Raw genomic sequence first — 85597 nt, 5'->3', positions numbered from 1 at the left:
GCGGGTCACGACCAGGTTCATCTTGCGCAGGACGGCCAACTGCTGCGAGAGGTGGGCGGACTCCAGGCCGACCTCCGGCAGCATCTCCCCCACCGCATGCTCCCGCTCGGAGAGCAGCTCGAGGACGCGGATGCGGGCGGGGTGCGCGAGCGCTTTGAAGAATTCCGCCTTGGCCTGATACAGCGGTTTGCTCACCGGTCCACCCCCTTCGTTGCAGCAAACCGTACCCGCCCGGGCAGTTGGTGGGCTGCTGGGCCAGTCGGCTGGTGGTCGTGTGACATTTTCGCGCCACGGGACCAGACTACACGACATAGCGAGTTGCTAAAGTAAGCAACTAATTGAGGGCTGCGGCACGGCGCTCTCACGCAGAAAGGCAGAAGATCGATGACTGTGGCAACGACGGCCGGCCGGTCCCCTGCCCCGACGACCCATCCGCGGCTGCTGGCATGGGTGGCCGAGGTTGCCGCGCTGACCACCCCGGCGCAGGTGGTGTGGTGCGACGGCTCCGACGACGAGTGGAAGCACTTGACCGAACAGCTCGTCGCCGCCGGCACCCTCGTTCGGCTCAACCCCGCATTCAAGCCGAACTCGTTCTGGGCCCGCACCGACCCTTCGGACGTCGCCCGGGTCGAGGAACGCACCTTCATCTGCTCCGTCGATCCCGACGATGCCGGGCCGACCAACAACTGGCTGGCCCCGGCCGAGATGAAACAGCTCATGACCGGCCTGTACCGCGGCTGCATGGCCGGGCGGACCATGTACGTGATCCCGTTCTGCATGGGCCCCCTGGACGCCGAGGACCCAAAGTTCGGCGTGGAGATCACCGACTCGGCATACGTCGCGGCAAGCATGAAGATCATGACCCGGATGGGCGCCCCCGTCCTGGAGGTCATGGGCGACGACGCCGAGTTCGTGCCCGCGCTGCACTCGGTCGGCGCCCCACTCGCGCCCGGGCAGGCCGACGTGATGTGGCCGTGCAACGACACCAAGTACATCGCGCATTTCCCCGAGACCCGCGAGATCTGGTCGTACGGCTCCGGCTACGGCGGCAACTCGCTGCTGGGCAAGAAGTGCTACAGCCTGCGCATCGCGTCTGTGATGGCACGCGATGAGGGCTGGCTGGCCGAGCACATGCTCATCCTCAAGCTCACCTCCCCGCAGCAGAAGGTCCATTACGTCGCAGCGGCGTTCCCGTCCGCGTGCGGCAAGACCAACCTCGCCATGCTCGAGCCGACCGTCCCCGGCTGGAAGGTCGAGACCCTCGGCGACGACATCGCCTGGATGCGTTTCGGCGACGACGGCCGTCTGTACGCGGTCAATCCGGAGTACGGGTTATTCGGCGTCGCGCCCGGCACCGACGACACCACCAACCCCAACGCCATGCGGACCCTGGCGCAGGGCAACTCGCTGTTCACCAACGTCGCGCTGACCGACGACGGCGACGTGTGGTGGGAAGGCATGGGCACCCCGCCGGCACACCTGACCGACTGGCACGGCAACGACTGGACCCTCGACTCCGGCACACCGTCCAGCCATCCGAACTCGCGGTTCTGCACCCCGATCAGCCAGTGCCCGATCCTGGCACCGGAGTACCACGACCCGCGCGGCGTGCCGATCTCGGCGATCCTGTTCGGCGGCCGCCGCAAGACCACCGTCCCGCTGGTCGCCCAGTCACGGGACTGGATCCACGGCGTGTTCATGGGCGCGACCCTGTCCAGCGAGACCACCGCCGCCGCCGTCGGGCAGGTCGGCGTCGTGCGCCGCGACCCGATGGCCATGTTGCCGTTCATCGGCTTCCACGCCGGGGACTACCTCACCCACTGGGTGGATCTCGGCAAGTACGCCGACCCGGACAAGCTGCCGAAGATCTTCCAGGTCAACTGGTTCCGCCGCGGCGACGACGGCCGTTTCCTGTGGCCCGGATACGGCGAGAACTCCCGCGTACTCAAATGGGTTGTCGAACGCCTCGAAGGCACCGCCGACGCCGTCGACACCCCCATCGGCCTCGTCCCGTACCCGGCCGCGATCGACACCGACGGCCTGGACGTCGCCGACGCCGACCTGGCCGCGGCACTGCACGTCGACCCGCTCGAGTGGGCCGCGGAAGTCCCGCAGATCGCCGAGTGGTTCAACCAGTTCGGCGAGAAGCTGCCGGGCATTCTGTGGACCGAGTTCGACAGCTTGAAAGAGCGGCTGCGCTGAACCGCACCTCCCCATGATCGTGGCGTGGCCCGTTGAAACCGTCCTCCTTCCCCGAGCGGCGGGCCACGCCACCCTACGAACACCGACACCTGAGGAGAACCCGGTGACCGTCACCCGCACCGAGCTCGCCGACCACATCGAAGCCGCGTTCACCGCCGGGCCCGCCACCCGTGACCGGCTGCTGGCCTTCGCCGCCGGCAGCCATGCCCGGCCCGAGGTCATCGAGGTCATCAAAACCCTGCCGGAGCGCCCCTACCCGGCCATGCGCGACATGTGGACCGACCTCGGCCACATCCCCATCGGCGACTGACCACGCTTGGTACCAGAACAGGCCCGGACGGCCTGTTCTGGTACCAAGCGGTGAATGGAGGCGGCATGGTTTCCCCGGGCTCCCGGCCCATGCCCCGGCAGGGCGTGCGCGTCGACGTGCACACACGCGGTGAGCTCGATCCCGCTTTCATCAGCATCATCCGCGAGGCAGTCGCGGCCGTGGTCGCCGCGAGCGCCAACGCCGCCGGGCCGATCCGGCTGCGTTTCACGGCCGGCGACTGCGCGCCCGGACCGACGATCCTGCAGGTCAACCTGCGGGTACGCGGCGAGCCGGCACGGATCCAGCTCGCCGCCCGCACCCCGCAGGCCGCCGCTGTTGCGGCAATCGACCGGCTGGAGCGCCAGATTCGCCGCCTGGGGCTGCGCTTGGACCTGACCGCCTGGCCGCTGCCGTTCCGCCGGAGGCTCGCGCTGCCCGGTGAAGCCGCGATCGCCCGGCTGAAGGCGGTCCGGCTGCAGGTGGCCACCGCTGCGGAGGCGGCGATGCGGCTGTCGGCGATGGACTACGACGCGCACCTGTTCACCGACACCGACACCGGCGATGACGCCGTGATCTACTGCACCGGGTCCGAGCAGTTGCGCCTGGCCCGCCAGCACACGGCTCCGTCGCTGCAGGCCGTTCCGGCGATCCGGGTCGACTCCCGCGCAGCGTTCGTACTCGACGCGGCGCAGGCCGCCCGCCGGCTCGCGGCCACCGCGGTGCCGTTCGTCTTCTACACCGATCGCGACACCGGCCGCGGCAACCTGCTCTACCGCCGCTACGACGGCGACCTCGGATTGATCAGCCCTGCGACGGTCGATGCAGCGTCAGAGCAGACGCGAGCCCTCGATGCACGGGTCGACGCTGCCTTCCCAGCGGGTTACTGCGGGTCGCAGCCGTCACGTGACGAGGCAGTGGGCGTGCTGCTGGAGATCGCGAACAGCCGCACTGCCAGCGCCCGTAGCAGGACCGCCGCCGCGCGGTGATCGCCGCAGTGGTGCATCGCATCGGCGCGGGCCGCGATCGCCGTCATCCGGTGCCCGTCGGCGCCCCACCACCGGTGGCCTGCTGACAGGCGTTCGCTCAACGCCGCGAACTGCTCCGACAGGACTGTCTCGGTGGTGGTGGCCAGCCGCAGCGCGGGCAGCAGGTCCGTCGCGATCGCCAGGTAGGCCTGCCATGCCGCGCGCCTATGCTGCTGCACCGGCCCTCAGGCTGCCTTCAGCGCCGGGTCGGCGGTGATGACGCCGGTCCGGTGCAGCAGCGAACGGGCGGCCAGGATCGCTTCCGGGGTGTACGCGAACAGGCGGCCCTGGCTGCGAAGCCGGTCCAGCACACCGATCGCGGCCAGCGCGCGCTCGTGCTCCGAACGCACCCCTGACAGGTAGACGGCGATGCCGCGGTGTTCGAGGCGCTCGATCGCGTCGCGCAGCACACTCGCGCCGGTGCCGTCGATCGCGGAGATCCGCGACATCCTCAGGATGATCACCCGCACGTCGGCCACCTCGGTCAACTCCAGCAGGAACCGGTGAGCGGCGGCGAAGAACAGTGGACCGTCGAAGCGGTACGCGACGATGTGCTCGGCCAGCAACGCCGCCTCCTCGGCATGGTGGTCGGCCACGTCGAGGGGCACCTGCTCCAGCGTCGCCGCGCGGGCGATCTTGCGTACCGCGAGGAACGCGGCCAGGACGAGTCCGATGCCGACCGCGGCGACCAGGTCCAGGGCCAGGGTCGCGGCGGCGGTCAGCACCATCAGCACCGCGTCCGAGCGTGTCGAGCGCGCCAGCGCGAGCAGCGAGCCGACCTCGATCATGCGGATCGCGGTCGCCAGCAGCACCCCGGCGAGTGCCGCCAGGGGGATGTACGCGACCAGCGGCGCGGCGGCGAGCATGATCGCGGCGAGGACGACGGCGTGGGTCAGCGCGGCCAGGCGGGAGCCGGCGCCGGAACGGACGTTGACGGCGGTGCGCGCGATCGCGGCGGTCGCGGGCACCCCGCCGAACAGGGGCGTGACCAGGTTCGCCACGCCCTGGCCGAACAGCTCCCGGTCGGGGTCGTGGCGCTGCCCTACGGTCATGCCGTCGGCGACGGTGGCCGACAGCAGGCTCTCCAGCGCGGCGAGAGCGGCGACGGCGATCGCGGAGGTGAGCAGCATCGGCACCGCCGCCGGGTCGAGGAATTGCAGGGACGGCGCGGGCAGCGTCTTCGGCAGCTGCCCGATCCGGGCGACGTCGAGGTGAGTTACCGCCGCCGCGGCGGTTACCGCAGCGACGGCCAGCAGCGAGAACGGCACGCCTGGCTTCCAGCGGGCGCCCACCAGCATCACCGCTGCCACTCCGAGCGCCAGCATTGCCGCGGTCCACCGCGGATTCGCGGCGAACTCGGTGACCGCCTGCCAGGCGACCGCGGCTACCTTCTCCCCTTCCGGGGCGGGTACGCCGAGAGCGGCAGGCACCTGCTGGAGGAAGATCACGGCCGCGATGCCTGCGGTGAAGCCCTCGACCACCGGAGCAGGCACGTAGCGGACGTAGCGGCCGGCACGCGCCAAGGCCAGAACCACCAACAGCACGCCGGCGATCAGACCGACGGTGAGCACACCGCCCGGCCCGAAGCGGTGCACGATCGGCACCAGCACCACCGTCATCGCGCCGGTCGGGCCCGACACCTGCAGATTCGACCCGCCCAGCAGCGCCGCGAGCGCACCCGCGACGATCGCGGTCGCCAGCCCGGCTGCCGCGCCCAGACCCGACGAGACGCCGAACCCCAGCGCCAGGGGCAGCGCCACGACTGCGACGGTCAGCCCGGCGACCAGGTCACGACGCGGCTGACGGCCCATCGCCGCGTAGTCGGTGCGACCGGGCAGTAGCGCCGACACGCGCCCCCAGCCTGCGCGGCAGATCGCCGCCACGGCGGTCACGGTGCCACCGCGACGGCGTCGGTATCGCGCAACTCGTCCAGCAGCTCGGTCTGCTGTGCGATCATCGCGGTCAGGAAACGACGCGCGGCCCCCATCACCTCGGCCACGTCAGGGCCAGACATCGCGTACATCACCGCCGCGCCCTCGCGGTAGGACACGACGATCCCGGCCCGGCGCAGCACGGCCAGCTGCTGCGACAGGCTCGACGGCTCGATCGCCACGTCGGCGAGCAGGTCCCGCACCGCCATCGGCCCGTCGCCGAGCAACTCGAGCACCCTGATACGCACCGGATGGCCCAAGGTCCGGAAGAACTCCGCCTTGCTCTCGTACAGCGGCACACCCACGTCGCAGCCCCAACCACACGATGAACGGTTACGCAATTGAACACCTCTTCAATTGCTTGCTGTACAGTATGCGCAAGTTGTGTGATTCTTGTCACCACACTGGGTGCTGTCGTGGCATTCGTCAAACGGCCAGAGATTCGTTAGATCCGGCATGGAGAGGCTGTGGAGCCAGCTGCAGCGACCGCTGCTCATCAAGGTCGTCGCCGCGTATGACTGCGGCCGGCTCACCGTCGACCCGTACGCCTGCGCCGCCGACCTGGGCGAGCCTGCTGACCGGATCAAGGCCGCCCTGGCAGCTCTGCAGGTCGCCGGGTTCCTCGAAACCCAGCCTCACCATGGCGGGATGCTGATCACCCGGATCTGCCCGCTGGCTCGGCAGATCATCGGCGCCGATACCACCGCCCCGGCTCCCGACAGCGCGCCCGACGCAGTTCACGAGTGACCCGGCACGCAGCCGCCTACACGGCCGAAGAAGGAACATCGGCAGGCGCACCACACGGCATCACCCACAGCGCAAGGACGAGACATCATGCGCAGACGTGCACTGCTGGCAGCGGGACTGCCGCTGGCGCTGCCCACCCTCTGCTCGCCCAGCCCGGCCCCCTGGAACGCACCACGCACCGCTTCGCGAGCGCTGGCCCGGCTGGCCGAGGGCAACCGCAGGTTCGTCGAGGGCCGAACCCGCCACCCCCACCAGCAGCCCCGTCGGCAGCACCTGCTCGCCTCCGGCCAGCAGCCGTTCGTCATATCGCTCGGCTGCGCAGACTCGCGAGTCGCTCCGGAGATCCTCTTCGACCAGGGACTGGGCGACATGTTCGACAACCGCGTCGCCGGCAACATCGCCGACGACCTCGTCACCGGCAGTATCGAGTACGCACTGGAACACTTTCAGCCATCCCTGATCGTGGTCCTCGGCCACGAACGCTGCGGTGCGGTCGCCGCCGCCGCCGGAGCACTCACCGCCACCGCCGTGCCCGACCACATCAGCATCCTCGTGCAGCATCTTCGCCCGGCCGTGGAAGCGGCCCTCGGCAGGCCAGGCGACCTGGTTGCCAACGCAGTCCGGGCCAACATCGCGCTGCAGATCCGTTACCTGCACCGCAGCCCGGTCATCGGCAGCCGGGCACGGAACGGACAGCTGTACGTCGCAGGCGCCGTCTACGACCTGGACACAGGCGAAGTGAGGTTCGTGTGAGCGATGCGGTGTGGATCAAATCCCCGACCAGGCGCGGTGCGCGGCCCAGCGTCACCGGCGCGGCCAACCGCGTCATGACCTGGGTGGGTCGCGGAACTGTTGAAGGGTCTGCTCAGACAGCATCGTCAAGTCCGAGGTGATCGGCCAGGCTGGTTGCGCTGAAGACGTCATGGTTTGACGCTAGGCACGCTGGCGGCGAGCTTTCTGTTTGGCCCACATCAGCCTCTAAAAGATCTCTTACCCGCTTCAGCCGACAGCCGCCGTCGTGGCGGGCGTACGGGCGGGCGGCTACGCGGGAGGGGTGTGCCGGCGCAGCCGGAGCGGCGTTGAAAATGACGATGATGGTGGAGGCGCTCATCAGCAGCGCCGCCCACTGCGGCTGTAGAAGGATCCCGAGGCTCGTGTAGAGCACACCGGCGGCGACTGGGATCGCCAGCAGGTCGGAGAAGCCACCGGTGCGGCCGAGCGCGGTACATACCGCCGACGTCGGCTCGCTGATCGCGGGGTCGCGCGAGGCGGCGATCGCGGCGACCTTCTCGACGATGACCGGACGGCCCTCGGCCAGCTCCAGGTCCAGGTCCTGCCCGACGATAAGCGATCATCTCGTCGGCATTACGTGGGAACCGCGGCGGTGCAGGAGCAAGAGCAGCCGCCGGCGGCCAGTTCGGAGCGGTCGCAGTAAGGATGCCCTGCGACGTGCCAGCTGGCGAGCCGATCGGCGAGCAGCGGTACGGCCCGGCGGCACGACTGCCTCGAGCCCGCGGCCAGGGCCGATCGCAGAAGTGCCTGCGGCAAGCCTGCCTCATGCGTGTTGCCGGCGGTCCAACCGCAGCGCATGATCGAAGTGAGTGCCATGAAATCCATCGGGCTGCTGCTTCTAGCGCTGGCAACGCTCGCGCTGGTGTCCTTCTGTCCTGCACCAACGCGGGCGGCGTCTGATGAGGTGCTGGCGGTCCGCGTGGACGGCCCGATCACCCCGGTCGCCGCCGGCTACGTCACCGACGCGGTACGCCAAGCGGAAGACCGCAACGCACCGGCCCTGCTCCTGGAACTGGACACACCAGGCGGCCTGGACACGTCGATGCGCGACATCGTGCAGGCGCTGCTCGCGGCGAAGGTCCCGGTCGTGGTGTACGTCAGTCCGCCGGGTGCCCGTGCCGCCTCGGCCGGCACGTTGATCACGTTCGCGGCGCACATCGCGGCGATGGCGCCCGGAACCACCATCGGCGCGGCCACCCCCGTCGACGCCCAGACCGGCCAGAAGGCCAGCGACAAGGTGATCAACGACGCGGCGGCGTTCGCCGAGTCGGTGGCCGCCGAGCGCGGACGCGACACCGGTTTCGCCGTCGACACCGTGCGCCAGGGGCGGGCCGTGCCCGCGACCGAAGCCCTGCGCCTCGGCGCGGTGGATCTGATCGCAGCCGACCGGCCGGCGCTGCTGAGCTCTCTCGACGGCCGCGCGGTCACCCTCGCCGACGGCAGCACGGTGACGTTGCGAACTGCCGACGCCACGGTCACCGACTACGCACCCGGATGGGCACGCCAGCTGCTCGGGGTGCTCGCCGACCCGACCCTGGCGTTCCTGTTCCTGTCGCTGGGCACCCTCGCCGTCATGTACGAGCTCGCAGCGCCAGGGCACGGGTTCAGCGGCGCGATCGGCGTGATCCTGCTGATCCTCGGGTTCTTCGCGCTCAGCGTCCTGCCGGTGTCGGTGGCCGGACTGGCGCTGCTGGCTCTGGCGGCAGGCCTGTTCGCCGCCGAGCTTTTCGCCCCCGGGATCGGCGTGTTCGCCGCCGGCGGCGCGATCGCGCTCGTGCTGGCCGGAGTGTTCCTGTTCGAGGGCACCCTGCGGGTCAATCCGGCCGTGCTCGTGCCGACCGCCCTGATCGTGGGCGCCGGCTCGATGATCGCGGGACGGCTGGCGTGGCGGGCCCGGCGCGGCCCGCCCGTGTCCGGCGCCGGCACGCTCATCGGCGCCACCGCGCCGGTGACCGCCGCGATGGACGGCGGTGCCGACGTCCACCTGCAAGGCGCCTGGTGGGCGGCCGAGTCCGCCGACGGCGCACCGCTGCGGCCCGGCCAGCAGGTGCGGGTGGTCGGCATGGACGGGCTGCGGCTCCTCGTCGAACCGGTCGACCACCGTGCCGGCCCAGACCCGGGCGAAGGAGAGGTTCCCCATGAATGAGTCGCTCATCGCCTTGATCATCGCGGTGGCGGTGGCGGTGCTGCTGTTCTTCGCCTCGGTACGCGTGTTCCCCGAGTACGAGCGCGGGGTGATCTTCCGGCTGGGCCGGGTGATCGGCGCCAAGGGCCCAGGCCTGTTCTTCATCATCCCCGTCGTGGACCGGGTGGTACGGGTATCGTTGCGCACCGTCACCATGGAGATCCCGCCGCAGGACATCATCACCCGCGACAACGTGACCGTACGGGTCAACGCGGTGACCTACTTCAACGTCATCGACCCGGTCTCGTCCGTGGTGGTGATCGAGAACTACACCAACGCCACGTTCCAGATCGCCCAGACCACGCTGCGCAGCATCCTGGGCCAGGTCGACCTGGACGAGCTGCTGACCAAGCGCGACGAGATCAACCAGCGCCTGCAGCGCATCGTCGACGAGGTCACCAGTCCGTGGGGCGTCAAGGTGACCCTTGTGGAGATCAAGGACGTCGAGCTGCCCGACACCATGCGACGCGCCATGGCCGCCCAAGCCGAAGCCGAACGTGAGCGCCGCGCAAAGGTCATCCACGCCCAGGGCGAGTACCAGTCGGCAACCGACCTGGCCCGCGCCGCGCAGCTGATGGAGGACCACCCCGCCGCGCTGCAGCTGCGGGTGCTCGGCACGATGGTCGAGGTCAGCGCCGAACGCAACTCGACGCTGATCTTCCCCGTGCCGGTCGAGCTGCTGCGCATGGTCGACGTGGTGCGCCGCAACGCCGACGGACCGGCCACCGCGACCAGCCGGGCTCCCGGTGCCATCGCCGACGAGGACGCCTGAGCCTTCAACGGCTCGACCTGAACAACGCCTGGTACATCGCCGCCGGCGGCCTGGTCCGCGTCCTACTCACTGAGTCGCCGGCGATGAGGGCTGCCACGGCAGTCGGCTCGTGATCGGCGCGTGGGCGGGTCAGGCAGGTTGGAACAGCTCGACCGGGTTGCCGGCCGGGTCGTCGAGCACGATCTGCTGACCGCCGGGGGCTTGTCGAGTGCCATGTTGATGGCGAAGATCGACACGGTGAGGGCGGCGGCGACATACACCAGCAGCATGGAAAAGCGCCGCAGCCCGACCTGGAACTCGGTCTCGGTCACAGGTCCGACGGCGAGCATCGCCGGGTGCCGGAACTTGCTCAGCCCAGTCGGACCTGGGGTGATCACCCGGCCAGGCTCGACCGTGACCAGCTCGGCCGGATCGAGCTCGCCGCGCGCGGCACGCTCCAGCGTCGCGACCGCGATCGGCACCTTCACCAGCGACGTCACCGGCCACACCACGTCCGCGTCGATGCCCGGCTCCTGCCGGGAATCCAGGTCGACCAGAAGACCCTCGCAAACCCGCATCCCGCAGGCTTCACGGCTTCACGGCTTCAGCCACGATCGCGGCGTCGTTCACGACCGTCCCCTCCCCCGCCCAGGCAACGACCGATCTAAGCTCCCAGCAGCTGTCCGCACCGCCGCAGCGTCCTCGCGGCTACCTGCCCAAGTCGTAGCTGCGCCGCAGATCCAACTCCCCGATCGGCGCCAGTGCGACCCCAGCTCCTCGGCCTGCGCGCGGGAGCACGCCAGCAGATCTCGGAGCTCAACACCTCTGACGCCGCGGCCACCAGCGATGCCGCAGTAACCACCTGCGCCGGCTGCTACCCGACCGCCGCACCCAAGCGGGTCAACTCGTCGCGCACATGGCCACGCGGGACCGTGATGTGGCGGGCTTCACGGCGGATCGATCATCTGCGCGGCAGGGCGTCGCGGGCTCGGAGCAACATGTCCCGGTGGCGGGTGCCCGACACGAACCAGGATCTGCGGCTGTCCCGGGCCCAGGATGAGGCGTGAGGTTCGCGCCCGTAGGTCCGGGAACTCGATCACGTCGCTGATCGGCGCTGTGCCGAGCCCGGCCGCGGTCGCGGTCAGCAGCACCGCCGAGAGCGCCTCGCCAGCTCGCAGCCGGTCGGTGGACGTGTCTGCGTCGGTGAACAGCATCGCGTAAACGGCGCCGACGTCATGTTCGGGCCCGGCCGAAAGACCGCTGCTGAAGTACGTGAAGTCTCGCACCGGAACCCGGCGTTCCGACGCCGTCACCGCGGTGGCCGCCGGTATGCCGTCGCCTGACTCAGCTGGCCGGTTCGTCCAACGCAACAACTCCTCCTGGTACGCCGGGTCGGTCAACTGCCGCGCGGCCGCCTCGCCTGCCACCTCGCGCAGTGATGCGACCTGGTCTCGGACAAGGGGCTGCAGATGGGCGCCTTGCTGTTCAGCGGCTGCCACCAGTGTGCTGACCGCCGCGCTGCTGACGGATTCGGCGGTGTACGCCCTGCGGTCGGTTCGGCGGCGGCGCATGGCCCGGTAGAGGTTCACCTGCCTGTCGTGCGGCAAGCTTTCCTGCACGGTGATGACCGCCAGCGGGCCTCCCGATTCGCCTGAATGCTGGCGCTGCACGACCGGGACCAGGCCTGTCGCCGCCAGCGCAACGCATGCGTGGTGCAGGGCACATCCGCAGCTGATCAGCAGTTGGCGGCGGTCGGGATCGGTGGCAAGCCGGCGGTGCTCGTCGGCGAACAGCCGCAGGTCGTCTGCGCCGGTTCGCCATATCCACGGCTGGGTGTTGAACACCGACGGCGCGGCCAGGGCGTCGCGTGCCGCCTCGACCAGGGCCTCGTGTAGTTGCAACCCGGTGACGTCCATGCCTTAACGGTAGGCCGCGACGGCAGGTCCCCGAGGCTCGTTCGTTTGGCCGCACCACTACTGCCTAGCTACTGGCGGGTATCACGTCTGCGGTTGTCATTCATCTACTGGAGACAGCGACAGCGGCACTGATGCATTGATGCCGATACGCTCAGGACCACTCACAGTACGTGACCACATCCGTCTGGCTCTGTACGGACGGATATTGGTGAGCGGATCGGAGGACGCTCATGGCTGACTCAGCCGGCCTTGTCGAGGCTGCTCGTCGACAGGTCGCTGTCGCCCACGCGGTCAGGGTCGGGCACCGTGGTCGGCGGATCTTGTTCATGTGGGCGACAGCTACCGTGCAGCGTGGCATTGGCATGTACCCGCGCGAGTGAGCATCACAGCAACGTTCTCGCGCTGCTCCATGGCACGGTGGAGCTGTCGACGCTGACCGCCACCGGCGGCTGATTCGGGCCTGCCTGATCGGACGCTTTCGCGCTCCAGCTGCTGGCTCGTTGCGCCGCACACGACGGGCCAGCTTCGAGCGTATTGCCTGCTATGGATGCTGCGACGGGTGGATCACGGCCACGGGCCCGTGCCCGTGGGCGACGAGGGCGTGGCTGACGGAGCCGAGCAGCATTCCGGCGAACCCGCCCCTTCCCCTGCAGCCGACGACGATCAGTGCCGCATCGCGCGAACTGTCGATCATCACTTTTTCAACGTTGAGTACGCGGCTGGGTCGGTACTCCACCTCGAGATGCGGGTGTTCGGCAACGGCAGGGCCGAGCGCATCGGTGAGCAGTCGGTCGGCGGTCTGTTTTGCGTGTTCCTCGGCTGCGGTCAGCGGGTCCGTGGTTTCCGATCCCGGCCATGGCTCGGGCCAGTAGACGTGGATGGCGATGAGGGGCACGTGGCGGGCGGCTGCCTCCGCGGCGGCGAAGGACACGGCGGCGGCTGCGGCGGGTGAGCCGTCTACGCCGACGGCCACGGGTCCCAGTGGTGGTGGAGCTGTCGATGGCTGTTCGGGTCCGGGTGGAATCCGGCGGTCGGGCACAGGTGGGCGTACGACGATGATCGGGCCGTGGCCGTGGGCGGCGACCTGGGCGGCGACGGATCCGAGGAGCAGTTCTCGGAAGCCGCCGATGCCGCGGCTGCCGACGACGGTCACTGCGGCGGTGCGTGATAGGTCGATCAGTACGCCGGCGGGGTTGCCCGGTACTTGGTGTGACTGGATGTCGACGAGTTCGGGGTGCTGTTTGTGGACGGCTTCTACGGCGTCGGCGAGGCTGTGCTCGACGTCGGCATGGGTCTGCTCCTCAGCCAGCGGCGTGGGCTGGGACAGGGCGATGGTCCCGTAGCCGTACAGCGGTGCGAGGTATCCGTAGATCAGGTGCAGTGGTGCGTGTCGGCGGATGGCGAGTTCGGCGGCGTAGGAGGCTGCGGCGAGGCTGGACGGTGAGCCGTCGACGCCGACGATGACCGGCTGGGTGGTGGCCATGGTGGTCTCCTTCAGCATCGCGGGTTGATGGCGTCTTCGGCTGGTCGTCGTGTGGTGGGCGGTGGTGGTTCGCCGGGCGGCGGGTAGCCGACGCGTACGGCGACCTGCGGGTGGCCCAGACCCGGTAGCAGGGTGCGTAGCTGATCTCGGGTCGTGGGCAGTTCGGTGATGTCGCTGATGGGTGCGGTGGACAGGCCCGCGGTGACCGCTGCGAGCAGGAGTGCCGACAGTGCTTCGCCGGCTTGCAGCCATGCGTCGGGGTTGTCGGCGTCGGTGTAGATGAGCAGGTAGCGTGCGCCGCGGTCGCTTTCCCTGCCGGGGCGCGTGGTGTCGCCGCCGAAGGGTGCGTAGTCGCGTACCGGCACCCGCCGTGGCACGGCCCTAACCGCCGTTTCGGTGGGCACGCCTTCGCCGCTCCACGGTGGGCGGTGGGTCCAGTCGGCGAGTTCGGCGCGGTAGGCCGGGTCGGACAGTTGCAGGGCGCCTGCCTTGATCGCGGTGAATGCGAGTACGGCGATGTGATTGTCGTCGATGAGGTGCACGTGTGCGCCCTGGGTCTCGGCGGCGATGATCAGGTCGTGGCAGGTGGCGTCGGCGACCGGTTGGCTGGTGAACGGACGCCGGTCGGTGTGCCGGCGGGCGATCGCAGAACCGGCGTGCAGTTCGGCCAGGGTCGGTTCGTGGGTGCCGATGATGGTCAGTTCGGCGAGCAGGTCAGGGTCGGCGGGGTCGGGTATGCGGTGTACGCCGACGGCGTGACCGGCAGCGGCCAGGGCCATGCGGGCGTGGTGCAGCGCGACGCCGCAGCTGACGGTGAGCAGTCGGCCTTCGGGGTCGGCGACCAGCAGTTGGCGGCGCCGGTCGGCGTACAGCCGCGCGTGCCCGCCGTCGATCTCCCACCGCCAGGGTTGGGTGTTGAAGATCGACGGTGCGGCCAGGGCGGTGTGCGCTGCGCCACGGAGGGCCTGCTCGTGTGGCGTTTGTGCGGTGGTCATGTCTGCACCGTCATCCCGCCGCCGTGGTGGGGGCAGGGGCCCGCGACCTGCGTCTGCGGGGACAAGGTCCCGCACCGCCCACACTTGCCGCTTGTGGCACGAAGGCGGCAGACGGACGGCGTGCGGTGCAGACCGGCACGGGTCATAGCGGCACGTCCCAGGTGAGCAGGGTGCCACCGGTGTCGGCGCGGGCGATCGTCATGGTGCCGCCGTGCAGGGCGGCGCGTTCGCTGAGGTTGAGCAGCCCGCCTCGGGCGACGGCTCCAGCGCAGCCGTCGTCGGCGACGTTGACGCTGAGCCGGCCGTCTTTGGCGCGGACTGTCACGTCGACGCGGCTGGCGTTGGCGTGGCGGACGACGTTGGACAGTGCTTCGCGTACGACGGCGAGCAGGTCGGCACGTAGTTCGTCTGATACTGCGCTGTCCACGGGTCCGTCGAAGACGAGGTGGGGGGCGAAGCCGAGTGCCAGGGCCGCAGTGTCAGCAAGGGTGTGCAGTTCGGTGCGCAGCGTGTGTACGGCAGTGGTGCGTAGTTCGAAGATGGCGGTGCGGATGTCGCGGATGGTGTCGTCGAGGGCGTCGACAGCGGTGTTGATGCGTTCGGCGGCTGCGGGTTGCACCGTCATCGAGGCGACGGTCTGCAGTTGCAGGCCGGTGGCGAACAGGCGCTGGATGACGACGTCGTGCAGGTCCCGGGCGATGCGTTCGCGGTCGGTGAGCAGGGCCAGACGTTGGCGGTCTTCGCGGGCGCGAGCCCGTTGCAGGGCGAGGCTGGCCTGGCCGGCGAACGCGGTGAGCAGGAGTTCGTCATCGGGGCGGGTGGGTCCGGTGTAGCCGACGAGCAGGATGCCCTGGGCTTCGTCGAACGGGGCGGCCATGGCGTGGACGTCGGGCACGGGCACGGGCCAGGCAGCGGCCTTGCCGAGATGTTCGAACTGCAGCGGGCGGTGCTCGGTCAGGACTGGCCGCAGGTCGGTGCCGGCCAGGCTCAGGCTGCTGCCTTGCAGTCCGGGCAGCGGCTCGGTGGCGTCGACGAGGGAGACCGTGACAGTGCCGACGGCTCCGTCGTGCAGCAGTAGGACGACGAGTTCGGCTTCGGCTACTTCGCGGGCACGGCGCGCAACGAGGGTCAGGGCCTGGTCGGTGGAGGTGTCCGCGGACAGCGCCGCGGTGATCTCGGTGGTCGCGGCAAGCCACTGCTGGCGGCGCTGCGCCAGGGCGTACAGGCGCGCATTCTCGACAGCGGCACCGGCGGCGACCGCCAGCGCGACGGTGATCTCTTCGTCGTCGCCGGTGAAGTCGGTCGCGCCACGTTTCTCGGCCAGGTAGAGGTTTCCGAATACCTGGTCACGGATGCGTACGGGGACGCCCAGGAAGCTGCGCATCGGCGGGTGGGGCTGCGGAAACCCTGTCGAGCAGGGATGGGCGATGTCATGCATTCGCACCGGCTGCGGGTCGATGAGCAGCCCGAGCACGCCGTGTCCGGTGGGCAGATCGCCGATCTCGGGACGGACGCGGGGATCTATGCCGTGGGTGATGAACTCCGACAATCTGCGATCTGCGCCCACGACACCGAGTGCGCCGTAGCGGGCGTCGGTGAGCTGGCACGCGGCCACGACGATGCGCTTGAGCGTGGACCGCAGATCCAGGTCCGCGCCGATGCCTACGACCGCGTCGAGCAGATTACGCAGCCGTTCGCGGCTGGCCATGACCTCAGAAACACGGTCCAGTAACTCCTGCAACAGCTCGTCGAGCCGCACCCGAGAAAGCGGCGGCAGGCCTAAGGACGCCCACTGCTGCTGGTCCACTCCTCAAATGCTACGGCCGCCTGAACCGGTCGGGGCGGTTCTGGCTACGCCGACACTGGAGGCCTCGGGCGCGGGCTGCTGGGCGCTGACCTCCTGCCCGACGACGATCGCTGACGCAGCTGCACTGCCCACCGCCGTTGCCAGCAGCCATGACAGGGGCCGACGACGGCCCATGTGTGCGCTCGATGTCGGGGCTGCGGACAGCCGCACACGGTTGATGGCGGCCATTGCGCCGTACGACGTCACCGCGGCCGGGCCTTAGGTCCCGCCATCACTGGGGCCAGCGCATCTGCCGCGGCATAGGCGGGCGGTGGTGCAATGAGGCCATGACAGCCAGTCTTCGATTCCTGGGTGCCGCGGGCACCGTGACCGGCAGCAAGTTCCTCGTCGAAACCGACGGAGCGCGGCTGCTGGTCGACTGCGGCCTGTACCAGGGCGAGCGGGAGCTGCGCCGACGTAACTGGGCTGACCTGCCGGTGCCCCCGGATTCCATTGACGCCGTCGTGCTCAGCCACGCCCACCTCGACCACTGCGGCTGGCTGCCGCGACTGGTCGCCGGTGGATTCCATGGGCCGGTGTACTGCTCGCCGTGGACTGCGAAGATCGCGCCGATCGTGCTGCGTGATGCCGCGCATCTGCAGGAGGAGGACGCGGCTTTCGCGGCCCGGCACGGCTACAGCCGGCACCGCACGCCGCTGCCGTTGTTCGACACCGCTGATGCGGACAAAGCCGTGGCACTGCTGCGGCCACTGCCGTTCGGGGTCACCCGCACCCTCGCGGACGACCTTGAGATCGTGCTGCACAGGGCCGGCCACATCCTCGGGTCGGCAACCGTCCACGTCAGCGTCGCGGACCGGTCGGTGGTCTTCTCCGGCGACCTCGGCCGACGCGACCACCCGCTGCTCAACCCGCCCGAGCCACCGCCGGGCGCGAACGCGATCGTGGTGGAGTCGACCTACGGCGACCAGTCTCACCAGCCGCACCAGCCGCAGCAGTTGGCAGCGGCGATCAGCCGGGCCTTTCACCGGGGCGGCACCGTCCTCATCCCCGCGTTCGCGATCGACCGCACACCGGTACTGCTGATGGCGTTGCGTGACCTAATGCGCACCGGTGCCGTGCCGCAGGTGCCGGTGTACGTCGACAGCCCCATGGCGCTGGCGGCCCTGGACGTCTACCGCGAAGCCGTCGCAGAAGGCGGCCCGGAGATCCGCCCGCAGGTTCGCACCGACCCGCACGACCCGTTCGACCCGGGCGAGCTGCAACTGGTCCACACGCCACAGGAGTCCCAGCGCCTGGACCAGCTCAGCGGGCCTTGCATCATCGTGTCCGCATCCGGCATGGCGACCGGCGGGCGGGTGGTGCACCACCTGCAGCACATGCTGCCTCAGCCACGGAACCTGATCCTGCTGCCCGGGTTCCAGGTCGCCGGCACCCGTGGGCGGGCGCTGCTCGACGGCGCCCGAGCGATCAAGATGTACGGCGGGTACGTCCCGGTGCGCGCCGAGGTGAAGTCCGCCTCCGAGTTCTCCGCTCACGCCGACGCCGACGGGATCATCAACTGGCTGCGGGCCGCCCCGTGGCGTCCCGACACCTGCTACGTCGTGCACGGTGAGCCGTCCGCCGCGGCGACACTGGCCGACCGGGTCGACGGCGAGCTGGGCTGGTGTGCCGCAGTGGCCCGCCATGACGAGCGGGTGCTGCTGTGAACGACAAAGGCTCGGTGAACTGACGTTCGCCCAGGCCACGCGATGGCGACTTCGCCGCGTTCGTGGCCGTCGATCTTGGCAGATTTCGGCCAGGTCCACGGCCCGAACAGTTGTTCGGCCGCGGCGGTGTCGGCAGCCAGCGCGCCCCGGTGGCCGGTGAGCGGCGGCGTCCAGTACAGCCGACGCCACAGCGCGGCAGTGTCGGTATCGGGGACCGGAAGCAGTGCGAACGCCCGGTCGGCGACCAGGTCGCCCAGGACCCCAGGCACCGCCGATCTTGGCGGCCCGTCGGCTAACCAGCCAGCAGACTGATCAGGTCACTGCTGGTGAACACACCCACCGGTGTGCCGTCGGCGTCGGTGACCACGACGGCGTCGGTGTGACGGTCACGCATCACACGGGCGGCGTCACGAACCCGCGCGCCTGCACCGACGGTGGCGCTGTCGTGGTCGAGCACGGCGCCGACGGTGACCGTGGCGAGGCCAGCCGGGTCGGCCGACCAGGCTGCGGCGACCGACCGTGCTGCCAGCATGCCGACACACCGGCCGGCCGGGTCGACGACCGCGAGGTGACGTACGCCGGCGTGCAGCATGGTGGCCATGGCCTGGTCGAGGCTGACGTCGATGCCGACCGAGATGACGGGGCGGCTCATCACCTGCGAGATCGACCGGCGGGCCCACTGCAGCGCAGGGTCGTCGCCGCGTATGGCCGCGGAGAAGATGGCCTTCATCGTGATGCCGTCTCGGAGGTGACCGGGACCGGTTCGGCCGCCGGGTGCGGGGCGCCGGGCACCGGGATGACCACGACCGGGCACGGGGCCTTGGCGATGCACGCTTCGCTGACCGACCCGAGGATGGTGTGGTGCACGCGGCTGTGACCGTGGCTACCCAGCACCAGCAGGTCCGCGCTCTGCGCCGCGGCGGCGAGGACGTCGGCGGCCTTGCCCTCGACGACCTCCGCGGCCACGCTCACGCCGTGGCGGGCGGGTTGGGCCTGCACCTCCCGATCGAGGGTCTGCTGCGCCAGCTCCCGGTCCGTATGCGGGTCTTTCGGCGGCGTGTTGGGATCATCGCCCCACCAGGCCAGCACAGCCTGCACCGTGGCACCGGTGGCGGCCGCCTGCTCGAGTGCCCATGCGAACGCACGCCGCCCGCCCTGCGAGCCGTCGACTCCGACGACGATCTGCCGTGTACCCATCTCGATCACGTCCCTCGGCGAGTTGTCCACCTTCACCGTGCGCCGCACCGCACGTCTGCGGCAGGGCCTAAAGACCCGCTCACCGGGGACCATCGCCGCAGGCGGTCGGCGGGTTCGGGCCCTGGCGCCGGGGCGGCGCTGACAGACTGGCGGAAAAGTTCACGGCGAAAGGCGGCGATCATGTCCGATGCGGCTCAGCAGGCCGCCTCCGCGGCGCAGGCCCTGCAGGAGGCCGCGACGGCAGCAGGTCGGGCGCCGTCGGTGCACAACACCCAGCCGTGGCGGTGGGTCAGCGTGCCGCAGGCACTGGAACTGTGGGCAGACCGCAGCAGGCAGTTGCACGTTGCCGACCCCGACGGGCGGCTGCTGACCATCAGCTGCGGCGCCGCACTGCAGCACGCCTGCCTGGCGCTGCGGGCGGCGGGCTGGGAGCCTGCCGTGCACCGCCTGCCCGACCCCGCCCACCCGAACCTGCTCGCGCAGGTCACCGTCACCGGGCACCACAACCCGGCGGCGCAGGAACGGCGCCTGATGCAGGCTACTGAACAGCGCCACACCGACCGGAGGCCCTCGGCAGAGCAGGCGCCACCGGCACAGTCCATCGAACTGATCCGTCAGGCCGCCGTCGCCGAGGGCGCCAACCTGCACCCGCTGTCCGGCGACGGTCTCGACGACCTCGCCGTCGCCGCGGCCCGCGCCAACGAGATCGGCCTGGCCGACCCCGACCAGCGGGAGGAGATGGGCTATTGGATCGGAGGCCGCCGTGCGGCCTGGACCGGTGTCCCGGACGATGTCGTGCCTGAACGGGAGCCGCACACCGACGTGCCCGGCCGCGACTTCGGCCGCCGCGGCACGTTGGCCGTGGGTGAAGGTCACTCCCGCGCCGACGTGTACATGATTTTGTTCATGCCGGGTGACGGCCCGAAGGACTGGCTGCGCGCGGGCGAGGCCCTGTCGGCGTGCTGGCTCAAGGCGACCGACCTCGGTATCGCGGTCCTGCCGCTGAGCTCCGTGGTCGAGGTGCCGGCGACTCGTGAGGTGCTGCACCGGATGCTGGCCGGCGTCGGGCAGCCGATGCTCGTGCTGCGGTTCGGGATGGCCGATCCCGACCAGCCGCCGATAGCGCAGACGCCCAGGCTTCCGGGTGAGCGGGTCGTGCGCGAGGGCCGCTTCCCGAAACCCTGAACGATCACAGGTTCGCGACCAGCCACCACGCGGCAGCGACGGCCAGCAGCAGGACGAGAACGGCCCACAGCGCCGTGTGATCGGCAGGCTGGGTGACCTTCACGGGTTCACCTGGCCAGCAGTGCGACGAGGTCGCTGCCGGTGACGATGCCGACGGGCACGCAGCGGGAGTCGACGACGGCGACGGCGTCCACGGCGGCGGTGCGCATGAGCTTGGCCGCATCTGCGACGGTCGCGTCGTCGACGACCGCGGCCGGGCTTTCCAGCAGGCTGGACACGCGCTGGCAGGTCAGGGCCTCCGGGTCGGCGGCCCACGCTGCGACGATGCAGCGGTCGCTGAGGACCCCTGCGCAGCGGCCGGCGCAGTCGACGACGACCAGGTGTCGCAGCGATGCGGCCGCCATCTCGGCCAGCGCGTCGCCGAGCAGGGTGTTGCTGTTGACGCACAGCGGCGCGGCGGTCATCACCACACGGATGGCCCGTCCGGCCAGTCCGGCCCGTCGGGTGTCACGCCGGGTTGCTGAAGTCGTGTTCATCTGTGCTCCCCCGTTCGCGCCTTCGCAGCGCCGTCGTTTGCTTCGGGCCGCGGCCGGCGTTTGGTCGTTCATCCATCGCCGCGTGGGATGATCAGCAGCGGGCAGGCAGCGTGGTGCAGCAGGTGGCGGCGTACCGAGCCCGGCAGCAGGTTCGCCGAGTTCCGCGGCCCCTTCGACCCGATGACCACCAGATCCGCGGTCTGGCTCAGGTGCGCCAGGACAGGGCCCGGACGCCCTTTGACGAGCATGTCCTGCACCGTCACGTCGGGAAAGCGTTCACGTAGCCCGGACAGCGCTTCGGCGAGAACCCGCTGCTCCTCGCCCTCGATCTCGTCCTTGTCGTAGACCAGGGGCAGCATGTCGCCCGGGGCGCGAGACACCGGGCCGGTCCAGGCGTGTACCGCGGATACGTCCACCGCCCGGGCCGCGGCCTCGGCGAACGCCGCCTCGGCGATCCGGGGCGACTGCGGCGAACCGTCGATACCCACCACCACCTGCCCGGATTCGTGCGCTGTGCCGCGGGCTACCAGCACCGGCACGGGGCAGTGTGCCGCGACACGGGCAGCCACCGACCCCAGCAGAAGATCTTCCAAAGCGTTGGTGCCGCGGTGCCCGACCACGACCAGTGCGGCCTTCGTCGCGTGCTGCAGCAGCACCTCAGCGGCAGGGCCCGTGGCCAGGACCGTCTGCGGGTGGGCTCCGTCAGGGGCCGCTTGCGCCGCATCGTGCAGGATCCGGGCGCCTTCGCCGGACGCCGCCTCACCGGCCCGCGCTGTGGCATGCAGGATGACCAACGGCAGGTCAAGCCTTGCCGCCTCGGCAGCGGCCAGCCCCACGGCCTGCAGGGCGTGCGCTGAGCCGTCGACGCCGACCAAGACCGGCTCTGACGATCCGAGCATGGACATCGCGCTCCCCTTTCCAAGCGTTATGAGTTCATTTGACCTCAAGTGCCGGGGTGGTTGGCAGGGTCCATGGGCGTCGGTGCGCAGGACCTTCGGCCTGTCTCACGACCACCGGTAGCGCAGTAAACTGCGCGCCGGCGCTGACATTGGCGGCCACTGTCCGGTGTCGGCCGACACGGCCGCGCAGGGCCGCGGCGATGGCACGGCGGCAGTAGAACCCCGCACCCGGTGCTCGCGAGCAGATACCGCACGGCGTGCGCGTACGGAGATCGGGACCAAAGTCATGTGAGTGCCTTCACTTCGACCCTGACCGCCGGAATGGGACTGGGGCGACGGTGAGGGCGTGGACATCTACGGACTTGCTCGGGCGGTAGAGGCCGATGGTGTGTGGACTGAGATCGTCCATGGCGAGGCCTCCATGCGGACGCTGTCGCGAGTGCTCGACGCCGCCAACGACGCCATCGCCACCGGCCACCCCTACCAGCCACGGCCGGCGCATTCGGCCGCCGTACGGCCGGGCACACCAGCGTCGGTACCCGGTCCGGTGACCTTCTGGCGCCACGACACAGGCGACGGCCCAGCGCGATCCCGTGACGGTGGGCTCGATGACACGGCACGCTATGTCGCCGTCGTCGTCGGCACCGACGGTGACCAGCCCGACGATCACCGGCGCGCGGCGCAGACCGTACGCGCGCTGCTGCCCGCCGTCGTACGTGCAGGCCTCGTCATGTCGGTGCACCCGCAGGTGAGCCAGGTCCCGGCCGCACGCGAACACCTGCGGCTCCTGCTGGGCCGCACCGGAACCCCGCAGTTCGTCGTGATCGCCGGCCCGATCGCAGCAGGGCGGCACGCCCTCGGCCTGCCGCCGGTGTCCCCGCTGCACCTGCGCGAAACCTCCGTCATCCCGGCCCCGGTAGCCGTGCACGCCGGCATGACAAGCGACCGCTGACCGGTGTCGCCCGTCCGACACTGGCGCTCATGTCGATTCCGGCTGCCGGTGAGCGACCACGAGCACCGGGCAGTCGGCGTGGTGCAACACCTGCTGACTCGTCGATCCCAGCAACAGCCCGGTGAACCCACCCCGCCCCCGGGCACCGACAACCACCAGCTGCACATCATGGCTGCGCTCGACGAGCACCTGCCCCGCCCGCCCAGCACACACGTCCTCACGCACCCTCACCTCCGGGTGGCGGGCACGCGACCCTGCCAGTGCCACGACGAGCCGCTGCCGCTCGGTGTCGCGCGCCGGCGTCGGGTCGTAGGGCAGCGGCGCCATGTGTGACACCTCCAGCTGCGGATCGAACCAGGTCCGCAGGGCGAGCAGGTCCGCGCCGCGCTGCTCGGCCTCGACGAACGCCATCTCGATGGCCGCTGCGGCCTCGGGAGCGTCACCGACACCGAGCAGCACCGGTCCTGCCGGATGCGCACGCCCTCGCGCTACCAGGACCGGGATATCGCTGTGCGCGCTGACCTGGACCGCGACTGAGCCCAGTAGCAGGCTGGTGAACCCACCCACGCCGCGATCACCGAGGACCAGAAGCGAGGCGTCGCGTGCGGCAGCGAGCAAGGCCGCTGCCGGCGGGCCGACGACGACCTCAGCGACGGTTTTCAAACCGGGTTCGGCCGCGGCGGCATGTGCTGCGGCGTCGGCCAAAATGCGTTGGTCATCCTGGGCGAGGACCTCGTCCTGTGCCGGAGCCTGCGTACCGGTGCTCAGATGCGGCAACGGCCTGCTCACCGCGTGCACGATGCGCAGGGCACGGCGTTGGCGGGCGGCCGTGTGCGCGGCCAGGCCCACCGCTGTGAAGGCCTGCTGAGAGCCGTCCACTCCGACGACCACGGGTGCGCGGCCTGCCTCGTCGCCCGCCACGGCGTCACCTCCTGTGCTTACCGCGATCCGGTTGCCGGCCGTGGGCCGAAGATGCGCCACAATCCGGCGGCCAGGCCCGGTAGCAGCGCACCTGCTGCGCATACGGCAAGTTGGGTGCCGGTCAGCGGCTCGGTGCCCAGCAGTGTTCGCAGCCCGGGGAGCATGACGGCGGCGAGCTGCGCGACGGCGGACACGGCCACCGCGGCGAGCAGGCCGGGGTTGGCCCAGCGGTTGCCCGGGGTGCGGGTGGCGCGGACCGCGACCGCGACGCCGAGCTGCGCCAGACCGAGGGTCATGAACACCATGCTCTGCCAGGGCCAGCCGCGGGCGGCAGCGTAGACGCCGCACAGCAGAGTGACGGCGGTCAGCAGCGCTCCCAGCACCAGTACCGAGCGTGCCAGGCCGGCACCGAGGACCTGCTCGCCGGGGGGCCTGGGCGGGCGTCGCAGCACTGCCGGTTCGGCGGGTTCGGCGCCCATGGCGACACCGGGCAGCCCGTGGGTCAGCAGGTTGATCCACAGGATCTGGCCGGGCAGCAGCGGCACGCCCAGGCCCAGGAACGGGCCTACGAGCATGACGGCGAGTTCGGCGGCGCCGCCGGACAGGCCGTAGCGCAGGAAGCGGCGGATGTTGTCGTACACCCGGCGTCCTTCGGCCACGGCAGCGGTGATCGTGGCGAGGTCGTCGTCGACCAGTACGAGGTCGGCTGCCTGACGGGCGACTTCGGTGCCGCCGCCCATGGCCACGCCGATGTCGGCGCGGCGCAACGCTGGGGCGTCGTTGACGCCGTCACCGGTCATCGCGACGACCTGCCCGGCGCCCTGCAGTGCCGCGACGATGTCAAGCTTCTGTTCGGGCTGCGTGCGGGCGAACACGTGCACCTGGCCGGCCTGTTCGGGGTGATCACCGACGCCGACGGGCTCACCGGGCTGCCAGATGCCGATCTGGGCGCCGATGTGGGCGGCGGTGGCCGGGTGGTCGCCTGTTATCAACATCAGCCGGATGCCGGCCTGGCGGAACGCCCCTGCGGTGGCCGCCGCGGCTGGGCGCAGGGGGTCCTCGACACCGACCACCCCGAGCGCCCGCAGCCCCGTCGGCGCCAATGGACTGCTCGGTTGCGTGAACCTGCCTGCGGCTACGGCCAGGACCCTGAACCCGGCGGCGGCCAGCTGCCCGGCCGCCTGCCGGGCCGCGTCGGTGGCCGGATCGTCGACGACGACGGGAGCCGACAGCACCGTCTCCGGTGCGCCTTTGCAGATTGTCAGGTAGGTGTCGCCGTCGGCGTGCACGGTGGTCATCTGGCGGGTGGCCTGGTCGAACGGGTGTTCTGCCAGGCGTGGGGCATCGTGGCGTACCTGGGCGGGATCCATGCCGCAGCGGGCGGCGAAGGTGACCAGTGCCGCTTCGAGGGGGTCGCCGACGGCGGTCCACGCGGGTTTGTCCGATGTCGGGGCCAGCACGGTGGCGTCCGAGCACAGCAACGCGGCGCGGGCCAGGTCCAGCAGCGGCGGCGGCAGCGGGGCGGCGGGGGCGAATGCGCCGGTGGGCTCGTAGCCGGTGCCGTTGACGGTGACGTCGGCACCTGCCGCGATCGCTCGGCGCACTGTCATCCGTCCCTCGGTCATGGTGCCGGTCTTGTCGGCGGCCACGACGGTTACCGAGCCCATCGTCTCCACGGCGTGCAGGTCGCGTGGAATGGCGCGGTGCCGCGCCATTCTGCGGGCGCCGAGCGCGAGTGCCAGTGTCACGACCGCGGGCAGCGATTCCGGGACCGCAGCGACCACCAGACTCACCGCGATCAGGGCCATGAGCAGCACCGGCCGGCCGGCGGCGACGCCTGCGGCGAACACCACCAGGCACAGCACCACCACGGTCGCGCCCAGGATCCGGCTCAGGTGAGCCAGGCGCCGCTGCAGCGGGGTGGGACCGCTGGTCGTGCTCGCTACCAGCGTCGCGATGCGGCCCAGGGCGCTGCGCGGCCCGGTTCGCACGACGGTGCCGACCGCGCGTCCGGTCACCAGGACCGTGCCGGCGCTGAGTTCCTCTCCGGCGGGCCGGGGCACCGGCACCGACTCGCCGGTCAGCGCCGACTCGTCGGCCTGGCAGCGGTAGGAGTCATGCAGCAGCATGTCGGCCGGCACGATGTCACCGGCTTCGACCCGGACGAGGTCACCGCGGACGAGGTCGGCGGCCGGCACCACTGTCTCGTGTCCATCGCGTATGACGCGGGCAGTGGGCGCGGTCAGTGAGTCCAGCGCTGCGATCGCCCGATCGGCGCGGACCTGCTGCGCCACCCCGATCGCGGTGTTCAGACACACGACCAGCGCGATGATGACGGTGTCGGGCCAGTCCCCGAGGACCGCGGTGACAGCCCCCGCAGCCAGCAGCAACGACACCAGCGGGTCGGCCAGTTGGGCGCCGACCCGCGCGGCCAGGCGCCGCGGTCGTGGCCGGGCGACGGTGTTGGGGCCTTCCGCGGCCGCCCGGGCGGCGACTTGCTCCGCGCTGAGGCCGGTGGGCGGTTTCTCCTCGACCTGGGTGGCGGCTGCGGTCATCCCACCAGCGTGACGCCTACAAGGCCGCACAGCTGCGCAATCTCGGTAGGAGCGGGACAAAAGTCCCGGTCAGGTGCCGCCAAGGCGACCGTCGCGGTCGTGGCGGGCGTCGCTTGAGTTCACGTTTGCCTGCAAGCAGGGCTGGCCGCGGGAGCAGGTGTCGGCCATGTCCTTCCACCAGCCCGCACGGCAGGCGCAGAATGCTGGTGTGATCCGAGTGTTCCTGGTCGACGACCACGAGGTGGTCCGGTGCGGCCTGCGTGAGCTGTTGCAGGCCGACGGTGACATCGAGGTCGTCGGCGAGTCGGGATCAGCGGTGGAGGCGACCCGGCGCATCCCTGCGCTACGCCCGGATGTGGCGGTGCTCGATGCGCGGTTGCCGGACGGCAGCGGCATCGATGTCTGCCGTGAGATCCGCTCGGTCGACCCGGCAATCCAGGGTTTGATCTTGACGTCGTACGAGGACGATGAGGCACTGTTCGCCGCGATCATGGCAGGTGCCGCCGGGTATGTGCTCAAGCAGATCAAGGGCACTGACCTCGTCGACGCGGTGCGACGCGTAGCAGCGGGCCAGTCGCTGCTGGACCCGGCCGTCACTCGCCGGGTTCTGGAAAGGGTCCGTGATCCCCGGCATGAGCCGGAGCACCTGAAGTCGCTGACCGAGCAGGAGCGAAAGGTCCTCGGGTACATCGCCGACGGGCTGACCAACCGGCAGATCGCGGCACAGATGTTCCTGGCCGAGAAGACGGTCAAGAATTACGTCTCCAGCCTGCTGTGCAAGCTGGGCCTGGAAAGTCGCACGCAGGCCGCGGTCTTGGCCGTGAAGCTGCCCGAACGGCCACGTTAGCCCGTCTCGGGTGGCGCCAACCGCAGCGGTCGACGATCACGTCCGGTTGCGGGCCCTCAAAAGGCCGGCTGCGCCTTGGCGCGCTCCGACTGGTGGTGGCCGGCTGCCTGCTGACCGCTGGGAATGACGAGCACCGGACATGGCGCGCTGCGGATGCAGGCCTCGGTGACCGATCCCAGCACCTTGTGTAAGGCGCTGCTGTGTCCGTGCTGTCCGAGCACGAGCATGTCGGCGCCGGCGGCCGCGGCGGTCAACGCCTGCGCCGTGGGGCCCCGCACCACTTCGGTGGTGATGGGGACACCTTGCTGGCGTGCATGTACTGCGTCGATCTCGTGGGCGAGCAAGGCTTGCAGGTGGCGGCGTTCGTCGGCTGCCACTGTCGCGGCCAGGTCGCCTTCCCAGTGCCATGCCGCGACGGCGAGGACAGATCCGCCGCCGGCGGCCGCTTCGGCGACTGCCCAGCGCAGGGCGTGGCGGCTGCCGTCGGATCCGTCGACGCCGACGACGTACTTGGCGGGCTGCCTGTATGGCTCGGTAGGTGCCGCGCGGTTCTGCTCATCGTCGATGTCGTAGGTGAGCCGGTCTACCACCGTGGTGACGCCTGGGACCGCTTCGGTCAGCCGCACTGCTATCTGGGCTTTGCTGGACTGGTGGATGGCACCGGTGAGCGTGACCGCGCCGTCGTCGACGTCGACGTGCACGGCGTCAGGCGGAACGTGTAGTGCCCGTTCGAGGATCGACTGCGTGATCTCGGTCCTGATGTCGGCGTCGGAGCGCCGGAACAGGCGCAGCAGGTCGCGCCTGGCGACGATGCCGACCATTCGGCCTTGCCGGTCCACGACGGGGAGCTGCTTGATGTGCTTGTCGGCCATCAGGCGCGCGGCGTCGGCCACGCCGGCATCTGGTGCGACGGTGATGGCGGGAGCAGTCATTAGTTGTCGGGCGACGGCGCCCTGGGCCTTGGCCCGGGATGTGCGTCGGGAGGGCCGTTCCAGGATGTGCGTGGCGTCTTCCGGCTCCTGCAGGTATTCGACACGTCGTAGCAGGTCGCCCTCGGAGACCACCCCGGCCAGGCGGCGCAGGTCGTCCACGACCGGCACGGCGCTGATCTTGTTGCGGGCCAGCAGGTAGGCGATGTCGCTGTAGGTCATGTCCAGCGGAACGGTCAAGACATCGGTGACCATGACCTCACGCACTGTCGGCTTGTTCATCGGCGTTGCCCTTTCTCGGCGTACCCACTGGGCCTCGCTGGGCCTTGGGCGAGAGCACGGTGTGTCGTGTCAACCTTGACCCCGTTCCACCGCTTGCGGACAGGGCCACACCGCCTGCCTCGGCGGGAAGTTTGACCTGGTGGGCAGGCTGGCCGCCGGGATGGCCCGCGCATGGGGGCATGTGATCGCGCAGCTGCGGCGTTCGTGCTCCCATGCTCGCGAAACGGAAGACAATGGGGTGTGTCGCAGGGCGGTGAGGAAACGGTGGCAGCCGATTCACCGAGCGTCGTGCATGCGGACGGGTCAGCGACGGTGCCGGCAGTCCTCGTGGCCACCGGCGCGGCGGCGCGGCGTAGGCACGCTACGCGGATCACCCACGGCTTCGATCGGCCTCCCGTGCACCATTGGGCTTGTCACGCACCTCCGGTACCCCCGGCCACGAAAGGGCGCACGCCATGAGCGAGCGCCCGTCGGCTGGACCGCCGTCGCCGCGGCCGGGGCGCAGCGCCCTGGAGGAACTGGTCGCCCGCACCGGCGACACCGGCGCCCTGGACAGGTGGCGACCAGCCGCGACCGGCGAGCACGTGGCGGTCACCGCGGCGAACGTGCCTGCGGCTGCTGCTTACGGCACGGCCACGTATTTCACTGATCTGAGTTCGCCGACCGCGGCACGCCACGTTCGGGTCTGCGCTGGCACCGCGTGCTTCATCGCCGGCGGCGGCCGGCACCTCGCCCAGGTAGAGCAGGTTCTGGGGGTGCGTGCTGGCGAATGCAGCGCCGACGGCGCGGTGTCGCTGCAGGAGGTGCACTGCCTGGGTTTCTGCTATGGCGGCCCGGCGGCGCTGGACGGCGACGCACCGGCGGCCGGCGCCGACCTAACCGATCAGCTCAGCGGACTCGTGCCACGGCGTGCGCCCGGGATCCCGGCCTGGGCGGTCACCCACTCGGTCGTGCTGCGAGGGCTGGCGGCTGAGCCTGCGTGGCAGGTGTGGCCGCGCCTGCTCGGCCGCCCGGACGCCGTCGAGAGGGTACTGGCCGAGGTGACCGCAGCGGGGCTGCGGGGTCGTGGCGGCGCAGGTTTCCCCGCTGCCCGCAAATGGCAGGCCGTCGCCTCGGCCGGTCCGGGCCAGCGTTACGTGGTGGCGAACGGCGATGAGGGCGACCCCGGCGCCTACGCCGACCGGCTGGTCATGGAGCGCATACCCGACCGGGTCCTGGAGGGCCTTGCCCTGGCCGGCCTGGCGTGCGGGGCGTCCCGAGGATTCGTCTACGTCCGCTCGGAGTACCCGCAGGCGTACCGGAGCATGTGCGAGGCCGTCGAGCGGGCCCGGGCCGCCGGGCACCTCGGCCGGGCGGTGCACGGCTGCGGGGTCGACTTCGACGTCGAGGTGGTGGCAGGCGCCGGGTCGTACGTCGCGGGTGAGGAGACGTCGCTGCTGCGGTCGATGAGCGGCCTGCGCGGCAGCGTACGACCGCGCCCGCCGTACCCGAGCGAGTACGGCCTGTTCGGCCGCCCGACCGCGGTGAACAACGTGGAGACGCTCGCGGCGGTGCCGGCCGCGCTCGCCGACGGCGGCGCCGCCTACGCCAGGCTCGGCCGGGCGCCGGAGACCGGGACGTTGGTGGTGTGCCTCAACGAGCGTTTCACCTGGCCGGGGGCGTACGAGGTGGAGCTGGGCACGCCGTTGCGCGACATCGTGTACCGGCTCGGCGGAGGGCTGGCCGGCGGCGAGCTGCGGGCGTTGCAGGTCGGCGGGCCGCTGGGCGGCTTCCTCGGGCCCGATCAGCTCGACGTGCCGCTGCTGGCCTCGGCGCTGGACGACGCCGGTGCCGCCCTTGGCCACGGCGGTGTGATCGCCGTCGACGACTCGGTGTCGCCCGCGGCGCTGCTGGGGCATCTGTGGCGGTTCTACGCCCGGGAGAGCTGCGGGGCCTGCACGCCCTGCCGCGAAGGCACTCGGCGCGGGTGCGCCGATCCGGTCACCGGCGCGGCGGACGACGCGTTGTTGGAGCTGATGGCGCAGGCGAGCCTGTGCCCGTTCGGCCGGAGCATCCCGCGGGCGGTGCGCAGCCTGCTGCGGGTCTTCGGCGGAGCGGTGCCGTGAGGGTCACCGTCGACGGGCAGGTCGTGGACGTGCCAGCCGACGCGACGGTGCTGCGGGCGGTCCGCGCGGCCGGGGCGGTGGTGCCGACGCTGTGCCACGACGACCGGCTGAGCCCGTCGGGCAGCTGCCGGCTGTGCCTGGTGCGCCTTGCCGGGCGGGGCGTGGTCGCCGCGTGCGTGACGGCGGCCGCCGACGGTCAGGTGGTGACCACCGGCGAACCCGAGGTGACGGCGATGGCCCGGCAGGTCCTGGAGCTGACCGTGGAGCGGCTGCCGCGTACGGCGTTGGACCTGCCGACCGAGCTGGCCGCCCGCTGCGCGGAGCTCGGCGTCGGACCTGACGCGTTCGCCGCCGCCGGCCGGGGGCTGGGCGGCGACGACTCCCATCCGTACGTGCTCCTGGACCGGGATCTGTGCATCGCCTGTGGGCGGTGCGTACGCATGTGCGACGACGTGCAGGGCGCTTTCGCGCTCACCCTGGCAGGCCGCGGGTCCGACACCGTCGTCGCGCCGGGCGCGGGCAGCTGGGCGCAGTCGGCTTGCGTGTCGTGCGGCGGCTGTGTGGACACGTGCCCGACCGGCGCCATCACCCAGGCGGGCCTGGGCGCCACCCGTCCGGCTGCGGTGGCGGTGGACACGACCTGCGGATACTGCGGCGTCGGCTGCGCCCTGACCGTGCACGTCGCCGACGGCCGGATCACCGAGATCACCCCGGACCGCAGCGGATCGGTCAACCGCGGACACGCCTGCGTCAAGGGCCGCTTCGCCCACGGCTTCGCCACCTCCCCGGACCGGCTGACCACCCCGTTGATCCGTTCGGGTCAGCAGCTGCAACCGGCCACCTGGGACCAGGCGCTTGCTTTCATCGCCGACCGGCTGCACGCCGTCATCGAACGCCACGGCCCCGACGCCGTGGCCGCGATCTCCTCGGCACGTGCCACCAACGAGGAGAACTACCTGATGCAGAAGCTGATGCGCACCGTCGTCGGCACCAACAACGTCGACAACTGCTCGCGCATCTGCCACGCCCCGTCGGCCGCCGGTCTCACGGCCGCGTTCGGTCTGGCCGGCGGCACCAACCCGGCCGACGACATCGAGCTCGCCGACTGCATCCTGGTCGCGGGCGCGAACCCGACCGAGGCCCATCCGGTGGTCGGGGCACGCATCCTGCAGCAGGTGCTGTCCGGGGGGAGGCTCGTCGTCGTCGACCCGCGCCGCACGGCCCTTGCCGAGATAGCCGACGTGCACCTGGCCGGCCGTCCTGGCAGCAACGTGGCGGTGTTCAACGGCCTGGCACGGATCATGCTGGACGAGGGCTGGGTCGACGCCGACTTCCTGTCCGAGCGCGCGGACGGGCTCGACGAGCTCCGGGAGCAGCTGCGGTGGTTCACCGCCGACCGGGTCGAGCAGATCAGCGGGGTGCCTGCCGGCGCGTTGCGGGAAGCGGCGCGGCTCTACGGCACCGCGGCCATGCCGTCGATCATCTACGGGCTGGGTGTCACCGAGCACGCGCACGGCACCGACGGGGTGCGTACGCTGGCCAATCTGGCGATCCTGCGCGGCGCGGTCGGCACCGGACACGGCGGCGGGGTGAACCCGCTGCGCGGCCAGAACAACGTGCAGGGCGCCTCGGACATGGGCGCGTTGCCGGACCTGCTGCCCGGATATCAGCGCGTCGACGATCCACATGCACGGCAGCGCTGCGAGCAGGTCTGGGGTCACCCCGTGCCGCAGCGGCCGGGCCTGCGCATCCCGCAGATGTTCGACGCCGCCCTCGACGGCCGGGTGCAGGCGTTGTGGGTGTTCGGTGAGAACATCGCGCAGACCGACCCCGACAGCGGCCACGTCCGGGCCGCGCTGCAGGCGTGCGACCTCGTGATCTGCCAGGAGATCTTCCTGACCGGCACGGCCCGGCTGGCCGATGTCGTGCTGCCGGGGGCGTCGTTTCTGGAGAAGGACGGCACGTTCGTCAACTTCGACCGCCGGTTCCAGCGGGTCCGGCCCGCGCTGGACGTGCCGGGGCAGGCCCGCACGGACTTCGACATCCTGCGCTCGGTGGCGGCCGCGCTGGGCGGGGACCTCGGCTGCACCACGCCCGCGGCGGCGCTGGCCGAATGCGTCCTCGTCGCGCCCCTGTTCGCCGGGGTGTCCCACGCACGGCTGGAACGCGAAGGCCATCTGCACTGGCCGTGCCGTTCACCCGACGACCCCGGTGAGGCTCGCCTGTACCAGCGGGGTTTCGCCACCCCGAACGGTCGCGCGCAGCTGGCCGCCAGGCCGTGGCTGCCGCCGGGCGAGCAGCCGGACGCACAGTTCCCGTACGTTCTGATCACCGGGCGGCGGCTGGTGCACTACAACGCGGGCACGATGACCCGCCGCACCGCGAACCTGGCCCTGCAGCCCCGCGAGTGCGTCGACATCCACCCCGACGACGCGGCCGCGCTCGGGTTGCGCAACGGCGACGACGTCGAGATCAGCAGCCGGCGCGGCAGCATCGTGGCGGCGGCGCACGTGACCGCGCAGGTCGGTCCCGGGCAGGTGTTTCTCGCCTTCGCCTTCCCGCAGGTCGCCGCGAACCTGCTGACCTCCGCCGAGGTCGACGAGGTGACCTCCTGCCCGGAGTACAAGGTCACCGCGGTGCGGCTGTCCCCGACGTGATCCGGCGGGCGCGCACCGCCTTGTGGAGTGTGTCTGCCGCCAGGAGCACCGGTATGGCGAGCGCGGCCAGCGCCCAGCCGGCCGGTGGCGGCCACGATCCGCCCAGGGTCGCGGCGATGGCCGGCACGCCGAGGAAGGCGCACAGCAATACGAGTTCGATGGCCACGGCCGACAGCAGCAGCGGGTTGCGGCGCGGATCGAGCAGCAGCGCCGGCCGGGTTCCGCTGCGGCACGCGAAGGCGTTGGCCAGCTGCCCGAGCACGATCGCGGCGAACGCGGTGCCTGATGCGGCGGCCAGCAGCCCGGCCGACGGTGTGTCGCCCCAGCGCCACCCGCCGGCCAGCAGCACGGCGGTGAACGCGCCCAGCGACGCAATGACCTCTGCCGGGCCGAGCACACCGAAGGCGCGCACCAGCAGCCTGCGGTCGATCAGCTGCCCGGTGCGGGCCCGCCCGGTGAGCGTACGCGGATTCGGTGGCTCGGCGCCGAGCGCCAGGGCCGGCAGCAGGTCGGTGCCGATGTCCAGGGCGAGGATCTGCAGCACCCCTATGGCCAGCGGGAAGCTGCCGCCGGTCAGCGCCCAGACGGCGAACGGCGCGAGCTCGGCGACGTTGTCGGTGAGGTGGTAGGTCAGGAACCGGCGGATGTTGGCGAACGTGGACCGGCCCGTCTCGATCGCGGCGACGATGGTCGCGAAGTGGTCGTCGAGCAGGACCAGGTCGGCGGCCTCGCGGGCGACATCGCTGCCGGAGGCGCCCATGGCGATGCCGATGTCGGCCTCGCGCAGCGCCGGGGCGTCGTTGACGCCGTCGCCGGTCATCGCCACGGCGTGGCCGCGGGCGCGCAGGGCGCGGGCGATGCGCAGCTTCTGCTCCGGGGTGACGCGGGCGATGATGACACCGTCGTGATCGACCAGCGCACCGAGCGCGGCGTCGGTGGCGGGCAGCTGCGCTCCGGTGACCACTAGCGGGTCCGGGCCACACAGACCGACCTGTGCCGCCAGCGCCTTGGCCGTGGCCGGATGGTCACCGGTGATCATCGCGAGGTCGATGTGGGCCCTGCGGCAGGCCGCGATGGCGTCGCCGACGTCCGGGCGCGGCGGGTCGAGCAGCCCTACCACTCCGAGCAGGTCGAGTTCGGCGGCCGTGGCCGCGGCCGCCGGGGCGGTGTCGCGGCGGCGGGCGACGGCGAGCACGCGCAGTCCTCGGTCGGCCATCGCGTGGGCGGCTTGTAGCCCGGCCTGTGCGGCGTCCTCGTCGCGGCAGTCGGCCAGCACCTGCTCTGGGGCGCCTTTGACGTACAGGGTGGTGCCGGCCAGGCTCGCCGCGCGCAGGCGGCGCGGGTCGAAAGGCATCCAGAGCTGCTCTGGCTCGCTCTGCGCGCGGGCGTCGACGTCGACGCCGGCACGCAAGGCCAGCACGTGCAGAGCCACCTCCATCGGGTCGCCGTGGGGCTGCCATCCGCCTTCATACGGCGTCAACCGTCCGCGCGAGGCCCGGAAGGCCGCATATGCCAGCTCGCGGACCTGCGCGGCTACCGCAGGCGGGGCGTCGACGTGTCCGTGCTGTTCATAGCCCTCCCCGGTCACCCGCGCGGTGCCGTTCGGGGTCCACACCTGTATGACGGTCATCTGGTTGCAGGTGAGCGTGCCGGTCTTGTCGGTGCAGATGAACGTGACCGAACCGAGCGTCTCGACCGCCTCCAGCCGCCGGACGAGGGCGTTGCGGCGGGCCATCGCGTGCGCGCCGTAGGCCAGGGCGAGCGTCACCGTGGGCAGCAGGCCCTCGGGCACCAGCGCCACCGTGACACCGAGCGCGAACAGGAACCCCTGCAGTGGCGTGAGCCCGAGCATCAGACCGACGCCGAACAGCACGACCCCTGCCGCGACCGCGGTCACGGCCACGACCCGCACCACCCGGCTCAGCCTGACGGCGAGCGGGCTGGGCGGCCGGTGCGCCTGCCGGGTCATGGCGGCGATGTCGGCAAGGCGGGTGCGGCCGCCGGTGGCCGTGACGACCGTCTCGGCGGCGCCCTCGACGACGAAGGTGCCCGCGAAAAGATCCTCGCCCACCGTCACCTGCCGGGGCACGCTTTCACCCGTCAGCAGGGACTCGTCTGCTGCGAGTGCGGCCGCGGACACGACGCGCAGGTCGGCGCTGACCCTGTCGCCTGCCTCCAGCAGCACGACGTCACCAGGTACGAGGTCGGCGACCGGCACGGACCGGCGGTGGCCGTCGCGGCGGACGACGGCGGTGGCGGGCATGAGGTCGCGCAGCCGGTCGACGGAGCGGTCTGCCCGGTATTCCTGTACGAACGCGAACACGCCGTTCACCACGATCACGATGATGATCGCGACGCTCAGCTCCGGCATTCCGGCGAGCACGGCGAGCAGCGCGGCTGCCCACAGCAGCAGAGCGAAGAAGTGGGTCAGCTGCCGGACCAGCAGCAGTGCGACCGGTGGTCGCCGCGCTGCCGGCAGCGTGTTCGGTCCTGACATCGCACGCTTGCGGGTCACCTCGCTGGTGGTGAGACCGGTCGCCATGGTGTCAACGGAAGCGTGCGATGCGGATTGGGTAGTAGGACGCGCCTCAGCGCTGCTCATCGTGGCCCCACCCAGAGGTTCGGACGCCTAGCCTGGGTTGCGGTCGTGGTCAGTGCGGCGGGTGTGGCGCGTGGGGCGGTTCCACCCGCGCTTCAGAGCCGGGGAACACCATGCTCTCGCGGTCGGTGTCCAGCCAGCGCACGATGTACGGCGGCGTCCCGTCCCGATGTCGCAGCTCGGTGATGACGCCGACCCGCCGCGGCTCGCCGACGTGGATGGCCTCGAGCACGAGGCGGTCTCCGACGTGTGCCTTCATGCCTCCACTGTCCCTCCGGACCGGGCCGGCGCGGCAGGGAACAACCGCAGTGGATCCGGGACTTTCGGCCCGGTGCCGCTCAGGTGGTCAGCGGGAACGTGCGGTGTCGTCCGGCGGCGAGGCTGTGGACGGCGCCTGCGAAGCTGATCCGGATCGGGGGCGCTTTGCAGGGCCGCAGGCCTACGCGCAGCAGGTGGTGGTCGACGTCGATGACGACCCAGTGCCCCCGGTAGAGCACCTCGACGTGCAACGCCCGTAGTTCGGCGGGCAGCAGCGGGTGCAGGTACAGGATGTCGTCGCGGGTCTCCAGGCCGGTGTAGCAGCGCATGGCCAGGTCGATGGTGCCGGCCATGGCGCCCAGGTGCACTCCGGCACGCGTGCTGCCGCCCCGGGTGTCGGCGAGGTCGGCGCGCAGTGCCTGCGTGAAAAGCGTCCAGGACTGCTCCCGGTCGGCGCGGGCCTGCACCCAGCTGTGCGCGATACGGCTCAGGCTGGAGCCGTGCGCGACCCGGGCCAGGTAGTAGGCGACGGTGCGCTCGATCGTCGCCGCGTCGAGGGGGTAGCCCAGGCGGGCGAACACGTCGCGCAGCTCCTCCGCGGACAGCAGGTAGAGCAGCATGAGGACGTCGGCTTGTTTGGACAGCTGGTAGCGGTTGGGGGTGTCTCCCTGCGCACGCAGCACCGCGTCGATGCCGATGAGGTCGCCGAAGCGCTTGCGGTGGGTGTCCCAGTCGAACTCGGCCAGCTGCCCGTAGCCGGCGAACTGGCTGATGACGCCGTCGTGGAACGGCACCCGCATGCCGCGGCTGATCCGCTCCCACCAGCAGGTCTCGTTCTCGCCCAGGCCGAGCTGCACCCACAGGCGCCCGCAGTGGTGCCCGGCCAGTAGCGCGATGACGTCCAGGGCACGGCAGAGCACCCAGGCCGTCATCACGTTGGTGTAGGCGTTGTCGCGCAGCCCTGGTTCGGTCGCTTCCGGGTAGGCGGTGTGGTACTCGTCCGGGCCCATGACGCCGCTGATGCCGTAGCGGCCGTCGTCGGGATCGTATTCGACCAGACTGGCGAGGTGGCGCGCGACCTCGATGATCATCTCGGCGCCGTACTCGGCGAGGAAGTCGATGTCGCCGGTCACCTGGTAGTACTGCCACGTGTCGTAGGCGACGGCGATGCCGACGTGGCGCTGCAGGTGCGAGCAGTCCGGGATCCAATGCCGGGCCGCGGTGTCGTACAGCTCGGTGGGGGTTTCCCGCGTCCGTCGCTGCCGCTCTGCCAGGGGAACATCGCGCCGCTGCGCCCAGCGCGGCGGGCGGACCGGCGGGCGGCGTCCAGCCGCCGCCAGCGGTAGAGCAGCAGCGCCCGCGACAGCGCCGGAAGCCTCAGGTTGAGGACAGGGAAGACGAACATCTCGTCCCAGAACACATGCCCGTGGTAGCCCTCACCGTGCAGCCCGCACGCCGGTACTCCGGCGTCGAGCTGCGCGGTGTGCGGCGACAGCGTCTGCAGCAGGTGGAAGGTGTGCAGCCGCAGCGCCAGCACCACCTCGTCGCCGGCGTCGACGGCCAGGTCGAACCGTTCCCAGAGCGTGCCCCACGCCCGCTCGTGCGCGGCCAGCAGCTCGGCGAACCCGCCGGCGGCAGCGGCCGCCTCCCGGGCGGCCAGCGTGGGCTCGCTGACGGCCGGGTCGCGGGAGGTGGCCACGGCGACGACCTTCTCGACCGTCAGCGGCTGCCCCTGTGCCAGCTCGCAGTGCAGCACCTGGCCGGCGAATCCCTGCGGTGTCAGCGATGCCGTCCGCGGCACCGCCACGGTCCGCCCGATCGGGTCGCGTACGACGGTGCGGGCGGCCATGGCGACACGCACGTGTGACTGCGTGGTCGCGACCGTGAGCACGGCCGTGTCACCGTCGGCCGTCGCCGACTCCGGTGCGAGGTGCACCTTGGCCAGCGGCGCGTCTTCGGGCAGGTTCGCGTTGACCACCGTCCCGTCGATGCCGCACCGCACCTCCAAGCTGCCTGACCAGTCCTCGGCGGTGAAGACGGTCTCGAGCGCGGCCAGGTGGGGGTCGTCCATGTGGACCAGCCGGCGCTGGCGGACGGCGGTGTGGCGGCCCTGCTCGTCACGGAAGCGGAGCACTCTGGTCAGCACTCCGTTACGCAGGTCGAGTTCCGTGCGGTACACGGTCAGCTCAGCGGTGTCCGGGGTGTCAGACCGGCAGCCGGGTACGGCGACGCCCGGGCGGCGACCGCATTATGGCGCTGTTGACCCACCCGTGACTTTCCATCGAACCCCCGTATATAAAGGCTTTTCGGATTTAGGGTGATGGAGGTGACTCAAACCGGGGAGGTCGACATGTTTCGTGCCGTAAGCCTTGCGGTGCTCACCACAGTCGTGCTCGCCGCCGGCGCGACGGCCGGCTGCGCCGGTACCCGGACCCAGCAGAGCGCACCGGCGCACCCGGCTGCGGTGGCGCAGCCGAGCCCGACGCAGCAGTTCAACGACACCGACGTCCAGTTCCTGCAGCAGATGATCGTCCACCACCAGCAGGCGCTGATGATGTCCAGGATGGCCGCCGCCACAGCCCCCGACGCCGACGTCAAGCAGCTCGCCGTCGAGATCGAGCAGGAACAGACGCCCGAGATCGAGCAGATGAGCGCCTGGCTGCAGCAGTGGGGCAAGCCGGTGCCGTCGATGGGGCCCGGCATGGCACTGCCGTCGATGTCGCCGCCGATGGGCCGCGGCATGATGCCGTCGATGGGACCGATGCCCGACATGGGACGGATGCAGAACATGACCGGCGAGCAGTTCGACCGCATGTTCCTGCAGATGATGATCGCCCACCATGAGGGCGCGGTCGCGATGGCCAAGGCCGAGATCGCCGGTGGCGCGAACCCGGCCGTCAAGCAGCTCGCCGCAAAGATCCAAGCCAGCCAGACCGCGCAGATCGAGCAGATGCGCCAGATGCTGGGCGCCATCCCGAGCCCGACCAGCTAACCAGCTCACACGTGCCCGCCCCGGCTCCTGCACTTGTGCTCGTGCAACTCACGACTTCGGCAAGCGGTACCGAGCTGGAGGTCGGCCCCCCGGGCAACCCGCCGCCGCACCTGCACTTTCACCCCGCTAGCCCGCATTGTGATGGAAGCAGATCCGCCGGGGTGCAGCTGGGCCGTACCGAGCAAAGGAGACCGCTGTGACCAACGTGACCATGCCTATGCTCGAAACGAACCCGCTGGAGATCAACTTTGACCGGCGCCAGTTCGCGTCAGCGATCGACTCGTTGATCTCGTGTAGCGAGGCACGCACCGCAAGCGCTGACACCTGCCTGAGCGAGCCGATGATCGCCGAGCTGGCCAAATGCATCCGCACCAACCTCGACTGCGCCGACATCTGCCAGGCCACCGCCCGGGTGCTGTCGCGGCACACCGGCTACGACGCCAACATCAGCCGCACCCTGCTCGAGGCCTGCATCATGGCCTGCAAATCCTGCGCCGACGAGTGCGAGCGCCACGCCGACTTGCGCGAGCACTGCCGGATCTGCGCGCAGGCGTGCCGGGACTGCGAGGCAGCCTGTCGGCAACTGCTGGCAGCGATGCAATGAAGCACTCCGCTTCGGCTAGTGCCGGGTGCCGCGGCCCAGGGACCGGCACCACGTCTCATCCACGCGCCGTCGCGCTCATGGACTGCACCGGCAGCCCGGCCGGCAGGCACACCAGCAGCGACCTGACCAAGATCATCATCCCATGATCATGGCAGCATCGGCCATAGGCTGCGACTGCCTGGCCGCCGACGGCGCCATCGTGCACCTGCGCCCGGCCGGCGAAAAAGACCGGGCCGGACTGGCGCGGCTCTACCGCAGCGCCTCAGACGCCAGCCGCCGCATGCGCTTCGGGTACCTCAGCAACCGCCAGGTCGACGACGAGGTGACACGGCTGACACGTCCGGCCGGCGCCGATCACGCCGTGCACGTGGCCTGCCACCGCGGCCAGGTCATCGGCGTCGCATCCTGGGAGCGCACCGACCGGCCCGGCGTAGCGGAGTTCGCGGTGTTCGTCGCCGACGACTGGCAGGGCCGCGGCATCGGCACCCTGCTGATGGAGGACCTCGCCGAACACGCACGCCGCGCCGGAATCCGGGAGCTGGTGGGCGAGGTGCTGCCTGGCAACCAGCGCATGCTGAAGGTTGTCACCGATCTGGCCCGTCCGGTTGCCGGCAGCCGCGACCCCGACACCGTCATCGTGCGGATGTCCACCGATCCTGACACCGCCGCGATCGCCGCCGTCGACGAGCGCGAACGTGCCGCCGAGCGTCTGTCGCTGCGCCGGCTGCTGGCACCCGCCTCGGTGGCTGTCGTCGGCGCGGGCCGCGCCCCCGGCGGCGTAGGGCATGAGGTCCTGGCGAACATCGTGCGGGGCGGGTTCACCGGGCGCGTGTACGCCGTCAACCCGCACGCCGACCACATTGCGGGGGTGCCGTCGTTCGCGGGCGTCGGTGACATCGGTGAGCCGGTGGACCTGGTGGTGGTCGCCGTGCCTGCGGCCACGGTCGAGCAGGTGCTTGCCGATGCCGCAGCAGCGGGTGCCGGCGGGGCCGTGATCCTGTCGGCGGGCTTCGCCGAGGCCGGACCGGCCGGTGCCGCGCTGCAGCGGCATCTGGTGCGGATCGCCCGCGACCACGACATGAGGATCATCGGTCCGAACTGCCTCGGCGTGGCCAACACCGACCCCGGCGTGAGCCTGAACGCGACCTTCGCCGCAGGCGCGGCAGCCACCCCGGGCGGGTTGGCAGTCGCCGTGCAGTCCGGAGCTGTCGGCATCGCCGTGCTCGAACACGCCGCCCACACCGGCGCCGGCGTGTCGACATTCGTGTCCCTGGGCGACAAAGCAGACGTCAGCAGTAACGACCTGCTCGCCTACTGGTACGACGATCCCGACACCCAGGCCGTGGCCCTGTACCTGGAATCGCTGGGCAACCCCCGCAAGTTCGCCCGCCTGGCCCGCGCCGTCGCCCGCCGCAAACCGGTCCTGGCCGTCAAAGCCGGCCGCACACCCGCCGGTGACCGAGCGGTCGGCTCGCACACCGCCGCGGCCGCGCAACCGGACACCTACGTGGACGCCCTGTTCGCCCAGGCCGGTGTCATCCGTGTCGACACCCTCGGCGAGCTGCTCGACGCCACCCGGATGCTGATCGACCAGCCGCTGCCTGCGGGTCCGCGCCTGGCGGTCGTCGGTAACGCGGGTGGGCTGTGCGCGTTGGTCGCCGACACCGCGGCCGCCGAAGGCCTGAATCTGCCGCCGCTGCAGGTGGGAAACCCTGTGGATCTCGGTGCCTGTGCCACCCCGGGCCAGCTGAACACCATGATGTCCAGCGTTGGGGAAAGCGGGCAGGTCGACGCGGTGATCGCGGTGGTGGTGGCCACCGCCGCCAACGACGTCGGGGCTCTGCTGGCCGCCGCCGCAGCCGCCGCCGACAGCGTCGCGAAGGTGCCCACGGCGGTCGTGGCGGTCGGCGCGCCAGACCTGCCGTGCGCTGTCGGAGCCCGTCGAACCCCGGTGTATCCGCTGCCGGAGCAGGCCGTCCGCGCGATGGCACATGCGGTCCGCTACGGAAGCTGGCGCAGCCGGCCGCTCGGTACACAACCCGCCCTGGCAGGTATCGACACCACCGCCGCCCGCGATGTCGTCGCAGCGGCACTGGATCACGGCGACGGCTGGCAGCCGCCGGTCACCGTTGAGGCGCTGCTGGCCGCATACGGGATCGCGACGCTGCCGGCACGCACTGCCGGCAGCGAAACCGATGCGCTTGCCGCGGCCGCGGCGATCGGTTACCCGGTCGTGGTCAAATCCGCCGACCCGGCCGTCGTGCACAAGACCGACCTCGGCGCGGTGTGCCTGGACCTGCGCGACGAGGCCGCAGTCGCCGCCGCCTACCAGCAGGTCACCGCAGCCACCGGCGGCGGGGCCGTGCTCGTGCAGCCGATGCATGAAGGGGGTGTCGAGGTCGTCGTCGGGGTCGTGCTGGACCCGATGTTCGGGCCTCTGCTGATGGCCGGACTCGGCGGCGTCTACACCGACCTGCTCGACGACCGTGCGTGGCAGCTGACGCCGGTCAGTGACCGCGACGCTGCGGCCCTGTGGCGGCGTCTTCGCGCCGCCCCGCTGCTGACCGGCTACCGCGGCAGCGCCCCAGCCGACACCGCGGCACTGGAGGACCTGCTGATGCGTGTCGGTCGGCTTGCCGAAGACCTGCCAGAAGTCGCCGAGATCGACCTCAACCCGGTGTCGGTCGACTCGAAAGGAGTACTTGTCGTGGACGCCAAGCTGCGCCTGTCCCATGCCCTCCAGCAGCAGGAAGCCGACCAACGCCGCCTGTCCCAATAGGGCGGGTAACCGATTTCCGGCCGCGCGGTGCCGACTTGCCGGCAATTGCGGGGCTGGTCCTTTACGCCTTCGCCATCGTTCACCGCGAGAAGTCGGCGGACATCGGCAGAGGGTGATGCGGGTAGCCATATCGGCGGCGGGTGACCGTTGGGTGACGCCCAGGAATCCGTCCGCACCGCACGGCCGGTCGCGGATCGTGCCGAACCCGACACTCTGCTCGCCCAGGTTGACACGATGACGGTGGGGTTGGCGAGCTCGGCGGCGCGTAGCCCGCCTGGCGCAAGCACGAGCGACGCGACAGGCTTGGCTACGTGTGCTTGGCGACGGTGAGAAGCACAACGGCGTCCTCGGGCGCGGTCAGCGTGTGACGGCTGTCCGGCACGACCAGCAGATCTCCGCTGACGCCTTCCTATGAGGCGTCCTGGGTTGCCAAACGTACCCGTCCCCGCAACACTTGCAAGGTGGCCTCGCCCGGGTTCTCGTGCTCAGCCAGGCACTCGCCGGCGCGCAAGGCCAAGACGGCCTGTCGCAGCAGGCGAGTTTGCCCTCCATAGACCGTTTGGCTACTACGACCACTGGATGAATGGCTTGCGGCGTACATCAGCTGGGTCGCCAAAGCCGTCAACGACGATTGGTCCATGGACGGTCCTCTCAGTCGGTGGACGGGCGGCGTATCCGGCCGCTCCTCCTAGCGCGACATGGCGGGGGAGGCCGACATTCGACAGCGCCCGCGGCGTCGCGCAACCCGCTTGTCGAACCGGAATCGTGCTCCAGGAAGTCCGGGACGTGGCGTCCACAATATTCCGTGCGGCGCGGTGCCCAGTTTCACCGCGCCGCAGGCATCCGATGTCTCAACTACCGGTGACCGGGATTTGCCGACCGGTCGGTTCGCTGGCCTTCAGCGGCACCGTGACCTCGAGTATGCCCTTGTCGTAGCCGGCCTTGATGTTGTCGGTGTCGGCGTTGCCGGGAAGCCGCACCGAGCGTTGCAGCATGCCGTAGTGGAACTCGGAGCGGCCCTTGGCCCTCTGCTCGGTGCGGCGCTCGGCGTGGATCGAAAGCACGCCGGCGTCCACAGAGATCTGGATGTCCTTTTCCGGGTCCATACCAGGCAGCTCCGCCCGGATCTTGTACTCCTGGTCGGTGAGCGTGTCCTCCACCCGGATGATGTGCCCGGGCATGAACTGGTGCTCACTTTCGAGCCAGTCGGTCAGGTCGCCGAACAGTCGCGGCATCAGCGCGGTCATGGCCCTTCTCCCTCCGTGTAGATGTTCACCCTCCATTGCACGCCCGTCCGGCACCGCCCCACCAGGGCCCCGAGACACCGGTGAACAGGACTTTCGTCCGTACCGGCTAAGGTGATCAACCCTGCTGCGGCCTGCCACACTCGCGCCGTCTGAGGCACGGCTGCTGCGCTATCGGCCCGGTGGCCATTTGAGAAAAGACACCGCGCCGGCCAGCGTCGTCAGACACGGATAGTCCTCCTCGTCGATGCGGTGGCCGGTGCGGGTGGACAGCAACTCGACCAGGCGCAGGAAGTCCAGCGAGTCCAGCCCGAGGGTCTCGCGTAGGTCGGCGTCCGGGTGCAGCGCGGACAGGTCGGCGTCGGGCGCGATCTCGTGCAGCGCGGTGCGCACGATCGTCTCGATGTCGTCGGTCATCTCCACTCCTCGGGTGTCTGCAGCAGCCTGCTGATCGTGCGCAGGTAGCGGGCGCCTGCCACGCCGTCGGTCACCCGGTGGTCGGCGGCCAGGCTCGCAGTGACCAGCGGCCGGATACCCAACAGCCCGTCCACGGCCCAGGGCCGCTGCGTGACCGCGCCGAAGCCGACCAGCGCCACCTGCGGCGGGTAGATGACCCCGTGGATGGTCTCCACGCCCTGCTCGCCGAGGTTCGACACGGTGAGGGTCGCGTCGGCCAGCTCACCGGCGCGCAGCCGGCCGGCCCGGGTGCGGGTGGCGAGGTCCTTCAACGCTGCCATGAGATCGTCGAGGCCGAGCGTGTCGGCGTCGTGGATCGCCGGTGCCACGAGTCCTCCTCCCCGCAGGGAGATCGCGACCCCGAGGTGGACGTGGTCGGCGCGGTGGAATCCGGTCTCGGTGTAGGCGCCGTTGACGTCGGGAACCTCCCGAACGGCCATGGTGGCGGCCTTGAGCAGCATCGCGGCGGGCAGGACCCGCCCGGCGACGGGGGTCTGCCGGTTGCGGTCCCGCAGCCAGCGCAGCGCCGCGTCGAGGTCGATCGTCTCCGACAGGTAGTAGTGCGGGATCTCACGCTTGGACCGCGCCACCGAGACCGCGATCTGGGCGCGCACAGCAGCGGTCCGGTCAAGCGTGCCCGGGCCCGGCCCGGTCTGGGCCGCAGCTTGGACGTCGCGTGCCCGCACGGCTCCACCCGGCCCGCTGCCCGCGATGCCGGCCAGGCCCAGCCCGAGTTGCTGGGCGAGCCGGCGAGCCAGCGGCGAGGACCTGATCCTGCCTGTAGGCCGTGCTGGCGGTGCTGCAGCGGTTTCCACGTCGGCGTGGGTCACCCGACCGCCGGGGCCGGTGCCGTGCACCGCGGCGAGGTCGACGTGGCGGGCACCGGCCAGGCGCCGCACCAGCGGTGAGGTGACCGGTGACGCTGCGGCGCGCGCCGGTAGCACGGCGGCGGGCGCCGGGGGCCGCGGCTCGGGCGGCCGGTGCGGGGGCTCGGGCTCGGAGGTCGCGGTGGTGATGGTAGCCAGTACGGTGCCGACCGGCACTCTCGTGCCGGGTGTGACGAGCAGCTGGTCGACGACGCCGCTGGTGAAACACTCGACCTCGACGTCGGCTTTGGCGGTGTCGACGACGGCGACGATGTCGCCCTTGTGGACCTGCTGGCCGGGCCGGACGAGCCATTCGACCAGGGTCCCGTCCTGCATGTCCGCGCCCAGCGAGGGCATGCGGAACTCGGCTGTCATCCGATCACCGCCCTGGCCGCCGCGACCACGCCGGCGGGTTGTGGCAGCGCCACCTGTTCGAGGTGGGCGGCGTAGGGCATCGGCACCTCGGCCGAGCAGACGCGTGCCACCGGGGCGTCGAGGTCGTAGAACACCTGCTCGGTGATGCGGGCGCTGATCTCGGCGGACAGGCTGCCGCTGCGCCAACCCTCGTCGACCACCACGGCCCGGTGGGTGCGCCGGACGGATTCCAGCACCGTGGCGTCGTCAAGGGGCCGCAGCACCCGCAGATCGATGACCTCCGCCTGGACGCCCTCGGCGGACAGCTCGTCCGCGGCCGTCAGCGCAGTCCCCAGGGTGCCGCCATAGGCAACGATCGTGACGTCGGAACCGGCGCGGCGTACGGCCGCGCTGGTGATGTCGGCGGTGTCGTGCCCGGCCAGTGGACCGGTGGCGTTGTAGAGGCTGCCGTGCTCGAAGATGAGCACTGGATCGGGGCAGCGCAGCGCGGGCCAGAGCATGCCCCGGGCGTCGGCGACGGTGGCCGGGGCGAGGATGCGCAGCCCGGGGATGTGGGCGTACCAGCCTTCCAGACTGTGTGAGTGCTGCGCGGCCAGCTGCCGGCCGCCGCCGGTGGTCATGCGGATGACCAGCGGCGCGCCGATCTGCCCGCCGGACATGTACAGCAGCGTCGCGGCGTTGTTGAGGATCTGGTCGAGGGCGAGCAGGCTGAAGTTCACCGTCATGATCTCGACAATGGGCCGCATGCCGCCCATGGCGGCGCCGATGCCAGCGCCGACGAACGCCGACTCCGACAGGGGCGTGTCGCGGATGCGGTCAGGCCCGAACTCCTCCAGCAGGCCCAGGCTCACCCCGAACGCGCCGCCGTACTGGCCGACGTCCTCGCCCATGAGGAAGACGCGCTCGTCGCGGCGCATCGCGTCGCGGATGGCCTCCCGGATCGCCTCGCGGTAGGTGGTCTCGGCGTGGGCGGTCGCTGTCGCGGCGGTCACGGGGCGTCCGCGCTCTCGGCGTAGACGAAGCGGATGAGCTCGTCGACCGGCTCGATCGGGGCCTGCTCCGCGGCGGCGACCGCCGCGGACACCTCGGCCTCGACGTCGGCGTTCAGCTGCGCCAGCTCGGCATCGTCAAGTTCTCCGTCTGCGCTCATCAGCCGAGCCAGAGAGTCGATGGGGTCGCGTTGCCGCCAAAGGGCGATCTCTGCCTTGTTCCGGTAGCGGTCGGGGTCGTACATGGAGTGGGCGCGGAAGCGGTAGGTGCGCAGCTCCAGGAAGTACGGGCTGCCGGTGGCGCGCATCGCGGCAGTCGCCTGGCGTGCGGCCTTCTCGACGGCAAGGACGTCCATCCCGTCCACGGCATGCGAGCTCATGCCGTACGTCGCGGCGCGGGCCGCCAGGTCGGTGTTGGCCTGGGCGCGGTCGATGCGGGTGCCCATGGCGTAGAGGTTGTTCTCACACAGGAACAGCACCGGCAGGTGCCACAGCGCGGCGAGGTTGAGGCATTCGTGGAACTCGCCCTCGGCGACCGCGCCGTCACCGAAGAAGCAGGCGGTCACCCGGATGCGCCCGGCCATCCGATCGGCCAGCGCCAGCCCGACGGCCAGGGGCAGCCCGCCGCCGACGATGGCGCTGCCACCGTAGAAGTTCCTGGCCCTGTCGAACAGGTGCATCGAGCCACCCCGGCCGTGGCTGCACCCGGTGACCTTGCCGTACATCTCGGCCATCACGGCGTCCATGGACACCCCGCGGGCCAGCGCGTGGCCGTGCTCGCGATAGGTGGACACGACCGCGTCGGCCGGTTCGAGCGCGGCCATCACCCCGGCCGCGACGGCCTCCTCACCGATGTACAGGTGCAGAAAGCCCCGGATCTTCGTGGCGCTGTACAGCTCGACGCACCGTTCTTCGAACCGGCGGATGCGCAGCATCTGCCGCAGCAGGTCACGCCGGTGCGCGGGTCCTGCCCGCGCGCTGGCCGCCGGACGTGGTCTCCTTGACACGGTCTTCATCGCCGCTCCCCCGTCTCGAGCGTGGACAGATCCCCTTCGGGCAGGCCGAGTTCGCGTGCTTTCAGCAGCCGGCGCATCACCTTGCCGCTGCGGGTGTGCGGCAGGTCGTCGTCGAAAGCGATCTCCTTCGGCGCGACGGCACCCAGCCGCCGCCGGGCGAACGCGAGCAGGTCAAGCCGCAAGTCGTCGGTGGCTTGAACGCCGGGCCGGATCGATACGAACGCCTTGACGATCTCGCCTACGACTGGGTCGGGTTTGCCGATCACCCCGGCCTCGACGACGGCGGGGTGCTCCATGAGTACGCTCTCGACCTCGAACGGGCCGATCAGATGACCTGCCGACTTGATCACGTCGTCGGCGCGTCCGACGAACCAGAAGTAGCCGTCGGCGTCGCGGCGGGCCAGGTCACCGGTCAGGTACCAGTCGCCGGCAAAGGACCTTGCGTAGCGCTCGTCGTCGTGCAGGTAGCCGCGGAACATCGACGGCCAGCCGGCCCGCAGCACGATCTCTCCTGCCGTATCGGGCTCGGTGACGAATTCCAGGCTGGAGCCGGCTGTCACTGCGGCCCGGCCGTCCTCACCCTGTACTGCCAGGCGCGCCTCGACGCCGGGCATGGGCAGGCCCATCGAGCCGGGCCTGACCTCGACATCCGGAAAGTTGCTGATCATGATCGCGCCGGTCTCGGTCTGCCACCAGTTGTCGTGGACCGCATGGCCGAGCACGTCCGCGCCCCAGGTCACGACCTCCGGGTTGAGGGGCTCGCCGACCGAGGCGACGTACCGCAGTGCCGACAGGTCGAACTCGGCGGGCAGGCTCGGCGGGTGGCGCATCAGCATCCGCAGCGCGGTCGGTGCCGTATACCAGACGGTCACCCGATGCTCGGCAAGCCGGGAATACCAGCGGCGGGCGTCGAACTCCTCCGCGTCGACCAGCACCGTCGCACCGAGCGCCAGCGGAGCGACGATCCCGTACGACGTCCCGGTCACCCAGCCCGGGTCGGCGGTGCACCAGAACACATCGTCGCGACGCAGGTCCAGCGCCAGCTGTGCGGTCGCGCGGTGGGCCACGACCGCCTCGTGCACGTGTACGGCGCCCTTCGGCCGGCCGGTCGTGCCGCTGCTGAAGTGCAGCAGCGCGATCTCCTGCGGATCGGTCGGCGGCACCTCGAACAGGTCATCCATGTACGACAGCTCGATCTCGAGACTCATCGCACCTCTGGGTGCGTCACCGCCGACGACCAGCACATGCCGCAGCCGGGGCAGCTGATCGCGGATCGGCGCGATCCTGCGTTCATACAGCTCGGGAGTCGTCACGAGCACCGCCGCGTCCCCACGCGACAGCCGCTCCCGGATCGGTTCCGGACCGAACGCGGCGAACAGCGGCGAGTAGGCACTGGCGTGGCGCAGCGTGCCCAGCGCGGTCACGTACAGCTCCGGCACCCGTCCCAGCAGGGAGAACACACGTTCTCCCTGGCCGACGCCCATCTGGGTGAGCAGATTGGCGAACGCGCTCGTGCGGGCCAGGAGCTCACCGTAGCTGACATCGAGCACACCCTCGCGGGACACGCAACGCAGAGCAGTCTTGTCGCGCGACTCGGCTGCGTGCCGGTCGACAGCCTCGTAACCGATGTTGATCCCGCCGCCGGGCAGCCCGGCCAGCGACCGGCGCGCATCGCCCCAGCTGAAGCCCTCGCACAGCCGGGCGTAATGATCAACTGTCGCACTGCGCTCCCGCCCGTTCACAGGCACCCCCATGCTTCGACGGTCTCCCCCACACCCGGGCCACCACAAGGGGCGAAAGTCCTCCCACCAGGGCCGAATCGCACCGCCGGACGCCGACCCCCGCGACGGCCCGCCGGCCGTCAACGCACGCACTCCACTGAAGCAGACAATTCATCCCGGGATTGCCGATCTCCGGAACCAACCCGCTCGCCCTCGCACTTGGGCTTAATCGAACGGCGACTGGCCGACCGGTGGACGCCGCTGCCGGAGGCTACGGTCCACCGCCCGGGCGTAACCGCCCACTGAGCTGAGACACAGCAGCTCACCCCTGGCCGTGCACGACCACGACCGGGCAGCCGTCATGCTGGGCGCCGTGCCGGCTCACCGAAACGAGCAGCGCCCGGAGCCAGCCCCCCGCGCCCGCAGCTGCCCATCGGTAGCTGATGACCTACCGCCCGTCCCTTTCCCGCCTGGCCGGTGCCTGCGGACGGTCGGCAAGGATCTGGAGCACCACGCTCCCGTCGACGGTCTCCTGCTGTTCGAGCAGTTCGGTGAGCCTGCGCAGCTGCATGTCATGCTCGCGCAGCATCGCGGTTGCGCGGTCCTGGGCTTCCCGCAGTAGGCGAGCGACTTCCCTGTCCACGATGTTCTGGGTCTGCTCCGAGTACGGCCTGCGCAGCTGCTCGTCAGGTTCGTCGCCGAGGAAGCCCGCCGTGCCCGCGGTGTAGCCGACCGGTCCGAGTGCCGGGGACATGCCGAATTCGCGCACCATCCGGGTGGCGATCTGGGTCGCCGCGGCGAGGTCGTTGGCGGCGCCGGTCGAACTCCTGCCGAGGACCAGCAGCTCCGCGGCGCGGCCGCCGAGCTTCACGGTGAGCAGGTCGGTGAGGTAGCCCTCGTGGTAGAGGTGGCGTTCGGCCTCCGGCAGCTGCTCGGTCGCGCCCAGTGCCATCCCGGCCGGCAGGATCGTGACCTTGGCGATCGGGTCGGCGTGCGGGCACAGCGCGGCCAGCAGCGCGTGGCCGGCCTCGTGGACGGCGACGTCGTGGCGTTCCTCGGGCAGCAGCGCGTTGGAGCTCTCCCGCCGTCCCAGTAGCAGCCGGTCGCGGGCCGCATCGATGTCGGCGGCCTCGACGATCGTGCGGCCCGCGCGGACGGCCCGGATCGCCGCCTCGTTGACAAGGTTCTCCAGGTCGGCACCCGAGAAGCCCGGCGTGGCCCGGGCGACCAGCTGCAGGTCGACGTCTGGCGCCAGATGCTTGCCACGCACGTGCACCGCGAGGATCGCGGCACGCTCGGCCTGGTTGGGCAGCGGGATGACGACCTGGCGGTCGAAACGCCCGGGACGCAGCAGCGCCGGGTCCAGGCTCTCCGGCCGGTTGGTGGCGGCCAGCACGACGATGCCCGAGCGCTGGTCGAAGCCGTCCATCTCGGCCAGCAGCTGGTTGAGCGTCTGCTCACGCTCGTCGTCGCCGGCGCGGCCGTGACCGCCTCGCCTGCCTCCGATCGCGTCGATCTCGTCGATGAAGATGATGGAGGGCGCGCGCCTGCGGGCCTCCTCGAACAGGTCGCGCACGCGGGAGGCTCCCACGCCGACGAACATCTCCACGAACGCCGAACCGGTCACGGACAGGAACGGCACCTCCGCCTCCCCCGCGACGGCTCGGCCGAACAGGGTCTTGCCAGTGCCCGGTGGGCCCACCATGAGAACGCCGCGGGGTCCTTTAGCCCCTGCTGCCGCGTAGCGCTGCGGCGCGCGCAGATAGTCGACGATCTCGCCGATCTCCTGCTTGACCCCCTCGTAGCCGGCCACGTCGGCGAAGCGGGTGGTCGGCCGCTGCGCTTCGATGATCTTCGCCCGGGATCTGCCGAACCCCATGACCCCGTCGGCCAGCACGCCCTGGGCCCGGCGGCCGGTCCAGTAGAAGAACGCCAGCAGCAACAGCAGCGGCAGGAAGCTCCACAGCAGTCCCCACCACGATCCGCTGTCGCGCGTGGCCGTGATCTCGACGTTCTTGTCGCGAAGCTGTGCTGTCAACGGGGCCGGGTCCAGTGCGGTGGGGATCTGGCTGTTGAACACCGCACCGTCGGACAGCTTGCCGCGCAGGGCCCCGTCCTGGTCGACCGTCACCGACGCGACCGCTCCCGCGTCCAGCTTCGCCAGGAACTCGCTGTAGGACAGCGGCTGCGGCGACGGGCGCACCAGCATCGGGACAAGCAGCGCCAGCGTCGTCAGGACAAGGCCGGCAGGCAGCAGCCAGCGCCGCCACCAGGGCGGCGGCACGGGCGCCGGTCGCGGCGGCTCGCGCGGCGGGCCGGACTTCACCGGCGCCGACAGGTGCCTTCCGGACAAACGCGCCCTGCCGAACGTCATGCCGCAGCCACGCGGACCGCCGGCCGGGTCACAGCTTGTAACCGAGGTCGCGCAGCATCTCACGCCGGGTTTCGGCGTCGGCGTCGGTCTCCACGCCCAGCGGCGGCCGTCCGTCGACGACACCGATGACACCCCGGCCGAGCCTCGTGACTGCGACCAGGACCTCCACCGGATTGGCCGTCGCGCAGTAGACGGTGCACACTTCCGGAACGGCCTTCACCTGGTTGAGGACGTTGACCGGGTAGCCCTCGCGCAGCATCACCACGAAGCAATGCCCGGCGCCGATGCGCTGCGCGACGTCGACGGCCAGATCCACCAGTTCGCCGTCGTTGCCGGAGCGGCGCACCAGCCGAGCCCCTGACGCCTCGCAGAACCCGATGCCGAAGCGCAGGTGAACGCCGACCCCGACGAGCGCTTCGTGCAGGTCGTCGACCGTCTTGATGAAATGCGACTGCCCGATGATCACATTGATGTCGTCGGGCGTGTCAACAGCGACCACCTCCGTGGTCAGCGACCCAGCGGCCACGTCGCACCCCCACGCGGTCTGACCGTGATCCGTCGTGTCGACCATATCCCGCAGCGCCCGGCGAGGTGGATCGAAGCCGTCGTAGACCGCCGACGCCGGTGTGAGACTTGTCGGTGACGGTGCCATCGACGCCGAACTGCGGTGCGTGAGCGGTCGTGAACAGTGCAGAACACGACGGGTTCCAGGTACGCCCATTCTTCTGGGCGCGCCGGCTCGTCGTGGACACCGGCCGGGCCGCACGCCACCGCCACCCCATCCACGGCCTGTTCGAAGCCGACGTCACCGTCGCGCGCCGCCTGCTGCGGGCACGCGGGCAGCAGCGCGCACGCCTGTCGTTCACAGCGTTCCTGGTCGGCTGCATCGCGGCGGCGGTCGATGCCGAGCCCGCTATCCACGCGTACCACGACCTGCGGGGCCGCCTGGTGATCTTCGACGACGTCGATGTGGGCATCCCGATGGAACTTCGCGTGCCGGGCGGGTCGTTCGCGTTCACCCACGTCATCCGCCGGGCCGACAAACGCTCCATCGCCGACATCCATCGCGAGATACGCCTGGTGCAGGCCGACCCGCACAACAGCCCGTCGCTGCGCCTTGCCGACAAGGCCCGCGCCTACCTGATGCTGCCCCCGCCGCTGCGCACGGCGCTGCTCGGTCTGCTGCACCGGCTGCCGCACCGCCAGCGTGCCCTGGCCGGCACTGTGGGCGTCACCGCCGTGGGAATGTTCGCCGACGGCGCCGGCTGGGGCATCGGATTCCAGCTGCACACGCTCAGCGTCGTCATCGGCGGGATCGCCAAACGCCCGTCACTGCACGCAGGACGCCTGGTGGAGCGCGAGTTCCTGCAGCTGACCGTCAGCGTCGACCATGACGTCGTCGACGGCGCCCCCGTCGCCAGGACGAAACTCCCCGGCCACCGCTCGGGTACATCAGGCGTCTCGCGCTCAAGCTCGTCACGCTGCCTGGGCCCGCCGAGGTAGGTGTGCACCTCTGGCGAGGCAAGCAGTTCGATGAACGCCGCACGGTCCCGCGTCTCGGCGCACGAAGCACGAGCCGCTCGGTCCTGATCGGCGCAGGCGGCCAAGCCACGAGTCCCAGGTCTTCCACCTGTGCACGCTAACAGATGATCATGCAAGGGGTGGGGCCAGGACTCACCCGCGATCATGAAACCGAAGATCGTCCACTGAAGCCGAAACTAGCCCTCAACTGGGGCCGAAACTCGAAACTCACCCGTACAGCCAAACAGCGGCGGCCGGTGCCTGCTGTAGCCGTGCCGCGCCGCGAACTCGGCGTCCTCCTCCTGCAGGTGGGCGGCGTCACGCAGCACGATCGCAGCGACCTTCGCCGTCCACGGCGAGCAGTACACCGGACCACCGAAACCCAGCCGCACCAGCCGCGGCAACCAGCCGCAGTGGTCGAGGTGGGCATGTGTGAGCCTGACCGCGTCCGGCGGCGGATCGAGCGACGGCAGGTGCGCCCAGTTGCGCCGTCGCAACTCCCGCTCGCCCTGGTACAGGCCTCAGTCGACCAGCAGCCGCCCGCGGTCGCCGGTGACCAGGAACTTGCTACCGGTCACCGTGCCCGCGGCGCCGAGGAACCGAAGCGTCGCCATGACGCCGACGCCCGGCTCAGGTGGCCGGTGCGGAGTACAGCGTCTTGCAGTATTCGGCGACCTTCTCCCCCGGCAGGTGCATGGCCAGGTCCGCCTCGCTGATCATGCCGACGAGCTGATGGTTGTCCAGCACCGGCAGGCGGCGGATCAGGTGCTGCTCCATCAGGCGCAGCACCTCGTCCTCGTCCGCGTCGGCCGCCACCCACACTGGCGTGCCCACGGCCAGCTGCGCCGCGGTCATCTTCGCCGGATCATGACCGGACGCTATGCACTTCACGACGATGTCACGGTCGGTGATGATGCCCGTGAGCCGGTTGTCGGCACCGCAGACGGGCAATGAGCCCACGTGGTGGTCGCGCATCATCTGCGCCGCCCGATCGAGGGTCTCGTGCTCAGGGACGCAGTCCACACCCTGGTGCATGATGTTGCGTGCAGTCGTCATAGCCAGATCCTGCAACGCCCTGCACCACCGTGCGGTCAACTTGGACGAATCCGGGAGCAGACCCGCCTGATGGCGGGCGGGGGCACCGCAGTAGTGCCCGGTGACTGGATCGCCCGCCGTGTGCGTGCAGGGCAAGCAGGGCACGTTGCAGATCACCCGACGATGAGGGCCACGCCCAGCAGCACGCGCCGCTTCCGGCGAACGGCCGCAAACCGCGCTCTGCTTCATTGCCGTTGTTGACGAGCCGCTCAGGGGGAGCAGCGATGAACGGGCAGGTCAGCCGGGACGTGTTGCCGTTCCGCATGTTGACCGTCCGGGTCTGACCACCTACGACGCCAAGGACCCGGACACGGCGTTGCCGCCGATCGAGCCGCTCACGCCACCGGCCCAGGCGCCCAACGTGCCCAACGTGCTGGTCGACGACTGCGGGTTCGGGGGCAAGCGCGTTCGGCGGCCCGATCAACATCCCCCTTTTCTGATCACGCCGTTGACGGAACGCTGCACTCGGGGTGAGCTTTGTGACGCTTCGGTGCACGGTGATCTCGTAACCAGCTTGGGGTTCGGCTGGGGTCACGCGCGTTCGATGGTGTCCGTGGCGGGCAGGCGGGGTGTGCGTGGCGCGTCGCCTTGTGCGGGGTCGGGTATGGCGAGCCGCAGGGCGATCTGGACGTATCCGATGTCCGTGAGCAGACTGTTGACCAGCTGTCGGGTATGGGGTGTCTCGACCGCGGCCGATAGCGGCAGGAGCGCGATGTTCATGGTGGTGGCGGCGAGCCAGATGTCGGAAAGGGCTTGTCCTGCGCGCAGCCAGGCGCGGGGATCGTCGGCGTAGCCATACAGGATGGCGTAGGTGGCGGCGTCGTCGTTTTGGTCGTTGACGGGCAGCGTGCCGACGTGACCGAAGTCGCGGGTGGGCGCGGTTGTCGAGGTCGGCCCGGTGGGTATGTTCGCGTCAGGTATGCCCATGCCGCTCTGCCGGTCGGTGCCGGTCCACGTGTTCAGCTCATCGCGGGTCGCGGCGTCGCTTGTTTCGTCGGCCTGAGCTCGGGAGATCGCCGCGGCGAGTTCGAGGACCTGGCCACGGTCGAGTGGCTGCAGACCGCTTAGGTGGTTCGCGGCGGTCGCCTGTAGTAGCGGCATGACGGTGGCGGGCATCGGCTGACGCTTGGGCGGGCGCCTGTCGGTGTGCCGGATGCCGATCGCATCGCGTAGACGCTGTGCGTTTGGCATCGGCCGCGCATTTTCGGTGACGATGATCTTGGCCAGGTAGAGTGGATCGTCCGGCTGGGGCAGCAGTTGCACCTCCGCTGGGGTCCCCGCCGCCGCGAGCGCGACCTGAGCGTGGTGCAAGGCGGTGCCGCAGCTCAGCATCGCCAGCCGGCGGTCTGGGTCAGTGGCGCGTAGTTGGCGGCTGGCGTCGAGATACAGGTCGGCGCTGCGGGTGCGGATGTGCCATCGCCATGGTTGGGTATTGTGGATCGACGGTGCCTGCGCTGCGACCGTGGCGGCAGCGGCCAGTTGGTCGGCGGCAGCGAGATCGTTGAGAGTCGTCCGGCTCCCGCTCATGATCTACCTCGATCCGGTGGTTGATCGTCACGCGGCGTCCCACCCAGTATGGTCGTGCCGGGCGGCCCCGTCAGACGGGCTGCATACATGTGGTGCCGCCTCTGCGTAATGGCCGGCACCGAGAACTCTTCCCTTTTTCTTGATCGACTTCTGTATTCACGCTCGCGCGTTGCGTTTTTCGGAGGCCTGCTGTCGTCGACGCGCTGACCGGGGCGGAATTGAGGCCTCGCCGGTCCGCCACACGGTTACATAGGCACATGGCCGATGGCGAGCGCCCTGTGGCGCAACAGGAAATCAGCGAACCGTGGCACCGGCGGTACGCCGAGCTGCTACAGGAACTGCGGGTGACCCTGACCGGGGTGCAGATCCTGTTCGCCTTTCTGTTGATCCTACCGTTCCAGTCAGGGTTCCTGAGGATCACGGGCGTGGAGCGGGGCCTGTATGTCTTCAGCTTCGTCGCTGCCGCGCTGGCGGCCGCGCTGCTGACCGCGCCGGTGAGCTACCACCGCATCCACTTCGGGCGCGGCCAGAAGCCGGAGATCGTGCGCGCCACCCACACGCTGGCGCAGATGGGTCTGGTGTTCGAGCTGCTGGCTATAGTCGGGGCGATCTATCTGGTGCTGGCCGTGGTGGCCGGCTCTCGGTGGAGCGCGCTCGGCGGTTCGGCGTTCGCCCTGGTCTACGTGTTCCTGTGGTACGTCCTACCGATGGTCTACAAGCCGAAGGGCGGCTGACACCGGGCACGAGGTGACCCTGGACATGCGAGAGGCCGGGGCCCACTCCCAACAAGTTCTGTCGGCCGTCGCTCATCAGATGAACGTGACGTGTTGGGCAAAACGTTAAATGGCAGTGCCTTGATCCATTCGGTGGCGGGGCCAGCCAAGCTCTTCGAGTAGACGCTACGTCCACCGTGCTCAGTGCTGATCTGCCCGCACGTCTCGACCAGGTTGCCGCCGGTGGCCAGGACGTACCGCACCGGGCAGGTGATGCGCTCGATGATCAGAGCCAGCGCGGCTGAGATCTCGTTGAGCTCGATGTTGACCTCGGCGCTGCCGGTCAGGGCCATCTTCGCGCCCAGGCCCAGCAGTCGCTGTAGAGGCATAAGCCACCGCAGCCGGCGAAACAGCTTGCGGATCCGCTCCCGGTCTCCCTGCCGGTCAATCCGTACGGCATTGCGCCGTTTGTGTCTTCGTGTCGTGCAGGCCAGCCCCGTGTGCCGGTGCATTCACAGCTCTGACGCGGGTCTCAGTTGGTGATGTCAACGACCACCTTGCCTGCGGCGGTACGGTTCGCGACCAGCGTGTGGGCATCGGCCACGGTGTCCATCGTGAAGTGGCGAGGGTCGAGCACCGGCACGAGAGCTCCCGCGTCGGCCAGCGCCGCCGCCTCCCGCATGATCTCGCCGTGGTGTTCGCGGCCGCGGCCGGTGAGCATCGGCAGCAGCGTGAAGACGCCCGAGTACGTCGCCCCGCGGAACGACAGCGGCGCAAGCGAATGAGAGCCCCACCCCAGCGCACTGACGACGTGACCGGTGTAGATGCGCGCCGCCGCGAACGACGCGTCGAGCGTCGCGCCGCCAACCGTGTCGACGACGATGTCGAAGCCCTCGCCGCCGGTGTACTTGGCGACGTAATCCTCGACGGGGGTGCTCGTGTAGTCGACGGGCACCGCGCCCAGCCGCCCGATGGCCTCCAGGCTGCGCGGGGACCCTGTCGCGTACACTTCGGCGCCGCGCGCCCGGGCGATCTGCACGGCTACCGACCCCACGCCGCCCGCACCGCCGTGCACGAGGACCTTCTGCGCGGCCCGCACTCCGGCGCGGTCGACCAGGCCCTCCCACGCGGTGATGACTGCCAGCGGCAGCGCGGCCGCCTCGCGCATGGACAGCGACCTCGGCTTGAGCGCCAGCAACCGCGCGTCCACCGCTGCGTACTGGGCCAGGGAACCCTGCAGGTGACCCACGCCCCCGGTGAGGCCGTAGACCTCGTCTCCCGGGGCGAAGCCAAGCGTGTCCGGGCCGACCGCCTCGACGACCCCCGCCAGATCCAGGCCCAGCACCGCCGGCAGCCGGGTCTTGGCATGCGCCGCCTTGCCCGCCTGGATCTTGGTGTCGAGCGGGTTGACCCCGCTGGCCGCCACCCGGACCAGTACCTGACCCGGTCCGGCGACCGGCTGGTCGATCTCATTTACCTCCAGCGGACCGCCGAACTCCCGCAGTACCACCGCGCGCATTTCCATACCCCTCACCTGTGGTGTCCTTCGCCGCCGCTGGTGTCGCGGCTGGCGCGGATCGCCGCCCGGGCGGCCTCCTTGGCGTCTTCGACGACCGCGCGATCCTGTTCGAGACGGCCGCGCGTCATCGCGCCGTCGATGAGCAACCCGATGTGGCTCGCCACCCGGCCCGGGTCCACCAGGCCCCCGCGCTCGCACAGCTCGGTGAGCCACGCCTGGCGGCGCTCGGTGTGGGCCCGGGTGATCGCTCTGGCCGCGGAGTCCAGCGACGTCTCCACCGCGGCACTGACGAACGGGCACCCGAAGAAGCCGTGCCGGTCGAACGCGTCGAGCAGCGCGTCGAACAGCCCGATGAGCTGATCGGCTGGATCGTCGCCCGCCCGCTCGGCGGCGGCGCGCAGCTGCTCGATCCAAGACGCATCGGTGGCCTGCAGGTACGCGGCGACCAGGTCGTCCTTGGAGCGAAAGTGTGCGTAGAGCGTCGATTTCGACACCCCGGATGCGGCGATCACCTCGTCCACGCCGACACCGCGCAGCCCGTTGGCGTAGAACAGGCCCGCTGCGGCGGCGAGGATGCGCTCGACCGACCTGGTTCTACGTACCTGCGTCGCCATCCGCGATCCCTCCCTTAATCGAACAGACTAGTTCGTTCGGTTAAGGTCGCCAAGTGAGCCGGACCACAGGCACCCGCAGGTGGGAGACCACCTGGTCCCGGTGGCACTCAGCCCGCCGGGACCATCGCCTGTCAGACGCCCGGAATGACGTAGGGCATGTCCAGCAGAATGCGGTGGCCGACGATCTTCCACTCACCGTCGATCCTGCGCAGGTCGGTGTCGTAGTACCCGGACTCGATCGGCTGCACGGTGCCCTGGGCCCCGAAGGCATCGGCCGGCCAGCCGCCCTCCGGGCGGGCGGCGCCCCGGATCCGGAAGACGATGAACTGGGCGTTCATGTGAGCTTGGTCGCCGTCGACCTCGATGATGTGGTCCGCGGTGACGTGGTGGCTGGATCCGCCCACCGGGTGCGGAGCCATGTAGTTGTCGACCGCGTACGCCACGGCTGCCCCGCCGATGAGAGGCGGAGCGACCGGCTCGTAGCTGTCGGGGCCTGTCCTGGTGTAGGACTGCACGACCGCGTCGTCGGTGAACAGGGCGCCCTGTGTCTTGCCGTCGCGGCGGTCCGTCGCCCGGACGTAGCGGCCCAGCACTTCCTGGATCTTCCGTTCGTCGCTCATGTGGTGCTCCTCCATGTCGTCTCTTCGTGGCGGCTCCTGCCGCCGTGGGCCTTGACCAGTGGGCGGGCGGCTGACGGCCCCGACATCCACGATCGTTCACTCGTTCCTGCAGCGCCTCGTCGATCCCGGCCGGCGGCCAGGGTGGGCGCCCGGGCGGCGATCCGCCCGGCCGACAGGGTCAGCTGACCTGCTGCAGCACCGAAATGATCCGGAAGTCGACGGTGGCGTGGTCGATGGTCGCGTGAACCGGTGAGTCGGCCATCTCGGTCATGATCCCTGCGGCGCTGCGCCGGGCGTCGGTGGCGGAGTCCCAGGCGACGATGTCGGTGATCGTGCCGTCATGGTCTTCGGTGATGCGGCGCCACCGGAAACCGGACTGGCGTCGTAGGTAGTCGTTGATGTCCTCGTTGGCGTCGACGAAGTCGGCGCCGGTGAGGCCGGCCACGAGCCGGAATGTCGTCATCTCGAGCGCTTCGGTCATGGTGGTCCTCCTTGCCGCGAGTGGTCAGCCCTGCGCGGTGGAGCGCATGATGATCTCGTTGACGTCGACGGTGTCGGGCTGGGCGACGGCATGGGCGATGACGTCGGCGACCGCGGAGGCAGGCATGCCCAGTTCCTCGGCAGCCGCGCGGGCGGCAGCCTGCACCTCGGGGTCACCGCCGTGCTCGGTGAGTTCGGAGTGGGTGTAGCCCGGGCTCACCAGCGTCACCCGGACGTCGCGGCTCTCCTGGCGCAGGCCCTCAGTGAGTGCGCGAACCGCGTACTTGGTGGCGCAGTACACCGCGGCCGTCGGGTCGACACGATAAGCCGACGACGACGCGATGTTGATGATGTGCCCCGTGCCCTGGGTTCGCATGAGCGGCAGAGCAGCCGCGATGCCGTACATGGTGCCGCGCAGGTTCACATCGATCATCCGGTCCCACTCGTCGACCCGCAGCGCTTCGAGCGTGGACAGGGCCATCACGCCGGCGTTGTTGACCAGCACGTCGATGCGGCCGTTGCACTCGTGGGCGTCCTCGACGAAGGAGCGCACGCTGTCCCGGCTGGTCACGTCGAGCTCCTGGAAGTCGGCCGTGCCGCCCGCCAGGCGCAGTTCCTCGACGAGCACGGCGAGCCGGTCGACGCGCCGGGCACCGAGCACGACGTGGTGGCCGTCGGCGGCCAGCCGGCGGGCGGTCGCCTCACCGATGCCACTGCTCGCGCCGGTGATGAGAACGATCTTGGAAAGTGGGTTGTGCACTGATGCTCCTGATCTCGGTTGCCTGCGGCCAAGTGCGCCGCGTTTTCAACCATGCGGCGCTGATGGGGGCCGCGGAAGGCCACGCTTTCCTGGGTCCACGGCACCCAGGCACGGCACACCCCGCCCATAGCGGTGAAGGCACCTGTCCCGCGTGATACGCGGGTTGGACGGCAGGACGCGACTACCAGGGAGCACGGCTCCCTGGCACACCGCCGACCAGGAGCTTTACGCTGGTCGACATGCCCGCCAGCGACAACAGGCTCGGAGAGTTCCTCCGAGCCCACCGCGCCCGCGTCGACCCCAGAGAGGTCGGACTGCGCGGGGGCGGCGACCGCCGGGTAACCGGGCTGCGCCGCGAGGAGATCGCGGTGCTGTCCGGGGTGAGCGTCGACTATTACGCCCGCCTCGAACAGGGCCGCGAACGGAACCCCTCCCCGCAGGTCCTCGACGCGATCGGACGGGCGTTGCGCCTGGCCCCGGACGCGCGCGGCCACCTCTTCCGGCTCGCCGGGCTCAACCCTCGACTGAGCCCGGACAGCTCCCGGAACTCTGTCCACCCCGCGCTGCTGCGACTGCTGGACGCCTTCCCCACCTCGGCCGCATACGTGCTCAGCCCCGCCTTCGACGTCCTCGCGACCAACAGCGTCGCCGCCGCGCTGCTCTCCCCGTTCGCCGGCACCGCCAACATGGTCCGGGTACTGTTCCAGCACCCGCAGGCACACACCTTTTTCCCCGACTGGCCGACCCTGACGGAGAACGTCGTGCACGCCCTGAGGCTCAATGCGGGACTCTTCCCGCACGATCCGGACATCCGGACGTTGGTGGCGGACCTGCAGCGGGACTCGCCGGAGTTCGGCTCCCTCTGGGCGGACCAAACCGTGCGCGGCCTGACCCGCATGTTCAAGGTCCTGCACCACCCGGACGCCGGACGGATCGAGCTGACCTACCAGACATTCGACGTGCGCGACGCGCCCGGCCAGCAACTGCTGGTCGGCACGCCGGAACCGGGCAGCCGCAGCGCCGAGGCACTCGCCTACCTGGCCGCCGCACACGCACCGGCCTGGGGTGACGAAGTCATCGGGAGCAGAACCACAGACCGTAAATAGCGCGCACACGACGGCATCAAAGTAGTTCGCGCCGGTGTGGGCACGCTGATGAAGCTCGGCCTGTTGCGGGACGCGGCGCGGCGGCGGATCGGCTACTCCACCCTTGCTGACCCGTTCAACGGCCCGATCTTCGCGGACCTGCCCAAGGGCTCATACCTGTCCCTGGGCACCGTGGTGAAGCTGCGCTCCACCAACCCGGAGCTGTTCGCGTGGTGCAGGTAGGCCGCTGGGGCACCGGCGCGGGCCGATGTGATCACGTGGCTCGGCCGGCCTGCGCACCGCCTCGCAAGCGCTGCGCAGACCGGCCGGGCCACCCGGCGTTTCGGTCATGTCCACGGTGCAGTCCGGATCAGCGAATCGCCGGGCCAGAGCACCGCCGTGCCTTCCAGCGGGCATCAGCGAGTGCCGCCGACAATGGCAGCCTACATCGGATCATCGGGCGCAGCCTTGCTTGCGCCCAGGCCCACTGTGCGTGCGCGACGGCAAGAGGCCTCGATCGGCTGGGCAACATAGGAACGGCCGTGATATGAGCTGGGCGACCGATGGAGTCCTTACTCCTCCGGGTCGGCCAGGCCGCAGTAGCGGTACACTCAGTGCGAATCCACCGGAAACGGTTGCCTGATGTAGACCGCTTCCCAGACGTTGTTCGGTTCGGACACCGGCCATGCCATGTCGAGGTAGTGCGGCGCACACAGTGACAGCCACAGCGGCGGGTCATCAGGCTGGTCGACGTCCAGTTCGCTGACGACCTCGGCACACCCATGGACGAACCGGGCCATGATCTTGGCCATCTCGTATCCCCTGTCTGATCGTGCGACCGAAGCACATCGGCTCGGCACGGCCAGGGCTTCTCCGTCATCATCCAGGCATCTGGTCTGCACTGCCCGTGGAATGCGGCAGGACCGCCAACCCTGGAAACGGAACGGTGGTCTTCTTCGAACTCGGGTCGCCGGCGCGGCCAGTCGATACGCCGTCGCGCATCGCCCTTCCCCGGTCGGCGGGCTGCTACGCATCCGGGCATGGCCTTGAGATGTCAGTCGGCGAGCGCGGTGACCACGATGTTGTCTCGGTAGCGTCGGGTGTTCGGGTTGAACGGTCCTCCGCAGGTAATCAACGTCAGCCGCAGACGGCCATCGCGGGTGAAGTATTCCTGCCATGCGAGTCCGGACTTCGGCAGCTGCTCGACGGCGGCGATCCGGAAGCTGCGGACGGAGCCGTTCGCGGCGGTCAGCTCCACGACGGTGCCGACCTTCGCCCGGCGCAAACCAAACAGGGCGCCTGCGCCCTGGGTCGCGCTGTCGACATGTCCGGCCAAGACGATCGCTCCGGTGATGCTGTCCCATCCGGGACCGTGCTCATACCAGCCGACGCGCCGCACGTCGTCCGGGATGGCCACTTGTCCGGTGGCCGCGTCGACGCCGACGGGGTCGACCGGTGCTGCCAGGTCAAGTGCGGGGATGCGTACAGCTACCGGGGGGACCGATGTGTGTCGCGCCGGTGGCGCCCCGCTGTGGATTCGCACGTCGCGGGTCGGCGTGGACGCAATGACCCCGGAGGCGGGCGGTGCCGCGGTGCCGACCTGCTGCTGCGGGGCGGTTGTCGCGGCGGTCGCTATCAGGGCCGCGCCGGCGGTCAACAGTGCCGCGGACCGGACTCGTGCACGCCGACGCGCCCCAAGCCTGTCTTGGGGCGCGTCGATGGTGCCGCTCATCGTCGGGCGGCCCGGAGTTTCATCACGCCGAGGATCAGCAGCAGTGACCCGAGCGACGCGACCAGAGCCCATCCGAGCGCGGGGCGGTCGGCGGCCAGTCCCGCGTCGCCGGCGTCGACGCCCTCCGGGGCGGTGTACGAGCCGGTCAGGACCTGCGCCACCACAGCGAGGGTCTTGGCCTGTGCCGATCCGATGGCGTAGACGACGGTGACGCTGCCTTCGGCGAGATTGAGCTCGGTCGCGGGGATCGCCACGGTGGAGGTGCCAGCCAGGACGACGTCGGCGTCGATGGTGCCGGCGTCGACCTCGAGTTCGGCTTCGTTGGGGTTGGTCAGGCCGGAGATCACCGGCGTTCCGGAGGCGCGGACGTCGACTGCGGGCGCAGCCGCAGTGTGGCGCACCACGAGCCGGGCCTTGCCCGCCGGTACTGCGCTGACGTCGTTGACGAACGGTGTGATCTTCGGCTTGTCGTCGGTGTCCAGGTGCGCCACGATGCTGATGTTGGCGCCGCCGGGCACTGCGGCGTCCTGCGCGGACAGGATCGCGCTGCTGACCGGCTCGCCTGGTTTGGTGATGTCGATGTCATAGGTGCCTTCGGGCAGGGTCAGCGGTCCGGCGACCTGTCCGGGCTGGAATCCCTGCAGAGTGATCTTGCCGTCCACGTACACGTCGACCGGGGTGGCGGGGATGCCATGCACCACGTAGACCTCTGATGACGCGGCGTACGCCGGAGAACCGGCGGCGAGTGTCGTCATCGTGGTGGCAGCAGCCGCCACGGCGGTCAGCGCCAGCGCGCGGCGTACGGGAATGGTGAGCATGGACGATACCTCCAGTCAGCATCGGACGCGCTCAGGCAGTGGCAACACGGCAGCCGAGCGCTCCGGTGGACGTAAGCAACGACCACCATCGTCCACGTCTTATGTCTCCTTCGCAGTCTATTGACCACAAAGGTCATCATGTTGACCGCAGAGCGTTCGGCCAGTCGGCCACGATGCCCAGACGCCGATCGCGCCCCCGAGCCGGGCCATGTCAGCCGGCGTTCGGACTGTTTGCAGCGCCCTGAGCTGGGATCAGCCGCATCGCCGTCTGCCTGGCCCGGTACACCGGCGCGCCGTCAGCCGGCTGCCGTGGCGGTGACCACGACGTTGTCGCGATAGTGCCGGGCGGCTTCGTCGAACGGGCCGCCGCAGGTGACCAAGGTCAGCCGTAGTGCGCCGTCGCGGGCGAAGTAGCGTTCGAGCGGGATCCGGCTCTTGCGGAACTGTTCGACGCCGACGACCGTGAAGTCGTACCTGCGGCCGGTCAGGTCGGTCAGCCGGACCAGGGCGCCCTTGGTCAAGGTGCGCAGGGTGAAGAACGCTCCTTTGCCTTGTACGGCGATGACGATCGAGCCCGCGGCGGCTTCCAAGCCCGGGCCGTACCGGTACCAGCCCACCCGGTCGATGCTGGGCGGGACGGCGAAGTCGCCGGATCGGGCATCGATACCGACGGCGTCGACTTTCGCGTTCAGCGACATGTCCGGGATGCTCAACCCCACGGGCCGGATCGTCGCGCCCGCCGAGGGCAGCCCGCGCGCTGGACCGGCACCTGCGTGGCCGGCTGCGCAGGGCTGGGCGGCGGGCTGGACAGTGCGCGCCACGCCCCTGCCGACCCCGCCGGTCTCGACGCTCAGGCTCCGATCTCCGAGGTCGCCGGCATCGCCGACAACTGGTGGCGAACACCGGACGCGCTCATCGCCACCTATTGCGGCGAGAGACTGCTCTTTGGCGGCCGAACGCCCGCAGCCGCGCTGATCTACGAAAGGTCGGCCCTCGAGGTCTAGCGAGATCAACCCGATGTCTCACGGTGCCGCGTCGTCGTCCGGTTCACAGGCCAGGCCCTCGACGAACGCTCGGAAGTCGGCCGCCAGGTGCTGTTGCTGGTCGAAACTGGGGGTCCGCGCCGCCACCTATGGTGGGCGATACTGGGATCGAACCAGTGACCTGTTCCGCGTGAAAACGAAGCGGTCACCGAGCCCGTGACCTGCGGTTTCACGGGCGTCCGATCAGGACGTGTATGCAGTTGTGTGCAGTACGCCGCAGCTCAGCGCAGTTGAGCGCAGTACAGAGCGGGGCCCTGCTCCACGTTTTGCTCCACGCCGCCAGCTCCACCATCCCATCCGTTTCGAGTGACTCGTCTGCGTCCAGACTGCGCCGCAGAACTCGGACCACAAGCCCACTCCCCCGCCAGAGGCAACCACGTCCCCCGATGGATGACGCACCTTGTCACCCGACCGGGCGGATGCCTTTGGTGAACTACACGGCCGGGTGATGACTTGACGGATGCGGTCGCGCATGTCGAACCAAGTGCTCCTGGAATCGACTCCTACAGAGGAGGGCGATGGCATGGATCGAACGCGCTCGCAACCGCTAACCGCGTGCGGTTCCGGCACGCGGGCAACACCCGGATGACCGCTATCGACATGCTCGCCGCCCAACTGTTCGCCAACAGCTACGAAGACGACTCGCCCGCTCCAGCGTGATCACGATCCTGGCACTGCTGCGCACAGTGCTCCGCGATGCCGTACGCCAGCGACTCCTACTCGTCGACCCCCTGGCTACGCCGAGGTCCCCGCGATCAGGTCCGACGCGACGGTCCAGAGCCGCTCGGCGTTGCCCGGGTCGACGGCGTACGCCGCGACGCCGGCGTAGTCGGCCGGGCGTTCGGTAACCACCGGCGCCTCGGTGCAGTCCTCGAAGTAACGGCCACCCACGCCGTCTAGCAGCGGGGACGCGGCGAGCAGTACCGAGGTCGCTGCGCCTTGCTGCGGGGTCTTGTGCATCTCCTTCGGGGACTTCAGCCCACCGGTGTGCTTCTGCAGGCCGGTCGCGATCGCACCGGGGTTTAGCGCGTTGGACCAGATGCCCTGGCTGGACCAGCGGCGGGTCACCTCGACGGCGAGCAGTGCCTCGGCGCTCTTGGACTGCCCGTACGCCAGCAGCGGGTCGTAGGGGCGGAAAGCGAAGTGCAGGTCGTCGAATACGACCGGCGAGAAGAGGTTGCCGCTGGAGCTGATCGAGACCACTCGGGCGCCGCCGGCTGCGGCAAGCGCGTGGTGCAGCCCGACTGTCAGCGCGAAGTGCCCCATGAAGTTGGTGGCGAACTGCATCTCCCAGCCTTCGGCAGTGCGCTCCAGCGCGGGCAGCGCCATGATCCCGGCGTTGTTGATCAGCATGTGCAGCGGTTGATCCCAGCCGGCGACGAACCGGCGTACGGAATTCTGGTCGGCCAGGTCCAGCTCGCGGGCGGTGACCCGGTCAGCGCCGATGCCGGCCGCGATGTCCGCGGCCGCCTGCTCGCCGGCACTGACCCGGCGCACCGCGAGCACCACCTCGGCGCCGGCGCGGGCGAGGGTACGGGCGGTCTCGAAACCGATGCCGGCGGCGCCGCCGGTGACGATGGCCCGCTGGCCGGTCAGGTCGACCCCGGCGATGACCTCGTCGGCGGTCGAGGCGAACCCGAACGGGGTCTTGATCCGCTCCGTCATGACTGTTCCCATCTCTCTCGGTCATGCTTACGGAAGACACTGTCACCCAGTCCGCGGGCGGTAGCCGGGTTCCTGGTTTTCCTGGTAGTGCGAGGACCAGGCTGGGCCGGGTGGGGGCAGATACGATGGGCGGGTGGGCAAGGCCAGTTCCCTCGGGGAGTACCTGCGTGCCCGGCGCGAGCTGGTCCTTCCGGGCGAGGTCGGGCTTCCCGCGCACGGGCGTCGCCGGGTGCCCGGTCTGCGGCGGGAGGAGCTGGCCCTACTGTCCGGCATCAGCGCCGACTACTACCTGCGGCTGGAGCAGGGTCGCGACCTGCATCCGTCGGCGCAGGTGCTCGACGCGCTGGCCCGGGCGCTGCGGCTGGATGCGGAGGCTTCGGCGCACCTGCACCGGCTGGCCCGGCTGGCGCCGGCCGGGCGGCCCGTGCGGCACCCGGAACGGGTGGCGGTGGGCATCAGGCAGCTGGTCGGGTCGTGGACCGACACGCCCGCGTTCGTGCACGGCCGCCTCCTGGATGTGCTGTTCGCCAACCCGGTGGCGACCGAGCTGGCGCCGATCTACGCGGTCGGCGTGAATCTGCTCCGAGCGGTCTTCCTGGACCCGGGTATGCCAGCGCTCTATCCGGCCTCCGAGGCGGTTGCCGCAAGTGCGGTGGCCGGCCTGCGCTCTCTGGCCGGCGGCGAGCTGGACGAGCCGCAGCTCACCGAGCTGGTCGAGGAGCTGTCCGCTGGCAGTGAGCGGTTCCGGCGCCTCTGGGCTCGGCATGACGTCGCCGCCCGCGCGGGCGGCGGGATCCGGCTGTTCCACCATCCGCGGGTGGGTGAGCTGGAGCTGCGCTACGAGAAACTGACGATCGCCGGTACCAACCAGTCGCTGGTCGTGTACCACGCCGAGCCGGGCAGTCCCTCCGCGCGCTCGCTGCGGGCGCTCGCCCGGTTGGCCGCACGTGACGGGCCGGTTCCTTCGGCCGGCTAAGGCGAATCACGCTGGCGGCGGTCTTCGTCTGGACACCTCGGCATCAGGCGGCCAGGACCCGACGGAAGTTCGCTACCGCTGAAACGTACGTGCGGTGCGCAGGCTTTCGGCGATGGGCCTCCGACATGCCGGGGCCTTTGGCCATGTGCCGCGGGCCGGTTGGCACCGGCGCGAGGACACCTCGCACTACGAGGTTCCGAGTCCGCCGGTGACAGCGACACCTTGCCGTTCAAGCATGATCATCAAACCTTCTCGATATCCGAGAACAACCCGGTGAAGGTGGCCTGAGCTCCCGCGAGGGCGCCGAAGACATCGGCGGCAACGGGCGTCGCGACCGCGGCAGAGGCGTCGTCGTAGCTGTCGAAGTAGAGGTCGAGCGTCCGGTAAGCGGGGGTGGCGGTGCCGTCCTCTTTCGGCCACACCTTGGCGGACTCGAGTCGCTGCAGCTTCGGGAGCTTCTTCGCGGCCGCCTTCATGTCCGCGAAGGCGCGCTCGAAGTCCTCGGGATTTGCAGGATTGTCGATCATCAACGTGATCTTCGTGGGCACGACACCCTCCTTGCACATCCCCGATGTGACGGCTCCCAGCGCTACGGCCTGCGTAGGGCCGAGGTGCTACCCACAGCGTAAGGAGGTACGGCCTTGAACGCGGGGTGGATGCCGGAACACGGATGATCCGAAGATGCGCAGAGCGTATGACGTCGCCAGGCTTTGACAAGATGCGAACAGCCACGCCCATAGGCACGCGACGAGCGCAGGATGCTCTGGATGCGATTCACCGCGGGTGTCCAGATTCGTGAGCTGTCGTTTTCGGCGGCGGTGGCGGGAAATAGCTGTTCTGAGCCAGCGCCATGACCGACCTGATGGCGATTGCGCCGATGAGTGCGGTGAGCAGCAGTGTGATCAGCCAGCTCAGTGCCTGGTGGGCGGGTGGTCGTTCGACGGTCAGCCAGCGTATCGCGAGGGTGGCCACGGCTGCGTAGGAGAACGTGAAGGCCCAGTAGCCGGGTGTGAAGGGGGTCCGCAGGTAGACGGGGATCAGGCGGATCTGGGCCAGCACCATCAGGATCGTATAGCCGGCAAGGCCGTATGCGAGGGTGTCAGGCACCGGAGTCAGCGCGAACCAGGCCAGGCCAGCAACGGGGGCCGGTGCCACCTCGATGGCCATGGTCGGGACGAGAGGCGTCGGGAGCGGAGGTCTGAAGAACAGCCGTTGCAGCATGAGCGAGCCGATGACCAGCCAGCAGACGATGCCGATCCCGAAGCACACCCGGCCGAGGCCGGGCTGGCCGACCGTGGTCGCGGCGGTCGAGGCGAGCAGGCCGCCGGCGACGGTCGGCAGCAGGTAGCCGGGGTGGAACTTGTCTTGGTCAAGGTTGCCGGTCATCCACTGGCCGGTCAGCCAGCCCCCTAGTCCGATGACCACGACCAGCGCGATGTCGACGATTACCATCGCGGTTCGGGGGGCGTCGGGGTGTAGCCCGACGCCGAGTTGCATCGCGACGATCGGGATCACGCTGACGAAGGGGCTGAGGACCGGGTCCTGCAGGTCGGCCATCAGCCGTCCGCGGGTGGCGGTCACGCGGGCCAGGTAGCCGGCTAGCAGCACCAGCCACACCGCGGCCGCGAGTACGTAGAGTGCGGCGGACAGTGCCCGCGGTGCGTTGGCCGTGTGTGATAGTGCCAGCCAGGTGCCCGCCAGCCCGGTGAGGCCGAACGGCGTGGCGAAGAAGTTCGGCGGGGTGCGGCTCAGGATTCCCATTTGCGGCTCCCCCGGTCTGCTGTGATGGTGCTGTACTACGTGGAGGTCAGACTTGTGCGGTGTGCCGTTGGCCGCGGACGGCGATGTTGTCCAGCCGCATCGGGCCGATGGCTGCGACGCGGTGACCGGTGGCCCGCAGGGTTCCGCCGTCGACGTCGAGGCCGAACAGGGTGCGTAGGACGAGCAGCGTGGAGCCTGCTGACCAGGCTTGTGGGCGGGACGGGGTCGGGTACTCCACGGGTCGGTCGCCTTCGCGGACGAAGCCTGCGAAGACTTCTGGGAGTCGGTAGCCGAATGCGGCCGCGGCTTCGATGAGGTTCACCGCCAGTGTCGCGGCCTGGTCGTGGTGGCCGTAGCGGCGCAGGCCCTCGGCGATGATCGCGGTGTCGTGCGGCCAGACGGTGCCGTTGTGCAGGGTGCCTGGCTGGGTGAACCTGACCGTGGTCGCGCGGGTGAAGGCGCCGTTGGTGTACCGCAGGGTGATCGAGTTCTCGTCGATCGCGGTGCTCACCTGCCGGGGGGCGATCTGCTGGTCCTTGACCTCGAACACGTCGGCGAAATCGGCGCCCAACGCCAAATCGAGGATCAGTTCCTGCTCATCGTTGCTGAAGTTGTCCACGACCAGGTCCTCATGGACTCCGGCGGCCACGATGCGGTCTCGACGCACCGACAGCGTGGGGTTGAACCCGACGCGCACCGAGGCGAGGGTCGCGTGGATGCGCGCCGAGTAGTACTGAGGTGTGTCGGCGCTGAGCAGGTGAACCTTTGCGCCGTCCACGCTCAGCCGCCAGGTCGACAGATGCCTCGTGTCGGCGAAGTAGAGGCCGTCGTCGGCGCCGTCGGTGTCGCCCCGCCGGTCGGTGGTGAAGAACGTACTGCCGTCGAGGAGTACCAGCTGTTCTTGCGACATGGGTCCCTCATCCGCCTTTCGCGGGATGCGGGATGCGGACAAACCGTGCTGGCTGCTCATGTCACTGTCTGCTGTCGTGGATCACCAGTCCCCGGCTTGTGCCACGGCGGCACCGACTTCCGCAGTCGCTGTGCCCGCTGCCCGAGGATGATCGACTCGGCGGGCACGGCTGACACGCAGAGCGGGGCGGCAGGGTACGCCTGCCGCCCCCGCCAGGCGCGGGCTCGGTTATTGAGAAGCCGCATCGGTGATCATCTTGGCGACTTCTTGCGGGTGGGAGATCATGACAACGTGTGAAGCACCGTCGACGGCCACTGTCTGCTTGGCTCCGGCACGCTGCGCCATGAACGCGTGAACCTGCGCCGGGATGTTCTTGTCGAGGCTGCCGTAGATGAAGTACGTCGGGATCGACTTCCAGGCCGGCTCGCCCTGGAAGGCCTCGGTCAGCCCGGCCTGGGTGACCGGACGCTGCGTTGCCGCCATGTCCTTGGCCTGTGCCTCGGGGACGTCGGCGGCGAACTGCTTCCAGAACTTATCCTGCTGAATGTAGATGTCGTTGCCGCCGCCGGCCAGTGCCACCGGTGGGGCCAGCGTCTCCGACAGGGTGCTACCTGGGAACTTTCCCGACAGCGTCGCTCCGCTCTCGCCAGGCTCGGGTGCGAATCCGGCGACGTACACCAGGGCCTTGACGTTGTCGTTGCCGGTGGCGGCTGCGCTGATGACCAGGCCGCCGTAGGAGTGCCCCACCAGGACGACAGGCCCCTGGATGGTCTTGAGGACGTCGGCGACGTATGCGGCGTCGGTCTTCACACCGCGCAGCGGGTTCGCGACCGCGATCACCGGATAGCCCTCACCTGCGAGCTGGGTGATGACCGGGTTCCAGCTGGACGATTCTGCGAACGCTCCGTGCACCAGGACGACGGTGGGCTTGGTCTGCGGAGCTGGGGTGGGTGCGGCTGCCGTGGGCGCTGCGGCGGCCAGAGCGACGGCGAAGGCCACGGCGATAACAGCGACCCCTGTCGGCAGGCGCAGGCATCGATTTCTCGAAGAGGTTTGGTTCATGCGACTACTCCAGGTTTCGGGCAACGGGCCGCAAGGGCTGGAACCGCCCGCGTAGCCGCATCCGGCAGCACGCCGGGCCCGATCGGATCACAAGATCCCACCAACACGCTACGTCAGGGGACGGCTACTTGTAAGCGATTCGTTTGTCCGCGTCGATTCGTTTCCCTAGGTCGGGATTTCAGACGTGGGCGTGTCCTGCGAACCGGGCGCTGCGCCGAGCTGCCCGACGGGCGTACTCCCCGACCCCTGCGTCGGCCACGACCAGGTACAGCCGTCCACTGTCGAACGTGATGGTCGCGAAGTGTGACTTGAGGTCGGCTAGCTTGGATACGTCGCCTTGCACAGCCATGCCGGTCCGACCGACTCTGCGGCGGAGTCGAGTTCGGTTTGGTGCCGGCCGGACAGGTCAACGGTGGCACTCTGCGGCGAGCATCGTGGCGATGGCCAGACCGATGCCCGCTGTTGTCTGGCCCGTTGCCTACTTGGTTTTGGCTGTCGCTGCGAGGAAGTCGTCGACTGTCAGCGTCGCGTGCGAGATCAGCGGATAGCGCAGGATCATCGCGTCGTAGGCGGCGCGGCCACCGGCAGCCGCTGTGGCGTCAACGAACGTCGTGACGTGGTAGCCCCGTTCCATGGCTGTACGGGCGGTCGATTCCACACACATCGTCCCGACCATTCCCGCCACTGCCACGTACTGCACACCGTGCTGTCGCAGTTGGGTGTCGAGATCTGTCGTCGCGATCACGTCGATGTTCTTGTGCGGCGAGACGACGATCTCCCCGGCCTGCGGCGACAGATCGGGGTGGAAGTCGGCGTTCCAGGTGCCAGCCTCGAACAGGCGGTTGTCATACATCTCTTGCTGGATCCCGCAGATGTACTGCCAGCTTGTGTAGTCCTCCTCCGTAAAGGACATGGGTGCGAAGAAGACGGGCATTCCTTGTTCGCGGGCACCGGCGAGCAGGCGCTTGAGGTTTTCGAACGTCCCGATCCTGTCGAATTCCTCCTTGAACTCGCTGTAGCTTTTACCTTTCTCCGAAAACACCTCGTTGACCGTATCGATGAGCAGGAGGCCGATCCGGGACTCATATGCAGTATTCGCCATGTTCCTCTCCCCATCACCATGTCTGAAGATCTTTGGCCGTACCTCTCACATGGTGCGCCTGCTCTACCAATCTGACCGGGAGATCGCCAGATTCTTGAGGTGAACGGTTGCGGGACGCAGGGTCAGTCCTTGCGCGGACCCGTGCTTGACTGTTGTTGGGTATACCAGAGCTTGTATCCGAAGAAGTGATTCTTGTCCGGCCTGTGTATGCCGCGCCCGGCGACGCCTATTCTCGCCCTCGCACCGAGGCCCGTCAGATCGAAACTGGCAAGGTCCTGCTCCAGGTCTGCTACTTTTCCCGGATGGCCGCTTTCGCGGGTAACTGCGTGGTGGACGGCGAATCGGTGCACAGTCGCGCCGACCTGCCGGCCCGCGGAACGAAGCGGCGAACCGACTTTCCCTGCCCTGCTCCGCAGGCGATCCGTTTCCTCCCGGCCGTGAACGGCCGGGGTTCCACCGAGGCTCTGCTGAACCGAGGCTGACCAGCGGCCCGAGTCCGACAACCGGCTAAAGGAATCCCCGCTGCGGCCGTGCGGTTCGGCGAGGCAGGAACCCTCACCTGGCGTCACAGGTCAACGACGATCTCGGTTTCAGGCTGGGAGCAGCAGATCAGCAGGTTCCCCTCGCCTGGAGGCTCCACAGGGTCGGGTGAGTAGTCCACGGCGCCGGACAGCAGGCCGCTTTCGCAGGTGTGGCAGACGCCGGTTCGGCAGGACCAGCGCACCGGTACATCGCAGGCCTCGGCGAGTTCCAGAATGCTGGCATAGCCCTCACCCCACGCGACGGTCAGCCCACTGCGGGCGAACGACACCGCCGGGCCGGTTCACGGCGGCCCTGACGGCGGGTGGGTTGCTGCTTGGCGGCGCTGCCGACAACGCCCAGTGTGATGTTCATCCGCAGTCCTACGCGATAGCAGGTGACGCGCGGCTGGGTCACCTCCACGACGGCTGCGCCGACGCGGTAGCGGTCTCCGATGCATACCTCGTCGTCGGGCAGTCCATCGACGGTGAAGTTCTCTCCGAACTGGCCGAAGCGCAGGTCGTCACGGTGCAGCACCTTTGGACCAGTACCGGTACGAGTCCAGCTGGTAAACCAGCACCGCGCGTTGCTCGCCGCCGTGGCCGGCCAAGTCACCCTGCCCGTCGCCGTCGAGATTCAGCCGGCGCAGCATCACCGGGCCCGTGGCCGGTTCCTTCCACACCCCGGTGTGCACCTGCTGTCCACGCCAGGGCACATCCTTGGGCAGGCCGACGTTCACCGCCAGCAAGGTGGCCACCTGCCGAAGCTAGCAGGTCATACGGCCTTCGGATGCCGTTCTACGTTGTTGGACTGGTCTCGATGGGTCATGTTCCGCAATCTGATTCCGGCGCTGGCGGATCGTTACCACGTCATCGCGCCCGACCACCTCGGCTACGGCCAGTCCGCGCAGCCCCCGGTCACGGAGTTCGACTACACGTTCGACGCCCTGGGCACCCTCACCGCCGGGCTGCTCGATCACATCGGCGTCGACACGTTCGCGATCTACGTGCACGACTACGGTGCCCCTATCGGCTGGCGGCTGGCGATGCGCACATCACCCAGAGCGGCAACGCCTACATGGAAGGGTTCGTCGAGCCCTTCTGGAAAGACCTGTTCGCCTACGCCGCGAATCCCAGTGCCGAGACCGAGCCGGGGGCGCGCAAGGTGCTGACCCTGGACGCCACCCGCTGGCAGTACCTCAACGGCGCAGCCGACCCGAGTCTGGTCAGCCCCGACAACTGGCTGCACGACCAGACGCTGCTCGACCGTCCCGGCAACGACCTGATCCAGTTGAAGCTCTTCCACGACTATCCGACCAACATCGACGGGTATCCGCAGCTGCAGGAGTACTTCCGCACCAGCCAGGTGCCCCTGCTGGCGGTCTGGGGCGCCAACGACGAGATCTTCGGCCCCGACGGCGCTCGCGCGTTCCAGCGTGACCTGCCCGACGCCGACATCCACCTGCTGGACGCGGGCCATTTCGCACTGGAGACCCACCTCGACGCCATCGCCGGATATATCCGCGGCTTCCGCTGCACGCTGCCGGCCAAGAGCTGAGGACTCTTATGTCAGGCCGCGGCTGCGCCACCGCGGACCTGGGCCCGCAGGCGCTCCAGCTCCTCTTGCATCGGCGCAAGGATCTCCCGCAGTTCCTCAGCCGAGTATCGGGGGGTGATGTGCTGCTGGCAGTTCCAGTCGAACGCCGCGACCGTGACCATCACCGCCCGCTCGACCTTCGCCCGGTAGCCTGCAACGGTCAGGGCCTGTACCGCCGACGGGTCATCGCGCACGTCGATGACATTCGCGTGACCGAACACCTTCAACCGCAGCTGCCGGGGATAGTCCATGAAGAAGACGCTCACCCGGTCGTCGCCGGCGATGTTGCCGGCGCTGATGTACTGCCGGTTGCCGCGGAAGTCGGCCCAGCCGAAGGTGTGCTCGTCGATGACCTTGACGAACCCGGGCGGCCCGCCCCGAAACTGCACGTACGGCCAGCCGGTGTCGGAGGTGCTCGCCAGGTAGAAACCGTCGCGCAGCCCGATGAACTCAGCCTCGAAATCAGTGAGCGGATCCCGCGGCTCCCCACCGCCAGTAGGCTGCCCAGGCGCCTCGCCGCCGAGCCGCTTGACAGCCGCCCGGCTGCCGTAGCGCTCCTGTGCCTGGCGGACGTGCTGAGTGAACGCGATCGAGGCGTAGCTCTCGCTCATCCCTCACTGTGACATGCGGTGGGAACCACCAGGTCAGGAGTTCGCATTCACGGTGCCTCGGCTGCCCCATGCCGCTCTCTCCAGCTCAGTCGAACAGAGCGCTTCTCACCAGGCGGGTCAGGTGCGCCTGCAGGTGCTGGGGGCTCATCTGCGCGACCGGCCCGACACCGACGATGTACCGGCAGAAGGTGACGCCGATGAGCACCGCCGCGAGCAGGTCGACCCGCACGTCGGCGTCCTCACCGGTGACCACCTGTTTGTAGGCGCCGGCGGTACGCTCCAGCATCGCGCTGTAGAGGCCGACCGCGGCCTGTTCGTTGGATGCCGCGCTACGCAGGACCGCCACGAGCGGGTCGTTTCTGAAACTGTTCTCCATCCGGTCGATGTAGGCGGCCGCGACCCGCTCAGGCAGCGTCTGCGGGTTCCCGGCGATGACGAGGTCGACGTCACGGGTGCCCGGCACGGCCGCCAGGAACAGCTGCTCCTTGGAACCGAACTGGCGCATCACCAGGCCGTGGGTGACGCCAGCCCGCTCCGCGATGTCCCGGACGGTCGCGCGGGTGTACCCGCGCTCGGCGAACGCCGCCCGTGCAGCTTGCAGGATCAGGTCCCTGTTGCCCTCCGGGTCCCTGCGGTGCCTGCGCCGAGGTACGGCGTCGCCGTCGTGGGGAGCTTTCTGCTGTGACATACGCCCTAATGTACATGTGGTCATTAATAGAATGCGCAGCTCAGGTTCGTTGTTGACCAGGTGGTAAGCAACGAACGGAGCCCTTCATGAAGACCCGCGAGCCCCTGTCGGTCATCGAGACCACCCTCGCCCACGACGTCTACCGCAGATCCACCACGCTGCTGACCGACGCCGCCGGGAACGCGCCGCTGACGGCACTGCGCACGCTGCGCGACTTCATCGTCGCCAACCTGCACCACCATCACGAAACCGAGGACCACATCCTGTGGGCCACCCTCGCCACGGTGGACCCGGAAGCCGCACGCGCGCTGGAGGACCTCGGCTTCGAACACGAGCAGCTCGACGCCGCACTGCAGACCTTGGCCCAGGTCCCGCTGACCGAGGAGGTCGACCGCTGGGCCCTGGCCGACGCCGCGGCGGCCGTGTGTGACCTGGTCCACACGCACATGGCACACGAGGAGCCCATCCTGCTGCCGGCCTTGCGCAAGCACCTCAGCGAGCAGGCCTGGGAGGACTTCGCACGCCAGGTGATGGCGACGTCGCCGACGGAAGGCGCCGAGCTGATGATCGGCTTCCTGGACCAGGTCGCTGAACCATGGCAGGTGGATCTCGTGCTCCGGAACCTTCCCGAGCCGGCCAGGGCCGCTCTTGCGGCGATAAGGGCCAGCGCCGAGCAGACCCTGCGGCTGCTGGCCTCGCCGACCGAGCAAGCGGGCGTGTCTCAGCCGGCGCTCCGCTGAGAGTGCGGGGCCCGAACGGCGGGCCCGCCGCGGGCCGGACGAGCGCATGAAGCCACCGCCTAGGCCCTCTGGCCGCAAAATTTTCACCTTACGGGTTAAATGACCCTTATGCGGATTTAAAATGATCATGAGAGGTATATCGATGCCCAAGCCCCTAGAAGGCAAAGTCGCACTCGTGACCGGCGGGTCCCGCGGTCTAGGCGCGGCCACTGCGCGAACTCTGGCGGATGCAGGCGCCGATGTCGCCATCACCTACCTCGGCTCCGCGGACAAGGCCGCCGCGGTCGTGGCCGGCCTGCAGGCCCAGGGAGTGCGCGCGGCCGCGATCCGGGCGGATCAGGCCGACACGACCCAGGCCGCGCCGCTGATCGAAGAAGTGGTGGCCACCCTCGGCGGTCTAGACATCCTGGTCAACAACGCCGCCATCGCCGTACAGGGCTGGACCATCGACGACCCCTCCGCTGACCTGGCCGCCCTGGACCGTATGCACGCCACGAACTACACGGGCGTAGTGGCGATCATCCGCGCGGCGGCACGGGTCCTGCGCGCCGATGGCCGGATCATCAACATCGGCTCCGGTGTCGGCTCCCGCGTCGGCCTGCCGGGCCTGGCCGACTACGCGGCGACCAAGGCCGGCCTGATCGGGTACACCAAGGGCGCCGCACGTGATCTCGCCCCGCGCGGCATCACCGTCAACATCGTGCAGGCCGGACTGATGCAGACCGGCATGGAGCCGCCGAGCCCGCAGGCGCTGGAGCAGATGGTGGCGGCTCTGTCCATCAAGCGGGTGAGCGACCCTGCCGAGACCGCAGCGGTCATCGCGTTCCTGGCCAGCCCGGCGGCGTCATACGTCACCGGCGCCGTGCTCGACGTGAACGGCGGCTACACGGCCTGACGCACTCGCGCCGCCATCACACGCGTGGACAGCGCGAAACCCTGCCGTGGAGAAATCGCCTCCTCCTTTGGGCAGATCGCCGGGCACGGCTCGGGGACAACGAAGGCCGACAACCATGCCGGCCGGACAATGAAGCGGCGGACGCCGCGGACGGAGATTCGAGATGAGTAAGCAGCTTGAGGGCAAGACGGCCGTGGTGACCGGTGGAACGACCGGGATCGGCTGGGCGCCGCGAAGCGGCTCGCCGAAGAGGGGGCCCACGGCTTCCTGATCGGTCGCCGCTAGGAGCAGGTGGACGCGGCCGTGGCGGACATCGGCGCCGGCGCGACGGGGCTGGTCGGCGACGTCACCTCGTCGGACGATCTCGACAGGTTGTACGAAGCCGTCAAGGCACGAGGTCAGGGCCTGGACATCCTGTTCGTGAACGCGGGTGGCGGCGAGTTCGCCACGCTGGAGCAGGTGACCGAGAAGCACTTCGACGACACGTTCGGGCTCAACGTCAAGGCCCTGCTGTTCACGGTCCAGAAGGCGCTTCCGCTGCTCAACGAGGACGCCTCCGTGATCTTGAACGCGTCGACGGCGGCTACCCGAGGCGCCAAGGCCTTCGGCGTCTACGGTGCCTCCAAGGCCGCCGTCCGAGCCCTCGCCCGGACGTGGGCAGCCGAGCTGGCGGAGCGGAAGGTACGGGTCAACGCGATCAGCCCGGAACCTATCGAGACGCCCGGCATCACCGGCCTCGCCCCGAACGCCGCTGCCGCAGAAGAGCTCAAGGCCGAGTTCGCCAAATCCCTTCCCCTGGGCCGCATGGGCCGTCCCGAGGAGGTCGGCAACGTCGTGGTGTTCCTGGCCTCAGGAGCGAGCAGCTTCATGACAGGTGGCGACGTGTTCGTCGTACGGCGGACTCAACCAGGTCTGACAACCCGAACACCGATCAGGCGGAGCCGGGCGCGGATAGGCCCGGCTCCGCTTTCGCTGGCTCACATCCCGCTGGCCGGAGACGGTGGCAGGCCCATCATGCGTTGATCGACACGCTTCGGGTCATACCGCGCCGCTGCAGATGCCGGCGTGCGTGGATCAACGCGGTGATCCCCTCGCCGACCGCGGCGCCGAGCTGTTTGGTCGACCCGGCCCGCACGTCACCGGCGGCATAGACGCCGGGCATGCTCGTGGCGAGCGTGTCGTCGGTGGTGACGAACCCCCACTGGTCCAGGTGCAAGGACTGCCGCAGGAAGCCGGAGTTGGGGTCCATGCCGATGTAGACGAAAGCAGCGTCCGGACGCCAGTTCAGCTGTTCGCCCGTGACCGCGTCGCGGGCAGTCACCTCGTACAGCTTCCCGGCCTTGGCGGTCAACGCGGTGATCTGGGTGTTGGTGTGCACCGTGAACTCGGGGTGCTCGGAGATCTTGTTCTGCAGCAGCGTGGAACCCTTCAACGCCGGCGATTGCTCGACGATGCGGACCCGGCCGGCGAACTGCGAGAGGAACAGCGCCTCCTCCAGCCCGGAGTTGCCGCCGCCGACGACCAGCAGTTCGTCGGCACCGTGGTAGAACGGCCCGTCGCAGGTGGCGCAGTAATGGACTCCGGCGCCGATGAGCTCGTCCTCACCGGGTAGCCCGAGCCTCCGGTATGAGGAGCCGGTGGCCACGATCGCCGCGCCGGCACACAGCTGCTGGCCGCTGCTCAAGGCGACCGTCACGTCCTGCCCGTCGAGCGCCAGCTGCGCCACCTCGACGGCTGACAGCAGCTCGACGCCGTAGCGGCGGCCCTGCGCGACGAACCGGGCGGCGAGCTCCGCGCCCCCGACTCCGTCCGGGAAACCGGGGTAGTTGTCGATCTGCTGGGTGGCTCCGGCCTGACCGCCCAGGGCCCCCTTGTCGACGACGACGGCGTCGATGCCCTCGCGGGCGGCATAGATGGCCGCGGCCAGGCCTGCGGGCCCGCCGCCGATGATCGCCAGGTCGTAGACGTCGCGCTCGGCGCGAAGGTTCAAACCCAGCTTCGCCGCGATCGTATGGTTTGACGGGTTCACCATCATCGCGCCGTCGTCGAAGACGACCGTGGGGATGGTCTGGCCGCCGTTCTGCAGCCGCCGCACCTCGGCGTGAGCTTGGATGTCCTGGTCGACGTCGACCCAGTCGTAGCGGGCGCGATGCTCGGTCAGGAACTTCTTGACGCGGCGGCAGTCCGGACACCACGGAGCCCCGTACACTTTGATCTTCGCCACCGTACCCTCCGCTGAGCGGGTGCAGCGCTGCGGTCAGGACTTCAGGAAAGCCAGCAGGTCGGCGTTGATGGTGTCGGCGTGCGTGGTCGGCATGCCGTGCGGGAATCCCGGATACGTCTTCAAGGTGCCGTTGCGCAGGAGTTTGGCTGACAGCGGTGCCGAGTCGGCGTAGGGGACGATCTGGTCGTCGTCGCCGTGCATCACCAGCACCGGAACCGTGATCTTCTTCAGGTCCTCGGTGAAGTCGGTCTGGGAGAACACGACGATGCCGTCATAGTGGGACTTGGCGCCGCCCATCATGCCCTGACGCCACCAGTTCTCGATGATCGCCTCCGAAGCCTGCACACCAGGGCGGTTGAAACCGTAGAACGGACCCGACGGCAGAGCGCGGTAGAACTCCGACCGGTTCGCCGCCAGCTGCGCTTGCAGGTCGTCGAAAACGCTCTTGGGCAGTCCCCCGGGGTTGGCTTCGGTCTGCACCATCAGCGGCGGAACCGCAGACAGGATTGCAGCCTTCTGAACTCGACTCTCGCCATGTCTGGCGAGGTAGCGCACGACCTCGCCGCCACCGGTGGAATGTCCCACGTGTATAGCGTCGCGCAGATCGAGGTGGGCGGTCACCGCCGCCAGGTCGTCAGCATAGTGATCCATGTCGTGGCCATCACTGGTCTGAGTGGAACGGCCGTGTCCCCGGCGATCATGGGCGATGACACGGTAGCCGTGGTTCAGGAAGAACAACATCTGGTTGTCCCAGTCGTCTGCCGACAGGGGCCAGCCGTGACTGAACACGATCGGCTGACCAGTGCCCCAGTCCTTGTAGAAGATCTCCGTGCCGTCGTTGGTCGTGACCGTACCCACCTGATGCCCCCCGCAACTAGTCGAACATGATTCACGACTCAGCGTAGTCATCGGTGATCGGTCATGTGCCGATTAAGCGTGCGCCGTGCACCAGCCGAACAGCCTGGCCAGCATTGAGGCGGCATCAGCCAAGCCTCCCGGCAGGGGACCTCATCACTGTGCCGACTGTCCACCGCGCGGGGCGGGGGCTCGGCAGCACGATCGTCCCGATGCCCTTAGACAGGCCAACGCGTGGTTGAAGCCGTCAGAGGTACGCAGTACATGAGGCACCTGATCAGATGAACCAGCTCGCGGTACTGCGCCGTAAAGGCTGCTGGACGCGGCGCACTCACGAGCCCGACCCTGGTCGGTCACCTGCTCGACCTGACGCCCGGCGGCGCGGGACAGTTCCCGCGCCGCCGGGGTCGTTGTGCGCCGCACAAGAGGCCGGTCGAACCGGGAGCTAGATGACGGGGAGTTCACCGCCGTCGACTGTCAGGCTAACTCCGGTGACCCACTGAGCCCGGTCCGATGCGAGGTAGGCGACGGCTTCGGCGATGTCGCGCGGGTCTCCGGGGCGGCCCAGAGGGATGCCCGCCGTGGTGGCGGCAAGCGGGACGTCCATCGCGTCGGCGAAGTTCTGGCGGATCGCGTCGGCGCCCGGGGTGAGCACGTTGCCGGGGATGATCGTGGTGACGCGGATTCCGGCAGGCGCGAGCTCGGAGGCGAGCGCTTTGCTGTAGGTGTTGAGGGCGGCCTTGGCGGCGCCGTAGTGCGCCAATGGCGGCGCCGGCGTGAGTGCCGCTCCCGATGAGATGTTGACGATCACGCTGCCCGCTCCGGCCTGGCGCAGCGCCGGCAGCAGTGCGTTGTTGACCCTCACGGCGGACAGGTAGTTGAGGTTGAGTGCGTCGATCCATTCCTCATCGGGGATGGTTGAGATGCCCCCGATGTGGGCGCGTGCCGCCGCGGCGTTGTTGACCACGATGTCGACGCCGCCGAGTTCGTCGAGTGCTGCGGCGGTGAAGGCCTGCACGCCCGCGAGCGTGCTGATGTCGCCCTGGATGAAGGTCGCGGCCTTGGGCGTCTCGTCGGTGGCGTTGCGAGCGGTGGTGACGACGGTCGCGCCGCCGTCGAGCAGCCGCTGCACGATGGCGGCGCCGATCCCGCGGCTGCCTCCCGTGACGATCGCGCGCTTTCCTGCGAATTCGGTGGTGTCTGGTGGAGTGCTGGTTTTGTACATGCGGCCAACCGTAACAGGTTCTGGACCGATCGTTCAGAACTCCGTACTATGGAGGCATGGCGCGACCACGGAAGTTCAGCGAGCAAGAGGTCCTGGCCACCGCGCACCGGCTGTTCAATGAAACCGGTTACCACGGCACCTCGGTCGACGATCTCTCCCGCGCGACAGGGCTCAGCAAGGGAAGCCTCTACGGCGCATTCGGCGACAAGGAGGCCATCTTCCAGCGGGTGTTCGAGCAGTACTGCGCAACCTCCGAGCAGGGAGCCGCCGCCATGCTCGAAGGCCCGGAGGACCAGGCCCTCGACCGCCTCCGCGCATGGCTCACTGCGCCGGACGACCACACCGGTCGGCCTGGCTGCCTGCTGGCCAAGGCCACGGCCGAACTGGCGTCGGAGAACGACGCCATCGCCACCAGGTCGCTGGCGACATACGAAACGCTGCTCGACAGCTGCCGCCGGCTTGTCGAGCAGGCGCAGCGCGCCGGGCACCTGGATCCGAGTGCCGACGCTGAGGTTCTCGGCGGACTGATCCTCGCCACGCATCGCGGGCTCGAAGCGCTCGCCAAGGCAGGGGTCGACGCGAAGACCAGGAACCGCATCGCCGACGCAGCGATCGACAGCATCGCACTGCCGGTTTCCTGACATTGGAGCCGGCAATGCCGCGGACCCACTTCTGCTGCCATCGCCGCGCCGCCCGATAGCTTGATCGCCCTGCGGGGCCATCGCCCACGACAGGGGTGGTGGACGTTGCTAGAGGTCGAGACGAATGACTATGACTGGCTGACGTGGCCCGCCGTCACGCGGTGTCCCGTTTCACTAAATGTGATCATCACCGGTTCTGGCACTTCACCACAGTGTCGATCGGTTCGCTCGCCTTCCGGCACCACGGAAGAGTGTGGCGTCTCGCGTGGGAGAGCTGGACCGGACCGCGAGCCGCCGGAAACACTGGCGCGATGCCGACCGTGTACCGCAGTTCGCAAGGCCGGACCGACGTACAGCGATGCCGGCGGGTCCTGGCGCGAGCGGACTTCCCGCTCACCAGCAGAACCTTGGACACCAGCGCCGGCCGGGTGGAGCTCACCTGCGCCGGTGCCGGACGCCCGCGGGTCGTCATGGTACCTGGGACCGGTGCCAACGCCGCGGCGGCTCTGCCGTGGCTGCGAGTGTTGTCGCGCCGGTGGGCGACCACTGTCATCGACCTGCCGGGACAGCCCGGACTCAGCGATCCGCGCCGGCCTCGCCGGGCCAGACTGGCCTGGTACGGCCAGGTCGTCGACGAGGTCCTGGCGGCGATCGACGCCGACGGGGTGGTGCTGCTGGGCAATTCGCTGGGCGCGGCAGTGGCCCTGGCTGCCGGCTCGCCCCGGATCGCGGCGCGGGCGCTGGTGTCTCCGGCCGGTTTCATCCGGCTGAGTGTGGACCCGGCGCTGGCGCTGGCTTCGGCTGCGTGGCTGCTGCGTCCGACCTCTGAGCACACCCTACGCATGCTGCGGCTTTTCGTCGCCCCTGGGACGGCGCCGCCCGAGATCGACGTGGAGTGGATGGCGCTGGTGGCGGCCTGCTGCCGCACGACCCTGGCCCCGCCGCCGCTGCCCGCTGATCTACTGGCCCGCCGGGCCGCGGTGCCGTGCGTGGTCGGGGTCGGCGAGCACGACCGTTTCCTGCCGCCCCGTCGGCTGGCGCCGGTGGTCCGCCGGACCATGGGCCTCGATGTTCGGGTGCTGGCCGGGCTCGGGCACCTGACGACACCGGTTCATCTGGACGCCGTCGTGTCGTTGGTGTCCCAGGTCGCCGAACCACCCGGCCGCTGAACGTGGCAACGGAGGCATCGACAATCCCTGATCAGCGGTAACGTTGCGACGATCTTCTCGCCTATTTGCCGCCGCCGCAGCCGCCGCGTCCGGTACGCGGTTGGGGCGGCGCGCACCATCCGATGGGGTCGACAGTGGAGCGCTGGGAAGTCTGGTCGGCATCGTGTTCACCGACGACCGGAAACGGACGGACCCTGATGCGCGCAGGTGGCTCATGGCCCGCGAAGACTTGCCGTTGCGTATTCAAGATGCGCAGCACCGTCGGGGCCAGCCGCGTAGGCGGCAGGAACGGTCGTGCTCGCCGACGCCGCACCGCCGCAGCCGGGCCGAGCCGAGGCCCACCGGCGCGCCATGGCCGGGCTGGGTCGCGGCCTTGGCCGCATAGGGAGGAGTTGTCTGAGGGCAACGCGCCGACGCACTACCGACTTGGCTGCACATTTACCACACCAGGTTGGCGCATCGCCTTGAAGGGAGGTGCCGGCCGCTCGTCACCTGTGTGATGTCGCCTGCGCCACGGCGATCGGCCGCGCCGGCGGACGTACCCGCTGCCACCACAACCGCTGCACGCCCAGCGTGAGCACTCCGGCTGCGACGATCGCCGCAAGATTGATCAGGAGTTGGGCTGCGGAGCCGAAGGCTTCTGCCGGTGCGTGGTAAGCCAGCGCCACTGCTGCGTTGGCGGCAGCCGGAACGGTGGTGACGGAGATGAGCACGCCGATGAGCGCACCAGAACGAGCGGACGTGATCGACAGCATCCCGGCGACTCCTGCCAGGAACCCGACCACCCACGACAGCGCATCGGGGCGCCATATGAAGTCCGTCAACGGCCGCTCGGCCAGCAGCATGCTGCGGTCGACCAGTCCGGCGGCCGTCAGCGCCCACGTCGCCACGACGGTGACCGCCATCGCGGCCGGGAACCCGACCACGAGCGCGATCGCGGAGCGGGCGGCCATGTCCCAGCGGCGCCGGACGAGTGCCACGCACAGTGCGGCAAGAGGCCCGAACTCGGGTCCGACGACCATGGCACCGACGATCAGGATGGGCTGGTCGAGCAGCACCCCGATCGCCGCGATGACGGTCGCCACGGTCAGCAGGGCCAGGTACGTCGCCGACAGGCGGGTTTCCTGACCGGTTCGGTGTTCGATCTCGTCCCAGACCACGGCGTCGACGTCCAGGCCAGGTGCCGCCTGCGTGGCCCGCTCCGCCGATGCCGACAGTACGACGCCGGCGTCCTCGATCGTGATCGCACCGGTCTCGTCGATGCCCAGCGTGCGCAGCGCCTGCAGAACCGTGTTGGCGCCTTCGCGAGCCAGGTCGCACAGCACGACGTCGCCGGCGGGCAGCCGTGCCGCCGCGGGCAGGACGATGATGTGCGCGACGGCCGGGCTGGCCGTCAGCAGCGCAACGACCTCATCGGACCGCGCCGCCGCCACTATGACCCGTAGACGCAGCACTATCGTCTCCTCCCTGTCCCAAAACCTCGCGAACCCTACCGCTCGCCCGTGTGCGCCCTGTTCAGGGCGGGCCACAGTCTTGAGACGGCGTCTCGTCCCGGCCCGGCCTTCAGTCGGTGGTCGACCGCTCCACACTGTTCGACACAGGCACCTCTGCCATGTCCCCGACCGTCGGGTCATGAACGCGTTGCAGGTCCTGGCAGTCAGCGCGTGCCACCGATGTGGTTGTCATGGCGAGGGCTACGGACCGGTCAACCACCGACGTGGATGCCGGGCCGGCGGGCGGGGTCGTGCTCGCTTTGCCGCAGGATCTCCCGGACCACCGGCGGGGTGTCCCCTCGCCCGAGAAGCAGGTAGCGGAACAGGTGCGTCAGCGGTGAGCCTTCCGACCATTCGAAGTAGCAGTGCGGGCGGACGCCGGTGGTGTCGCGCAGCGCGAGCAGGATCGCGGCGATGGCGTTCGGCGCTGCTGGTGCGGCGGCGCGGAGCACACGGTAGCTGCCGACTTGTGCACCGCTGACGTGCAGCACGTTGGTGAACTGTGACGGGTCCACCACGTCGATCTCCAGGAACAGCACGTCCGCGCCACCGGGGACAGGGTTCATGCCGCGCTGCTCGGCCTCTTTGCCGGCGTATTCGTCGATGTCGCCCGCCTGGCGGCGGTTGGCGATCAGGTTCAGCTGCCCGTCGTGGTCGATCGAGTCGGTGACGAACCGCCGGGCGCGGGTGTCGAACTCGATGTGCTTGACCCGCAGCTCGGTGGTGCGGGCGGCGCGGGAGATCAGGGAG

Annotated in this window: 83 protein-coding genes and 1 pseudogene; 28 read left to right on the top strand and 56 right to left on the bottom strand. The window is 69.7% G+C overall.

Features of this window, described 5'->3' with window-relative positions:
• The coding region (locus AB0B66_RS33405) for a metalloregulator ArsR/SmtB family transcription factor (protein WP_360537528.1) at positions 1 to 195 on the bottom strand (195 nt) is incomplete at its 3' end.
• Positions 196 to 384: 189 nt separating this feature from the next.
• On the opposite strand from AB0B66_RS33405, the gene AB0B66_RS33400 reads away from it, so the two are divergent.
• The 3 genes from AB0B66_RS33400 to AB0B66_RS33390 all read left to right on the top strand — a co-directional run bounded on the left by AB0B66_RS33400 (position 385) and on the right by AB0B66_RS33390 (position 3498).
• Positions 385 to 2202 (top strand): phosphoenolpyruvate carboxykinase (GTP), encoded by a 1818-nt coding sequence (locus AB0B66_RS33400; RefSeq protein ID WP_360537526.1) that lies wholly within the window; start codon positions 385 to 387, stop codon positions 2200 to 2202.
• Between the two features lie 103 nt (positions 2203 to 2305).
• Entirely contained in the window at positions 2306 to 2512 is a 207-nt protein-coding gene (locus AB0B66_RS33395) for a DUF2795 domain-containing protein (protein WP_360537524.1), read from the top strand.
• A 65-nt stretch (positions 2513 to 2577) separates the two neighbouring features.
• Positions 2578 to 3498, top strand: coding sequence for a sigma 54 modulation/S30EA ribosomal C-terminal domain-containing protein (locus tag AB0B66_RS33390; protein WP_360537522.1), 921 nt, complete (start codon positions 2578 to 2580; stop codon positions 3496 to 3498).
• On the opposite strand, the gene AB0B66_RS33385 is transcribed toward AB0B66_RS33390, so the two are convergent.
• The 3 genes from AB0B66_RS33385 to AB0B66_RS33375 form a co-directional block, all read right to left on the bottom strand.
• Positions 3393 to 3716: a hypothetical protein gene (locus AB0B66_RS33385; protein ID WP_360537520.1), complete on the bottom strand. Its 324-nt coding sequence runs from the start codon at positions 3714 to 3716 to the stop codon at positions 3393 to 3395. The two genes, AB0B66_RS33390 and AB0B66_RS33385, sit on opposite strands and share 106 nt — an antisense overlap.
• Before the next feature lie 6 nt (positions 3717 to 3722).
• The gene (locus AB0B66_RS33380; protein ID WP_360537536.1) at positions 3723 to 5348 is read right to left on the bottom strand and encodes a SulP family inorganic anion transporter; all 1626 of its coding nucleotides are present in this window, start codon (positions 5346 to 5348) and stop codon (positions 3723 to 3725) included.
• Between the two features lie 77 nt (positions 5349 to 5425).
• Positions 5426 to 5773 (bottom strand): metalloregulator ArsR/SmtB family transcription factor, encoded by a 348-nt coding sequence (locus AB0B66_RS33375; RefSeq protein ID WP_360537518.1) that lies wholly within the window; start codon positions 5771 to 5773, stop codon positions 5426 to 5428.
• A gap of 151 nt (positions 5774 to 5924) precedes the next feature.
• Between AB0B66_RS33375 and AB0B66_RS33370 the strand changes: the two genes are divergently transcribed.
• The 4 genes from AB0B66_RS33370 to AB0B66_RS33355 all read left to right on the top strand — a co-directional run bounded on the left by AB0B66_RS33370 (position 5925) and on the right by AB0B66_RS33355 (position 9964).
• Positions 5925 to 6215, top strand: a complete 291-nt coding sequence (locus AB0B66_RS33370; protein ID WP_360537516.1) for a hypothetical protein — start codon at positions 5925 to 5927, stop codon at positions 6213 to 6215.
• A gap of 87 nt (positions 6216 to 6302) precedes the next feature.
• Complete coding sequence (locus tag AB0B66_RS33365) at positions 6303 to 6968, top strand: carbonic anhydrase (protein ID WP_360537514.1); 666 nt, start codon at positions 6303 to 6305, stop codon at positions 6966 to 6968.
• Between the two features lie 853 nt (positions 6969 to 7821).
• On the top strand, positions 7822 to 9153 hold the full coding sequence (locus tag AB0B66_RS33360; protein WP_360537512.1) for a nodulation protein NfeD: 1332 nt from the start codon (positions 7822 to 7824) through the stop codon (positions 9151 to 9153).
• Positions 9146 to 9964: a slipin family protein gene (locus AB0B66_RS33355; RefSeq protein WP_360537510.1), complete on the top strand. Its 819-nt coding sequence runs from the start codon at positions 9146 to 9148 to the stop codon at positions 9962 to 9964. Before AB0B66_RS33360 ends, AB0B66_RS33355 begins: the two co-directional genes overlap by 8 nt.
• Positions 9965 to 10026: 62 nt before the next feature.
• On the opposite strand, the gene AB0B66_RS33350 is transcribed toward AB0B66_RS33355, so the two are convergent.
• The 5 genes from AB0B66_RS33350 to AB0B66_RS33330 all read right to left on the bottom strand — a co-directional run bounded on the left by AB0B66_RS33350 (position 10027) and on the right by AB0B66_RS33330 (position 16045).
• Positions 10027 to 10443, bottom strand: a complete 417-nt coding sequence (locus AB0B66_RS33350; protein ID WP_360537508.1) for a serine hydrolase — start codon at positions 10441 to 10443, stop codon at positions 10027 to 10029.
• A gap of 447 nt (positions 10444 to 10890) precedes the next feature.
• Positions 10891 to 11859 carry a nitroreductase family protein gene (locus tag AB0B66_RS33345; RefSeq protein ID WP_360537506.1) on the bottom strand — a complete coding sequence of 323 codons (969 nt, stop codon included), beginning with the start codon at positions 11857 to 11859 and terminating at the stop codon, positions 10891 to 10893.
• A gap of 541 nt (positions 11860 to 12400) precedes the next feature.
• Positions 12401 to 13342 (bottom strand): universal stress protein, encoded by a 942-nt coding sequence (locus AB0B66_RS33340; RefSeq protein WP_360537504.1) that lies wholly within the window; start codon positions 13340 to 13342, stop codon positions 12401 to 12403.
• An 11-nt stretch (positions 13343 to 13353) separates the two neighbouring features.
• Positions 13354 to 14337, bottom strand: a complete 984-nt coding sequence (locus tag AB0B66_RS33335; RefSeq protein WP_360537502.1) for a nitroreductase family protein — start codon at positions 14335 to 14337, stop codon at positions 13354 to 13356.
• 142 nt (positions 14338 to 14479) lie between these two features.
• Positions 14480 to 16045: a GAF domain-containing protein gene (locus AB0B66_RS33330; protein WP_360537534.1), complete on the bottom strand. Its 1566-nt coding sequence runs from the start codon at positions 16043 to 16045 to the stop codon at positions 14480 to 14482.
• A gap of 425 nt (positions 16046 to 16470) precedes the next feature.
• Between AB0B66_RS33330 and AB0B66_RS33325 the strand changes: the two genes are divergently transcribed.
• On the top strand, positions 16471 to 17850 hold the full coding sequence (locus tag AB0B66_RS33325; protein WP_360537500.1) for an MBL fold metallo-hydrolase: 1380 nt from the start codon (positions 16471 to 16473) through the stop codon (positions 17848 to 17850).
• A gap of 292 nt (positions 17851 to 18142) precedes the next feature.
• On the opposite strand, the gene AB0B66_RS33320 is transcribed toward AB0B66_RS33325, so the two are convergent.
• Positions 18143 to 18580 carry a CBS domain-containing protein gene (locus AB0B66_RS33320; protein ID WP_360537498.1) on the bottom strand — a complete coding sequence of 146 codons (438 nt, stop codon included), beginning with the start codon at positions 18578 to 18580 and terminating at the stop codon, positions 18143 to 18145.
• A complete protein-coding gene (locus AB0B66_RS33315) occupies positions 18577 to 19047 on the bottom strand; it encodes a universal stress protein (RefSeq protein WP_360537496.1) in 471 nt (156 codons plus the stop codon). The genes AB0B66_RS33320 and AB0B66_RS33315 overlap by 4 nt, the downstream gene beginning before the upstream one ends.
• 180 nt (positions 19048 to 19227) lie before the next feature.
• Between AB0B66_RS33315 and AB0B66_RS33310 the strand changes: the two genes are divergently transcribed.
• A complete protein-coding gene (locus AB0B66_RS33310) occupies positions 19228 to 20232 on the top strand; it encodes a nitroreductase (RefSeq protein ID WP_360537494.1) in 1005 nt (334 codons plus the stop codon).
• Positions 20233 to 20339: 107 nt separating this feature from the next.
• Here AB0B66_RS33310 and AB0B66_RS33305 read toward each other — a convergent pair whose 3' ends face one another.
• Positions 20340 to 20768, bottom strand: coding sequence for a CBS domain-containing protein (locus tag AB0B66_RS33305; protein WP_360537492.1), 429 nt, complete (start codon positions 20766 to 20768; stop codon positions 20340 to 20342).
• A 68-nt stretch (positions 20769 to 20836) separates the two neighbouring features.
• Entirely contained in the window at positions 20837 to 21673 is an 837-nt protein-coding gene (locus AB0B66_RS33300; protein WP_360537490.1) for a universal stress protein, read from the bottom strand.
• A 415-nt stretch (positions 21674 to 22088) separates the two neighbouring features.
• Between AB0B66_RS33300 and AB0B66_RS33295 the strand changes: the two genes are divergently transcribed.
• Positions 22089 to 22619, top strand: a complete 531-nt coding sequence (locus AB0B66_RS33295; protein WP_360537488.1) for a hypothetical protein — start codon at positions 22089 to 22091, stop codon at positions 22617 to 22619.
• A 27-nt stretch (positions 22620 to 22646) separates the two neighbouring features.
• Here AB0B66_RS33295 and AB0B66_RS33290 read toward each other — a convergent pair whose 3' ends face one another.
• Positions 22647 to 23540 (bottom strand): universal stress protein, encoded by an 894-nt coding sequence (locus tag AB0B66_RS33290; RefSeq protein ID WP_360537486.1) that lies wholly within the window; start codon positions 23538 to 23540, stop codon positions 22647 to 22649.
• 17 nt (positions 23541 to 23557) lie between these two features.
• The gene (locus tag AB0B66_RS33285) at positions 23558 to 26095 is read right to left on the bottom strand and encodes a cation-translocating P-type ATPase (protein WP_360537484.1); all 2538 of its coding nucleotides are present in this window, start codon (positions 26093 to 26095) and stop codon (positions 23558 to 23560) included.
• Between the two features lie 208 nt (positions 26096 to 26303).
• Between AB0B66_RS33285 and AB0B66_RS33280 the strand changes: the two genes are divergently transcribed.
• Positions 26304 to 26942, top strand: coding sequence for a response regulator transcription factor (locus AB0B66_RS33280; RefSeq protein ID WP_360537482.1), 639 nt, complete (start codon positions 26304 to 26306; stop codon positions 26940 to 26942).
• 56 nt (positions 26943 to 26998) lie between these two features.
• Here AB0B66_RS33280 and AB0B66_RS33275 read toward each other — a convergent pair whose 3' ends face one another.
• Positions 26999 to 28153: a CBS domain-containing protein gene (locus AB0B66_RS33275; protein WP_360537480.1), complete on the bottom strand. Its 1155-nt coding sequence runs from the start codon at positions 28151 to 28153 to the stop codon at positions 26999 to 27001.
• 455 nt (positions 28154 to 28608) lie between these two features.
• Here AB0B66_RS33275 and AB0B66_RS33270 point away from each other — a divergent pair, with 455 nt between their 5' ends.
• Both AB0B66_RS33270 and fdhF read left to right on the top strand, forming a co-directional pair.
• Positions 28609 to 30258 (top strand): NAD(P)H-dependent oxidoreductase subunit E, encoded by a 1650-nt coding sequence (locus AB0B66_RS33270; protein WP_360537478.1) that lies wholly within the window; start codon positions 28609 to 28611, stop codon positions 30256 to 30258.
• A complete protein-coding gene (fdhF, locus tag AB0B66_RS33265; protein ID WP_360537476.1) occupies positions 30255 to 32915 on the top strand; it encodes a formate dehydrogenase subunit alpha in 2661 nt (886 codons plus the stop codon). The genes AB0B66_RS33270 and fdhF overlap by 4 nt, the downstream gene beginning before the upstream one ends.
• Here the strand turns inward: fdhF and AB0B66_RS33260 are convergent.
• The 4 genes from AB0B66_RS33260 to AB0B66_RS33245 all read right to left on the bottom strand — a co-directional run bounded on the left by AB0B66_RS33260 (position 32887) and on the right by AB0B66_RS33245 (position 37951).
• Positions 32887 to 35457 carry a cation-transporting P-type ATPase gene (locus AB0B66_RS33260; RefSeq protein WP_360537474.1) on the bottom strand — a complete coding sequence of 857 codons (2571 nt, stop codon included), beginning with the start codon at positions 35455 to 35457 and terminating at the stop codon, positions 32887 to 32889. The two genes, fdhF and AB0B66_RS33260, sit on opposite strands and share 29 nt — an antisense overlap.
• A gap of 109 nt (positions 35458 to 35566) precedes the next feature.
• A complete protein-coding gene (locus AB0B66_RS33255; RefSeq protein WP_360537472.1) occupies positions 35567 to 35773 on the bottom strand; it encodes a DUF1918 domain-containing protein in 207 nt (68 codons plus the stop codon).
• A 79-nt stretch (positions 35774 to 35852) separates the two neighbouring features.
• Entirely contained in the window at positions 35853 to 36941 is a 1089-nt protein-coding gene (locus tag AB0B66_RS33250; protein ID WP_360537532.1) for a glycosyl hydrolase family 65 protein, read from the bottom strand.
• The gene (locus tag AB0B66_RS33245; protein WP_360537470.1) at positions 36902 to 37951 is read right to left on the bottom strand and encodes a hypothetical protein; all 1050 of its coding nucleotides are present in this window, start codon (positions 37949 to 37951) and stop codon (positions 36902 to 36904) included. The genes AB0B66_RS33250 and AB0B66_RS33245 overlap by 40 nt, the downstream gene beginning before the upstream one ends.
• Positions 37952 to 38122: 171 nt before the next feature.
• Here AB0B66_RS33245 and AB0B66_RS33240 point away from each other — a divergent pair, with 171 nt between their 5' ends.
• The 3 genes from AB0B66_RS33240 (at position 38123) to AB0B66_RS33230 (ending at position 42147) form a co-directional block, all read left to right on the top strand.
• A complete protein-coding gene (locus tag AB0B66_RS33240) occupies positions 38123 to 38764 on the top strand; it encodes a DUF305 domain-containing protein (RefSeq protein ID WP_360537468.1) in 642 nt (213 codons plus the stop codon).
• Between the two features lie 196 nt (positions 38765 to 38960).
• Entirely contained in the window at positions 38961 to 39368 is a 408-nt protein-coding gene (locus tag AB0B66_RS33235; RefSeq protein ID WP_360537466.1) for a four-helix bundle copper-binding protein, read from the top strand.
• Between the two features lie 142 nt (positions 39369 to 39510).
• The gene (locus AB0B66_RS33230) at positions 39511 to 42147 is read left to right on the top strand and encodes a GNAT family N-acetyltransferase (RefSeq protein ID WP_360537464.1); all 2637 of its coding nucleotides are present in this window, start codon (positions 39511 to 39513) and stop codon (positions 42145 to 42147) included.
• An 851-nt stretch (positions 42148 to 42998) separates the two neighbouring features.
• On the opposite strand, the gene AB0B66_RS33225 is transcribed toward AB0B66_RS33230, so the two are convergent.
• The 8 genes from AB0B66_RS33225 to AB0B66_RS33190 all read right to left on the bottom strand — a co-directional run bounded on the left by AB0B66_RS33225 (position 42999) and on the right by AB0B66_RS33190 (position 51714).
• Entirely contained in the window at positions 42999 to 43394 is a 396-nt protein-coding gene (locus AB0B66_RS33225; RefSeq protein WP_360537462.1) for an Hsp20/alpha crystallin family protein, read from the bottom strand.
• Between the two features lie 168 nt (positions 43395 to 43562).
• A complete protein-coding gene (locus AB0B66_RS33220) occupies positions 43563 to 43808 on the bottom strand; it encodes an acyl carrier protein (protein ID WP_360537460.1) in 246 nt (81 codons plus the stop codon).
• Positions 43805 to 45088: a dihydrolipoamide acetyltransferase family protein gene (locus tag AB0B66_RS33215; protein ID WP_360537458.1), complete on the bottom strand. Its 1284-nt coding sequence runs from the start codon at positions 45086 to 45088 to the stop codon at positions 43805 to 43807. Before AB0B66_RS33215 ends, AB0B66_RS33220 begins: the two co-directional genes overlap by 4 nt.
• A complete protein-coding gene (locus AB0B66_RS33210; RefSeq protein WP_360537456.1) occupies positions 45085 to 46080 on the bottom strand; it encodes an alpha-ketoacid dehydrogenase subunit beta in 996 nt (331 codons plus the stop codon). Before AB0B66_RS33210 ends, AB0B66_RS33215 begins: the two co-directional genes overlap by 4 nt.
• Positions 46077 to 47093, bottom strand: coding sequence for a pyruvate dehydrogenase (acetyl-transferring) E1 component subunit alpha (gene pdhA, locus AB0B66_RS33205; RefSeq protein ID WP_360537454.1), 1017 nt, complete (start codon positions 47091 to 47093; stop codon positions 46077 to 46079). Before pdhA ends, AB0B66_RS33210 begins: the two co-directional genes overlap by 4 nt.
• Entirely contained in the window at positions 47090 to 48847 is a 1758-nt protein-coding gene (gene acsA, locus AB0B66_RS33200) for an acetate--CoA ligase (protein ID WP_360537452.1), read from the bottom strand. The genes pdhA and acsA overlap by 4 nt, the downstream gene beginning before the upstream one ends.
• A 415-nt stretch (positions 48848 to 49262) precedes the next feature.
• The gene (gene ftsH, locus AB0B66_RS33195) at positions 49263 to 51188 is read right to left on the bottom strand and encodes an ATP-dependent zinc metalloprotease FtsH (RefSeq protein ID WP_360537450.1); all 1926 of its coding nucleotides are present in this window, start codon (positions 51186 to 51188) and stop codon (positions 49263 to 49265) included.
• Positions 51189 to 51216: 28 nt separating this feature from the next.
• Complete coding sequence (locus tag AB0B66_RS33190; RefSeq protein WP_360537448.1) at positions 51217 to 51714, bottom strand: adenosine-specific kinase; 498 nt, start codon at positions 51712 to 51714, stop codon at positions 51217 to 51219.
• A 155-nt stretch (positions 51715 to 51869) separates the two neighbouring features.
• On the opposite strand from AB0B66_RS33190, the gene AB0B66_RS33185 reads away from it, so the two are divergent.
• On the top strand, positions 51870 to 52691 hold the full coding sequence (locus tag AB0B66_RS33185) for a 2-oxo acid dehydrogenase subunit E2 (RefSeq protein ID WP_360537446.1): 822 nt from the start codon (positions 51870 to 51872) through the stop codon (positions 52689 to 52691).
• A gap of 215 nt (positions 52692 to 52906) precedes the next feature.
• Here the strand turns inward: AB0B66_RS33185 and AB0B66_RS33180 are convergent, their stop codons facing one another.
• The 3 genes from AB0B66_RS33180 to AB0B66_RS33170 form a co-directional block, all read right to left on the bottom strand.
• On the bottom strand, positions 52907 to 53206 hold the full coding sequence (locus AB0B66_RS33180; RefSeq protein WP_360537444.1) for an MBL fold metallo-hydrolase: 300 nt from the start codon (positions 53204 to 53206) through the stop codon (positions 52907 to 52909).
• Positions 53207 to 53339: 133 nt separating this feature from the next.
• Positions 53340 to 53765 carry a CBS domain-containing protein gene (locus tag AB0B66_RS33175; protein ID WP_360537442.1) on the bottom strand — a complete coding sequence of 142 codons (426 nt, stop codon included), beginning with the start codon at positions 53763 to 53765 and terminating at the stop codon, positions 53340 to 53342.
• A 570-nt stretch (positions 53766 to 54335) separates the two neighbouring features.
• Positions 54336 to 55331: a nitroreductase gene (locus AB0B66_RS33170; protein WP_360537440.1), complete on the bottom strand. Its 996-nt coding sequence runs from the start codon at positions 55329 to 55331 to the stop codon at positions 54336 to 54338.
• 257 nt (positions 55332 to 55588) lie between these two features.
• Between AB0B66_RS33170 and AB0B66_RS33165 the strand changes: the two genes are divergently transcribed.
• Positions 55589 to 56065, top strand: a complete 477-nt coding sequence (locus AB0B66_RS33165; RefSeq protein WP_360537438.1) for a DUF6328 family protein — start codon at positions 55589 to 55591, stop codon at positions 56063 to 56065.
• Positions 56066 to 56576: 511 nt separating this feature from the next.
• Here AB0B66_RS33165 and AB0B66_RS33160 read toward each other — a convergent pair.
• The 5 genes from AB0B66_RS33160 to AB0B66_RS33140 all read right to left on the bottom strand — a co-directional run bounded on the left by AB0B66_RS33160 (position 56577) and on the right by AB0B66_RS33140 (position 60037).
• Positions 56577 to 57569, bottom strand: a complete 993-nt coding sequence (locus tag AB0B66_RS33160; RefSeq protein WP_360537436.1) for a zinc-dependent alcohol dehydrogenase family protein — start codon at positions 57567 to 57569, stop codon at positions 56577 to 56579.
• Positions 57570 to 57574: 5 nt separating this feature from the next.
• Positions 57575 to 58177 carry a TetR/AcrR family transcriptional regulator gene (locus tag AB0B66_RS33155; protein ID WP_360537434.1) on the bottom strand — a complete coding sequence of 201 codons (603 nt, stop codon included), beginning with the start codon at positions 58175 to 58177 and terminating at the stop codon, positions 57575 to 57577.
• A gap of 131 nt (positions 58178 to 58308) precedes the next feature.
• Positions 58309 to 58797 carry a nuclear transport factor 2 family protein gene (locus tag AB0B66_RS33150; protein WP_360537432.1) on the bottom strand — a complete coding sequence of 163 codons (489 nt, stop codon included), beginning with the start codon at positions 58795 to 58797 and terminating at the stop codon, positions 58309 to 58311.
• Between the two features lie 178 nt (positions 58798 to 58975).
• A complete protein-coding gene (locus tag AB0B66_RS33145; protein WP_360537430.1) occupies positions 58976 to 59278 on the bottom strand; it encodes a hypothetical protein in 303 nt (100 codons plus the stop codon).
• Between the two features lie 24 nt (positions 59279 to 59302).
• On the bottom strand, positions 59303 to 60037 hold the full coding sequence (locus AB0B66_RS33140) for an SDR family oxidoreductase (protein WP_360537428.1): 735 nt from the start codon (positions 60035 to 60037) through the stop codon (positions 59303 to 59305).
• A 239-nt stretch (positions 60038 to 60276) separates the two neighbouring features.
• Here AB0B66_RS33140 and AB0B66_RS33135 point away from each other — a divergent pair, with 239 nt between their 5' ends.
• Positions 60277 to 61143, top strand: a complete 867-nt coding sequence (locus tag AB0B66_RS33135; RefSeq protein WP_360537426.1) for a helix-turn-helix transcriptional regulator — start codon at positions 60277 to 60279, stop codon at positions 61141 to 61143.
• A 36-nt stretch (positions 61144 to 61179) separates the two neighbouring features.
• Complete coding sequence (locus AB0B66_RS33130; protein WP_360537424.1) at positions 61180 to 61365, top strand: hypothetical protein; 186 nt, start codon at positions 61180 to 61182, stop codon at positions 61363 to 61365.
• A gap of 368 nt (positions 61366 to 61733) precedes the next feature.
• Here AB0B66_RS33130 and AB0B66_RS33125 read toward each other — a convergent pair whose 3' ends face one another.
• The 5 genes from AB0B66_RS33125 to AB0B66_RS33105 all read right to left on the bottom strand — a co-directional run bounded on the left by AB0B66_RS33125 (position 61734) and on the right by AB0B66_RS33105 (position 66380).
• Entirely contained in the window at positions 61734 to 61934 is a 201-nt protein-coding gene (locus AB0B66_RS33125) for a hypothetical protein (protein ID WP_360537422.1), read from the bottom strand.
• 242 nt (positions 61935 to 62176) lie between these two features.
• On the bottom strand, positions 62177 to 62854 hold the full coding sequence (locus tag AB0B66_RS33120; RefSeq protein ID WP_360537420.1) for a class F sortase: 678 nt from the start codon (positions 62852 to 62854) through the stop codon (positions 62177 to 62179).
• Positions 62851 to 63609 carry a DUF4397 domain-containing protein gene (locus tag AB0B66_RS33115; protein WP_360537530.1) on the bottom strand — a complete coding sequence of 253 codons (759 nt, stop codon included), beginning with the start codon at positions 63607 to 63609 and terminating at the stop codon, positions 62851 to 62853. Before AB0B66_RS33115 ends, AB0B66_RS33120 begins: the two co-directional genes overlap by 4 nt.
• Positions 63610 to 63968: 359 nt before the next feature.
• On the bottom strand, positions 63969 to 64391 hold the full coding sequence (locus AB0B66_RS33110) for a class F sortase (protein WP_360537418.1): 423 nt from the start codon (positions 64389 to 64391) through the stop codon (positions 63969 to 63971).
• 1059 nt (positions 64392 to 65450) lie between these two features.
• On the bottom strand, positions 65451 to 66380 hold the full coding sequence (locus AB0B66_RS33105; protein WP_360537416.1) for an SDR family NAD(P)-dependent oxidoreductase: 930 nt from the start codon (positions 66378 to 66380) through the stop codon (positions 65451 to 65453).
• Between the two features lie 133 nt (positions 66381 to 66513).
• Between AB0B66_RS33105 and AB0B66_RS33100 the strand changes: the two genes are divergently transcribed.
• Complete coding sequence (locus tag AB0B66_RS33100) at positions 66514 to 67356, top strand: helix-turn-helix transcriptional regulator (protein ID WP_360537414.1); 843 nt, start codon at positions 66514 to 66516, stop codon at positions 67354 to 67356.
• 242 nt (positions 67357 to 67598) lie between these two features.
• Here AB0B66_RS33100 and AB0B66_RS33095 read toward each other — a convergent pair whose 3' ends face one another.
• The 8 genes from AB0B66_RS33095 to AB0B66_RS33060 all read right to left on the bottom strand — a co-directional run bounded on the left by AB0B66_RS33095 (position 67599) and on the right by AB0B66_RS33060 (position 73467).
• Positions 67599 to 67904, bottom strand: a complete 306-nt coding sequence (locus AB0B66_RS33095; protein WP_360537412.1) for a hypothetical protein — start codon at positions 67902 to 67904, stop codon at positions 67599 to 67601.
• Positions 67905 to 68130: 226 nt separating this feature from the next.
• Entirely contained in the window at positions 68131 to 69117 is a 987-nt protein-coding gene (locus AB0B66_RS33090; RefSeq protein WP_360537410.1) for a hypothetical protein, read from the bottom strand.
• Between the two features lie 46 nt (positions 69118 to 69163).
• The gene (locus AB0B66_RS33085) at positions 69164 to 70027 is read right to left on the bottom strand and encodes a glycogen debranching N-terminal domain-containing protein (RefSeq protein ID WP_360537408.1); all 864 of its coding nucleotides are present in this window, start codon (positions 70025 to 70027) and stop codon (positions 69164 to 69166) included.
• A gap of 228 nt (positions 70028 to 70255) precedes the next feature.
• Positions 70256 to 71113 (bottom strand): alpha/beta hydrolase, encoded by an 858-nt coding sequence (locus AB0B66_RS33080; RefSeq protein WP_360537406.1) that lies wholly within the window; start codon positions 71111 to 71113, stop codon positions 70256 to 70258.
• Positions 71114 to 71567: 454 nt separating this feature from the next.
• On the bottom strand, positions 71568 to 72191 hold the full coding sequence (locus tag AB0B66_RS33075; protein WP_360537404.1) for a cysteine hydrolase: 624 nt from the start codon (positions 72189 to 72191) through the stop codon (positions 71568 to 71570).
• Positions 72192 to 72756: 565 nt separating this feature from the next.
• On the bottom strand, positions 72757 to 73002 hold the full coding sequence (locus AB0B66_RS33070) for a 2Fe-2S iron-sulfur cluster-binding protein (protein WP_360537402.1): 246 nt from the start codon (positions 73000 to 73002) through the stop codon (positions 72757 to 72759).
• The gene (locus tag AB0B66_RS33065; RefSeq protein WP_360537400.1) at positions 72978 to 73247 is read right to left on the bottom strand and encodes an MOSC domain-containing protein; all 270 of its coding nucleotides are present in this window, start codon (positions 73245 to 73247) and stop codon (positions 72978 to 72980) included. Before AB0B66_RS33065 ends, AB0B66_RS33070 begins: the two co-directional genes overlap by 25 nt.
• A complete protein-coding gene (locus AB0B66_RS33060; protein ID WP_360537398.1) occupies positions 73234 to 73467 on the bottom strand; it encodes a hypothetical protein in 234 nt (77 codons plus the stop codon). Before AB0B66_RS33060 ends, AB0B66_RS33065 begins: the two co-directional genes overlap by 14 nt.
• A 69-nt stretch (positions 73468 to 73536) precedes the next feature.
• Here AB0B66_RS33060 and AB0B66_RS33055 point away from each other — a divergent pair, with 69 nt between their 5' ends.
• Positions 73537 to 73881, top strand: a complete 345-nt coding sequence (locus AB0B66_RS33055) for an alpha/beta fold hydrolase (RefSeq protein WP_360537396.1) — start codon at positions 73537 to 73539, stop codon at positions 73879 to 73881.
• Positions 73788 to 74267, top strand: coding sequence for an alpha/beta hydrolase (locus tag AB0B66_RS33050; RefSeq protein ID WP_360537394.1), 480 nt, complete (start codon positions 73788 to 73790; stop codon positions 74265 to 74267). The genes AB0B66_RS33055 and AB0B66_RS33050 overlap by 94 nt, the downstream gene beginning before the upstream one ends.
• 11 nt (positions 74268 to 74278) lie before the next feature.
• Here the strand turns inward: AB0B66_RS33050 and AB0B66_RS33045 are convergent, their stop codons facing one another.
• Complete coding sequence (locus tag AB0B66_RS33045; RefSeq protein ID WP_360537392.1) at positions 74279 to 74917, bottom strand: pyridoxamine 5'-phosphate oxidase family protein; 639 nt, start codon at positions 74915 to 74917, stop codon at positions 74279 to 74281.
• Positions 74918 to 75002: 85 nt separating this feature from the next.
• Positions 75003 to 75605, bottom strand: a complete 603-nt coding sequence (locus AB0B66_RS33040; protein ID WP_360537390.1) for a TetR family transcriptional regulator — start codon at positions 75603 to 75605, stop codon at positions 75003 to 75005.
• An 86-nt stretch (positions 75606 to 75691) separates the two neighbouring features.
• On the opposite strand from AB0B66_RS33040, the gene AB0B66_RS33035 reads away from it, so the two are divergent.
• The 3 genes from AB0B66_RS33035 to AB0B66_RS33025 all read left to right on the top strand — a co-directional run bounded on the left by AB0B66_RS33035 (position 75692) and on the right by AB0B66_RS33025 (position 78263).
• Positions 75692 to 76345 carry a hemerythrin domain-containing protein gene (locus tag AB0B66_RS33035; protein ID WP_360537388.1) on the top strand — a complete coding sequence of 218 codons (654 nt, stop codon included), beginning with the start codon at positions 75692 to 75694 and terminating at the stop codon, positions 76343 to 76345.
• Between the two features lie 175 nt (positions 76346 to 76520).
• Positions 76521 to 77240 (top strand): SDR family oxidoreductase, encoded by a 720-nt coding sequence (locus tag AB0B66_RS33030; RefSeq protein ID WP_360537386.1) that lies wholly within the window; start codon positions 76521 to 76523, stop codon positions 77238 to 77240.
• Between the two features lie 291 nt (positions 77241 to 77531).
• The gene (locus AB0B66_RS33025; protein ID WP_360537384.1) at positions 77532 to 78263 is read left to right on the top strand and encodes an SDR family oxidoreductase; all 732 of its coding nucleotides are present in this window, start codon (positions 77532 to 77534) and stop codon (positions 78261 to 78263) included.
• Here AB0B66_RS33025 and AB0B66_RS33020 read toward each other — a convergent pair.
• The 3 genes from AB0B66_RS33020 to AB0B66_RS33010 form a co-directional block, all read right to left on the bottom strand.
• Positions 78253 to 79464, bottom strand: a complete 1212-nt coding sequence (locus AB0B66_RS33020; protein WP_360537382.1) for an FAD-dependent oxidoreductase — start codon at positions 79462 to 79464, stop codon at positions 78253 to 78255. The genes AB0B66_RS33025 and AB0B66_RS33020 overlap by 11 nt on opposite strands.
• Before the next feature lie 33 nt (positions 79465 to 79497).
• Complete coding sequence (locus AB0B66_RS33015) at positions 79498 to 80322, bottom strand: alpha/beta hydrolase (RefSeq protein WP_360537380.1); 825 nt, start codon at positions 80320 to 80322, stop codon at positions 79498 to 79500.
• A gap of 442 nt (positions 80323 to 80764) precedes the next feature.
• The gene (locus AB0B66_RS33010) at positions 80765 to 81544 is read right to left on the bottom strand and encodes an SDR family oxidoreductase (RefSeq protein WP_360537378.1); all 780 of its coding nucleotides are present in this window, start codon (positions 81542 to 81544) and stop codon (positions 80765 to 80767) included.
• A 56-nt stretch (positions 81545 to 81600) separates the two neighbouring features.
• On the opposite strand from AB0B66_RS33010, the gene AB0B66_RS33005 reads away from it, so the two are divergent.
• Together AB0B66_RS33005 and AB0B66_RS33000 are read left to right on the top strand one after the other, a co-directional pair.
• Positions 81601 to 82185, top strand: a complete 585-nt coding sequence (locus tag AB0B66_RS33005; protein WP_360537376.1) for a TetR/AcrR family transcriptional regulator — start codon at positions 81601 to 81603, stop codon at positions 82183 to 82185.
• Positions 82186 to 82592: 407 nt separating this feature from the next.
• Positions 82593 to 83354 carry an alpha/beta fold hydrolase gene (locus tag AB0B66_RS33000; protein WP_360537374.1) on the top strand — a complete coding sequence of 254 codons (762 nt, stop codon included), beginning with the start codon at positions 82593 to 82595 and terminating at the stop codon, positions 83352 to 83354.
• Positions 83355 to 83842: 488 nt separating this feature from the next.
• Here the strand turns inward: AB0B66_RS33000 and AB0B66_RS32995 are convergent, their stop codons facing one another.
• Complete coding sequence (locus tag AB0B66_RS32995) at positions 83843 to 84808, bottom strand: DUF389 domain-containing protein (RefSeq protein WP_360537372.1); 966 nt, start codon at positions 84806 to 84808, stop codon at positions 83843 to 83845.
• A 251-nt stretch (positions 84809 to 85059) separates the two neighbouring features.
• Positions 85060 to 85597 (bottom strand): annotated as a pseudogene (locus AB0B66_RS32990) (amino acid transporter); the annotation flags it as partial.

The sequence above is a fragment of the Catellatospora sp. NPDC049111 genome, assembly GCF_040648615.1.
GTDB classification, from domain to species: Bacteria; Actinomycetota; Actinomycetes; order Mycobacteriales; family Micromonosporaceae; genus Catellatospora; species Catellatospora aurea.
This window is presented reverse-complemented; position numbering and strand designations above follow the sequence as displayed.

Bases quoted from the DNA above. Each gene is read 5' to 3' on its own strand.
- AB0B66_RS33400 (WP_360537526.1), top strand. From the start codon at position 385: ATGACTGTGGCAACGACGGCCGGCCGGTCCCCTGCCCCGACGACCCAT.
- AB0B66_RS33390 (WP_360537522.1), top strand. From the start codon at position 2,578: ATGGTTTCCCCGGGCTCCCGGCCCATGCCCCGGCAGGGCGTGCGCGTC.
- AB0B66_RS33380 (WP_360537536.1), bottom strand. From the start codon at position 5,348: ATGGGCCGTCAGCCGCGTCGTGACCTGGTCGCCGGGCTGACCGTCGCA.
- AB0B66_RS33370 (WP_360537516.1), top strand. From the start codon at position 5,925: ATGGAGAGGCTGTGGAGCCAGCTGCAGCGACCGCTGCTCATCAAGGTC.
- AB0B66_RS33365 (WP_360537514.1), top strand. From the start codon at position 6,303: ATGCGCAGACGTGCACTGCTGGCAGCGGGACTGCCGCTGGCGCTGCCC.
- AB0B66_RS33360 (WP_360537512.1), top strand. From the start codon at position 7,822: ATGAAATCCATCGGGCTGCTGCTTCTAGCGCTGGCAACGCTCGCGCTG.
- AB0B66_RS33355 (WP_360537510.1), top strand. From the start codon at position 9,146: ATGAATGAGTCGCTCATCGCCTTGATCATCGCGGTGGCGGTGGCGGTG.
- AB0B66_RS33345 (WP_360537506.1), bottom strand. From the start codon at position 11,859: ATGGACGTCACCGGGTTGCAACTACACGAGGCCCTGGTCGAGGCGGCA.
- AB0B66_RS33340 (WP_360537504.1), bottom strand. From the start codon at position 13,342: ATGGCCACCACCCAGCCGGTCATCGTCGGCGTCGACGGCTCACCGTCC.
- AB0B66_RS33335 (WP_360537502.1), bottom strand. From the start codon at position 14,337: ATGACCACCGCACAAACGCCACACGAGCAGGCCCTCCGTGGCGCAGCG.
- AB0B66_RS33330 (WP_360537534.1), bottom strand. From the start codon at position 16,045: ATGGCCAGCCGCGAACGGCTGCGTAATCTGCTCGACGCGGTCGTAGGC.
- AB0B66_RS33325 (WP_360537500.1), top strand. From the start codon at position 16,471: ATGACAGCCAGTCTTCGATTCCTGGGTGCCGCGGGCACCGTGACCGGC.
- AB0B66_RS33320 (WP_360537498.1), bottom strand. From the start codon at position 18,580: ATGAAGGCCATCTTCTCCGCGGCCATACGCGGCGACGACCCTGCGCTG.
- AB0B66_RS33315 (WP_360537496.1), bottom strand. From the start codon at position 19,047: ATGGGTACACGGCAGATCGTCGTCGGAGTCGACGGCTCGCAGGGCGGG.
- AB0B66_RS33310 (WP_360537494.1), top strand. From the start codon at position 19,228: ATGTCCGATGCGGCTCAGCAGGCCGCCTCCGCGGCGCAGGCCCTGCAG.
- AB0B66_RS33305 (WP_360537492.1), bottom strand. From the start codon at position 20,768: ATGAACACGACTTCAGCAACCCGGCGTGACACCCGACGGGCCGGACTG.
- AB0B66_RS33300 (WP_360537490.1), bottom strand. From the start codon at position 21,673: ATGTCCATGCTCGGATCGTCAGAGCCGGTCTTGGTCGGCGTCGACGGC.
- AB0B66_RS33295 (WP_360537488.1), top strand. From the start codon at position 22,089: ATGCGGACGCTGTCGCGAGTGCTCGACGCCGCCAACGACGCCATCGCC.
- AB0B66_RS33285 (WP_360537484.1), bottom strand. From the start codon at position 26,095: ATGACCGCAGCCGCCACCCAGGTCGAGGAGAAACCGCCCACCGGCCTC.
- AB0B66_RS33275 (WP_360537480.1), bottom strand. From the start codon at position 28,153: ATGAACAAGCCGACAGTGCGTGAGGTCATGGTCACCGATGTCTTGACC.
- AB0B66_RS33270 (WP_360537478.1), top strand. From the start codon at position 28,609: ATGAGCGAGCGCCCGTCGGCTGGACCGCCGTCGCCGCGGCCGGGGCGC.
- AB0B66_RS33260 (WP_360537474.1), bottom strand. From the start codon at position 35,457: ATGGCGACCGGTCTCACCACCAGCGAGGTGACCCGCAAGCGTGCGATG.
- AB0B66_RS33255 (WP_360537472.1), bottom strand. From the start codon at position 35,773: ATGAAGGCACACGTCGGAGACCGCCTCGTGCTCGAGGCCATCCACGTC.
- AB0B66_RS33240 (WP_360537468.1), top strand. From the start codon at position 38,123: ATGTTTCGTGCCGTAAGCCTTGCGGTGCTCACCACAGTCGTGCTCGCC.
- AB0B66_RS33230 (WP_360537464.1), top strand. From the start codon at position 39,511: ATGATCATGGCAGCATCGGCCATAGGCTGCGACTGCCTGGCCGCCGAC.
- AB0B66_RS33225 (WP_360537462.1), bottom strand. From the start codon at position 43,394: ATGACCGCGCTGATGCCGCGACTGTTCGGCGACCTGACCGACTGGCTC.
- AB0B66_RS33220 (WP_360537460.1), bottom strand. From the start codon at position 43,808: ATGACCGACGACATCGAGACGATCGTGCGCACCGCGCTGCACGAGATC.
- AB0B66_RS33215 (WP_360537458.1), bottom strand. From the start codon at position 45,088: ATGACAGCCGAGTTCCGCATGCCCTCGCTGGGCGCGGACATGCAGGAC.
- pdhA (WP_360537454.1), bottom strand. From the start codon at position 47,093: ATGAAGACCGTGTCAAGGAGACCACGTCCGGCGGCCAGCGCGCGGGCA.
- acsA (WP_360537452.1), bottom strand. From the start codon at position 48,847: ATGGGGGTGCCTGTGAACGGGCGGGAGCGCAGTGCGACAGTTGATCAT.
- ftsH (WP_360537450.1), bottom strand. From the start codon at position 51,188: ATGACGTTCGGCAGGGCGCGTTTGTCCGGAAGGCACCTGTCGGCGCCG.
- AB0B66_RS33175 (WP_360537442.1), bottom strand. From the start codon at position 53,765: ATGACGACTGCACGCAACATCATGCACCAGGGTGTGGACTGCGTCCCT.
- AB0B66_RS33170 (WP_360537440.1), bottom strand. From the start codon at position 55,331: ATGAGCGGGAGCCGGACGACTCTCAACGATCTCGCTGCCGCCGACCAA.
- AB0B66_RS33165 (WP_360537438.1), top strand. From the start codon at position 55,589: ATGGCCGATGGCGAGCGCCCTGTGGCGCAACAGGAAATCAGCGAACCG.
- AB0B66_RS33160 (WP_360537436.1), bottom strand. From the start codon at position 57,569: ATGGAAATGCGCGCGGTGGTACTGCGGGAGTTCGGCGGTCCGCTGGAG.
- AB0B66_RS33155 (WP_360537434.1), bottom strand. From the start codon at position 58,177: ATGGCGACGCAGGTACGTAGAACCAGGTCGGTCGAGCGCATCCTCGCC.
- AB0B66_RS33150 (WP_360537432.1), bottom strand. From the start codon at position 58,797: ATGAGCGACGAACGGAAGATCCAGGAAGTGCTGGGCCGCTACGTCCGG.
- AB0B66_RS33145 (WP_360537430.1), bottom strand. From the start codon at position 59,278: ATGACCGAAGCGCTCGAGATGACGACATTCCGGCTCGTGGCCGGCCTC.
- AB0B66_RS33135 (WP_360537426.1), top strand. From the start codon at position 60,277: ATGCCCGCCAGCGACAACAGGCTCGGAGAGTTCCTCCGAGCCCACCGC.
- AB0B66_RS33125 (WP_360537422.1), bottom strand. From the start codon at position 61,934: ATGGCCAAGATCATGGCCCGGTTCGTCCATGGGTGTGCCGAGGTCGTC.
- AB0B66_RS33120 (WP_360537420.1), bottom strand. From the start codon at position 62,854: ATGAGCGGCACCATCGACGCGCCCCAAGACAGGCTTGGGGCGCGTCGG.
- AB0B66_RS33115 (WP_360537530.1), bottom strand. From the start codon at position 63,609: ATGACGACACTCGCCGCCGGTTCTCCGGCGTACGCCGCGTCATCAGAG.
- AB0B66_RS33105 (WP_360537416.1), bottom strand. From the start codon at position 66,380: ATGACGGAGCGGATCAAGACCCCGTTCGGGTTCGCCTCGACCGCCGAC.
- AB0B66_RS33090 (WP_360537410.1), bottom strand. From the start codon at position 69,117: ATGGGAATCCTGAGCCGCACCCCGCCGAACTTCTTCGCCACGCCGTTC.
- AB0B66_RS33085 (WP_360537408.1), bottom strand. From the start codon at position 70,027: ATGTCGCAAGAACAGCTGGTACTCCTCGACGGCAGTACGTTCTTCACC.
- AB0B66_RS33075 (WP_360537404.1), bottom strand. From the start codon at position 72,191: ATGGCGAATACTGCATATGAGTCCCGGATCGGCCTCCTGCTCATCGAT.
- AB0B66_RS33055 (WP_360537396.1), top strand. From the start codon at position 73,537: ATGTTCCGCAATCTGATTCCGGCGCTGGCGGATCGTTACCACGTCATC.
- AB0B66_RS33050 (WP_360537394.1), top strand. From the start codon at position 73,788: ATGGAAGGGTTCGTCGAGCCCTTCTGGAAAGACCTGTTCGCCTACGCC.
- AB0B66_RS33045 (WP_360537392.1), bottom strand. From the start codon at position 74,917: ATGAGCGAGAGCTACGCCTCGATCGCGTTCACTCAGCACGTCCGCCAG.
- AB0B66_RS33040 (WP_360537390.1), bottom strand. From the start codon at position 75,605: ATGTCACAGCAGAAAGCTCCCCACGACGGCGACGCCGTACCTCGGCGC.
- AB0B66_RS33035 (WP_360537388.1), top strand. From the start codon at position 75,692: ATGAAGACCCGCGAGCCCCTGTCGGTCATCGAGACCACCCTCGCCCAC.
- AB0B66_RS33010 (WP_360537378.1), bottom strand. From the start codon at position 81,544: ATGTACAAAACCAGCACTCCACCAGACACCACCGAATTCGCAGGAAAG.
- AB0B66_RS33005 (WP_360537376.1), top strand. From the start codon at position 81,601: ATGGCGCGACCACGGAAGTTCAGCGAGCAAGAGGTCCTGGCCACCGCG.